Source organism: Idiomarina abyssalis, from assembly GCF_900116625.1.
In the GTDB taxonomy this organism is placed as follows: domain Bacteria; phylum Pseudomonadota; class Gammaproteobacteria; order Enterobacterales; family Alteromonadaceae; genus Idiomarina; species Idiomarina abyssalis.
On the sequence record NZ_FPBE01000001.1, the window covers coordinates 399,588 to 514,930 of the forward strand.

The window sequence follows — 115,343 nt, forward strand, 5'->3', positions numbered from 1 at the left end:
TGACGGCAGGAAGTTAAGAGCACTTCTTGCCGAGCATCAACTGCCTTACTGGGGGAGTCGCAGACCTCAGTTAATGTTGTGGATTGTGAAAGAAAGTGACAACGGGCAACGCACAATAATTGACAGTAACAGTGAATCTGTTTTTACCCAGCAACTTCGATTTTTTGCAAAACAGTACAGTATTCCGGTGCAACTGCCGCTAATGGATTTAACCGATAATTTCACCATTAGCGCAATGGATGTCTGGGGGCGCTTTTTAGACCCGGTTAGGACAACGACAGAGCGGTATGGTACGGATGGGTTACTGGTAGCACGTATTGTTCGCCAGGAGAACGAGGAAGCACCCTGGAGTTTGAATTGGTTCGTAGAAATTGGTGATGACAGGTTTGCCGGAGAAGTGACGGCAACAAGCGTTGACTGGTTGGCAGAACCTTTAGTAGAACAGTTAATGATGAAGCTGTCAGCTAAATACAGCATGACCGCCGGTGATGAGAACGTACGTAATACACTGACGGTAAAAGTTGAGCAGTTAAACAGTCTGAGCAGTGTTTTAAAACTGGAAAGCTTTTTGAAAAGTATTGTATCGGTCCGGGAGGTTCGCTTATTGAAATACTCTCAGAATATGAGCGAATTCGAGATTGTTGTGAACGGACCGGTCGACCAAATACTGCAGGCTATCAACCTGGATGGGCGTCTTGTTTCTCAGGAAGTTGGTCCTTTTGTTGCTGCAAAACAAACGGAAACCCCCGTTTACCGCTGGGATGAGGGTCGCTGATGCCTCCACAGCAATTGCCGCTGGCTGTTCAGTTACCGGACGATGAGCTTTTTTCCACCTTTCTTGAGGGCAATAACGCGACCTTATTAAGTTGGTTAAAAGCCTTACCCGAAGCTAAACCTCCGTTAAAAAGAAATCAGCAGTTAACCTGGTTGTCGGGAGCAAGCGGTGTGGGGAAAAGCCATTTAATGCACAGTGTTATTGCATCGGTTGGGCCTCAGCAGCGTATTGCTTATTTACCATTAAAGGAACTTGTTGAGGTTGATGCAGAAGCGGTGTTGAACGGTATTGATCAAGCTGATCTTATTTGCCTGGATGATATTGACACTGTGACGTTGAAACAGGACTGGTGCTTCGAACTGTTCTCTTTAATTAACCGGGTAACCGATAATGAGTCTACCCGGCTCATTATGACAGCAAAGCAGTCGGCGGCTCAGACCGAGGTCGTATTGCCGGACTTACAGTCGCGCTTTCAATGGGCAACGGGGTTTCAGGTACACCCGTTAAACGATGATGAGAAAAATAACGCTTTAATACTCAGAGCACAATGGCGTGGACTGGAGCTTCCTGCCGATGTGGCGGCTTTTATGACTCAGCGACTGGGCCGTTCTATGCGTGATTTAATGAAAGCCCTGAATGAACTTGATCAAGCTTCTATTACCTATCAGCGACGCTTAACAATTCCTTTTGTTAAGCAGGTTCTGGAAATTTAGTTGTAGTCTTTTAGCTTTTTAAGTCCTAAACCTTCTGCTCGTCCTTGATAACGGGCATAACCGGTTGCCCCGATAAAGGCTCCGGTTGTCAATATGATTTCCAGTATCGACCAAATCCGCTCGTCCGGATGTGTGTAAACAACAGTGAGTCCGTGAAGAAAGTAAAACATTAAAATAAAGTTGGTCCACGCGTGTGTGTAGGCTTTGCCTTTAACCAAACCGTAGAGTGGGAATAACAAAGGCAGTACCCATAAAACAAGAGCAATATAAACGGGCAGCGTTCCTGGCGCATCGGTTGGCATACCGTGCCATAAAGCCACCAAGACAAGTAATGGCCAGTAGAAAACCTGTGTTAACCAGCGGTAAAAGCGCGGAGATGTCGGCATTTAAAATTCCTATGATGAAAGCTTGCTAGCAAAGTTTGTAACCCGTTTGCCTAGTGCAATAGCACATTGACGTTCATGCTCAGTCAGCTTGTTACTGTGCTCGTGGTGACTGGCTCCGTATGGTGAGCCACCCGATTGAGTTTGATGTAGGGCCGGTTCCGAATAGGGAATACCAACTAACATCATACCATGGTGGATTAAAGGCAGTGCCAGTGTTAGCAGCGTTGACTCCTGTCCACCATGAAGTGAGCTGGATGAAGTAAATACGGCACCCGGCTTATCGGTCAATGCGCCTTGCAACCATTCACGAGAGGTTCCTTCCCAAAACTTCTGCAGGCTTGATGCCATATGACCAAAGCGGGTCGGGCTTCCGAGAATCAGTGCGTCACAGTTTTCAATATCGCTGTTTTCAACTTCCAGATCTCTGTCACTGACCGCATTACTGCCGTGCCCAGTGCTACGCAGAACAGCTTCGCCACCTGCGCTGGTTACTCCTTCTGCAATAGCGTCGGCAAGCCTTTGTGTTGCCCCGTTGCGGCTGTAATACAGGATCACGACAGAAGTCATGACAGAATATCCAAAACGGCTTCTGGAGGACGCCCAATAGCGGCTTTGTCCCCGGAAATGACAATAGGGCGCTCAATCAGTTTGGGGTTGTTGATCATAGCGGTAATTAATTCGTCTTCGTCGTTTATGCCGGCTAGCCCCAACTCTTTATAGACAGTCTCTTTTTTTCTCATGAGTTGCTCAGCAGAGAGGTTTAATTTAGCCAGTATGTCTTGTAATTCTGCCGCATTCGGGGGTGTTTTAAGGTACTCGACAATTTCCGGTTCAATATTATTTTTCTGCAGTAGTTCCAAAGTTTGTCTTGATTTTGAACAACGTGGATTATGATAAATTGTTACTTGGCTCATAAGTGTCGTACCTTGTAGTATCTGAATATCCGTTAATAGTAACGTAATTGAGGTAAGGAATGAAACTGAGAACACTAGTCTACGCCGCCACGGTGTTATTGATAACGGCATGCTCACCAAAGCCAGATGTTATTACCGACCAAAACAATGAGTTCAGTTGGTCTCAGCTTGAAGGCAAAACTGTTGTTGTTAACTATTTTGCTGAATGGTGCGCGCCGTGTTTGCGAGAACTTCCGGAACTTAATGAATTTAACAGCCATAAACCCGAAAATGTTGAACTAGTTGGAGTAAGTTTTGACCCGATGTCGAATAGCGAACTCGCTGATCTCAAAAAGCGCCATGGCATTGAATTCCAACTGGCGCTGATGGACCCTGCACCTGCGTTTCCATTTCAACGCCCACAAATGTTACCGGCAACCTATGTGATAAAGCCTGATGGCACGGTAAAAGGCCCCCTTATGGGCGAGCAAGATCTTGAATCATTGGAAAGTGCCATTAATTCACATTAAGTTTTGTACTTGCTGCTCTAAGTTACGAATTTGGTCAATACGTGCGTTAAGTCGTTTGTGAGTAAGGTCACTGTCTGTATGATTATGAGCCGTATGCAACTGATCGATAGCCAGTTTAAAGTTACCTCTTAGCGCGAGTGCCTCAGCGCGAGTTTCATACATAGCCGCACGTTTTCCATTACGTTCATAAACCTGGGTAAGAAGGTCAAGCGCGAGTGGATCATTGGGTTGTTGTAACAGAAAGTCTCGTAGCAGCTTCTCTGCCAGAGAGGTGTCCTGCGCCTTCAGGGCAGCATTGGCAAAATTTAATGTAATAACGGGTTCATTGGGTTGTTGAACATACTTGCCGCGCAACCAATCCAATACCGTTTCATAGTCATCTTTTGCAAGCAAAATATCGGTTTGAACATCGATATAAAAGGGGTTGTTGGGTGCTCGCTCCAGCAAAGGCTGCATCAGCTCAAGGGCAACATCGGTATGACCGTTATCTAAAGCACGTATCGCAAGAGCGTACTGTCCGGCTTGCTGGTTTATCGCGTTACGGCTAGAGCGCATAGATTGAAAGTCGCTTTGGGTGCTGTTGCCAATATATCGAGCCTGAATTCTGGCCTTTGCCAGAGCAAAATCGAGACTTGGCGGGACATCGACACGTTGCATGTTTTCTGCCCGGCTTCGGGTATCGGCAATACGAGACTCCGGAAGGGGATGCGTCATTAGCATTTCAGGCGGTTTGCTGACGTACCGGTACTTCTCCGCTAGACGCCCAAAGAAATCAGGGGCACCTCTTGGGTCAAACCCGGCGGCTAACAAAACTGAAAGGCCAATGCGGTCAGCCTCTTGTTCATACATTCTGGTGTAATTAATTTGAGACTGTCCGGCCATACCTATAGTGGTATACAGTCCCGCCGCTCCGGCTTCTGGATTCGCCATGCCGACTAAAATTGACCCAATAATGCCAGCTATGGTCATTGGCATGCTGCGTTGCTGCTCCTGCATGCGTCGCACAATATGGCGTTGAGTTATGTGCGCAACCTCGTGCCCCAGCACTGCGGCCAGTTCTGACTCGGTTCTGGCTTCGTCAATTAACCCTGTGTGCACACCAACGTATCCGCCCATAAAAGCGAAGGCATTAATTTCTTTATTGTTAATCCAGAAAAAGTTAAATGGGTATCGGACACCACTGGTATTTCTTACCAGGCGCTGACCGATACTATTTAAATAGCTATCTAACACCGGATCGTGAATGATAGGGGCTTGTGAGCGCACTTGTCGCATATAGAAGTCGCCAACCACACGTTCACGCTCAATACTCATGAAGGCTGCACCAGTGGTGCCTATCTCCGGTAAACGCTTATTATCCTGAACGGCATTACTTGCAGCGCTATAGCTTATTGAAAAAGTGAATAAGCAAGCGATAAAAAAGTGTAATATTTTGGTGGACATCAACGACTCATTGGTTCAATGGAACAGGTTCTATCTAACTATCAGAACAGAATTCTTATCTTTAGTTCCTTTTTACTCTATGGGGTTATGGAAAGATTGCAAGGGCTGATATTATCAATAGAACTTAAGAATAAGGGACGATGACTATGTGGGAATATATTCAGCAGTGGTATAGACGGAAATTTTCAGACCCTAATGCGGTGACTTTGTTTCTATTACTGGTAGTTACTGTACTTGTCATTGTGCTTTTTGGCAGTTTAATCGTGCCTTTATTAATCGCTATTTCTTTAGCGTACCTGCTAGATTGGCCTGTGATGCGACTCATGCAGTTAGGATTGTCTCGACTTACAGCGACCATTATTACATTTTCCCTGTTCCTGGCAGTAATGCTCATTGGCTTACTGACGCTGGTGCCAGTTATTTGGCAGCAGAGCACGACCTTAATTCAGGAAATGCCGGATATGGTGACCAACCTACAAATTTGGCTACATAAGTTGCCCGAGATGTTTCCCGGCATCGTTGATGACCACCAAATTAATGAATTCACTCAAGAAATGAAGCGACGGGCGGTCGGTCTGGGTGAGAACCTGCTAACGGTCTCGTTAACTTCTATTGTTAACGTTATGGCTATGTTGGTTTATTTAATTATCGTGCCGTTACTCATTTTCTTTATGCTAAAAGATCGGGATATTTTAATTGCTCACTTTAGTCGGTTGTTGCCTTCAAACAGACAGCTAATTTCGCAGGTGGGGCAGGAAATGAACCTGCAAATTATGAACTACATTCGTGGTAAAGCCATAGAAGTGGTCGTGGTTGCCGTAGTAACCTTTGTTACCTTCAGTCTGTTTGGTTTGCGTTATTCGGCGTTGCTTTCCATTATGGTGGGGCTATCCGTTTTAATTCCTTATATTGGGGCCGCGGTTGCAACGATACCGGTTGTGCTTGTGGCTTTGTTCCAGTTTGGCCCGACAGCCGCATTTGTCTGGGTTACTGTCGCTTATTTAATTATTCAGGCCCTGGATGGCAACCTTTTAGTGCCGCTATTATTCTCTGAAGCTATAAGTCTGAATCCGGTTTATATTATTGCCGCGGTATTAATTTTCGGCGGTATTTGGGGCTTCTGGGGCGTTTTCTTTGCTATTCCGTTGGCGAGTTTGGTTAAAGCCGTCTTAACAGCCTGGGACAGTAATACGGGTGACAATATGGTGGAAGAAACACCGCAATAATGCGGTGTTTCTGGAGTATTAAGCTTGTTTTAGGTGATCCAGTACTACGTCATGGTGCTCTTTTGTTTTAAACTTATTAAATACCTGAGACACGGTTCCGTCTTGTTCAACTAAAAAGCTAATACGGTGGATACCATCGTATTCTTTACCCATAAACTTCTTGAGTCCCCAAACTCCAAAATCTTCAGCAACTTTATGGTCTTCATCGCTTAACAAAGTAAAGTTTAACTCATCACGTTCGGTAAATTTCGCTAAACGCTTAGGCGCATCAGGACTAATGCCAACAGATACAACATTAAACTCTTCAAGCTGCTTACGACTGTCGCGTAAGTTTTGTGCCTGAACGGTACAACCGGGGGTCATGGCTTTAGGGTAGAAATAAACCAGTACACGATGCTCTTTTAATAACTCAGATAAAGTGACGGAGTTTTCATTCGCATCAAGTAAGGTGAAATCCGGTGCTTTATCTCCGGCTTTTAGTGTTTGCATAGCTTTCTCCTGGAACTTCGTTAACAGTACGCTACATGATAACGGACACAAGCAAACTTGGAAAATGCTTAAGTCGCAGAAGTTTATGGAACCTTCTTGGTAACTTATGTTCCTATCACTTGTGTTTCGTTAGGGCTGGCATTACCATTGGAGCCCCAATTTAGGACTTGGAGAATGTATGCTTAAGGGCAGTATTGTCGCTTTAGTTACCCCTTTTACAAAATATGGCAATGTCGATTACAGCGAACTTGAGTTTCTGGTGAATAAACATTGCGAAGCGGGTACGGACGCTATTGTAGCGGTTGGCACGACAGGGGAGTCAACAACCTTAACGCATGAAGAGCATATTGATGTCGTTAATGCGATGGTCGAACTTAGCGCAGGACGTATTGATATTATTGCTGGTAACGGTTCAAACTCGACCAGCGAAGCGGTGCAATTAACTGAAAAAATGACTCAGGCAGGTGTGAGTGGATTTTTAAATGTTACGCCGTACTACAATAAACCTTCTTTAACCGGTCTTATTGCACATTACAAGGCTTGCGCCGACGCCTCTGATAAACCCCAAATCCTATATAATGTTCCGGGCCGTACAAGTCTTGATATGACACCTGACATGGTCGAACAGTTAGCAAAAATTGATAATGTTATTGGTATAAAAGAAGCAACTGGTGAAGTAAGTCGTGTACAAGAGCTGAAAAAGCGCTGTGGCGATGACTTTATATTGTTAAGCGGTGATGATCCGACAGCACGCGAATTTATGTTTGCGGGTGGTCATGGCGTTATTAGTGTTACTGCCAATATTGTCCCTGCCAAAATGAAAGAATTGGTTACGGCTGCAGTTTCAGGTGATACCGAGCGGGCTAATCAAATCGATGCTGAGCTGGAACCTTTGCATAATATGTTATTTGTTGAATCCAACCCAATACCTGTTAAATGGTCTTTAGCGTTAATGGGCTGGGTAAGTGCAAACTATCGACTGCCTCTGACTCCTCCGGAAGAACAGAATCAACAATTGATTGAGTCAGTGTTGCAAAAAGCAAATCTATTGAATATTCAGGAGTCTTAATGAAATTGTCTCGCCTTGCGTATATGGGCTTAGCTGCCGCAGTTATCACAGGTTGTTCTTCGGTAGAAAAAGAACGTGCAAGTGGCGGGTTTGAGTATGTGAATATTCAGCCGACTTCAGCACTGGATATTCCGGGGGACCTGGAACAGCCGGAAAAAGGAAGTAAGTATCGAATTCCTGAAACCGATATTGCACAAGCTCCTATTGGCCACCGGGTTAACATTACTGCCCCTCAGCAAGTTCGTCCTCTGGGTTTAGGAAGTCGCGTTTTAGAAACTGAAACAGAAACTCGGGTGTATTTTGACGTTGTCGATGGCATGGGTGATTCAGTTGCTGAATTTGTTCGTCAGGCAGCGCGAGATGTTCTGAAGCGCCGTAACCTTGAATGGCAAGAAGTTAACGAGAACCGTTGGTTAACTGAGCAAATGACCATTCAGCAAACAATTGATGGAGAAGGCGGCTTTCTAGGTTTTGGTGGTGAAAGCGACAGTGAGTTAGAAAGAACATTTCGTTACGAGTTGCTTCAGGAAACAGAGTCTCACAAGCGTACGACAAGTTTGCGGGTAAATGTTAATGACTTCACCCAAGTCGTTGGTGGTGAAGAGAAAGTGGTTGCTCCACTCATTGTTCGAAACCTGGAAACCGATTTATTAAACGCTATTATTTCTGAAGTGAACCGTAAGCAGCAATTGGCTGTTGCCCGTAATAAAGCAGAAGGAATTGATACTCGTTTATCACAAGCGGCTGAAGGTCACTCTATATTTGTGGTTGAAGATAACTTCGATCAAGCATGGCCACTGGTTAACCTTGCTCTGGAAGAAATTGGGTTCGAAGTTGACGACTTAAACCGTGAATCAGGCACTTACTTTGTTGAGTATAGTGAACCGGGTAGTGGCTTCCTGTTTATCGGCGGCGATGACTATGAAAACCTTGGTATAGCTGAAGGTGAGTACGAATTCTGGTTATTGGATGACGGCGAGAATACATCGGTTACGGTTTATAAAGACGATAAACTTGTCTCGGATGAATGGATGAACAAAGTATTTGAAGCCTTTAAAGCAGCTGTTAAACAGCAAAGCAAACTTTAACTTAAGCGCGAGTGGAAAGATTCATGGAAAAACGCAGTGAACTGTATCGGGGTAAAGCAAAGACGGTCTATCATACCGACGATCCTAACCGTCTTGTTCTGGAGTTTCGTAATGACACTTCAGCGTTCGACGGCGAAAAGGTCGAACAGCTTGATGATAAAGGAATGGTAAATAACAAATTTAACCACTTTATTATGGCTAAATTAGAAGAAGCCGGTATTCCGACACAGTTGGACGAATGCTTAAACGATACCGATTCGTTGGTGAAAAAACTGGATATGATTCCGGTTGAATGTGTTGTTCGTAACGTCGCTGCTGGCTCTCTGGTTCGCCGTTTAGGTGTTGAAGAAGGTAAAGAACTTAATCCACCAACATTTGAATTCTTTTTGAAAAACGATGCGTTACACGACCCTATGGTTAATGAATATCACATTCAGGCCTTCGGTTGGGCAACGGCAGAGCAAATTGAAAAGATGAAAGAACTGACGTTTAGAGTGAACGACGTACTTAAAGCTTTGTTTGCCGATGCAGGTTTGCTGCTGGTTGATTACAAACTTGAATTTGGCGTGTTTGACGGGCAAATCATGCTGGGTGATGAGTTCACTCCAGACGGTTGTCGCTTGTGGGACGCTGAAACCCGTGAAAAGCTCGACAAAGATCGTTTTCGTCAGGGCTTAGGCGGCGTTGTTGAAGCGTACCGGGAAGTTGCTAAACGTCTGGGCGTGAAGCTGGATTAGTCTTTTTTATCGGGTTCCTGGTCGGAGTCGTCTTCGGTTTTAGACGATTTCGTACCAGGCCATTTAAACTTCGCTGTATATTTTAAGACCATAATATTGCTGATAACGACACCCAGTACTAACAGTATCAGTAACCACACCAAATATTCGTCCATCCGTCATCCTCCGTTATTGTATCGACATACTGTTTTTTAATTTGCTCCAGATTTTCCAATATGATGTGCTTGCCTTCAATAGCAAGCGAATTGATGGTTTCGGTCAGTAACTCCAGGTTCAGCTGCTGGTGGCATTCTTTCGCCACTGGGCGGTAACTTAAATGCCATGGTTCCTGGGCAACGCCTCCCTGATAACGGGCGTACGGAAAAAAGAAGCCGCTTTCGTGAGCATGTTGAGTTAGCCATTGCCAAAGTGTATGACAGGGGCCTTCCGCATCCGTATATTCTGCTGGTACTAAACGTAATTTAAGCTCATTGCTTTGAAATGGGCGAGGGTCATAGATATCGAAGTCACTTCCCCAGTGATGTCGGCTACTGCCAGGTAATGCAGACCAGTGCAAAATAGCGTGCATTTTTTCTGTATCGGTTAAGGTGGAAACATCCAGCGGCTCACCTTGTTTGGACAACAGTGGCAACTTGCCTCGCCATTTTCTGTTCCAGATAGAGAGCTGCCTGTCCAGTGAACGGAACCCGCTGGCAATAGCGAGCTCAATTCCATTAGTGGCCGCTGCTTTCTGCATAGCAAGATAAGCTTGTGCGGCATCCGGGTGAAGTTTATGCCCGTCTACCGCAGTTAGATGTGTTTCAGAGGCGCCCGTAAGCTCGTTGCTACTCAACATAGTAGCTTCTCCATACAGCGGTAATACACTTCGCTGAGCTTGTCTAAATCACTGGCTTTAACGCATTCGTTCACTTTATGAATGGTGGCATTGACGGGGCCAAGTTCTATTACCTGAGCTCCGGTCGGCGCAATGAAACGTCCGTCGGAAGTACCACCAGCGGTGGAGAGGGTTGTCGAAAAGCCACACTCATGCTCAATGGCAGACTGAACGGCCTCTACAAGCGCGCCGGAATCGGTTAAAAACGGTGGTCCGTTAAGCTTCCATTGCAGTTTGTATTTTAATGAATGCTTATTGAGAATTGCCTCAACCCGCTGCTTAATTTTGTCCGCGGTCAGTTCAGTTGAGAAGCGAAAGTTGAACTGTGTCTCAATACGTCCTGGTATCACATTTCCTGCACCGGTTCCGGCCTGAATGTTTGACACCTGAAAGGTCGTTGGCGGAAAGCTGTCGTTGCCTGTGTCCCATTCCTCTTGAATCAAGTCACTGAGTGCGGGGGCAAGGTCGTGTACCGGGTTTTGTGCCAGATGAGGGTAAGCAACGTGGCCTTGTATGCCTAATACCGTTAAGTCACCGGTTAAACTGCCCCTGCGACCATTTTTAACAATGTCTCCTAGAGTTTCGGTACTAGAGGGCTCACCAACAATGCACCAGTCAATTTTTTCGTTACGCTGTTCCAGCGTCTCGATAACCCGCTTGGTTCCGTTAATAAAAGGCCCTTCTTCGTCACTGGTGATCAAAAAACCAATATCAGCATCAACCTCAGGGTAATCCTTTACGAAACGTTCGGTCGCGGTGAGCATAGCCGCTAAACTGCCTTTCATATCGGCTGCACCGCGCCCATAAAGATAGCCATTATGAATCGTTGGCTGGAATGGAGGAAACTGCCAGTCGTTGACATCACCAGGAGGAACCACATCGGTGTGCCCGGCGAAACAAAACAGTTTACGGCCCTGACCACGACGCGCCCATAAATTGGTTGTGTCCTCAAAGATCATGGATTCGAGCTCAAATCCCAACGCTGCGAGCCTTTCACCGATAAGCTGCTGGCAGCCTTCATCTTCTGGTGTAATCGAAGGGCGGGAAATGAGCTCATGAGCAAGTTTTAGTGTCTCTGAACTCATAAGTAGCGTTCGCTCCAGAGTTTTTCATTAAAACCACAATGAATAGCCTGGCCGTACTGAACCAGTGGACGTTTAAACAGAGTTGGTTGCTCGGCAATTAATTCAGCTACCTTAGTTGTATCTTCAAGAGCCTTTTGTTCATCAGAAAGATTACGCCAACTGGTACTGCGTTTGTTCAATAGCGACTCTGCAGGCAGTTGCTGTAACCAAGCGTTTACCGTTTCTTTTTGTAATGGCTGCTGCCGAACGTCAATAAATTCGTAATCGACTTTGTTTTTATCTAACCATTTAAGTGATTTTTTAACGGTGTCGCAGTTTTTTATGCCATAAACGCGCAACATAGGTACAGCTCCTGTCGGTGTTAATAAGTAATAAGTGGACTGTCTTTTGCGGTAACGAGTCCGGATTGCAGCCAGTCAAAGGGTTCAGTTATCTGTTCAGGACCGAGCGAACAAATGAGAACCGCAAGCCGTTGTTGCACAGGCTTTAAACTGCGCAGCAACGACTGGTTAATTTTAACCAGAGGATCGCCGCATTTAACCTGGCTTTGTTCACGGCAAAGTACGGTCAAAGCTGGGTGGGTTCCGAAGGCATCGCCTGAACCTGTGATTAACTGTAGAGAGTAGGTGTCATTCAGACGTAAAGACAAGTAATCGCCACTACTGCTTATCTGGGTTAGTTCGCCATCAGCCGGCGCATACAAGGTACTGCCGGTCATTTCTATGACAACGCCTTTACCGAGTAAACCATGCTGGCATACTGGTGGAGAAGGTTGCGCTGTGATAATGCGTCCGGTTATCGGCGCATAGAGAATGGGAAGCTTACTTGTTGTCACTGCTGACACCATGCTACTGACTAATTCAGGTAGTATAGTGGCAAAGCTAAAGGCTGGCTGCAACTGTATCCACATTAACTGTGGATATCTTTGTGCACTACGCGGTTGTAAGGCTGTAACTACATGAAAAATAAAGACAATATCGAAAGTGCGAATATCGTACAATAGACAGATAATCGTTTATAATTACATCAGGTTTGGCAAAGAGGTCATCATGAGTCGTTCATTTTTTGCTGTTTTAAGAGATGGAAAGGTGTATGCCGATAAATGGCCTCATCATTCAGTTGTTGCCGCTATGGCTGAATCGAGAATTATACCGGTAACACGCAAGGCCATTAGCTGGACTCCGGCCATTGCTGTTTTAAATGCAGCATTAACCTGGCAATTTATGCCAGAAGAACAACTGGCTCCGGGATTTATGCTGTCTTTAATTATGCTAAGCCTGCCGTTGCAGGGATTATACTGGCTGGGGTGGCGTTCGAGACAACTACTAAAGCCTTCGTTGCGTCATTGGTATAAAGAATTAAGAGACAAGCTAAGAAAACAAGGCGTTGAGTGCCATCCACAAGGTAAAAAAGGGCCGGAGTATATGGATCTCGCAATTATTTTGCGCAAAGCGCTGGAAACATTACCGCCGGAAGAACATTAATATCAACCGGCGGCAATGTGTTAATCAGACTGTAAAGGTTGACCAGACAGGCGCGTGATCGGAAGGCTTCTCGATACCCCTGAGTTCGTAGTCTATGCCGCTGTCCTCGCACTTTGTTGCCAATGTTTGTGTGGCGAGAATAAGATCAATCCGCAGTCCGCGGTTATCGTCAAAGCCACGAGAGCGATAATCAAACCAGCTAAACTGGTTATCCACATCTGGGTTTAGTTTGCGGTAGGTGTCTGTAAAGCCCCAGTCCATGAGCTTTTGCATCCACTCACGCTCTTCTGGTAGGAAGCTGCACTTGCCGGTTTTCAACCAACGCTTTTTGTTGTTCTCACCAATGCCGATGTCCAGATCGATGCGGGATATATTCACGTCACCCATAACTATAACGGGCTGCTCAGGAGAGAGGTCGTTATCCAGATAGCTCATTAAGTCCTGATAGAATTTCTCTTTTGCCGGAAATTTGGTTGGGTGATCGCGACTTTCTCCCTGAGGAAAATAACCGTTTAAAATGCGCACATAACTACCGTCGTTAAGTTGATAGTCACCCATAATCATTCGGCGCTGGGCGTCTTCGTCGTCAGAAGGAAAGCCAAACTGAGGGTTTTCCAGAGGCTTTTTACTGAGCATTGCTACTCCGTAGTGGCCTTTCTGCCCATGGAAAATGACGTGATAACCCATTGCCTCTACGTCTTTTAACGGAAACTGGTCATCGTGGACTTTAGTTTCCTGAAGGCCGATGACATCAGGTTGATGTTTATCGATTAACGCTTGCAGCTGGTGCAGACGTGCGCGTATACCATTGATATTAAATGAGATGATTTTCATTGAACGTCCTATAAATAAGCCTCTTTATTGTCGTAGGATAACACAGCAAAAGGCAAACTTGGGATGCGAACGCTCGAGAAAATTCGTATACTCGGGCGACGATTTTGAGAGGGGTATTAGCATGCAGAATGTGCTAAATAATCTGGGCTTAATGATTCGCCCGCATTTTTACGAGTTAGCCATGATGATTATTGCCACATTGCTGGTCATCTATGGTGCCGAAGTTAACCGTATGGTGAAAAGGCAAGTGGGCCACTGGCACTTTGTGTTCCGTACAATGGCCTTTATTCTTGTTTGTGCTTTTGGGTATGGTTGGTTAACCGTTTGGTTCACACCGGTTTTAGCCGGATGGTTAAGTCTTATTCCGCTTCATTTGCTGGCGGTTAGCACTATTGGAATATTATTCTTGCTGGGGTTCCTCGCAGAAAGAAAACGACAACTATAAGCCTGGGAAGGTGGTATGACAGATTGGATTGACATAAAGGCTGGAGCCTCGGCTTATCAGCATATACAGGAGCAGGGGCTTACCGCCGACGATGTCGGTTTGTTATTAGGCGCCTCCGGCGGACCTAAGTGGTTTGTGCTCCAGGGGCTGGACCGGTGGATGTTTGGCGAATTTTTTAAAGACAAAAAAGAGCCTCTTAATACCTTAGGGACTTCTGCCGGTGCATGGCGTTTCGCGGCGCTTGGGCAGCAGGACCCAGTAGCAGCCAGTGACTTATTCTGTCGTTTATACAGAACCCAGACTTACAGCGCGAAACCTGACAGGGATGAGATAACCAGCGAAGCTAAAGCTTTATTGGCCAAGTATGTTCCCGAGCAGGCAGTAACTGAAATTTTAGGTCAGTCGGCCGTACGGCATCATTTCATTGTTGCTCGATGCCGGGGGTGGACAGCCGCTGAAACAAAGAAACAAATGCTGGGTTTGTTAAGCTCTGCTTTTGCTAATGGCTTAAATCGTCGGTGGTTAGGGCGGTTTTACGAGCGAGTTATTTTTCATCACCCGCAGTCGGATCTTAGCTTTTCGCGAGGTTGGCGCGACTTGCCGACACACCACGTTGAGCTGACCCATGAAAATTTTCAGTCGGCTCTGTTAGCGACAGGTTCAATTCCTCTGGTGTTGGACGGTGTTACCGACATTCCGGGAGCGCCAACAGGAACATACCGTGACGGCGGGATCACTGACTACCATTTCGATTTAGACTTGTCAGAAGTTAATGGTCTGGTGCTTTATCCTCACTTCCACCGCGAAGCAATTCCGGGTTGGTTCGATAAACGTCTGAGTTGGCGGCGGACTACCGGGAAAAAATGGCCTAACGTAGTATTTGTTACACCATCAGAAGACTTCATTCAGTCTTTACCTTACGGCAAAATTCCAGACAGAACAGATTTTGCGAGTCTGGATGCAGCGACTCGTATCGATTACTGGGAAAAAGCGGTTGATGCGGGCAAACGCATGGCGGATCAGCTTCAGGACTGGGTAGCCAGTGGCAAGCTTCGTGAAAAAACTAAGCTGTGGCATCCTTAAGCTACAGACCATGGACGTCGAAGCTGGCCTCACAAATTTGCTCAAAGCGCTCGGCAGCCAATTGACGGGCGCTGTTTAATTCTCTAGCGGTCAGTTTATGGAGCAAATCATTAATAATTTGCTCCGCCTCAACCTCTCCGGCTCTATCCGCCAGTGTTAGCCAGCAGCAGGCGTGAAAGACACTTTCAGGTAAGTCTTTACCTTGCAAAAACATTTGTCCTAAATATAACATCGCTTTGCTGTGACCAAAAAGTGCTGCTCTACGGAAATGCTTCGCAGCTTCAAAACCGTTTCCGGCCTTCAATAAATCAGCCGCTCTTACGTAGTGATGTTTAGCAAAACGCTGCCAGTATTCGGGGCCGCGGATGGTGGGCTGTTGTCTGGCAGGTAAACGAGTCTTAGCCAACTCTATGAGTTGATCAACCTGCTTTAGTAGCGCTGTTTGCCATTCATTGACGTTTGCCTGGGTCATCCGAGTATCGTTGTTTTTATGTTATTGTTTTTGCCAGTGTACACCAAGTTGCTAGTGCGGCAAACTGGTCGAAGTAAAGCCTCTAAAGAGAGTCTAAGTTGATGACAACACCTGTAACTAATGAAAATTTAGCGGCCCTGCTGAATGTGGGCAGCCGCTTAAGCCTATTTGTATGGGAGGACTCTCCTGGCTGGCCGGTTCTTTTTGTGTCTGACAACATTGAAAGTCTGCTTGGCTATAAGAAGGAAAGATTAGAAAAACGAGAAATAGAATATCGTGATCTGATTCATCAGGATGACCTTCCACGCGTTATGGATGAGGTGGAAGTTCTTTTAGGGAAAGAATCCGGTGGCTCAATAACGCATCAGGATTATCGGGTAAAGCATGTTAACGGGCAAGATGTCTGGGTGTCCGATACCACAGTGGTAATGCAGCATGAAGATGGCACTAACCATCTGTATGGTTATTTAATCGATATTACTGAGCGTAAACAGTTGCAAATAGCCTTGGAAATGGAACGTAACCGGTTACAACTCATTTTAGACGCAACGCGGCTGGGCACCTGGGAATGGAATCCGCAAACGGGAGTCACAATTTTTAATAAGCGCTGGGCCAATATGTTTGGTTGGGAGGTGAACGAACTGGAGGCAAATGTAGAAAGCTGGTCAAGTCGTTTGCATCCGGAAGATTACGACGGCGTTTGGCGAGCCATTAAAGACCACCTGGACGGTATTACCCCCTTTTACGAGAGTACGCATCGGATAAGACATAGAGAAGGGCATTGGGTTTATGTTCTGGATCGGGGAAAGATTATAGAGCGCGATAGTGAAGGCCGGGCGATTCGTTACACGGGTACCGTTACCGACGTGACTGAACAGAAAAAAGCGGAACTCGATGCCCGCAGGGCGGCACATGCGAAAAATGTATTCCTGGCCAATATGTCTCATGAAATTAGAACTCCACTGCATGGCATACTGGGTATAGCTTCAGTGTTAGAATCGACGAACCTCAACTCTCACCAACAGCAGTTGCTTGCCACTATTAAGAACAGCGGTGACTACTTGTTGACCACACTGAACGACGTACTTGATTTAACCCGGGCAGAAGAGGGGCAGCTGAAGGTGACTTTAGGAGTGCACTCTCCAGTCAGGGTATTACACCATGTTATTCGTTTGTTTGAGCAACCGATAAAGGACAAAGAGTTAGACTTTATTGTGGATATTAGCGAAGACATTCCGGAAAGCGTGTTGATGGATCAGGCTCGGGTGGCGCAGGTTGTCAGTAACCTGGTCAGTAACGCATTAAAGTTCACTACAAATGGCTCCATTTCTGTCAGCGCAAGCTGGCAAGGCTACGAAAACAAGAAAAACGAAGGGGAACTGGTTGTAAAAGTCCAGGATACAGGGAAGGGGATCCATGATACCCAGCGGATATGGCAACTGTTTGAGCAAGAGCAGGATGGCTTTAACCGGCCGGAAGGTGGAAGTGGACTTGGACTGGCTATTGTTCGCAATATTGTACAATTATTGAGCGGTACCATTCAGGTTGATAGCAAACCTGATCACGGTTCTTGTTTCACCCTTTGTCTGCCCATGACGGTTCAGATCGCAGGAGCGAATGAACCAAAGACTGAGAAGATGCCACCTTTACCCAAAGTGCAAGTTTTGGTTGTCGATGATAATAAAATAAATCAGCTGATAATAAAGGAGATGCTGTTGTCTCTGAATCAGAATGTTGAGCTGGTGAGCGACGCACAAAATGCGCTGAAGATGATGCAGGCAAGAAACTACGATGTATTGTTTATGGACCTTCATATGCCGCATATGGACGGTATGGAAGCAACTCGGGTGCTGCGCGAAATGGACATCCATCAGCCCTATGTTATTGCTTTAACTGCCGATGCTTACCCTGAGACCCGGACTCAGGCGTTGCGTGCCGGAATGAATGATTATGTCACCAAACCATTTGTTAAGGCAGATATTGCAAAGGTTCTTCAAAGATTTACTGAGCTGCAGAGCAGAAAAGCTCGCTGATTGGCACAACCCTTGATGCCTGTTGTACCATAGGCGCAGTTTTCACTGAATTAAGGGATCCAAGAATGGAGTTTAGTAGCAGTTCTCAGTATGTCGTTTCGCAGGAACTGGCAACAGCCGTCAATGCCGCGGTGACGTTAGAAAAGCCGTTATTATTAAAAGGTGAGCCTGGCACCGGGAAGACGCGCCTGGCTGAAGAGTTAGCGAGAGCATTAGATACCGAGCTGCTGCAATGGTCTATTAAATCAACCACAAAAGCACAGCAAGGCTTGTATGAATACGACGCTGTATCGCGGTTACGTGATAGCCAGCTGGGTAGTGATAAAGTCCACGATATCAGTAATTATATTCGTCCTGGTAAGCTTTGGCAGGCATTTACAGCAGAAAAGCGTCCAGTTCTGCTTATTGATGAAATTGATAAAGCCGATGTTGAGTTTCCTAATGACTTACTGCACGAACTGGATCAAATGGCCTTTCATGTTTACGAAACAGGTGAACAGATAAAAGCGCAGCAACGTCCTATTGTGCTTATAACATCGAATAATGAAAAAGCCCTGCCGGATGCGTTTTTACGTCGGTGCTTTTTTCATTACATTCAGTTTCCTGACAGTGACACGTTAAAAGCCATTGTTGATGTCCACTTTCCGAACTTGCATAAGAACTTACTTGATACTGCTTTGGCACTTTTCTTTGAGTTAAGAGACGTTCCCGGATTGAAAAAGAAGCCTTCAACCTCGGAACTGCTGGATTGGCTGAGACTTTTACTTGTTGAAGATATTGACGCGAATTCGCTACGAAAAAGCCGCGAACAAGGCGGTTTACTGCCTCTGTCAGGCGCTTTACTTAAGCATGAACAGGATGTCGAGCGCTTAGCAGAATACGCTCGCATCCAACGGCGCTAAACCGCATTATGTTTATCGATTTTTTTCAAACTCTGCGTCGGCATGGGCTTAAAACCAGCATTACCGAATGGCTGGATTTGCTCAGCGCAATGAAGGCTAACTTGGCTTTCGCCGATGTCGAGCAGTTTTATTATTTGTCCCGGCTTATTCTGGTCAAGGACGAGTCTCATTATGACAAGTTTGATCGTGCGTTCAGCGAGTATGTGGATAAGGTTGCTAAGGTCGATGTGACCGATAAGATACCTAAGGACTGGCTGGAAAACGCACTGAAACGAAACTTAAGCGAAGAAGAAAAGAAAAAGGTACAGCAACTTGGTAGTCTGGATGAGTTAATGAAAACCTTTCACGAACGCTTAAAGGAACAACAGAAGCGTCACCAGGGAGGCTCGAAATGGATTGGTACCGGAGGAACATCGCCCTTTGGAGCTTATGGTTACCATCCCGGAGGTATTCGAATAGGCCAGGATGGCAATCGTAATCGAAGTGCGGCCAAGGTGTGGGATAAACGCGAGTTTCGTGACCTTGATGATAACGCCAGACTGGAACAACGCGGCTTTCAGATGGCTCTTAGAAAGCTAAGACAATTTGCGCGCACTGGCGCGGCTAGCGAACTTGACTTAAAAAGCACCATTGAAGCTACGTCAAAAAAAGGTGGTTTACTTGATCTGAAGTGGCAGTCTGAGCGACATAATGCGGTTAAAATTATTTTGTTGCTGGATGTTGGTGGGTCAATGGATGATTATGTTTATCAATGTGAGCAATTGTTCACGGCGTTAAAAAATGAGTTTAAGCATTTGGAGTTGTTCTATTTTCATAACTGCGTTTATGAAGGTGTCTGGCGCGAGAACTCCAGACGTCGGCAGGAGCAAATTCCGACGGAGCAGTTAATTCAGACATATGGCGAGGACTACAAGTTGCTGTTTGTCGGAGATGCGACAATGGGTCCGTATGAAATTGCATACCCCGGAGGCAGTGTTGAACATTGGAATGAAGAGCCCGGCGAAGCCTGGATGAACCGTTTAACTCAGCACTTCGAAAAAGTGGCCTGGCTCAACCCGCAGCCTGAAGAGCATTGGCGGTATTACATGTCGGTGCGGATGATAAATGATTTAGTCGGAGGCAGAATGTACCCGCTGACTCTTGACGGTCTGGAACGGGCAATAAGTGGCATAAAATGACTCCTTTACTGGCGGCCTCTGCCGATAATAAGTTTCAGTTTCTAAGCGATGCGCATCGGGCGCTTATTGCCAGAGTCCGTTTAATACGTGAGGCAAAATACCATATTGCTTTGCAATACTATTTGTGGCGCCCGGATAGTAGCGGCCTGACACTGCTAAAGGAGTTGCTAGACGCTGCCGAGAGGGGCGTGCGCATTGATTTGTTGTTGGATGATTTACACAGCAAACCGTTGGAGCCGCTATTACGAGATTTATCTTCCCGAACCAATTTTACGATTAAACTCTTTAACCCGTTTAGACATCGCCGTTGGCGCTGGCTTAACTGGCTTACCGACTTTAAGCGAATGAACCGTCGAATGCACAATAAGGCCTTACTGGTCGATGGAAAAGTTGGCATTGTAGGTGGGCGTAACGTTGGTAATGAGTATTTCGGCACCCATGCCGGTCAACTCTTTTCCGATCTTGATGTTATTGCCAAAGGTGAGGTTGTTAATAAGCTTCTTGAGGACTGGCAACACTACTGGAATTGTCATTTGTCGGTGCCGGTCAGTTCAATAAAGTCGAGCAATCAGAAACGACTATTTGAGGATATTTGGTCCGGATTCCAAAAGCGCCCTGAACTTCAGGATTTAAAGCAGTTTGTTCTGTCGGACGAACATTTGAATAATTTTTCGGACAAAGACTCCGAGCGTTGGTATGAAGCGCCTGCCATTGTGGTCAGTGATGACCCTTTAAAGGCTCAGTTGAATAGCAAGCCGCAACGGCTGGTTACGCAACAACTAGCAAAGACATTGGGCTCAGCGCAGCATTCAATTGTGATGGTTTCTCCCTACTTTGTCCCGACACCCGCTGGTGTTAAAGAACTCGAGAATTTGTCAGAGCAGGGGGTTAAGGTTCGGGTCCTGACTAATTCGTTAGCAGTAACCGATGTGCCGGCAGTACATGCTGGTTACCAGCGTCATCGCCGACGCTTATTACTGTCAGGGGTACAGCTATTTGAGTTGCGCCGAACAGAAGAGAAGCGTCTGCGCAAAGATGTCAGGCCATATTTTAGGCGCTCAGCCTCAAGTCTGCATGCGAAAACAGTAGCCGTTGACGCTAAGAGAGTGTTTGTTGGTTCGTTTAATTTTGATCCGAGATCAGCTCAGATCAATACAGAATCAGGCTTGTTAATCGAGTCGGTAGAGATGGCAGAACGAATTAACGCAATGTTTGAGCATGAATTACCGCTACGCACCTACGAAGCGAGGCTTAATCGTTTTTATAAGCTGTACTGGCTGGATAAAAGTAAAATACCGGCACTGAGGCTTTATAAAGAGCCGGGGGCCGGTATTTGGCGGCGCTTGGCGGTCTGGTTAACCGCCCGTTTGCCGGTTGATCACTTGCTTTAAACTACAGTTGCTGAGCAACCCAACGTTTCACCTTGCGCTCCAGTACGGTAAGTGGAACAGCACCGTCCTCAAGAACCACACGGTGGAAAGCTTTAATATCAAAGTTATTACCCAGCTTTCTCTCAGCATCGCGACGGAGTTCGCTAATTTTTAGCTGACCAATTTTATAGGCCAGTGCCTGACCGGGTAACGCCATAAAGCGCTCGGCCTCTGATACCGCACGAGCCTCTGCAACCGGAGCATTGTCATACATGTAATCTAATACTTGTTGACGACTCCAGCCTTTAGCGTGAATTCCTGTATCAACGACTAAGCGTATAGAGCGCCACAATTCTGCAGCCAGTTGTCCGAAACGCTGGTAAGGGTCATCGTAGAGACCCATATCGTAACCTAAAGCTTCTGAGTATAATCCCCAGCCTTCAGTGTAGGCAGTTTCCCGGCCGAACTTCCGGAACCGGGGTAAGTCTTCCAGTTCCTGCTGAATGGATATCTGGAAATGATGACCCGGCGCTGCCTCGTGCAGGAATAGAGCTGTTTTTGCCCAACTTGGACGCGATGGCAAGTCGTAAGTGTTCAGATAGAAAATTGCAGGTCGCGAGTTATCGGTGGGCGCGGCCTGGTAGGAACCTGAACTTGCCGATTGCTCACGAAACTCCTCGACTTTACGCACTTCGTACTCAGCCTGAGGGAAGATATCGAAGAGCTCGCCAACGACTTCATCAACAGTACCTCGCAAGGACCGGTAGTCTTCGACCATTTCGTCTCTGCTATCGTAAATGAATTGTTCGTCGTTCGTCATGAAGTCAAAGAAGGCCTGTAAGTCGCCTTCAAAGTTTGTTTCCTCCATGATGTCGCGCATTTCACCGTGAATACGGGCAACTTCATCCAAACCAATATTGTGAATACGATCAGCGCTTAACTCAGTTGAAGTGTTAGCCTTAATTCTATACTCATACCACTCAGTACCGCCGGGCAACTGACCCAAGCCAAAACTGTCTGTACGAGTCTCTGGTAAATATTCATTACTGAGATAATCACTGAGTTTTTGATAAGCAGGCATGACGGTATTGGCGATAACATCGCGGTATTCTTTACGAATTGCTTCGGCGTCTGTACTTGCTATGTCCTCAGGTAAGTCTTTAACCGGGCGCCAAAAAATGCTTTGCGTAACGTCTTCGGTAATTTGTGCGTCAATTTGGGGAATGGCTTTCTCGATTAAAACGCGCGGCTGGACAATGTCTTGTTTAACGCCAATTTTCATATTCTCAATAGCTTGCTCGAAAAGTCGCGGAATTTGCTTCATGCGACTGGCCCATGCGCGGTAGTCTTCTGCTGTATTGAATGGTTGAGCCGACGTGCCAGAGCCAAGCATTGCCAGGCGACCGGCGATATTATAAAACTGGTTGATAGGTAACAAATGCTCAGGATATTGAGCGCCCTCAATGGCCAGTTCCCTGTTTCGCTTGAAGATTTCATAACTGATCCGCTCTGAGCGGGGGAGCTGCTCGGCATTGATGCCTTTAATTTTCTCTAAGTAGCTTTTTTCTAAAGCGAGTAATTCTTCAAGATGCTCTTCTGAATAGAAGTTCGGCAATTCATCATTATATTGATTGTCCCCAATATAAGTCGCTAATAACGGGTTTAGTTTCAGTTGTTCGTCAAAGTAGTTCTTATAAATCTCCTGGAGTTGTTCGGTTTGAGAGGTTTGTTTAACTGAGCTTGTTTGACTGTCTGATGCTGTTTCCGTCTGTTGTGGCTGGCCACAACCAGCCAATAGTAGTGATAATGAAATAGCGAGAGTGGTTTTGTTCATCATTTTAAGTACCTGCTTGCAGTTATAAACGGTTCAAAGGGACTTTTAGGTAAACAGTACCATTACTTTCTGCCGGGGGCATTTGACCCGCACGAATATTAACTTGAATGGAAGGAATGATAAGTCGCGGCATATCCAGTGTTGTATCGCGCTCTTCTCTCCATTTTACAAACTGTTCTTCGCTGGCTTGTCCGCCGACATGGATGTTGTTTTGTTTTTGTTCTTGTATCGTGGTTTTACATTGATGCTCGCGCCCCTCGGGAGGGTAGTCGTGGCAAATGTAAACGTCCGTTGTACCGTCCAGTTGGAAAAGCTTTTGAATAGACTGATACAAAGTATTGGCACTGCCTCCGGGGAAGTCACAGCGAGCAGTTCCTACGTCCGGGTTAAATAATGTATCACCCACAAAGACTTTGTTTTCATTCACAACGTAAGCGATATCAGCAGGTGTGTGGCCTGGTGTATGTATTACACGGAAACTCATTGACCCCACCTGAAAGGTCTCTCCGTCACTTAACAGTTTATCGAAGTGCTCTCCATTAGGTAAAAACTCTTTTTCAAGATTATAGACCTGCTTAAATATTTTTTGCACATCCGTAATATGCTCGCCGATGGCAATAGGCGCATTAAGTTGCTTTTTTAAAAAAGGAGCGGCACTTAAGTGGTCAGCGTGCGCATGCGTTTCCAGTATCCAGGCAACATCTAGACTGTTTGTGTGAACAAAGTCTAAAATGCGTTGTGCGCCGTTAGTACAGGTTTTACCCGAGGGGTAATCAAAGTCGAGCACAGGGTCGATAATAACGGCATCTTTTTCATCCGAATCAAAGACAACGTAACTGAAGGTTTCGCTGTCGTTATCAAGAAAAGCTTCAACGTTTATTGAGTTATGCTTGTTCATGGTTTTGACTCCATTCGGTTGCGACCGGCACTTTTTGCCTGATAAAGAGCCTGATCAGCTGCAACGAGTAAACCAGCATGATCAGCATAGTGAAAACTACTGGCAACACCAATACTAACGGTAATCTTCATGTCTTCAACAAGATCGTCGAATGGTGTTGCAGCTATTCGCTCACGCATTCGTTCACTGGCTTCCTTAGCGACTTCAAGCTCAGAGTTCGTAATTAATACGGCAAACTCTTCACCGCCCCAACGAGCGACATAATCAATGTCTCTGATCTCATCACGCAGTACATCCGCGATTCTTACCAACACCTTATCGCCGACAGTATGTAAGTAATGGTCGTTGACATCCTTAAAGTAGTCGACATCAAGGATAGCTAAACTTAAATAGGTTCCGTCGCGTCTGCAGCGACTCAGCTCATGTTGCAGGCGTTCATCAAAGGCGCGCCGGTTTCCAAGATTCGTTAATGGATCCTGCCGTGCCATGGTCTCTAAGTCAGCTGTTTTCTCTTTAACCATTTTTTCCAGTCGCAGCCGTGTCTGGTTATGCTGGTTAAGGCGTGCTTTTACGCCAACCAATGCTAAAAGCGCAACAGCTAAAGAGGCAACAATCCAAAACCATGCCTGCATCCAGATATGAGCCGACTGCCGGAAAGCAAAATAGTCGGGTTGACTCCATTGGCCACCGGGATACCTGGCCCGAACCTGAAAGATATAATCGTTGGCCGGCAAGGTCGTGTACTCTGCAGAGTTAAGAGAGTTTTTATTCACCCAATTTTCGTCAAAGCCAACCAGGCGTACCTGATAGTCAATTTGTTCGGCCATAAGATAACCGGGAGCAACAAATTCGAACACGATTCGGTCCGTTTCAGCACTCAGTTTCTCTCCGAAGATGACTGTTTCACCGTCGGCTTTTACTGACTCAATATTAACCTCAGGAGGAAGGTTGCCAATTTCCGTAATCGTTTTCGGATCAACCTCTGAAACTCCATTGCTGGTTGCTAGCCAAATACTGCCATCGCGGGCCTGGAGCATGGATGGACCACCACTGTTTATTTGAGCGCTCTCAAGACCGTCGACTTCACTGAAGCGCTGAACATTAAGTTTGTCTGCCTGTCCTGCTAAGACTTTAGTAAAAGAATCATGTTCAATCATCACTGGGCCACGGTTTGAACCCAGCCAGAGATTACCATTGCCGTCGAAAGTCACGGACATAAAGTTATCAAAGGGCAAGCCTTGGTCACGGTTGAAAATTTTCCAAGTGTTCTTACTAAGGTTATGAGCAATAAGTCCGCGATCGGTTGCCATCCATAGGTAACCAGAATGCTCGGTAACATGAAAAGCCAGTTCGGCATTGTTCAGTTCGGTTAAGTTAACAGGAGTGATTTGGTAATCGAATGCATCATTTTTAGCGACGATATTAATACTAACCACACCACGCGCTGAACCAGCCCAAAGCCTGCCTGTTTTATCGAGATGTAACGAGGTCGTATAATTATTGGTTAAACCATCTTCTTGAGAAATATGTTGGGATACCCATTGCCCTTCGGAGTTTTGGTACAAATGCGTAATGCCCAAAGGTGTAGCCAGGAATTTCCCCAGTTTAGGGTCAAGCTCAATTTGACGAATTTCGTCCGCTTTTAATAAGTTATTAGTGTCAAAGTGCCGGACAATTCTCTCTCCGTCCCAAATATAAAGGCCGTCAGTGTATGTTCCGATGTGGAGTTGTTGCGTATCATCATACGCCAGTGACAATACCGACTGCTCGTTTAATGGGGTGTCGGGAGCCAGGGCAGAAACTCCCGTTTCGTCTACAACTGAAACACCATTGCTGGAACCAACGATGATTTCACTTTTGTCACTTTCTGCTAAGGCTCTGATATAGTTACCTGTAAGCCCGTCTTTTTTTGTATAAGTCGAAAAAAGTGCATCTCTGAACTGAACCAGTCCACCGTGAGTTGAGACCCAAAAGCTGCCTTCTCTGTCTTGAATAATATCCAATACATGATTATTAGGCAGACCTTCGCTGGTATCGAAAATTTCTATACCGTATTTATCGCTAATGCGAATGAGCCCGTCCCGATAGGTTCCCAGCCAAAGTTGCTTGTCAGGTGACTGAAACAGGGTACTGATTCTTCTGTCAATTTCGGGAAGTGTACGCTCGAACTCGGTATTTACCTTTTGCTGATACAACCCATTTTCCGTGCCTACCAGTAAAGTACCGTTTTGCAGTTCAAGTAGGGCGGTGACTAACCGCTCCGGAATGGCAGTAATAGTTTCAAAGCGAGCCTGACCAACTTTTTTTACCTGAAGCCCTTTATTGGTGGCTGCCCACAAGTTGCCCTGGCTGTCGACCAGCGACTCATAGACAAACATGGAATTCAGACCATGGTTAGTCGTAAATTGTGCGGTGCGTTGATTGTTTTTATAAACGAGCAAGCCAAGCTCTGAAGTTGAGACCCAAAGGTTGCAGTTATCATCAGTAAATAAGTGGTTTACAAAAGGTGGAGTGGATTCAAGTGCTTCCCAGTGTCCATCATAGAAACGAGCAATTCCGCCCCGGCTACCGGCCACATAAATGCTGCCATCGCAATGGCTGTAGGCTGCGGTATACATGCCTATATCAGGTAAACCGGTTTCTCGTAAATTATCGTAGATATCGAAACGACGACCATTAAAGCGGGCAGGCCCTTGCCAGGTTGCTAACCAAAGGTAGCCTTTATTATCCTGAATGAGTTCATTAACCGAGTTGTGGGGTAATCCATCACGCGTTTCCCAGTGTCGAATTAAATAATCGGTTAGTGGGCTTTGCTCATTATTAGTGCCGCCTGAATTAACCGCAGCGGTTATCCCGGGTGAATTAAGGCAAAAGAATGCAGTCAGCAACAAAAACAGTGTGTACTTCATAAGTCATCTATTTTTTAAACAATATTATTGGATGGTATGTTGTCGCCGCACGGGTTGCAATAACTCAAAAGCCGGCAATCTAAAATATAAGTTAACGAGTACAATACTTAGATACAATAATTTAACGGAGTAATAAATGACAAAAGCCTACGCTGCACAATCTGAAACTTCTGAATTGGCGCCTCATGCTATTGAACGACGTGAGCTGCGTGCTGATGATGTTGCAATAGAGATTACCTATTGTGGCGTTTGTCACACGGACATTCATTACGCCGAAAACGATTGGGGTGGCACCATTTACCCAGTTGTGCCCGGTCATGAGATAATCGGTAAAGTCACGGCCGTAGGCGATAATGTTAAGGACTTCAGTGTGGGAGACACTGTTGGTGTTGGCTGTATGGTTGACTCGTGCCGCGAGTGCTCTTCTTGTGAAAAGGGTCTGGAGCAATATTGCCTTAACGGGATGGTACCAACCTATAACGGAGAAGACTTGCACGATAAAAGCATTACTTATGGTGGTTACTCAGAGAAGATAGTCGTCAGTGACCGCTTTGTAGTGCGGGTGTCAGAAAAACTGGATCCGGCAAAAGCCGCGCCACTTCTGTGTGCCGGTATTACAACCTATTCACCATTGCGCCACTTTGGTGTGCAAAAAGGGCACAAGGTAGGTGTCATCGGCATGGGTGGCCTGGGACATATGGGCGTTAAATTTGCTAAAGCCATGGGAGCTGAAGTCACTATTTTTACGCGCTCAGAAAGCAAAGTGTCCGAAGCTAAAAAGCAAGGCGCAGATCATGTGATTATCTCAACTGATGATAAACAAATGGAAGCGGCAGCAGAGACCTTCGATTTTTTACTGGATACCGTGCCGGTACAGCATGATCTCAATCCGTACATTAACTGTTTGAAAGTCGATGGTACGCACATTCTAGTGGGTCTGTTAGAGCCGGTTGACCCTGCATTACAAGCCGGAGCGCTGGTGATGAAACGCCGGGTACTTGCTGGCTCCTTAATTGGTGGCATTCCTGAAACACAGGAAATGCTCGACTTCTGTGCCGAACACTCTATTCATTGCGATGTTGAAATGCTGGATATCCAGAACATCAACGATGCCTTTGTACGGATGAAAAAAGGTGATGTGAAGTATCGATTTGTAATTGATATGGACTCGCTAAAGCAGTCTTAGTGAGTAAATAAATTGACCACGCTTTGTCGGGCGTGGTCTAATTTGCACAAAGAAGAGGTGCGTACACCAGGAACTTTCGAACTTAGGTTGCCAAAGCCGGATTTGAGTCGAAGGGGAGGGGTATTACGCCGAGGTAGCATAGTCATTTGGCGGCAATGTTGCCGGTTGCAGGGTTTGAACACCCACAACTGTCACCTTCAGGGTGGAGAGCTTCTGGTGTTTGCATTTGCCTATTGGCTATTAAGTTAATCTCGCCACTTACTCTGCAAAACCTGAGTTCTCCGAACACTTATGTTGTTATGTTCAGGAGAAAACTGTGTCTTTTACTGTTGCTAAGTTCGGAGGTACGAGCGTTGCCGACTATCCTTCAATGCTACGCTGTGCCCAAATTGTTCAGAATAACCCCTCTATTCGTCTGGTCGTTGTTAGTGCCTGCGCCGGAGTCACGAATCGGCTGGCAGAAATAGCTGATAAACAGGGTAAGCAAACAGAATCTCTGCGAAATGAAATTTATACTATTCATGCCTCTATTCAGCAAAAACTGAAGAGCTCCGGTGCTCTGGAACTATCCTTGTCTCAGTTACATGATGAACTGGAGTCTCACTGTCAAAAAGCAATAGCAAACTGGGCCGCCTGGCGGGATGAGTTATTAAGCTTTGGTGAGCGTTGCTCGAGTCTTTTGTTTTCTTGCGTTCTAAATGAACAAGGCTTGTTATCGGATACGTTGGATGCGCGGCAACTGCTGAAAACAAACAGCGCTTTTGGCCGGGCGCAGCCGGATGAAGTTTCAACTAAGTCACATTGTCTTGAGCAGAAGCAGAAGCTCGAGTCCGGGTGTGTGTGGGTAACTCAGGGGTTTATTGGCTCAGATGATAAAACCCAGACAACGACTTTAGGTCGCGGGGGAAGCGATTATAGCGCCGCATTGCTAGCCGCAGGTTTTAATGCAACGGATTTACAAATTTGGACGGACGTTGCGGGAATTTATACAACAGACCCAAGAATCTGTTCCAGCGCCCGGGCGATAGCCGAAATGAGTTTCTCAGAAGCGGCAGAGTTAGCGACTTTTGGAGCTAAAATCCTGCACCCATCCAGTCTGGCACCTGCTATTAAAAATGCAATTCGGGTATTCATTGGCAGTAGCCAGAATGCAGCAGCCGGTGGTACGTATATATCCGCAACCCCTACAACCCGGCCTGACGTAAGAGCGGTTGCACTTCGCCGGAATCAGACTTTAGTGACCGTTCATAGTTTGAGTATGCTGCATGCGAGTGGTTTTCTGGCACGGCTTTTTGAGATACTGGCGCGCTATAATGTCAGTGTGGATTTGGTCACAACCTCAGAAGTCAGCATTGCGCTGACGCTGGACGAAGGCGGAAGTATTGCAAATGGACAAGCCTTATTACCGGCTGCTGCTTTAGAGGAGCTTGAGCAGTTTTGCCGCGTAGAAATTGAAACGGGGTTATCGCTGGTGGCTATTATTGGAAACGGCATTGGACGAGATGCTCATATTAGCCAACTCACTTTTAACACAGTGAATGACTATGCTGTGCGTTTGATTTGCCAGGGAGCGAGCGAGCATAACCTTTGCTTTCTGGTAGAAGACAGTGAGGGTGAGAATGTGATCCGAACCTTGCATGATAGAATATTGAGTTAATAATATGTAAATAACTGTCTATTTATTGTAAAAATAAACTACAGTTAAAGAGACCCCAACAAACAAATTTAGGTAATTATTATGAAACAACTGACATCAAAAACTCTGGCTATTACTTCGGCCTTATCTGTAGCTTCAGCAATGAGCATGGGCGCTGCTCAGGCAAACCCTTTTGAAGCAACGGAGCTTTCTTCGGGCTATGAGGTTTCTCAACCACAAGAAATGAAATGCGGTGAAGGAAAATGTGGCGAAGAGAAAATGAAAGAAAAATCCAAAGAAGAAATGAAAGAGAGAAAGGAAAAGGCCAAAGAAGGCAAGTGTGGTGAAGGAAAATGCGGTGAAGGTAAGTGCGGCGAAGAAATGAAGAAAGAAAAGGCCGAGAGAAAAGGTGAAAAATCAGAAAAGTCTGAAGAAGGAAAATGTGGTGAAGGTAAGTGCGGCGAAGGTAAATGTGGCGCTTAATCACTTAATCTTACTTTCGTTCTAGCGACGAAACTGACTATAATGCTCGCTTTCTATTTGAGCAGAATGAAGGCGAGCATTTTTAATGGATTTCTTACAATCGATCATCCTTGGCATTATCCAGGGGATAACCGAGTTTCTTCCAATATCCAGTTCTGCTCATTTAATTTTGATGCCAATACTTACTGGCTGGGAAGATCAAGGTGTAGGCTTTGATCTCGCCGTTCATGTCGGTACTTTGCTTGCTGTCATTCTCTATTTTCGCAAAGATGTCACTGAACTCTTTGTCGATGGCCTTCGTTCTATCGCTGCTCGCCAACATGTCGGACAAAGTCGCTTAGGCTGGGCTGTTGTTGTTGGAACTATACCTGCTTGTATTGCGGGTATACTGCTACTGGATTACATAGACACTGCGCTAAGAGCTGTGGGGGTTATCATCACTACCACGGTTGTTTTCGCTGTGCTTTTAGCGGTTGCCGATCGCTTCGCCCGCGGCAGCAGAACCTTGCAGGACATTGGTTTTAAAGATGCGATTATTGTTGGACTTGCCCAAGCTTTAGCACTGATTCCGGGCACTTCGCGTTCAGGCGCTACCATAACCGCGGGTTTGTTTTTAGGGTTAAACCGAGAGTCAGCTTCAAAGTTCTCATTTTTTATGGCCATTCCAATTACTGCTGCTGCTGCGCTGGTTAAGCTATTAACCATAGCCTCAGAGTCCATTGCCGTCGATTGGTTGGGTTTTCTGGTTGGAGGCGTTGTGTCGTTTCTAACTGCCATTACCGCTATTCACTTTTTCCTGAAGTGGCTTAACGCGTTCGGTATGTGGCCCTACGTTATCTACCGTTTAGTCCTGGCGGTTGTCTTGTACTTACTATTCTTCTGAGTCGTTAATTTATGTACGAAAACATTAAAAAGCAGTTGTTTCAGCTTAAAAGTAACAAGATTTTTGAAGCTCTGGTGGTTGCCGTTATCATTATTTCGGCTTTGGAAATTGGCGCTAAAACCTACGAGTTACCCGCTTTTGCTAATAGCCTGACGTATGGTTTAGACCTTTTTATAACGCTGTTTTTTCTAATTGAAATTACCATTCGTTTTATTGCCGAAGACAATAAAAAAGCCTTTTTTAAAGATGGCTGGAATGTGTTTGATACCCTGGTCGTATTGGTCAGTCTTATTCCAATCAATGACTCTGAACTTGCCTTGCTGGCGCGCTTGGTCCGTATTTTCCGAGTACTTAGGATGATATCCATTATTCCTGAGCTTAGAACCTTAATAAACTCCTTGCTAAAAGCGCTTCCCCAGATGGGTTACGTTGTACTGCTGATGTTTATTATCTTCTATATTTATGCGGCAGTTGGTAGCTACTTGTTCGCCGACATCAACCCGTTCTTATGGGATAACATTGCCACTTCAATGCTTACGCTGTTCAGGGTGATGACCTTTGAAGACTGGACGGATATTCAGTATGAAACCATGGAAGTTTATGGTTGGAGCTGGATTTACTATATGACTTTTATTTTCCTGACTGCTTTTGCGTTTTTAAACATGGTTATAGGTATTGTGATTAACGTCATGGATAAAGAGGGTCGTAAGGTTGAGCTTGGCCAGGAAAATGAGGCTCAAGAACTCGGAGATAAAGAACCTTCTATAACTGATTTACAGCAGGAAATTCGGGAATTAAAGCAACTGATAGTGGCTCAGCAAGATGCCGAAAGAAGGTAAAAGTTTATACAGCGCAAAGCTGCTCATTAACGATATTCCCGTTACGGTTAAGAGTAAGCGGATTAAGAATATGTACTTAAGGGTGCGTGCGCCCTCGGGTGATGTTGAAGTTTCGGCTCCTAAGCAGTGCTCGTTGAATGAGATTGAAAGCTGGTTGTTTGAGCGTCATGACTGGTTGATAAAGCAACGGGAAAGAATTGCGATGCAACCGGTACAGCCAGAACTTCAGTTTGTTTCAGGTGAAGAGCATAAGTTCTGGGGAAAAGTGTACACACTGGATATTGCACTTAAAAAGCGTGGTGCCTCGGTTAGCTTGAAGGATAATAAACTGCAACTGGTTTCTCTGCCACATTACGATGCAGTTCAGCGTAAACAGGTTCTGGATCGTTGGTACCGGGACCAAATTACCCGCGAAGTTGAAGCCTTACTGGGTATCTGGCAACCGCGAATGGGAGTTTACAGCAGCGGTTTCGGTATCAGGGCGATGAAAACCCGCTGGGGTACCTGCAATATAGGCAGCAAAAAGATATGGCTGAACCTGGAACTGGTTAAAAAACCGGTCGAGTGCCTTGAGTACGTAGTGGTTCATGAACTAACACACCTGTTTGAGCGTTATCATAACGCGCGCTTTTACGCACTCATGGATGAGTTTCTTCCTGACTGGCGTGAGCGAAAAAAACTGACCAACCAGTTTATCTGAGTTCTTCCCCTAATTGATTCTGCGCTATCAATCTAAATACATAAGCCACTTTGAACAAACCGGCTAAGATTACCTGTGACAAATGCAAGAAAACTAACAGCATCAAAGGTAAGTTTTCTTCCTGGAACCAGGCCAGATAAAAAACGACGATTGAAAGTAATAAAAACACCACCATAGAAGTGTTAGAGGTTTGTAATAGTTTACGTGGTTTCATAAGAGACATTCCTAATGTATCTAATAAATGCATATTAAATGTATCTTTAACTTAAATCAAGGAAAGGTAAGAAAAATAGAAAACAGTGATGAACCATTGCCGGTGCCAGTCCCGTATTTTGGAAGGCCGGAAGAATTTGGACGCTGTTTCGACCTTATTGAACGAGGTGCTGAAGCCCTTATTGAGCAGGAAGGAGATAGAAAGTGCAATATTTACACACCATGGTGCGGGTGCACGACTTAAAACAATCTTTGAATTTCTATTGTGATTTATTGGGATTGCAGGAAGTTAAACGGAAGGAGGTAGAAAAAGGCCGTTTCACTTTAGTCTTTTTAGCTGCACCGGATGACGTTGAGCGCGCTAAAAAAGAACAGGCGCCGATGATGGAGTTGACCTACAACTGGGACCCGGAAACTTATAGCGGTGGCCGTAACTTTGGGCATTTAGCGTTTCGAGTCGAGAATATTTATGAGTTGTGCCAAAAACTGATGGATAACGGCGTCATTATTAACCGGCCTCCGAGAGACGGGCACATGGCCTTTGTACGCTCGCCGGATAATATCTCAATAGAGCTGCTGCAAAAAGGTGATAACTTGCCGCCACAAGAGCCGTGGGCCTCTATGGAAAACACGGGTGAATGGTAATTCAGAGCCAGATCCTCTATAATCTGCGCCACAAAATTACATAAGTAAGCTAATAGATTTTTACTTTGGTCCAATAAATAGGAATGACTATGTCGACTGATAAAGCAAAGATTATTTATACTGAAACGGACGAGGCGCCGCGCCTTGCTACCTATTCGTTTCTGCCTTTTATTGAAGCATTTACTAAGGCAGCTGGTGTTTCAGTTGAAACTCGTGATATTTCTTTAGCTGGTCGTATTATTTCGCAGTTTCCGGAGTACCTGAGCGAAGAACAACGTCAGTCAGATGCTTTAGCTGAACTGGGTGAAATGGCGAAGACAGCGGAAGCAAACATTATTAAGCTGCCAAACATCAGTGCATCTATCCCGCAAATGACAGCTTGCATCAAAGAGCTTCAGGAACAAGGTTATAAGCTGCCTGACTTCCCGTTTGACCCACAAACGGATGAAGAAAAAGACGTTCGTGCTCGTTATGACAAAGTAAAGGGCAGTGCGGTTAACCCGGTATTACGTGAAGGTAACTCTGATCGTCGCGCACCAAGCGCTGTAAAAAATTACGCGAAGAAACACCCGCACCGTATGGGTGAGTGGTCTAAGGATTCTAAATCACACGTTGCGCACATGAACGACGGCGATTTCTACAGCAGCGAGAAATCGGTAACCTCTTCGGCCGATGACACATTTAAAATTGTTTTTGAGAGCAACGGTGAGCAAAAAGTACTGAAGGAATCGGTACCCGTACTGGCAGGCGAAGTAGTTGACGCTGCAACGATGAGTAAAAAGCAACTGCAGGCGTTCTTTGAGAAAGAAACTGCAGCGGCTAAAGAGCAGGGCGTATTATTGTCACTGCACTTAAAAGCCACCATGATGAAAGTCTCTGACCCAATTATGTTTGGTCATGCGGTTCGTGTTTTCTATAAAGATGTATTGGAAAAACACGCTGACGTTATGAAAGATATTGAGTTTGACGCAAGTAACGGTATTGGTGACCTGTACAACAAGCTGGAAAAAATTGGTTCAGACAAGCGTGCTGAAATTGAATCAGACCTGGAAGCGGTTTATTCAAAACAGCCGGAACTGGCAATGGTTAACTCGCATAAGGGCATTACAAACCTACACGTACCAAGTGACATCATTATTGACGCATCAATGCCGGCAATGATTCGTGATTCTGGAAAAATGTGGGATAAGAACGACAGCCGACAAGATGCTAAAGCAATGATCCCGGATCGTAGCTACGCAGGTGTTTACCAGGAAACCATTAATTTCTGTAGAGAAAATGGCGCCTTTGATCCGGCAACTATGGGTACCGTACCTAACGTTGGCCTAATGGCGCAAAAAGCTGAAGAGTATGGCTCTCACGACAAGACCTTTGAAATTCCGGCAAAGGGTGCAGTAAAAGTATTTAACAAAGCCGGCGATGTTGTGTTCGAACACCACGTTGAAGAAGGTGATATCTGGCGCATGTGTCAGGTAAAAGACGCACCGATTCGTGACTGGGTTAAGCTGGCGGTTAACCGTTCACGCTTAAGCGGTATGCCTGCAGTATTTTGGTTAGACAGCAACCGCGCTCACGACGCTCAGTTAATTAAGAAAGTGGAAGAGTACCTGAAAGAACACGACACCGATGGTCTGGACATTCAGATCATGGCGCCGGTTGAAGCGACTCGCCACACGCTACAGCGTGTTAAAGAAGGCAAGGACACCATTTCTGTTACCGGTAACGTACTGCGTGACTACCTGACGGACTTGTTCCCAATTCTGGAACTGGGCACGTCAGCGAAAATGCTGTCAATTGTTCCGTTAATGAACGGTGGTGGTTTGTTTGAAACTGGTGCCGGCGGTTCAGCGCCTAAACACGTGCAGCAGTTTGTTGAAGAGAATCACTTACGTTGGGACTCTTTAGGTGAGTTTTTGGCGTTAGCTGCGTCTCTTGAGCACCTAAGCCGTACCTTTGATAACAACCGCGCGCAAATTCTGGCAGATAGCCTGGATGTCGCAACGGCTAAGTTCCTGGAAGAGAACAAATCACCGTCACGTAAAGTGGGTGAGATAGACAATCGTGGCTCACACTTCTACCTGGCAATGTACTGGGCAGAAGCGCTGGCGAACCAGAACGACGATGCTGAACTTAAAGAGCGTTTCAGCAAGCTGTCTGAAAAGCTGTCTGGTAACGAGCAGGTCATTATCGATGAACTGAACAAGGTTCAGGGCGTTAAAGTAGACATTGGTGGTTACTATCAGCCAAATACCGATAAGGTATCAGCAGCAATGCGCCCTTGTTCCGTATTAAATGAAACGCTTGCCAGCTTATAATTTACACATTATAAATTAGGCGATAAGTGTAAGAAGCAGGCTTCGGCCTGCTTTTTTTATATCGACAAATTGTTACCCATCTATGTGGAGTCATGATTTTGGCCAGTAGCAACTACCTTATTAATTTGTACGAACGTTGCCTAAAATTGCCTTTTGGACGTCAGGTTTTTTCGGCAATGTTTGCCCGAAAAGCGCCTTATTTTAAAACGATTAAGCCGCTTATTACTGAATTAAAGCCTAACCTTTGTCAGCTGACGTTTAAGAAACGAAAAGCAGTCCAGAACCATATTGGTACGGTGCACGCCATTGCGGTATGCAACGGAATGGAAATGGCGATGGGAGCATTAGCTGAAGCTTCTATTCCAAAGCATCTGCGTTGGCTGCCGAAAGGTATGAATGTGCAGTATTTGGCCAAAACCGATAGCGATGTGACCATAGAAGCAACAAGCTCAGAGTCCACCTGGCAACCGGGCGATCAACCCATATCGGTAGAAGCTAAGCGCAGCGACGGCACCGTTGTAGCCGCCGGGCACATTACTATTTATGTGTCAGAAAAGCCTAGTCGATAAGATGAAAGGACTGCTGTCTGCCGTTTAAGTAGCTAACACCGTCACCATCAAAAAATGCATCCTCTTCCAGCATGATGGTGATGGTTTTATCCTCGAATGTGGTTTTGTTATTAAGCTCGATAGAATAGGCCGTATTGGAGAATAATGGGTATTCTCCCCCTCCTGGTATAGCGTGCTGTTTATCCCACATACCAATGGTAGGGCCTGAACCATGGCCGTAATACCCAATTGGGTGGGTATAAATCATAGGCTCCAGGCCTTTGTCCTTAGCTTGCTCTAACGCTGCAAGTAATATTTCGTTGCCAGAACGTGTCTCTTCAAACTGGGCTGTCAAAATATCTTGTAGTTGATTGGCATTAGCTAATGCCTGTTTTAGGGTATCAGGTGCGTCTGACTCGCCTTTTTTTAAAACATAGGCATGTTGTTGAGTATCGGTGTTTAAACGCAGGTAGGTAATGCCAAAGTCTATATGCAATAAGTCGCCGCGTTGTATGGTGACGCCTGTTGAACGCGGGTGCCCTGGTTGAGGGTCATTGATACGTTGTACACTCACGGAAGGATGGAACCAAACCGGCAGGTTCTCTTGTGCCGCACGTTCACGGAACCACCATTGAAGATCTTCTGTGGTCGTTTCACCAACCGAGATCACTTTGCTAGAGAAACCTTCAGCGATAATTTGGTGAGCAAGCTTAACGGCATCACGATAATAGGGCAGTTCTGCTTCTGTTCGCTTTTCAAGCCAGGAAACAGCAAGCGGTTCAGCACTCACAATTTTACTGTCTAGGTTATCGGGTAAAGCAGCCATAAAAAGCTCTTTATCCGTGGCTGTAATGCCGTCGGCCTGAGCGAAATCTTTCGATTGATTAATTGCGATAGAGGCTGGGTTACGCTCTGCAATAATTTGAGCCAGACGCTTCCATTGGTCTGGCTGTTGTTCCGGGTTCCATGCGCTTTTAAACACCTCGCCAACGTCGTAGCGGGCTATTGCTAAGGTCTCCAAACTGTCACCCTTGCCCGGGTCATGGATAACAAGAACCGTTCTTCGTCTGGCTGACAACCAGTCGCTGGGCAGAAAGGTTTTAAGTACCGGGTCCTCGTTGTACTCGCGACTTATCAATACCCACATATCTATGTCAGCTTTTCGCATTAGCTCCGGGAGCAGTTTTTGCACGCGCTGCTGAAGAAGCTCATCAACAACTTCTGCACGCTGCTTAAGGGGGAGTGGGCTTATAGTATCTGCAAATACGTTGGTAGAAAATACCGCGCCAAAGGTGAGACTAACCAGTAAAATAATTTGTTTTAGCATAAGTGCGACCGATAATAAAAAAGGGACCCGAAGGTCCCTTTCTATCAGCTTTTCACAAAGAAGTGAATTAAGGCTTACCAACGGGCTCGTTGGCATCGATAACTGCACCCGGGTGCTCGTCTTCGCCATCGTCCGGCGCCAGCTTTTCCCATTTACGGGTAAACAGAGCTAATACGAATACAACCGCACCAACGCTCACACCGAACACAAAAATGGTCCAGTAAAGCTCAGGCATTGCCTGTGGGTTTTCCGGGTCAAGACCACCTGCCAGAAGACCCGCAATCACATTACCCATGGCATAAGTCAGAACGAAAACGCCCATTAACTGTCCGGCCATGCGCTTAGGCGATAGTTTACTGACCGCACTTAGTGCTACCGGGCTTAAGCAAAGCTCACCAACGGTGTGAATAAAGTACACTGCAACCAACCAGTAAGGTGCTACTTTTAAGCCGCTAGCCGCCGCTTGCGACGCAAAGAACATCACAATGAAGCCGGTCGCCATAATGATAAGGCCAATCGCGCTTTTAAAACCGTACGATGGATTGATCATGCGTTTGCTGAGATTAATCCAAAGCGCAGCGAAAAACGGTGACAGCGCGACTAAGAAGAGCGAGTTTAGCGACTGGAACCAGGTTGTAGGAATTTCAAAGTCACCGACCATGCGATCCGTTAAGTCGCGAGCAAATAGGTTGAACGATGAACCTGCCTGCTCGAAGCCTGCCCAGAACATGGTTGAGGCAATACAGACCAGAAATAGGGCACCCAGTCGCTTCATTTCATCTCTGGTCAACTTCCCAAACAGGAATATGGACAGGTAATATACGAAAAAGATAACAGTGAAAATAACAGCGACATTACCGGCAATCAGTGTTGGATCCAAAGTAACGTAGTTATTTAATGCTAAATATGTATAAACCGCTAAACCAGCTAATAAGAGCCAGATAACTCCCCAGCTGCGTTTTGCTGCTTTAGGACCCAGAGGTTTAGGCGGTTTCGCTCCAACATCGCCAAGTTTAGGTTTAGTCAGCTTGTACTGAATAAGGCCGAACGCCATACCGACAGCTGCGGCCCCAAAGCCCCAATGGTAACCAGCATTTTCCATAAGGTAACCAGTAACGATGTAACCGATGATAGAACCGATGTTGATACCCATATAATAAAGGGTATAACCACCATCACGACGGTCATCGTTGGAACTATATAACTGACCAACCATGGCGGTAATGTTGGGTTTTAATAAACCCGTGCCAAGTACCACCAAAATCATACCAACGAAGAAGCCAGCCTTACTCGGTATGGCTAAGACAATGTGTCCCAGCATAATAATAATGCCGCCGTACCAGGTAGCACGTTGACCACCCAATAAACGGTCAGCAATCCAGCCGCCGGGTAGGCCCATGAAATAGACCGCACCGGTGTATAGGCCGTAGATAGCGGTTGCGGAAGCAACGGTTAGAGCAATGCCGCCTTCTTGCAAACTGGCGGTCATGAATAAAACGAGTAGCGCGCGCATACCGTAGTAGCTCATGCGCTCCCACATTTCGGTAAAGAACAGGGTTTGTAAACCCCCTGGCTGTCCGAAAAAGCTTGAATCTTTATCGACTATTTTTGTTGGATCCATTCTTGTTATCCATTTTGTTATTTAATATTAAATAGTTAGCGTTATTAGTGGCTCATTCGACTTTGGTCTAAGTCGGAAAAAGTGGCCTTACTTTACTAGCGAAGTCTGATAAATAAAACCGAAAACGATGAAATACTCAGTTTTTGAGCTGTTTCTACGCAGGAACTGCCATAGGTTGACGGCTTAAGGGATACTTTTGAGGATAAGGTCAACACACTAATATTGTCGACAATTTAGTTCATGTTAGCTTGCTAATAGCGTTATTTTCATGGAAAATAGAGCAATCAATAATTACTGTCGACAATTAATGCAAATAGTCAGTCCTTTAGAACGTTCAGCCATTACCTCTTCAGACCGAGTTCTGTTTGAAATACAGCGGGCTATTGTGGAAGGGGATATAGCAGCAGGCTCAAAAATTAGTGAACCTGAGCTGGCTAGACGTTTTAATGTTAGCCGAGCGCCATTGCGTGAAGCTTTAGCCAGACTTGAGCGCTGCCATCTTATTGAACGAATTCCGAACGCTGGTGCCAGAGTGGTTACCTTGTCAACGGAAGGCTTAATTTCGTTGTATCAAATACGCGAAGAGCTGGAAGGTCTGGCTTGTCGTTTAGCGGCAGAACAAATGCCGGAGAACGAAATTGATGAGTTACGGCAATTACTCGATAAGCACCTGGAAACTCAGCGGGTTCGTGAAGGTGAAAGTTACTATCAGGAAGCCGGTGATTTAGATTTCCACTATCGCATTATACTCGGCAGTAAAAATCAGTATTTAATTAATATGCTTTGCGACGAACTCTACTATCTTGTCCGTATGTATCGAGTACAAATGGGAATGAATGGTCCAAGAGTTTCGCGCGCCTTCGATGAACACAAAGCCATTATTAACGCTATTGCTAACCGCGATGGTGAATTGGCTGATCTGCTAATGCGCCGCCATATTGGCGCGTCTCGTAAGAATATTGAATTACGGTTACAAACACAAAAGGAAACATCATGACTCATATGACAAGCCCAGGTGCTAAGTTGCGCCAAGCTATTGCCGACGAAAATCCTTTACAGATTGTTGGCACCATTAACGCCTACACAGCAATGATGGCAGAAAAGGTTGGGCATAAAGCGCTTTACCTGTCTGGTGCCGGTGTGGCGAATGCGTCTTTTGGTTTGCCTGACTTAGGCATGACGTCGTTGAATGATGTTTGTGAAGACATTCGTCGTATTACTGCAGCAACCGATCTCCCTCTGTTAGTTGATGCTGACACTGGTTGGGGCGGAGCATTTAACATTGCCCGTACCGTTCAGGAAATGACGCGTGCCGGTGCTGCCGGGATGCATATTGAAGACCAGGTAGCTCAGAAGCGCTGCGGACACCGTCCAAACAAAGAAATTGTCACTCAGGAAGAAATGGTTGACCGCGTTAAAGCGGCGGTTGATGCGCGTATTGATGACCAGTTTTTGATTATGGCGCGTACCGACGCACTACAACAACAAGGACTGGAAGCCGCTATTGAACGTGCTCAGGCCTGTGTGGATGCTGGTGCTGATGCCATTTTTGCAGAAGCTGTCCATACACTTGACCAGTATAAAGCTTTCACCGAAGCGCTGAACGTGCCGGTTCTGGCGAATATCACTGAATTCGGTGCGACCCCATTGTTTAATAAACAGGAATTGGCCGATGTTGGGGTGGAAATTGTTCTTTACCCTCTGAGTGCTTTCCGGGCAATGAACAAAGCCGCATTGAACGTCTACAATAGTATTTTAGAGAACGGTGATCAGAAAGCCGTTGTAGATGACATGCAGACTCGCTCAGAGTTATATAACTTTTTGAACTATCACGATTTTGAAGAAAAATTAGACCAGTTATTTAAGAAATAATACGACGTAGTCTGACGTTCACGTCAGGTGAAATATCGAATACAAAAGACTTTGTAAAATTAAGAAGGGAACAACATTATGGCAGAGAAGAAACTAAGCGGCGCAGGTTTGCGCGGACAGTCAGCCGGAGAAACGGCGCTATGTACTGTTGGTAAAAGCGGCTCAGGTTTAACCTACCGTGGTTATGATATTTCTGAACTGGCGGAAAAAGTCAGTTTTGAAGAAGTGGCTTACCTTTTAGCGAAAGGCGAACTGCCCAATAAACAGCAGTTAGAAGACTATAAAAAGCGTTTGAAGTCACTGCGCACCTTACCTCAGGAAGTTAAAGACGTACTTGAGCGTATTCCAAAATCAGCGCACCCAATGGACGTTATGCGTACCGGCTGTTCTATGCTGGGGAACCTGGAAACCGAAGAAAGCTTTGATGAAGCGGATGATCACATTGAACGCATGCTCGCGACTTTCCCGGGTATTGTACTGTACTGGTACCGCTTTACTCATGACGGTGTTCGTATTGATACTGATTCTGAAGAAGAGTCTATTGGCGCACACTTCCTGCGGTTACTACACGATAAAGCGCCTTCAGAGCTGCATGCGGCAGTAATGAATACATCATTAATTCTGTATGCTGAGCACGAGTTTAATGCATCAACCTTTACGGCTCGTGTTTGTGCGTCAACCTTGTCAGATATTCACTCTTGTGTAACCGGCGCTATTGGCTCATTACGCGGCCCACTTCATGGCGGTGCAAACGAAGCGGCAATGGAGCTGATTGAAGGCATGAAAGATGCTGATGATGCTGAGCAGAAGCTGAAAGGCATGCTTGAACGCAAAGAGAAAATCATGGGCTTTGGCCACGCCATTTACCGTGACTTTGACCCGCGTAACGATGTGATTAAAGCCTGGTCTAAGAAGTTGTCTGAAGAAGTGGGTGATAGCCGCTTATACGACGTTTCAGTGCGTTGTGAAAAAGTCATGTGGGACGAGAAGAAACTGTTCCCGAACGCGGACTTCTTCCATGCCTCGGCTTATCACTACATGGGCATTCCAACCAAACTGTTCACACCAATCTTTGTAATGTCACGTGTGACCGGCTGGACCGCTCATGTGAAAGAGCAGCGCGCTAACAACCGTATTATTCGCCCAAGTGCTGATTATACGGGCCCAGAGCCGCGCAAAGTTCCAGCTTTAGAAGAGCGCTAATCCGATTGGAACTGATATTTGTACAGGAGCAGTTATCGACTGCTCCTTTTTTCGTTTAACGATGACGATAAGTGGTAACTCATGACTTCATACCGTAAAAAACTCGCTGGTACCACGCTCGAGTACTTTGATGCTCAAGCTGCTGTGGATGCGATTGAACCCGGCGCTTATGCGCGCCTGCCATACACTTCTCGTGTACTAGCTGAAAACTTAGTTCGCCGCTGCCCTCAGGATATCCTGACGCAGTCGCTGGAACAGTTGATTTACCGTAAAAAAGAACACGACTTTCCCTGGTTTCCGGCTCGCGTTGTCTGCCATGATATTCTGGGCCAGACGGCACTGGTTGATCTAGCCGGCCTCCGTGACGCTATTGCAGAAAAGGGCGGTGACCCTGCCAAAGTAAACCCTGTGGTTCCTACGCAGCTGATTGTTGACCATTCACTAGCCGTGGAACACGCCGGTTTTGATAAAGATGCTTTCGAGAAGAACCGGGCTATTGAAGACCGTCGTAACGACGATCGTTTTCACTTTATTAACTGGACCAAAACAGCGTTTAAAAACGTTGATGTCATTCCTCCTGGCAACGGCATTATGCACCAGATAAATTTGGAGAAAATGTCTCCGGTGGTGCAGGTTCGCGACAATGTCGCTTTTGTTGATACCTGTGTGGGTACTGACAGCCATACGCCAATGGTTGATGCCTTAGGTGTTATTTCTGTGGGCGTAGGTGGTCTGGAAGCGGAAAGCGTTATGCTTGGGCGAGCATCTTACATGCGCTTGCCTGATATTGTAGGCGTTGAGCTTAGCGGCAAGCTGCAACCGGGCATTACCAGTACCGATTTAGTGTTGGAAATGACCGAGTTTTTGCGTAAAGAGCGTGTTGTTGGTGCGTATCTGGAATTTTATGGTGAAGGTGCAGAAGCCTTAACGGTAGGCGACCGTGCAACCATTTCAAATATGACACCGGAATACGGCGCGACTGCAGCCATGTTCTATATTGATGATCAGACCATTGATTATCTGAAGCTGACCGGGCGTGACGATGACCAGGTTGAATTGGTTGAACACTTTGCCAAAGAAACCGGGTTGTGGGCTGACAGCTTAAAGTCTGCGGAGTATGGTCGGGTACTTAAATTCGATTTGTCAAAAGTTAAGCGTAACCTGGCCGGGCCTTCGAACCCGCATTCGCTATTACCTGCATCGGAGCTATCTGAGCGTGGTGTTGCGAAACACATTGAGAACCCGGAAGAAGGCAAAATGCCTGACGGCGCGGTGATTATCGCAGCCATTACCAGCTGTACCAATACCAGTAACCCACGCAACATGATTGCGGCCGGCTTAATTGCCCGCAACGCCAATAAACTGGGCTTAACCCGTAAGCCATGGGTAAAATCATCGCTGGCTCCAGGGTCTAAGACGGTCAAAATGTATTTGGAAGAAGCTGAACTGTTGCCTGAACTGGAAGATTTAGGTTTTGGCGTAGTAGCCTTTGCCTGTACTACCTGTAACGGTATGAGTGGTTCGTTGGATCCGAAAATACAGCAGGAAATTATTGACCGCGATTTATTCTCTACGGCGGTACTATCCGGTAACCGTAACTTTGACGGTCGTATTCATCCTTATGCTAAGCAGGCGTTCCTGGCGTCTCCACCATTGGTCGTAGCCTACGCCATAGCGGGTACTATTCGCTTTGATATTGAGAAAGACGTATTGGGCATTGACCCGGACGGTAATCCGGTAACGCTGAAAGACATTTGGCCAAGCGATGAAGAGATTGATGCCATTGTGAAACAGAGCGTTAAACCTGAGCAATTCCGTAAGGTTTATGACCCGATGTTTGACCTGTCAGTTGACTACGGTGAGAAGAACAACCCGTTGTACGACTGGCGCCCACAAACTACCTATATTCGCCGTCCGCCATATTGGGAAGGCGCATTAGCTGCAGAGCGCACCATGAAAGGTATGCGTCCGTTAGCGGTGCTGGGCGACAATATCACCACTGACCACTTGTCACCGTCAAACGCTATTATGGCTGACAGTGCCGCCGGTGAATATTTGGCGAAAATGGGTGTGCCGGAAGAGGATTTTAACTCTTACGCAACGCATCGTGGCGACCATTTAACAGCACAGCGCGCGACCTTTGCTAACCCGAAACTGTTTAATGAAATGGTGAAAGGCGAAGACGGTAAAGTCATTCAGGGTTCGCTGGCGCGCATTGAGCCGGAAGGCAAAACCGTGCGCATGTGGGAAGCCATTGAACACTATATGGAGAACAAACAGCCGTTGATTATTGTGGCTGGTGCTGATTATGGTCAGGGCTCGTCACGCGACTGGGCTGCAAAAGGTGTGCGCTTAGCCGGTGTTGAAGTCATTGTCGCCGAAGGCTTTGAGCGCATTCACCGTACCAACTTAATTGGTATGGGTGTATTGCCGCTGCAGTTTGAAGAAGGCACAACCCGTAAAACGCTGAATATTGATGGTACTGAAACCTTTGATGTGAAAGGTACGCCGGAAGCCGGATCGAGACTGACTTTAGTCATTCATCGTGCCAATGGTGACAGTGAAGAAGTGCCGGTACAGTGCCGCTTAGACACCAAAGAAGAAGTATCAATTTATGAAGCCGGTGGTGTATTACAACGTTTTGCTCAGGACTTTTTAGAAGCAGAAGCAAGCTAAGGGGTTCTAAAACGATGCATAAACCACAAATTAAAATTCCCGCCACCTATATGCGTGGCGGGACCTCAAAAGGGGTTTTCTTTCGTCTGCACGACTTACCTGAGCCGGCTCAACAGCCGGGCGCTGTGCGTGACGCTATATTGATGCGTGTAATCGGCAGTCCGGATCCTTATGCTAAGCATACGGACGGCATGGGTGGTGCTACCTCCAGCACCAGCAAAACGGTTATAGTCTCTAAAAGCGAGCAACCAGGCCATGACGTAGACTACCTGTTTGGTCAGGTATCTATTGATAAGCCTTTTGTTGACTGGAGCGGTAACTGCGGCAATTTATCGTCAGCCGTAGGGCCTTTTGCTATTGCTAATGGTTTAGTTGACGCAGAGCGTATACCTGAAAATGGTGTGTGCGAAGTTCGTATCTGGCAGGCCAATATTGGTAAAACCATTGTCAATAAAGTGTCTATGGTCAATGGTGAAGTGCAGGAAACCGGTGACTTTATTCTGGATGGTGTGACCTTTCCGGCGGCTGAAGTGCCGGTGGAGTTTATGGATCCATCAGCGGATGGTGAGTCAATGTTTCCGACCGGTAATCTTATTGATGATCTAGAGGTTCCTGGCATTGGCACATTAAAAGCAACGATGATCAACGCGGGTATTCCGACCATTTTTCTTAATGCAGAAGAAATTGGATACGACGGCACTGAGTTGCAGGAGGTCATTAACGGCAGTCCGGAAGCTCTGGAACGGTTTGAAACCATTCGTGCCTATGGTGCGGTAAAAATGGGGCTAATTAGCGATGTTGCCGAAGCGGCTAACCGTCAGCACACCCCAAAAGTGGCTTTTGTCGCAGCGCCGAAAGACTATACGGCATCCAGTGGTAAGGTCATTAAGGCCGATGACGTTGACTTGCTGGTAAGGGCTATGTCGATGGGAAAATTGCATCACGCCATGATGGGAACCGCTGCTGTTGCTATCGGCACTGCCGCGGCAATTCCTGGTACTACCGTAAACTTAGCTGCAGGTGGCAAAGACCGTACTATGGTGAACTTTGGTCACCCGTCGGGTACCTTGCAAGTCGGTGCTGAATGTAAACAAGTGAATGGTCAATGGACTGCTATTAAAGCCATTATGAGCCGCAGCGCGCGGGTCTTAATGGAAGGAAAGGTTCGCATTCCTGGTGACGTACTGTAAATGAACGACGCCACGCAGGCCAAACTGCTCAAAGCCGCTATGATTACCGGCATCAGCCTAATATTATTAGGTCACGTGGTGTTGGTTGTTACCTTCGGCAATGATGACATTGGCTTTCGTGGGTATATTTTAGGGGCAGCGATGAACGCCATTGGCGTTATTTTATCGCTGCCTACTAAGATTTATCTCACTTTAGTGCTCATGGAAAAAGAAGAGCGCGACAATGAAAATACTCATTGGAGCGATAGAAACTCAGATTAATCAGCATAGCCCCAGGGTGTTGGGGGCGTATCAACGGTTTCTGTTAAGTCAAAATCAACCCGAAACTCTCTGCCTTCGCGAATTAAACGATAGGTAAATGTGTCATCGTGGATATACATTTGCCAAATGTTGGTATTCGACTGCGGTACTCCCAGTTCAATAAATAGTTCTTTTGAGTAAGCATCAGCAGGGAAAGATTGAGCTGTCGGGTGACCCTTATCAACAGTATGACCACCGTACATGGTTAAAGGATCATAGTTGCCATCTTGCTTGCGATGATCATGTTTAAGACTAATACCAGACCCTGTTTGCGTTAAAATCCAGGTACGTGAATGGTTGTCCCCAACGTGAAACGGAATTTCAATTTTAGTATCACCGCACTTGCGCACATGCATAATCAACGGGCCTTCAAAGCCCTCACTTGCAGGGGTATCAACCGTTATTTCGCCAGCGTATGAGTTGCCACAGTGCTCGTTAATTGCCGCAAAAAACTCAGCCTGAGCTTGAGTACTAACGCGTGGAGCAGGCTTTACTACCTGGGCAGAACTGATAAAGGGTGCAAAGCTTGCGACGGCAATTGACGTAAGAAAAAGAATATTTTTCATTTTTAGACCATTAGATAATGTTTAATTTTAATTATATGAGTCATTAAAACCTGCCATGAATTAAAGGCACATGCCAGTACTTTTACGTAAACTTATGACTCAAACATTAGTAACAGAGATTACAGCTTCCTGTTTGGAAGTTAAGGCAACCAAATATCTCCAATAGGCTTTTCAGCTGAAAAGTGGTGAGCAACTTGTGCTTGCAGGAGCTCACCGCAGGCAAGAGCGTCAGTCATAGCGTCGTGCGGTGCATAGAAGGGCAGGTTATAGCGATCTCTGCTATCACTTAAACGAATAGACACCCGCTCTTTACCAGTTAACTTGTCCCATAAACTGCGTTTCTGGCGATGAAAGCGCGCTTCAATTTCCATTGTGTCGATAACCGGGAAATGAATGCTTTCTTTTAGGCGCTCTTTAAAGGCACCTTGTAGAAACGGGCGCTCTATACCGTTGTAATGCACCACCCAAACCTTTCCGGCTACGGCTTCTAATAAGGGCTCGATAATTTCGGAAAAATCGGGAGCTCGTTCAATGGCACTGTGTGTTATACCGTGAATGGTAATTGACTCATTGGTTAGTAGCCTTCGGGGCTTAACAATCCATTGCTTTGCCTGACTCATGTGGATTCGGTCAAGCGTCATGGGTATAACAGCAATGCTAATAATGCCATGTTTATCGGGATTCATCCCGGTGGTCTCAAAGTCGACTGCGACCATAGGGACATGGCTAATAGGAGAGCTGCTACTAGCTATACCCGCCTCATAGTATTTTTTCAGGGCAGGGTATTTGGCTGTTTTGGCCAGTTCCTGAAAACGTTTTGGCCAGTCTATGGTGCTTTTCTGTTGTTTATTCTCAGCATCTGGTGGCAGATACAACATTATCAGCCTCCGGAGTACTTATAACGCAGGTATTTCTGCGCGTTGCTAAGAATTTGAAAAGCGTCCTTTAAGTTTTTACGCTCAAAATCTGATAAGTCTTCCGGTGCGACATTGTTATCGGGGGGATCCCCAGCTTCTAATGCTAAAGCCTGGTGACGAATTCGCACCATAGAAATGAGTTCAAGCGCGTCGCGTAAATCAGGGCCGCGACCTTTCGGCAGAACGTTGGCCTCAATTATTTCCTCTAACCGCGCAAAGGAATTCTGTCGTTGCGCACCAATGGCCAGAGCATGTACCCGAATTAAGTCAGCAACCGGACCGGTGCCACGGCGCTTCGTATTGATACTGTCACGATGCTTGCCGTCTTTTTCCATCACAAAGTCTTTAAAAAAGCCTAAAGGCGGTGTTCGATTCAATGCATTACGAGCCATAGAGCCTAGGAATCGTTTGTTTTTTGGTGCCTTTTTGCGAATAAGTTGATTCAGCTCTTTAGCAAAACGGGTTTCACCACCCACACCGTCCAGGTCAAAAAATATGGAGGACTGCAGTAACTTTTCGGGCGATGGGTTATCTATCCAGTCGGTAAAGTAATGCTTCCATTTAGAGAGAGGCTGCCGCCAGTTTGGGTTTGTTGCCATAATATCGCCAGTGCAGTAGGTATAACCGCAGGCATTCAGGCCATCGGAAACAAACTGCGCGATATTAAGAAAATATTCATCGTGTAGTTTGGGATCAAAACTGTCATCCAGCACCATGGCATTGTCCTGATCTGTTACAACGGTTTGTTCGTCGCGAGCCATGGAGCCCAGCGCCAGAAAGCAGTAAGGAACCGGCGGCGGTCCGTATTTTTCTTCGGCTAACTCTAATAGGCGCTGTTTGAAGCTGCGTCCAATAGTAGCCATGGCCGAGCCAATAATGCGTGAGTTGGCGTCTTCTTCCACCATACGCACAAAGCTTTTATGCACGTCAGGCACCAGCTGCGAGAGCTCTTCAATGCTGGTTTGCTTAAAAATGCTGGAAACAACATATAAGCTACTTTGCGATTCATGTCGTGCGACGTCAGACAAAGCAATAACGCCGACCACTTTCTGCTGACGTAGCACCGGTAAGTGATGCAGGTTGGTACGTAGCATGGTTAAAAACGCTTCAAAAACGCGGTTGTTATGCTGAATAAAAATCAAATTTTCAGACATGATGTCAGAGACCGGACTGGAAGCATCTCTGTCTACGGCGAGTACACGTTTACGCAAGTCTTTGTCGGTGATTATGCCAACAGGTTTGTCTTGTTTTTCGCCGTCGTAAATAAGCAATGACGATACTTTCTCATCGGTCATTAAACCAGCGGCTTCACGTATTGATGCGTTTTTGTCGATGGCCACAGGCTCGCGTGTAATTAACGTTTCGACGCGGGCTGATAATGTGCGGTTGCGGTTCTCGTGTTCTTTTACCGCATGGCTAACACGGCGTTGTTCTTCAACCTCCACCGCGTCGGCAAAAGAGTCGTATTCGTCATAAAAGCGATTAAAGAGCTCGCCCGGAATGTAGTAAAGTAATGTGTCTTCAATGGTTCTGACCGGAAAGCGGACACGGCCTTTACGAAGTAAACCTGCTTCACCGAAAAAACCGCCTTCGTCCAGCCGGTTAAACAGCGAACCGTCTTTGTGGTAGGTCTCAATAGACCCACTTCTGACGACATGCAGAGAGTCGATATGCTGATTAAACTCTAATATCTGAGTCTTTGCTTTGAAGTATGCTACTGACGTGTTCTTAGCGGCTAATTGAAGCTCTTCTTCCGGTAACTCATTAAATGGAGAATATTTGCGTAAGAAATTCAGTATTTCGACGTGCTCAGCTTCCATATAAGCACCTTAGAAAGTGAGCGACACCCAGAGGTGTCGCTCGTGGTAGGTTATTTTGTGGTTTTACCAACTCTCGGTTCAGAGCGCAAGCCCTGAATAACAGCGACACACGCCGCCAGCAGAACAAGAGTGAAAGGTAAGCCCGCTGAAACGGCCATGGCTTGTAGTGCAACTAAACCTCCGCCCAGTATCAGGGCAATTGCAACTAACCCTTCAAAGGTACACCAGAAGATACGCTGAGGTACTGGCGCTTCGACTTTACCGCCGGCACTGATGGTATCGATAACCAGTGAACCGGAATCAGAGGAGGTAATGAAGAAAACCATAACAAGGATAATACCCACGAATGAGGTAATGCCTGTCCATGGTAGGCCTTCTAGCATAACGAACAATTGTAACGAAAGATCTTCGCTGGCAATTTTTTCGGCCCCACCGATAAATTGTTCAATGGCGGCTGTACCGAATACCGTCATCCAGAATACGCAAGCCAACGACGGTATGAGTAACACTGAAATTAAGAACTCACGCACGGTACGCCCGCGCGATACTCGCGCAATGAACATACCGACAAAGGGTGACCAGGCAATCCACCACGCCCAGTAGAAGGATGTCCAGCCTTGTGAATAGTTTAAGTCTTCACGACCAACAGGGTTTGATAATGCCGGGAGGTTCACCACGTAATTGTACAGATTATCAACAAAGCCGGTCAGAATGGCTACTGTAGGGCCAACAATGATCACAAACAGCATCAGAAGTGCTGCAAGCGACATGTTCACTTGTGACAGTCGCTGTACTCCGGCTTCGAGTCCTGCGAGTACTGAAACCAAGGCAATAGCGGTTATGCCGATAACAAGGAGAACTTCAGTGGTGTCGCCTTCAGCCCATCCGAATAAGAAGTTCAGCCCGGCTGCAGCTTGAGATGCTCCTAACCCCAGAGAGGTCGCAAGACCAAACAAGGTTGCCAGTATTGCTATAATGTCGATGACATGACCTGGCCAGCCCCATACGCGCTCACCCAAAATAGGGTAGAAAATTGAGCGAATAGTAAGCGGTAACCCTTTATTGAAAGAGAATAAAGCGAGTCCCAGCGCTAATACCGCATAGATTGCCCATGGGTGCAGTGCCCAGTGGAAAATCGTAGCGGCCATACCTAGCCTCATAGCTGCGGCTTCATCGCCACCAGCACCACCAAGAGGTGCCCAATCTGTGCGTATACCGTCCGCATTTGTTTCAGTACCCCCCAGGGCGGTACTGAAGTGAGTTATTGGCTCGGAAACACCATAAAACATGAGTCCGATACCCATACCGGCAGCGAATAGCATTGAAAACCAACCTAAATAAGAAAAATCGGGGCTGGCCTCGGTTCCCCCCAGACGGACATTACCGAGTGGAGAAAAGATGAGAAACAAACACAGGATTACAAATATATTGGCCGCTCCAATAAAGAACCAGTCAAGGTTGGAGGTTAGCCAGTCTTTGGTGCTGGTAAATACAGGCTCTGCCTGATTCTGGAACATTAAGGTTATAACGACAAAGGCAACAATTGCCAACCCGGAAATAGCAAACACACGGTTATGAAAGTCGAGGCCAAAAGGTCCTACTTTCATAACGACGTTGTCTTGTCCTACTTGATAATCGGTATTGATTGGATTGACTTCACCATCGGGAATCATTGGGTCGTTAGCTTTACGCTCACGCTCGAGATCTTTATCTCCGCGGAGCACTTCTTCTTCTTTTTTGGACATTAGCTCTCCCCTTTATAGAAGTAGGCATTTTACCGCCTTGAATTTAAACATTTATTCTAAATTCATTACTAGAGTATAGAGAGCTACGCAGATTTCTCAAAGTTAGATCGATTTTTCGCTGTAAAAATAATAGATTAGAGAAATAAATTTAATTAGGAAGGATACTGACGTGCGCTGCATCGAGCCGCACGTCAGTGTTTAGGGGAACAATCCTGGTATTAAAAACTGTACCGGACTGTTGCGGCGACAGTATCAATGTCCTGGTCAATTTCATCGAGGTCGTAGAGTTTATAGCCAACCCCAAGAGACAGGTTTTCAGTCAAATGAAAGAACGCTGAAGCATCGTAACGAATGGCATTTTCGTCATCAATGTCCAGGTAATCAGCTTTTACTGACAACTCAAGAAAATCTGTCAACATCGAGCGAACACCTAGTCCGGCACCGTATCCAGATTCATCAAATGACTCAGAGCCGATGTCGTCAACAGAGCCTACAAGTTCAAGCTTTTCGTAGGTAACGGTTGCGAAAATATCGGTGGACTCTGTGATGCCATGATTGAACCCGATACCGGCGTTAAGCGAGTCTAAGTCGACATCCCCGAACTCCGATTCATCGCCAACAGAGTCGAAGTTAGCCAAGATAAAAATGGACTCATTCAGCGATAGTGACCCCGATACGGCATATCCGTCCATTGAGATATCTTCGTCAATAGGCGTTTCGATATCGGTGTCAATGTACGACGCCTGAAGCTTATTCCAGTTAGGAGAGTCCGCTAATGCGCTAGTTGAAGTTCCAATCAATGCAATTGCAATTAATGTTTTCTTCATAATACTTCCTTTGTTGTGAGTCGCTAAGCAGGGATAACCAATTGGCTACCCTGCGTTAAAAAATAGCGACACCAACGACAGGCAGCAATGAACTTTACGAAACCTTTAATCTAGGCGGTTCACCAGGGAAATGAGAGCGGCTTCCGCAACTCTTTTAATGTTATTTCGGTCTTCGCTGTCACTGACTTCATAGGTGACGGCGTGAGCGGCGAACTCATCAGCGATAAATTGTTTAAAAACACCGCTTTCAGGATGGTCACCCGGTTGATATTCGAGTTCCACTGAATCGACCATTTCGGCTATCTCTTCAATCCAGTCATAAACTCGTTGTGGGTTTCTTAAAGGAACACCACTTGGCGACTCATAGTCTTTAGGCATAGTGTAAAAGACATTACGGTGAGTGGAGTGAAAGTCTATCGCAAATTCTATTTGACCACCGTCTTCTACGAGCTTTTCAAGGTAGTTGGTTAAGGCTTGGGTTTCCGGAAGCGTTTGGTTGTTCCAGTCGCGGTTCATATCGATGCCAGCTGCCGTTAACCGCCAGTTGCCATGATAGACGCCGTCCGGGTTCATGTTAGGAACCAGTAATATATTGTACTTTTGACGAAACTTAACCACGTAAGCTTCGTCGCTGAATAAAAGCTCGCCAAAATGGAGCAGGGCAAGTGCACCAGTAACCTCTGGCGGGTGTTGTCGGCCAATAAGTATTATCCACTTGTCGCTGGATTTCACTTTGTGTTCTAAGGCCGCTAAGTTGCGGCCTTCACTAGAAACCCCCAGAGAAATAACTTCCGATTGTTGTGGCTCTTTAATTAAGCTACTAAGCCACTCAATGTAATGGACGTTATCGATGATCTCCTGCCCGGCGATAAGTTCTTTTGTTTGCGCCGATAGTGTCAGTTCAAACTGAAGCCAGCCATCACCTTCCGAAAAGGGAATGGGGTGCCACATATCGTCTCCTGCGCTGCGTTTAGGCTTATAACGAGATACCCCTTCACTGGCGACCAGTGTGATATCAATGGTTTGACTCTCTTCAGTCAGGTTCTCGACGGCAAAGGCATACCAAGGACTAGGATTAATTTTCTCTCTTTCTGGTTCAAGGTACAGACTGTATTGATTGTCACCAGTTTTCTCACAATGGTGCAAACGACCAACAGCGAAGTTGGTTGTAAAGTCGACTTTCTCAAAAGAGCAGTCCTTCGGCTCTCTGTCTACTTCCTCAGGTTGTTGAAGCGATAACTGACTAAATAACGCGACACTGGCCAGTGAAAGCATCTACTCTCCTAAAATGCCCATGATAAGGTTGCGTATGTATAGCGCCCACGGTTCGAGTGAACATCGGAAAAGTAACCAAAGCTTTCATCTGCAATTGGGGGCTTTTTATTTGCAAGGTTACGTGCGCCTAGCCGCAGGCTTAAGCCATCAAGTGACTTCTGACTAAAGTGGTAATCAAGGTAGATATCCATTGTTGTCCAGCTATCAATTGGCATCATTTCACCTGAAGATGTTGTTACGCTTGTTTCATAAAAGTCATCAATATAGTTGACCCGAATGCCTGCGCCCCAGTTCCCTAAATCCCAGTTAAGCTGAGCAAAGGAACGCCATTTGGGGTTACCGTTCATCTGTCTTAAGTCACCGGCGCCAACCACCGGTATGTCAATGGGCACCGCAGGGTTACCGTTTTCTTGTGCCTCTAAAACAATGGCACTTATTGGGTCAGGTGTTTGCATAAATTTACGCAAATGAGCGGCATTTACAGACAGGTTAAACCGTCCTAGTGCTTCCGTATTTACTTCGTAGCTCATACTTATATCTGTCCCTGAAATTTCACGAACCTCTAAGTTATCGTATTGGTTATTGACGTAAACCACTTCTAAGTCGTCGTTGCGTATAACTGCAGGGTTAGATTCGCCTTGTGAGCGTAACAGGGAGTCGTAAAGTAGATGAGTCTGGCTGTTTAAAATTCCAACAACACCTTCTTGCTCAATGGTCCAGCGGTCTATCGTAATAAGGAAGTTATCAAAAGGTGTAACCGCAATACCAAAGTTATAAATCTCATCGTCTTCAGGAGTCAGCTCACTATTACCGCCCCGAACTTCAGTTATCCCATAGCGATCGTCGATTACCGGATCGGTTCTGGTATTGGTGCGGGAGACGCTTTCCTCAACGACCTGAGGCAGGTTAGGCGCGCGGAAACCGCCGGAATAGGACGCACGCAGCTGCAGCCATTCAGCAGGCAACCAGCTAAGCGCGATTTTTGGCTTGGTGACGCTGCCTACATCAGAAAACTTCTCATAACGAAATGCTAACTGCATATCGAAGGTTTGATGCAAGGGGACTAAGAGTTCGGCGTAGGCCGAAAAAACATTGCGACTTCCTTCAGCATCGGGCGTTGAGCTGCTACCCAGTACGTCCGAGTTTGTCATAAGCTCGCCGGTAATTTGATCGTAAAATGGATTAGAACCATCAAGTAGGGGGTGACGATCATCAGCGTAAGATTCGTAACGATACTCAACACCGGTGGCAATGCCTATATCTCCGGCATACCAGTTTGCCAATGCGGGATTGGACAGTTTAAAGTCCCAAAGAGCAAGCTCGGTAGAGCTGTCACGAGTAATGTCTTCGGTCAGTCCGGCTATCACCTCCGGTGAATTATAGACTGAGGTTCCGCTATTTAAATTATTTGGATCTCCACCAATAAAAGGGTTATAAGCTTCGTCGATATTGGTTGAGTTAATCGCTTGTTGCAGTGCACTAACCCGAATTCTGTTGTATCCGGTATCCAGAGTGTCAGCCCGGGAATAAAGCAAGGCTGATTCCCACTCCCATTGATTTGAGTAACCCTTTAATCCTCCCAGCACGCGGTAACTTGAGTCTTCGACTTCAATCCTTCTGGGGCCAACATCCATTGGACGGATGTTACGCAGAGTGACGGTTTCGCCAAAAGGGTTGTATGCAGCGTCTTCACTTATGGTAAAACGCTGTGCGGTTAAGTTAGCGTTTTGTTCTCGCCGACGCTTCGAGATGGCTTCGTAATATAAAGCTTCGCCGAAAAACTCCAGACCCGGTGAAAGTTTGTGGGTAAAATAAGCAAACAAATTCGCTCGATCAATTGCAGAGGTCATGCTCTGATCCTCAAGAGCCGAGTCATAGCGCATGTCTCTTGGGATAGAACCTTCGGCGGCACATACATCGTCGGATAAGCTCTGGAAGCATTCACCCATAGATTCCGGGCGTATATGAAAGCGGCCGATGTTTTCACCGTCAAAAATGGCCCAGGGGCTGGACAATGAGCGGTTATCCAGTTGTGTGTCGCCTATAAACTCGTCCGGTATTCTGTCATTAAAGCGACGGTCTTCGCTGGCTGAGTAGGAACGTTCGTTAGCGCCTATCTCGTCGCGGGTGTAGTAAGCGAAAGAGAGACTTAAATGGCTTTTATCATCGTTAAAGAACAGCCCGGTAGAACCACTGACCAAGTATTGCTGCATTGAGGTACCAGCGGCATTTCCCGCATTGAGTTTTAACTGGCTTTGAGTGGTGTCCTTTTTTAAAACATAATTTACGACACCGGCTACAGCATCAGTCCCGTAAAGAGCGGAAGCACCGTCCCGAAGCACTTCCAGCCGTCTTAAACCAGAAACCGGCAGGGTATTTGAATTGACAGTAGTGACAGGCACGAAATTTTCAGTCTGGGTGCCCGGATGAAGAACCAGTCGACGGCCGTTCAGTAAGGTCAAGGTATTACCGGTCCCTATACCTCGTAAGTTAATTGAGGCGACATCGCCACGGGCGTCGTTAACACCACCAATTGCCCGTTCGTTATTAAAGCTAATGTCGCCAATTTGGGGAATAGAGCGGAGCAGTTCGTCTCCGGTTACCGCGCCGGTATTGGTTATGTCGTCCGCATTCAGGGTAGTAACAGGAAGCCTTCCGGCTGCCTGAGCGCCGCTGATGTTGCTACCAATAACGGTAATTTTTTCCATAGACTCTTCGTCTGTTTCATTTTCTTCCTGCTGAAGGGGAGTTGCAGAGATTTGCGCGGAAAAGGCAAAAGACGTCAAGGCAGTACACAAGCAGAGTGTTAAGTAGTTTTGTTTGTATTTAATCATGATAAAACCCACACCGTATTAACAAATGACTCTGTAATAGGTATATATGCGGTTCTTCGTTTTTACCTTAATCTTTAACCTTTCTTAACATTTTTCAAATCACTCTTGCCGTTAAAGCTGACTATTCGATTAGCTCAATCTATTTTTCGAATCTATCTGAGCCCCCCAAAACACCGCGTTTAGTCTATATTACTAGCGCACTTACTGTGTCTAACAAAAAGGGTAATTAATCATGTTTAATAAAACAGTACCTTTACTTTCTACTGTAGCGATTGCGATATCGCTTTCAGTGGGATCAGGTGTTGCCAATGCCCAGGAAAACTCATCTTACGAGGTGAATTCTCCTGAGCCTAAGTCGAACGAGTTTTGGTGGCCAAATAAGCTAAATTTAGAGCCTCTACGTCAACACAGCCCGGAGTCAGACCCTTATGGCGATGATTTTGATTACGCTGAGGCTTTCAGTCAGCTTGATCTAGAGCAAGTCAAAAAAGACATTGAAGAACTAATGACATCGGATCAGGACTGGTGGCCTGCCGACTACGGACATTATGGTCCTTTCTTTATTCGTATGGCCTGGCACGGAGCCGGAACTTATCGGGTTCAGGACGGCCGTGGTGGTGCCGCAGGCGCTCAGCAACGTTTTGAACCTTTGAACAGCTGGCCGGATAATGTCAGTCTGGATAAAGCGCGCCGCCTATTGTGGCCGGTTAAGCAGAAGTATGGAAAGAATATTTCCTGGGCTGATTTAATGGTGTTAACCGGTAACGTTGCGCTTGAATCGATGGGCTTTGAAACCTTCGGTTTTGCCGGTGGACGCGAAGATGCATGGGAACCCGACATTGTTTACTGGGGGCCTGAAAAAGAATGGTTAGGCGGTGGCGAACGTTACTCAGGTGATCGTGAACTTGAAAACCCTCTGGCAGCTGTTCAGATGGGCTTAATTTACGTTAACCCTGAAGGACCAAACGGTAAACCTGACCCGTTATTGGCAGCAAAAGATATACGCGACACCTTTGGCCGTATGGCAATGAACGACGAAGAAACGGTCGCCTTAATTGCCGGCGGACACACCTTTGGTAAGGCGCACGGCGCACACAAGCCAGAAGACTGCTTAGGTGCAGAACCTGCCGCCGCAGGCGTTGAAGAGCAAGGTCTGGGCTGGAAAAACAAATGTGGCAAGGGCAATGCTGAAGACACCATCACCAGTGGTTTAGAAGGTGCGTGGTCAGTGAATCCAACCGCATGGACAACTCAGTACCTGGATAACTTGTTTGGTTTTGAGTGGGAACAGACAAAGAGTCCTGCCGGCGCTATTCAGTGGATCCCTGTTGACGGTCAGGCGTCAGAGCTGGTGCCGGACGCGCATGTTGAAGGCAAACGTCATGCACCTATTATGTTTACGACGGACCTTTCGCTAAAAGAGGACCCTGAGTATCGTAAAATCGCTAAGCGCTTCCACGAAGACCCTAAAGAGTTTGAATTGGCCTTTGCCAAAGCCTGGTTCAAGCTGACGCACCGTGATATGGGTCCTAAGCAGCGTTATCTTGGCGATATGGCTCCGCAGGAAGATCTTCTATGGCAAGATCCTATCCCTGAAGTGGACTTTGAGCTGATTAACGATGGTGAAATTGAGCAGCTTAAAGCGGTAATTCTGAAGTCTGGTCTTTCTGTCCCTCAGTTAGTGCGCACAGCCTGGGCATCGGCATCAAGCTTCCGCGGTACTGACATGCGTGGTGGTGCTAATGGCGCTCGTATTGCATTAGAGCCTCAGGTGAGTTGGGAAGCGAATAACCCAACTGAACTTAAGAAAGCGCTAAATACATTGAAGGGTGTTCAGGAAGACTTTAATGATGAGTTATCAGGCGACAAGCAAGTGTCGTTAGCTGACGTTATTGTTCTTGGTGGTGCAGCGGCTATTGAAAAAGCAGCGAAAGACGCTGGCTATGATGTGACCGTTCCGTTTGAGCCGGGCCGCACTGACGCGTCTCAGGAAATGACCGACGTTAATTCGTTTTCTTTCCTTGAACCTAAAGCCGATGCCTTCCGCAACTATTATGCTGAAGGTAACCGAGTGCCGCCGGCTCAGCACATGGTCGATAAAGCTGACCAGTTAACCTTAACCGTGCCGGAAATGACCGTATTAGTCGGTGGTTTGCGTACTTTAGATGCTAACTATGATGGCAGTGACCATGGTGTGTTTACTGACAAGCCGGGTACATTAAGTAATGACTTTTTCGTTAACCTGCTAAGCATGGATAACGAATGGAAGCAGTCATCGGACAATGAAGCTATCTACGAAGGTTACGACCGTAAAACCGGAGAGCAGAAATATACAGCAACGCCGGTTGACCTGATTTTTGGTTCGAACTCTGAATTGCGTGCTGTTGCAGAAGTTTATGCAATGAGCGATGCAGACCAGAAGTTTGTCGGTGATTTTGTTCAGGCATGGACTAAAGTCATGCAGCTAGATCGTTTTGATCTGAAATAAAAGCTGAGCTCAGGAAAGTAGAAGTGAAAACGGTGGCGGTAAAATGCCACCGTTTTTTTATTTATTCTCTGAATTATTTAAAGCAGTTTTGCGCGAAACTTCTTACCCTTTATCTTATTGTTACCAATAAGACCTAAAGCGTGTTTTGCCAAACGAGAATGTACGGCAACAAAACCAAACGTACTTTCCAGCTTTATTTTTCCAATATCGTCTGCACTCAGAACATCGTCTCTGGTTAGTGCTCCGACAATGTCACCTGGTCTTAATTTATCTTTCTTTCCGCCGCTTATTTGCAGCGTTGTCATAGTCGCTTTCAGAGGTTTAATGCCAGGTAAGTTTGGTGCAGGTTGTACCTGAATGGGCTCGGCGAAAGTGTCTTCCAGCAGTCGCATTTTATAGTCGTCCTGTGCGGAAACTAAGGTTATAGCCATACCTTCTTTTCCGGCACGGCCGGTACGGCCTATACGGTGGGTATGGGTATCTAAATCGTGAGCCATATGAACATTAACAACCAAGTCGAGTTCAGCAATATCTAACCCGCGAGAAGCGACATCGGTTGCTACAAGTACCCGCACACTGCCGTTACTGAATTGTATAATTGCCTGATCACGGTCTTTTTGTTCAAGCTCTCCGTGCAAAGCTAACACGCTGAATTTATTTGCCTGCAGCGTACTGAGTATGTCCTTAACTTCGTTCTTTGTGTTGCAAAAAACAAGAGCGTTCTCTGGCTGATGTTCAGTTAACAGGCTCATAACCAGCTGTGCGCTGTCTTCGTTGTTCATTGCATAAAAGTGTTGTTTAATCCTGGGTCTTGCTGCTTCCTCAATCGCATTAATATTGGTCGCTTTGGCTGTTACCTGCTCAGCCAAAGCCGCGATATTCTTTGGATAAGTCGCACTAAATAACAGGGTTTGTCGCGCTTTAGGAATGTGCTTAACAATAGCGCTCAGGCTCTCCTGAAACCCCATCTCGAGCATACGGTCAGCCTCGTCGAGAACGAAGGTGTTCAGCGCGGACAAATCAACATTTCGTTGCTCAAGGTGGTCAAGTACACGCCCGGGAGTCCCAACCAGTACATGAGCGCCATGCTCAAGGGAACTGGTCTGGATGCGGCTTGGCTCTCCACCACATAGGGTTAATACCTTTATGTTCGTCATAGATTTAGCTAAGTTACGAACTTCTTCGGCAACTTGATGAGCTAATTCGCGTGTAGGGCAAAGCACTAACGCTTGTGGGGCAAAGCTTTTAGTATTTAACTTGGACAGCAGAGCCAGCGCAAAAGCCGTTGTTTTTCCTGAACCGGTATTGGCCCGTACAACCGCATCCGCATTATCCAGAATAACTGGCAAGCTTAATGACTGAACTGGCGTCATTTGTTCATAACCAATTTCATTCAGTCTGGAGATTAAGGCTGGCGCTAAGTCTAGCTGATTAAATTGAGTAATTTCGGATGTGTTTGCTGGAGTCTGGTCAGGCATTAAGAGGCTACTTTCGGTTTAAGTTTCTTGGTGTATTGTAACAGGCTTTAGGCAAAAGGTAGTGCGATAATCCGTTTAATCAGATGACTCTTTACCGGAATAAACACCCAAAGCAGTGACAGTGACAAGAATAAGCAGCATGCCTAATACTTGTGAGTAAGCCAGTATTTCACCTAAAACAATTACGCCGAAAAGCGAAGCCGTGACGGGTTCTATTGTGGCCACAATAGAGGCTAAGGCCGGTGGTGTTCTTCGTAAACCAATAAGATACAAAATAAAGGATGCACCGCCGCCAAGCACCCCAATAATGGCAAATAGGGGCCAGTCGAGCGAACCCGGCACCTGAGCTGCTTCTGCCGGATCTATCAGAACACCCAGCGCCACAACAAGGGTTAAAAAAGCAATGGTAAGAATGGCCTGCGGGCTGCCGTGCTGAGTGGCGTACTTAAAGCCGAAGATAAAAAGAGCCAGGGACAGTCCTGAGAGTAACCCCGTTGCCACACCCAGCAGGGTAATGCTGTTCCCTTCCATTTGATAAACTCGGGTCAGCAGCACAACACCTACCATAACTAACGCAATTGCTGCCCATTTTACGAGCGTTGGGCTTTCCAGCTTGAGCGCAAAAGAAATCAGGTAAACAAATATTGGCGCGCAATACATAAGGGTTGCCGCAACCGCAACGTTGCTTTCGGAAATACTAAAGAAGTAAAAACCGAAGTTACCGGCTACACCCAGTCCTGCAATGACGGACCATAACCATAACCGGCTATTGGCCAGACCGCTGTAGCGAGGCCTCAGTGCCAGCCAAATAAGCACAAATACTAATCCAATTGCGCCGCGGTAGAAAGAGATTAACAGGGCATCCCAGTCATTGTTGATGAGAACGCCGGCAATTCCGCCCGACAACCCCCAGAAAAGTGCCGCTGACGCTACCAGTATGATGCCCGAATGAGTCATGCATTAGTCAACTTCTAGGTGAAAAGTTTAACGTGCTGAAAGTATTGAATTTAGAAGACTTGAGAGGGATTTTCAAATGGTGCGTCCGAGTAGACTCGAACTACCGACCTCTGCCATGTCAAGGCAGCGCTCTAACCAACTGAGCTACGGACGCACATTTAGAAGTGCCGTTAAGACGGGCGGTATATTAGTGATTTGCGCTAACAGGTGCAAGTGATTTTTTATGAAACCCATTTGTTTGTCGAAATTCTATTCAATACAGAGCCAGAGGTGTTGCGCTTAAGTCCCGTTGAATTTGCTCAAATTTTCTTTTTCGGCTTCAATAAAAGGGGATAGGGGGGAAATCGGCAAAGACTCAGGAGGTTTCATGTTAAATTTTTTACGAGTAATACGGGCGTTTGCCGGGCTTCTTTTTCTTGCCGGAATAGCGGGTATCATCGCGCAGCTTGGGTTTAATATTCTGCATGTGGATATTTTGATGCGTTCATCGGTCATCGTTATTATGGTTGGTACACTGTTTGCGGCTTTCTGGCTCTGGGTATTTCTTGGTTTACGCTACGTTATCAATGAAATTCATGAAAAAGAGCAAGGTAAGCCACACCCCAGTCTGACTAAAATATGGCATCTGTAAGCGTAAAGTCGGCGCCAGTAAATTGAGTCAGCTACGTTTAATCCAGGCCCGGCGTAAAGTCACAGGCACTGTAAAACCTCTGCCACGGGCGAACAAAATGCACTGATGCATCGGTGAGCTTTTTACTGAGCGTACCCAACTCTGCAATGTAGGTCTTTAACTCGGGCTGAGGTGCTATGCCTTCGAGACTTTCAAGAGTCATCAGTAAACGCTGATGCTGTTCGATAATTTCCGCTATGTCGCCTTGCATTTCTTCAATATAAATGGCGTTAAAAGCTTTTTTCAGCTCCAGAGCTTTATCGGGTACTTGGTCATTTTGGCAGTAAACCGATTGCGGAATTTCAGGCAGAAGTTCGGTCATTTTCTCCAATTTATAGGAGTAGTCCAGCATAGTGCGGTAAAGGTCGGGAAGGTAATTACTACGCTCTAAACGGCCAAGCATTTTTATGAGTTCTGCCGGGTCATCCGCTTTTTTTGTGTAGCTCCAGCGTTCCAGTATGCGGGTGAAACGTTCCAGTGCATTTACCGCGTAGTTGTATTCGGTAACGTGTATTTTGGGTAACGAATTATTTCCTACTGACAAAGCTTTTCTGAGCCCGTCGTCGCGGGCAAAGGCGTTCGCCAGGCTGTTCTTAAGCTGTGACTCTTTATGCGCCAGAGCTTCTTTTAATTTGTCTTTAACACCGGTTGAATCAGGGTGTTCAATGCATTCATTGAGTGCCTGAATCATTGTCAGGTCAGCATGGTAGCGGCTGAACCCATTTTTTAGCTTGCCCAGCGAGCTGTTGTTTTCGGCAATCAACTGGCCTAACTGGCAATGATTAAGCTGCAGACTGTCCAGTAACCCCATGCTGGTTCGCTCAATATTATGCGCTAAATCGCGTTTAGCAGGGTACTGCAATTGAGGCTTAGGTGCCTGTATCGTTTGAGCAGGCAGGTTGAGTGTACTGTGAACTTGGTTATTCAGCTTATCGGCGTACTCTGTTAGTCCGGGATCATCTGAGCAGGCAGATAATCCTAAGACCACTAACACATAGCCAAAAGGCCTGAAAATCAGTACACTTCGCTTCATTATTTTATTCCTTGCAACAAGGTTTTATCGATGTTTACCGGTATTGTCCAAACCCAAGCTACGATATTTTCAGTCTCTGACCAAGGATCTTTTCGACACTTGGTCATTAAAACTGAACCTCAATTTCTACAAAACTTGGCCATTGGTGCAAGTATTGCGATAAATGGTTGCTGTTTAACTGTGGTTGAGTTTAACGATACCCAGGTGCACTTTGACGTTATTGATGAAACCTTGCGGTTAACGAACCTGGGGTTGTTAAGCGAGGGGGATACGGTGAACCTGGAGCGGTCGCTTAAAGTGGGTGATGAAATTGGCGGGCACGCGGTTTCCGGTCATATTCATTGTCAGGGCAAAGTGACTAAAATTGATACGTCCGGCAATAATGTCGCTATGTGGGTAGAACTCCCGGAGCAATACACGCCGTATTTGTTTGCCAAAGGGTTTATTGCAGTTAATGGAGCGAGTTTGACGGTAGGTCAGGTAGACGCAAATTACTTTAGTCTGCACTTAATTCCTGAAACGTTGCGCTTAACCAACTTAGAATCAACGCAGGTGGGTGACAGTTTGAACATTGAACTTGATCAGCAAACCATCACTATTGTTGAAACCGTTGAGCGGGTGCTGGCTAAACGTCAGTAAAACTGTTCGTCGTTGCCGTCTACTTTAACGCGCGCCTGTTGGTTAACTTCATCAACCTGTAACTGAACATGAATGAGGTCACCGCAGGCGGAACACTCTTCCTGATAGTCCTGATTTCCCTCCGATGCGTCAATATCCAAAAAAGTATTGTGACCACAGTGCGGGCATTTCACCGACACACTTTGTAAGTTTTCTTCGTTCATTGGTAACTCCTTTGCCGGGATGTCAGTGTTTATCCTCGCATCCTCAACGAAATAAGGTTCTACGTCTTACTATAGAAATAAAATACTGATTCCGCCCAATGAGATTAGGGCTCCGGCTATAGAACGTGGGGTAATTCGTTGTTTTTTCAGTAAAGATATCGGTATTAAAAAGAGTGGTGCGGTGGATAGCAAGGTTTGGGTAAGACCCGGGTTGATATTGGCGATTGAAATTTGCTGTAACCAAATAGCCAGAAATGTACCGAATACAATGGCGCCGAGCAGTGGCAACGGATTGATAGAGCGAACTTGTTTTATGATTGCGTTGTACGCGCCTCGCTTTGAAAGCCCGACAATTATGGCAAGCAACAAAGACCCTGCGGCAAGACGCACAAATGCCGCATCAATAGCGTTAACATTCGACTGCATTAGTACCGCAAAAGCCATGACTAACCCGGTGGCCTGACAGAGCGCCGCGCCGCAACCGAAAAAGATACCAGATAAAGAAAGCGCAGGTTGTTTGTCAGGGGCTTTTTCTGTAACGACCCACAGAACGCCGCTTAAGGTTATGACTGCACCGGTAATTTCAATGGTGGATAGACCGTCATTCAAGAATAACCAGGCCATGAATGCAGCCAGTGGCGGTGCCAGGTACTCCAGTAACATAGCGTGCCAGGGTCCTAAACGGCGCAGAGCGGCAAAATGACAACTGTCGCCAATGGTAATACCTATAATACCGCTTAGGGCAAGTAACCAAAGGCCGGAATTGAGTTCCAGCGAGTTACCTAGTAACAGGCTCACAATCAAAAGCAGGGGAGTTGCAATAACGCCTTTAACCAAATTCATTTGTAAGGGCGAGAAATGACTACCGGCGCGGTGATACAGCAGCGTGGCGACAGCCCAAAAACTGGCGGCTAATAAAGCGGCAAGTTGCCCGGTCAATTCTCCGGCAATGTCTGATGTCAAAACAGGCTCGGCGGTTGCTCAAATGTAAGCGGTCGATTATAGTAGCGTCTCGCGTTCGATGGTACCGAACGCAAAAAATTTCGTAGGTTTTTTCTATAGAACAGTTAAAACCAAAAATAGAGCACGTGGCACTTGGTAGGTGTCACCACTGGTTGGAAAGGAAGTTTCATGCCTGTAATTACTCTCCCTGACGGAAGTCAACGCGAATTCGATAAACCCGTAAGCATTATGGAAGTGGCTGCCGATATTGGCGCTGGCCTTGCTAAAGCAACGGTCGCTGGCCGTATTGACGGTGAGCTGGTTGATGCCTGTGAAGTCATCGAGCACGACGCTCGCATTGAAATTGTGACACCAAAAGATGACGACGGCGTACACATTATTCGTCACTCTTGTGCTCACTTAATGGGGCACGCGGTAAAACAGCTGTGGCCAGATGCGAAAATGGCTATTGGTCCGGTCATCGATAATGGCTTTTACTACGACATCGACGTTGATCACACTTTCACTCAGGAAGACCTGGAAAAGCTTGAAAAGCGGATGAAAGAACTGGCTAAAACGGAATATGCCGTTATTAAGAAAAAGGTCAGTTGGAAAGAAGCCCGTGAAACTTTCGTAGAACGCCATGAACCTTATAAAATAGAGATCCTGGACGAAGACATCCCAACCGATGCCAACCCGGGGCTTTATCATCACGAAGAATACGTCGACATGTGTCGTGGCCCTCATGTGCCAAACATGAAATTTTGCCAACATTTTAAAATTATGAAAATGGCCGGCGCATACTGGCGCGGTGACTCTGACAACAAAATGCTGCAGCGTATATACGGTACGGCCTGGGCAGATAAAAAACAGTTAAAAGCCTATTTACAGCGTTTAGAAGAAGCAGAAAAGCGCGACCACCGTAAAATTGCTAAAGCTCAGGATTTATTCCACTGGCAGGAAGAAGCGCCGGGTATGGTTTTCTGGCACCACAACGGCTGGACAATTTTCCGTGAGCTGGAAACTTACATTCGCGAGAAGATGCGCGAGTATGACTATCAGGAAGTCAAAGGTCCTATGATGATGGACCGGGTATTGTGGGAAAAATCGGGTCACTGGGAGAAATTCTCAGAACTGATGTTCACCACTTCATCGGAAAACCGCGAATACGCCGTTAAGCCAATGAACTGCCCGGGCCATGTTCAAATCTTTAATCAGGGCTTGAAATCTTACCGTGATTTGCCGTTACGTATGGCTGAGTTTGGTAGCTGTCACCGTAATGAACCTTCAGGTGCTTTGCACGGCCTGATGCGTGTTCGTGGTTTTACACAAGATGATGCGCACATTTTCTGTACTGAAGAGCAGGTTCAGGAAGAAGTCGCGGGTTGCATCAGAATGGTTTATGAAACCTACAAAACCTTTGGTTTCGAGAACATTGATGTGAAGCTTTCAACGCGCCCTGAAAAACGCTTAGGCGACGATGCTACCTGGGATCGTTCTGAAACAGCATTGGCTCAGGCTCTGAAGAATAATGACATCGATTTCTCTTATTTACCGGGTGAAGGGGCCTTTTATGGTCCGAAAATAGAATTTACTTTGTTCGATTGTCTGGGCAGAGCCTGGCAATGTGGTACAATACAGCTCGATTTTGCGTTGCCAGGGCGTTTAGGCGCTACTTACGTGGGCGAAGATAACGAGCGACATACGCCAGTTATGATTCACCGCGCTATTTTGGGCTCACTTGAACGCTTTATGGGTATTCTTATTGAAGAGTACGCAGGGCACTTCCCGTTGTGGTTGTCGCCAACGCAAGTTGTATTAATGAATATCACGGATAATCAAAGCGATTATGTGCGAAAAGTTGTCAAAACCCTGAACGAAAAGGGAATTCGTGCATCAGCCGACTTGAGAAATGAGAAGATAGGCTTTAAAATCCGTGAACACACATTAAAACGTGTTCCATATTTACTGGTTGTCGGCGACAAAGAAGTCGAAGCTGGTGAGGTTGCGGTACGTACACGTGGTGGTGAAGACTTGGGCAAATTCCCGTTAGAAGACTTCATTACTCGTGTAGAGGACGAAGTCCGTACTCGCAAAATTGATTAATTGTTTGGAGGAATAAACCATTAAAGGCGGAAAAAGAACTCAGAAAGCTGCAGATAAAAACCGTATCAACGAACAAATTACAGGCGTTGATGAAGTTCGCTTAATCGGAACCGATGGTGAACAAGCTGGTGTCGTCAGTATTAACGAGGCTCTTGATGCAGCAGCAGAAGCTGGTGTTGATTTGGTGGAGATGAGCCCTAACGCAGAACCACCAGTCTGCCGCCTGATGGATTACGGCAAGTTCCTCTTTGAAAAGAGTAAAGAACAGAAAGAGCAGAAGAAAAAACAGAAACAGATTCAGGTTAAGGAAGTTAAGTTCCGACCTGGTACTGATGAGGGCGACTACCAGGTAAAACTGCGCAACCTGCGTCGTTTCCTCGAGGGAGGTGACAAAACCAAAGTCACTATCCGTTTCCGTGGCCGGGAAATGGCACACCAAGAGTTGGGCATTGAATTGCTGAATCGCGTTAAAAACGATTTAGAAGAAATCTCAATTGTTGAGTCGTTCCCAAGACGTGCCGAAGGGCGCCAGATGATTATGGTCTTGGCACCCAACAAGAAGTGATCGTGGTTTACAAGTAGTCTGATTGTCAGGCTCACCCTTTCACACTTTTATCAACAATGCGGAGTTTAATTTCATGCCAAAAATGAAATCGAACAAAGGCGCTTCCAAGCGCTTTAAGAAGACTGCTTCTGGTGGTTTTAAGTGCAAGCAATCTCACTTGCGTCACATTCTGACTAAGAAGAGCCCTAAGCGTAAGCGTCAGCTTCGCGCGAAGAACATGGTCCATGAGGCCGACGTTCAATTAGTCGCTCGCATGTTACCGTACGCATAAGGGGAGATAGCAAATGGCACGAGTAAAACGTGGTGTAATCGCGAGAGCGCGTCACAAAAAAGTCCTGAAGCAGGCGAAAGGTTATTATGGTGCCCGTAGTCGCGTTTATCGCGTAGCGGTCCAGGCAGTAACTAAAGCAGGTCAATACGCATACCGTGACCGTCGCAACAAGAAACGTCAATTCCGTCAATTATGGATTGTTCGTATCAATGCTGCGGCTCGTCAAAACGGTCTGTCTTACAGCCGCTTTATCAATGGTCTGAAAAAAGCATCTATTGAAATCGATCGTAAAATCTTAGCCGATATCGCTGTTCATGATCAAAACGGTTTTGCCGCTTTGGTTGAGAAAGCAAAAGGCGCACTGTAATTATTCAAGACCTTTATTGGTTAGAATAAACAGATTCAGAAGGGAGCCAATTGGCTCCCTTTTTCATTGAAAATTCGCTATTATAGCGCCTTTATTATTTATCTTGTGTTGTTGAGGGATACGATGCAGCTAGAGCAAATTGTTGAGCAGGCTGAATCGGCCATTGCGGCCGCAGATTCACCGACTGCGTTAGACGAAGTCCGCGTCGAGTATATGGGCAAAAAAGGACAGCTTACCGAGCTTTTAAAAGGCTTGGGTAAGCTGGATCCGTCTGAACGTCGGGAAGCCGGACAGAAAATTAACGAAGCCAAACAGCAAGTTCAGACGAGTATCAATGCTCGTAAAGAACTATTGAAAGCGGCTGAGTTAGCACAAAAGCTGGAAGCGGAGCGGATAGACGTTACTCTGCCCGGACGGCATTCAGCAGTAGGTGGTGTGCATCCGGTTACTCAGACTATTCGTCGTATTGAACAGTTTTTCGGTGACTTAGGTTTTAGCGTAAAAGAAGGTCCGGAAGTAGAAGACGGTTTTCATAACTTCGATGCGCTGAATATTCCAGCGAATCATCCGGCTCGAGCTGATCACGATACGTTTTATTTCACTCCCTCAACAATGCTGCGTACACAAACCTCTGGTGTGCAAATTCGTACTATGGAGAATGAAAAACCTCCATTGCGTATCATTTCTCCGGGCCGTGTGTACCGGAACGATTACGATCAGACCCACACGCCAATGTTTCACCAGGTCGAAGGGTTAATGGTTGATACCGATGTCAGCTTTACGCAATTAAAAGGAATTTTAGAAGACTTCCTGAATCACTTTTTCGAAGAGTCGCTGACGGTGCGTTTCAGACCTTCGTACTTCCCGTTTACCGAACCTTCAGCAGAAGTTGATGTAATGGGTAAAGACGGTAAATGGCTAGAAGTTTTAGGTTGCGGCATGGTGCACCCAAACGTATTGAAGGCGGTAGGCATTGATTCGGAAAAGTACACCGGCTTTGCGTTTGGTATGGGCGTTGAGCGTCTTACCATGTTGCGCTACGGCGTGAATGACTTACGTGCGTTCTTCGAGAACGATCTGCGTTTCCTCAAACAATTCAACTAACGGGCAGTAAGCAATGAAATTCAGTGAACAATGGTTAAGGGAATGGGTTAACCCCGACATCAGCAGTCATGAATTGAGTGAGCAGCTCAGCATGGCAGGTCTTGAAGTAGATGCTGTTGAGCCGGTTGCCGATGAATTCCATACTGTCGTCGTTGGTGAAGTGATTGAATGTGGTCCTCACCCGGACGCAGATAAACTACAAATTACCAAAGTTAACGTTGGCGAAAGCGAGCCTGTTGATATTGTTTGTGGTGCGCCGAACTGCCGCCAGGGCATTAAAGTTGCTGTTGCTAAAGTCGGTGCAGTTTTACCCGGAGACTTCAAAATCAAAAAAGCAAAACTGCGTGGTCAGCCATCAAACGGAATGCTGTGTTCGTTTAAAGAGTTAGGTCTGATTGATGAACATGAAGGCATTATCGAGCTACCAACAGATGCTCCGGTAGGCGAAGATTATCGTAAGTACCTGCAGCTTGATGACAACAGTATCGATATTGACTTAACACCTAACCGTGGTGACTGCCTGAGTATTAGAGGTATAGCGCGTGAGGTGGGTGTGTTGAATCGTATGGATGTGTCAGCACCACAAAGCAGTGAAGTGAAAGCGACTATTGATGACGCACTAAGTATTACTTTGTCGGCTGCAGAGCAATGTCCGCGTTATTTAGGCCGGGTTGTTAAGGGTGTGGATTTAACCCGCCCAACGCCGGTCTGGATGACAGAGAAATTAAGACGTAGTGGTATTCGCAGCATTGATCCGGTCGTTGATATCACTAACTACGTGTTGCTAGAGCTGGGTCACCCAATGCATGCGTTCGACTTAGATGCGTTAGAGGGCGACATAACGGTTCGTTTAGCCCAGCCTAAAGAACAGCTTACTTTGCTTGATGATCAAGACGTTGAGTTGGATGAGGATACCCTGGTTATTGCCGATGATAACAAAGCATTAGCAATGGCTGGTGTTTACGGTGGTAAGAACAGCGGTGTTACTGAAAACAGCAAGAACATCTTTCTGGAAAGTGCGTTCTTCGCACCGGATGCTATTTTAGGAAAAGCCCGCCGTTATGGTTTGCATACCGACGCTTCGCATCGTTACGAGCGCGGCGTAGACCCCCAGTTGCAGCGCGCTGCTATGGAGAGAGCCACAGAATTATTGTTGGCAATTTGCGGTGGTGAAGCGGGGCCGGTAACCGAAGCGGTGTCAGAAGAGTTTTTACCACAACGCTCGGATATCACACTAAGAATTAGCCGCTTAGCAAAAGTGTTAGGCGTTAGCATTGCTGACGATAGCGTTACCGAAATTTTAGAGCGTTTAGGCTTTGATGTTTCATTTGACGGCCAGCAATGGCAAGTCGGTATTCCTTCATACCGCTTTGACTTGAGTATAGAAGAAGACTTGATTGAAGAAGTTGCCCGTATCTACGGTTACAACTCAATTCAGGCAGCGCCTCCTGCAGCTCAACTGCGCATGACAGAGCGTAAAGAAGGCGAGCTTAGTACTCACAAACTGATTGATGCTATGGTCTGCCGTGGTTATCAGGAAGCAATAACTTACAGCTTTGTTGATCCTAAACACCAGGCGTTAATGTTTGATGAAACTGCAGCACTGACCTTGCCACACCCAATTTCAGTGGATATGTCTTCTATGCGTGTGAGCTTGTGGCCGGGCTTAGTCGGCGCGGTTGCTCATAACCAGAAGCGTCAACAGGCTGTTTTAGCTTTTGTTGAAACGGGATTACGTTTTATCCCCGATGAGTCGGCAGAAAATGGCGTTCGTCAGGAAGCGGTAATCAGCGGTATACGGTCTGGTAAAGCGCATTCAGAGCATTGGTCTGAAGGTGATCGCAGCGTTGACTTTTATGACGTGAAAGGGGATGTCGAAGCCCTGTTAGCTCAAACGGGTAATTCAGCTGAATTTCGGTTTGTTGCGTCGCAAAACCCGGCTTTGCATCCGGGGCAGTCGGCGGCTATTTACCATGGCTCTGAAAAAGTTGGTGACATCGGTGCTTTACATCCGAAGTTTGATAAGGCTCTCGGTCTTAATCAACGCACCTTTGTTTTCGAGTTGTCGTTATCAGCTGTGACTCAACGACCTTTACCGTTGGCAAAGCCCGTCTCTCGCTATCCATCCATTCGCAGGGACCTTGCTGTCGTCGTTGATAAGCATATTGCGGCGGGTGAGCTGATAGCTGCGATGGAAAATGTTGGCGTAAAACAGTTAGTTGACCTAAACTTGTTTGATGTTTATGTCGGCGACGGTGTACCAGAAGGTAAGCAGAGCTTGGCACTGTCTGTGACATTACAAGACAGCGACAAGACGCTTGAAGAAGCCGAGGTCACTGAGCTTATGACGAAATTTATTGAGACATTAAAGAGTGAGTTTAATGCAACATTGAGGGATTAAACTATGGCGCTGACCAAAGCAGAATTGGCGGAAGTACTGTTCGACAAATACGGTATTAGTAAACAAGATGCCAAAGTGTTGGTTGAAGATTTTTTTGAAGAAATCAGAGTTGCTTTGGAAAAAGGGGAGCAAGTGAAGTTGTCAGGTTTTGGCAACTTTGAACTGCGAACCAAAAATCAGCGCCCTGGCCGTAATCCTAAAACGGGTGAAGAAATTCCAATTTCGGCGCGTCGCGTGGTTACTTTTAAACCCGGGCAAAAATTTAAAAGCCGTGTAGAAAACGCAGAGCCTGAAGGTTAACTTCAGGCTCTTTTCGTATTTAGGTACTAAATTTTATTACTTGAATTAGCGAAAGAACAACTGGCTAAAGGGGTTTAATAAACGACTGATGCCAGAAGTAAAATGCAGTGGTGCATCTAATGTTGCCAAAGTTAAGCAATCTTCATCCTGTGTCTCCGGTGTATGCGTTCTGCTTGGATCCAACAAAACAAAGTCACCATCCCGGTATTCACTTTTTTCATCGTTAAAAACGCCATCAATGACCAATGTCGCTTCCTGACCTTTGTGCGTATGCTCAGGCACTTTTGCACCGGGTGCCATATAGATAAGGTTAGTTTGGTTACCGTTATCCAACGTCAAAGGTGCTCTCCAGAGTTTTCCGACCAGCTTAGACCATTCACCAATACGATGGCTATTGTGAGCTAAAGTGCGGGGCAAAGTGAATCGACGACCTTCCAGAGAAAGTATCTCATTTGGCTGACGAGTTTGCTTGTTACATGCTGAAGACGCAAAGATAGCTTCCAGCATTTGATCGCACTGAGACTTGCTCATGGTAGTGCTGGCGACACTAACAAGAGTATCCAGGTTTTCTTCACACAGCTTTTGTTCAATTTCACACACTGTTTGACGACATGCTTTACACATATCGATGTGTGTCCCAACGACAAGCGTCATCGCTGCACTTAAGTCACCTGCAGCGTACTGGTATAAAAGGCCTTCGCCTGGATGTGATTTAATTATCATCGACTATCAACTCTTTCAATTTTTTTAATGCTAGACGAGTACGGGACTTAATTGTCCCTAAAGGCACTCCCAGTGCATCGGATACTTCTTGTTGGGACTTGCCTTCAATATAAATCTTTTCTATAACAACGCGTTGTGCGTCAGGCAGTTGTGCGTAATAAAACGAAATTTCCTGCATTAACACATCATGATCTAACGCATAACCGTCATCGAGACTGTCGTTTTGTTCAGAGAGGATAGGCCATAGTTCATCGGCACTAATATCGTCTTTACGTTTTTTGTTCTTACGGAGTAAGTCAAAACGAATATTACGCGCTATGGTAAATATCCATGTAGAAGGTGAACCACGGTCAGGCTTGAACAAATGCGCTTTATGCCAGACGTTTGTCATGGTTTCCTGGACTAAGTCCATAGCGGTTTGTTCATTACCAAATTGTCTTGTAGCGTAGGATTGCAGTTTTGGTGCAAATTGCCTGAAAAGTTCACTAAAGGCAGCACGACTTCTATTTTCTGCGATCTTTGCCAGCAGTTCCGCTGCTCTATCTGCAGCGTCTGTCTGGGTGGTAGTCATAGACCCCCGAGTCGATGTTCTTTCTGACATCATTTGCATAATTAGACCTGCTACTTTTGTTCACTAGTTCTAACTATTACGGGGTGCTAAAAAAAAAGATCACCCGGATGGCAGAATATTTATTCAATTAACGAATTAAGTCTAGCAGATATTCCTTTGCTTTAAGACAATTTTCGCATCGAATAAGTTCTTGTTTGGTGTAAACATCCAATGGCAGTATTTCAAGCCAACGTGAACAGATCCAGTCAAGATTTTCGTAGCCCAGGTCAGGCAGCAGTTCAGAAAGTTCCGGGTAGGTTTCAAAAGCTTCTTGAAGCCGGGTCTTTAACTTATTTGAGGTTGCATCAAGCGCAAGTTCCGGCCAGTTCTCAAGGTACTCAATTTTGCCGAACCTGAGCTTGTCATTTTCCGACCAGTGTTCATCGATTCGAACCCGGTTTTTGCCTTCAACGGTAATACCTAATAAGCCGTCATCTCGCGGTTCAAAATCAATGATTTTTACTGTGGTTGCATAAGGCAGCAAATAGTCAGCAGATGTCGCGGCATGTTCATTATTGAACATGGCTACAACAAATTCGCTGTCGTTCTGCAGACACTCTTTAACTAACCGAGTATAGCGAGGCTCGAACACTTTTAGTTTCATGCGCCCGCCCGGCATTATATGCGCTGTGAGCGGGAATAGCGGTAACTGCTGATACTGCTGCATATAACCTCATTTGGTTAGCGACTTTGAACATTTAACAAACATTACGTCGGCGCGGGTCTTGTTGGATCTTTTTTATCTTGTAAATGACAAACTATTTTTAGCGATATACCGTAGGTTATCATCAGGAAACGTGAATAAGGATAACATTGTGAAACTAAAGGTCGGTATCAGTTCCTGTTTGATGGGTGACGAAGTCAGGTTTGATGGGGGACATAAAAAATCTTCTTTCTGTGTCGATGAGCTAAGCCGATACATTCAGCTTGTACGTTTTTGTCCGGAGGTTGGAATAGGAATGCCGGTGCCCAGACCAACCATCAGACTTGAACAGCACGATACTGTTCAAGCGGTGGTGCCTAAGACGGGGCAAAATGTAACAAAAGACTTAGCGACTTTTGCTGACAAGGTTCAGGTTAAAGTTGATGAGCTGAGTGGCTATATTCTTTGTGCTAAGTCGCCCAGTTGCGGTATGGAGCGTGTTAAGTTGTATGATCCCGAAACCGGCCATGCGCAAAAAGCGGGAATGGGTATTTTTGCAGCCCGGCTTAAGGAGAATAATCCGGCGTTACCTTTAGAAGAAGACGGGCGGTTGAATGACCCTCACTTGCGCGAAAACTTCGTTATGCGCGTCTATGTTTTTAATCAGTGGAAAGAAGTTAGGAATAACCTTTCAAAACATTGGCTTTTGCAGTTTCACCAAAGTTGCAAGTTGCTGTTGCTGGCTCACAACCAGCAGGCTTACCGTGAACTGGGCAAACGTCTGGGCGAGCAGGATGTTATTGACGACGTATTTGCTCAACAATACATTGTCGACGTTATGGACGCTTTAGCTAAGCCGGCGTCGCGTAAAAACCATACCAACGTACTTCAACATATTCAGGGCTATTTTAAATCCGATCTTGAACAGCGACGCAGGGAAGAACTGAGCGACATAATTCTTCAGTATCATGACGGTATTTTACCGCTTATGTCCCCACTCACACTAATACGACATTATCTCAGAGAGTTTCCAAAAGAGTACCTGGAAGGTCAGTGGTACCTGAAACCGTACCCTGAAGATTTAAAATTACGTTATGGGCTATAAAGATGCGTGAAGCAATTTGGTTCCGTAGTGACTTGAGAATGTTAGATAACCCGGCGTTATTTCATGCCTGTAAAAGTGATGACGCGCCGGTTGCTGTATTTTTTGCCTGTTATGAAACTTGGGATAACCATAACTGGGCGCCAATAAAAGTCGATTTTCTTTGGCGTAACCTGAAGAGTCTACAACAAGACTTAGCAGATAACGGAATTGAGCTTGAAGTCAGGTTGGTTCCAAAATTCAGCCAGGTTCCGGGGGCGCTTAGGCAGTTTTGCCGTGAACATGAAGTTAAGCGGGTTCATATTAACGCAGAGTATGCGCTGGATGAAAAACGTCGGGACGCAGCGGTAGAAGCCGTACTCAGCAACGATGATATCGAACTTATAACTTACCATGGAAACTTACTGGTTGCCCCCGGACAAGTCAGGACGCAGCAGGGTGATTATTATAAGAAGTTCACTCCTTTTAACCGACGTTGGCGACAAGTTATCAGCGAGCTAGGGCAAAATGACCCCTTAAAAATTACCCCCTACACCATGGTAAAGGCCAAAGGGCTTCCGGAGCTTCCTTTTAAAAGTAAGGATTCGTCTGACTGGAGTGCAGGAGAGCAAGAAGCTTTGGGTAAGTTAGGGCAGTTTGTTGGCCATAGTGTATCGCAGTATAAAAGCGCCAGAGACATACCGGCGGAAAGTGGCACCTCAAAACTTTCTGCTTATTTAGCCTTGGGTGTTGTCGGCCCGCAAACCGCGGCGCGTGCGCTGCATCAGTTTTCCCCGGAGTTTCCTTTTGGGCTGCCGTCAGGAGCAGATACCTGGCTTACTGAGTTAGCCTGGCGCGAATTTTATCAGCATCTTATGTATTTTGTGCCACGCTTATCTAAGGGTGAAAGTTTTCAGGCTGAAACCGATAGTATTCAATGGTTAGACGACAGTGACGCCTTTCAACGTTGGTGTGAGGGTCGTACAGGATACCCAATTGTTGACGCCGGAATGCGTCAATTGACATCAACTGGATGGATGCACAACCGCTTAAGGATGATTACAGCTAATTTTCTGGTAAAAGATCTACTAGTGGACTGGCGAAAAGGCGAAGCTTTCTTTATGCAGCATTTGATTGACGGAAGTTTTCCGGCAAACAATGGCGGCTGGCAATGGAGCGCTTCGGTTGGTACCGATGCAGTTCCGTATTTTAGAGTTTTCAATCCTGTTAAACAAAGTGAGAAGTTTGATCCTGAAGGGGAATACATTCGTAAATGGGTACACGAGCTTAAGGAAGTACCAACAAAGTATATTCACTGGCCTCATAGTTGGCTTCAGCAACAAAGCAGTAATAACTATTGCGAACCCGTAGTTGAGCATAAGTTTGCTCGAGAGCGATTCTTAACAACGTTTAAGCAGGTGAAAAATGGATAACAGTGAATTAGTTGAAAAGTTAAAAGACTTTTACGACGAGCTAAAAACCGAAAACCTCGACGACTTAGATGATCTCTATCACGAGGAAATTTCCTTTACTGATCCTATTCAGCATGTGGTTGGGCTAGAGGATTTTCGTAAGTATTTAAAGCACACAATGGAGAATGTGGAATATTGCCACTTCGCATTTGATGATGAGTGTGTTGGTGAGGGGCAAGCTTTTCTGGCCTGGCAAATGCGTTATGCGCACCCTAAATTAGCTAACGGTATGGAAATTATTCTGCCGGGGGTTTCTTACCTGACTTTTGAAGATGGCAAAATTAGAGAGCAACGAGATTATTATGACCTCGGCGCCATGCTATACGAGCACGTGCCTCTGGTCGGTTATGTTATTGATAAAATTAAACAGAGGCTGACAGACGAATGAAAGTCTTAATTACGGGTGCTTCCTCAGGTATTGGCCGGCAGCTTGCGCTGGACTATGCAGCCGACGGGAACATGGTTGTCGTTTGCGGCCGCAATAACGAGGCTCTTAGTGAGCTGCAAAAGCAATACCCTGAACAAATATCATGTGCCGCTTTCGATATTACCAATAAAGAGTCTGCCAAGGCTTCTCTTAAAGAAGTCGAAAACATTGATGTCGCCATATTATGCGCGGGTGTCTGCGAGTACTTGAATGTTGCAGAGTTTGATGCGGACATGTTTGAGCGCGTATTTAAAGTTAATGTTTTTGGCACCATGAATTGTGTAGAAGCCTTGTTGCCACAGTTTAACGATTCAGCACGTCTGGTTATTGTCGACAGCCTGGCGCGTCTTCTGCCTTTCACCAAAGCTCAGGCATACGGTGGCTCTAAAGCAGCGATGCATTATATTGCCAGAAGCCTGGAAGTGGATTTAAAGCCGAAAGGGATTAAGGTTCAGACAGTGTCCCCAGGCTTTGTTAAAACACCAATGACAGATGCCAATGATTTTGAAATGCCGATGCGCGTTGATGTTGAGTTTGCGTCTCAGGCAATCATTAAAGGAATTAAAAAGGGTAAGCGGGATATCGCATTCCCGTGGCTCTTCAGCAGCCTTTTGAAATTCATGTCAATTTTACCCGAAAGCATTCAAGTTAAATTATCAGAACAAATGGCAAGGAAGCAGCAGTAATGAAGATAGCCGTTATAGGAAGTGGTATTGCGGGTTTAACAAGCGCTTATTATTTGAGTAAAGAGCATCAGGTGAGCGTTTATGAGAAGAATGATTACATTGGTGGCCATACCTGTACTCGTGATATAAAAATTAACGGTAATATGTTTGCTGTTGATACCGGATTTATCGTTTTTAATGATAAAACTTATCCAAGGTTCAAACGCTTACTAAGCGAACTAAAGGTCGTGTGGCGGGATACTGAAATGAGCTTTAGTGTGCGCGACCCGAAATCAGGGTTGGAGTTTAACGGCCATAATTTGAATACCTTGTTCGCGCAGCGAAAAAACTTGTTCAGCTTGTCATTTTATCGACTTCTAAAGGGCATTCTTAAGTTCAACGAGGCTGCTAAAAAGGCATTAGAAGGCGACGTCAATGAGCTTGATAATGTTACCTTATCGGAGTTTCTGACTGAACATGATATTCCGGCGCCTGTTTCTGAATACTATTTGCTGCCGATGGTTTCAGCCATTTGGTCGGCAAGCCTTGCAGATGCTAAGGATTTTCCCCTCGGGTTCTTCCTGCGCTTTTTTAATAATCACGGTTTGCTCAATGTCAGTGACCGGCCTCAATGGCATACCCTGGTGGGCGGCTCTCATGCCTATATACCAAGGCTGACAGAACCCTTTAAGGAAAGCATTCACTTAAACAGTGAGATCGTGACAGTAAAGCGTCAGAAAGAACAGGTTGTTTTAGTATTCAGTAGTGGGGAAGAAGAGTTTTTTGATGAAGTGATATTTGCCTGTCACAGTGATCAGGCTTTGTCTTTGCTGCATGATGCAACAGAAGCAGAGAAAGACGTTCTGGGTGCTATTGAGTACTGTCCAAATGATGTCGTTCTTCATACCGATGAAAAATTACTACCGAAGAACCGGCGTGCCTGGGCGAGCTGGAACTACCTTCTGCGTGAAGAAGAGGCAGCAGCAACGCAACCGAGCTCTGTTACTTACAATATGAATATTTTGCAGGGGTTGCAGTGTGATAAGACGATTTGTGTCACATTAAACAATACTGCGGCTATTGACCCAGAAAAAATAATTGAGGAATTCACCTATGATCACCCTCAATATTCGGTGGCATCTTTAAAAGCAAGAGCTAAGCGTGATCTTATTTGTGGAAAAAATAACACCCATTTTGCCGGCGCTTATTGGTATAACGGATTCCATGAGGATGGTGTCAGAAGTGCTATCGATGTTGTTAACAGGCTAAATGCCGCGGCAATTGAAAACTCATGAACAGCGTAATTTACTGGGGCGATGTTTTTCACGTAAGGCATCGGCCTAAGCACCACGCATTTAACTATAAGTTCCAGCAGTGGTGTATCGATTTATCTGAGCTCGACGACGTCCATCGTTTAAGCCGCTGGATGTCATGTAAAGGTTTTGCCCCTTTGTGGTTTCGTCGAAAAGATTACCTGAAAGATGAAGAGGGCAGCCTGCATCAGGCGGCGTTGAAGAAAATGTCCTCCCTCGCTGGAAAAACGTTAACCGGTGATGTTTTTTTTGTGGGTAATATACGAACTTTTGGCATTTTTTTTAGCCCGGTAAACTTTTACTTTCTTCAGCAGGAAACCGGTGAATTTACTTATATGCTGGCTGAAGTTAGTAATACTCCATGGCTGCAACGCCATTATTATTTAGTTGATTTATCGGAAGACTCGCCTAAAACAACGAAACAGTTTCATGTCTCACCTTTTAACCCAATGGATATGACTTACCATTGGGAGATTACCCCGCCTAATGAGAGCTTAAAAATCATTTTAAGTGCTCACCAGGAAAACAAAGATTTTGTTGCCGGAATGAAATTAAATCGGCAACCGCTAAACCGTAGTGCGATTTACCGCGTATTAAGAACAACACCTTTCATGGCCATAAAAATTATTGGTGGCATTTATTGGCAGGCGTTAAAGCTTTTTATCAAGCGGGTTCCATTTTACGGAAACCCTGGTAGTTAAATAATCAGAAGGCAAGTTTGTATGTCCAGTGGTGAAACGACTATGGTGGCGCCTATCCAATACGGCGTGTGGGATAAATTATTCCGAACTATCGCATTTAAATTATTAGCGCATTTGGAATATGGCCAGCTAACGATAAAAGAAAAAGGCACGTTCATTGATACCTTTGGTCACGCCGATAAAGAGCTTAGCGCTGAAATTGATGTTAAGGACTCTTCTTTTTATCGTCGCCTGGTAACCGGGGGAAGTATTGGTGCAGCCGAACTTTATATCGATAAGCACTGGGATACTCCCGATTTAACCGCTGTGATCCGGGTATTTGCACGCAATTTGCCGGCGCTGGATAAACTGGAAACTCGTCTGGCTTGGTTAACTTTTCCGTTTAATAAATACCAGCATTGGAGTAACCGGAATCATAAAGGCCCGGCTAAAAAGAATATTTCAGCTCACTATGACCTGGGTAACGAGCTCTATACTCGCTTTCTAGACGAAGCGATGCAGTATTCAAGTGCATTGTTCCTGGATGCGGCTGATTCTTTAGAGCAGGCGCAATGTAATAAAATGAAGCGCTTATGCGACTCTTTGGCATTAAAACCTGACGATCATTTATTGGAAATAGGTACCGGCTGGGGTGGCCTGGCAGTTTACGCTGCGAAACATTATGGCTGCCGGGTTACTACAACTACGATATCAGAAGAGCAGTTTCAGTACGCTAAAGAGCAAGTTGAGGCCGCCGGTCTCTCCGATAAAATTGAATTGCTCAAACGAGATTACCGGGACCTGAAAGGGCAGTATGACAAGTTGGTTTCCGTTGAAATGATAGAAGCCGTTGGCAAAGAGTATTTGCCAACCTTCTTCCGTACCTGCAATAAGCTTTTAAAAGAAGACGGGAAAATGTCATTGCAGGCTATAACTATTGCAGATCAGCGTGCGGCATCGTACGCGCGCTCCGTCGATTTTATCCAGAAACACATCTTTCCAGGAGGCTTTTTGCCTTCGTTAAGCCAGATGACTCAGCTATTTACGCGTTATACCGACTTAGTTGTTCGTGATGTACATGACTTTGGTCTAAGTTACGCAAAAACACTAAGGCAATGGGAAGAACGTTTTAACAGCCACCAGAAGGAACTGGAAGAACTTGGCTACGATGAGCGGTTCTCGCGGTTATGGAATTATTATTTTAGCTATTGTGAAGGTGGCTTTCTTGAACAGCGAGTTTCTGTTGTTCAGGTTACGGCCAGCAAAGCGCAGGCTTACTAATGACTTCTATTCAGCACAAAATAGTCAGCTTCATTCTATTTAACGCGTTGTGGTTTAGCGCTGTGGCGGGTCGTGACAGTTATATCATTCTTAGCGGTGTTCTGTTGGCATTGCAGTTTGTTTATAGCGTTGGGGTTGTCAAAGTCAGCTGGACTTTAATTCTGCGCTTATTCGCAGTTGGACTGTTACTGGAGGCCATAAGCATAAGCCTGGGGGTGATTGACTTTGCCGGCGGTTACTTCCCTTTATGGTTAGCTATGCTGTGGCTTGGCTTTTCTTCCATGGCGCCGGTTGCTCTGGACTGGCTGGTTCCTAAGCCTATTTTTGCTGTCCTGGTTGGTGCTGTATCCGGGCCTGTCACTTATGTAGCAGGTGTTAAACTGAACGCCGCCACAATTGATTCAATGCCGCTGGTCATTGCCTGTTATGCGGTCATATGGGGATTAATGATGGCCTACTTTGTTTTCTCCATGTCACCCAAAAAAGAGTCGGGAGAGTGAAGTTATGAGGTTTACATTATTTGGTTTATTGGCGCTTTTCAGCGTCAACCTTTTCGCCGCCGAATGCTCGCAGTCGGTGCCTGGTAACTTCAGTAAGGTTGGAGAAACCCGGTTAAGTGTTTATTTCTGGGATGTTTACGATGCGACCTTGTTCAGCCCGTCAGGGAATTATGAAAAGAATGAGCGTCAAGCGCTGTTATTAGAGTACCTGCGCGATATTAAAGCGAAAGATTTAATAGAGACGACAGAAGAAGAATGGCAGAAGCTGGAGCTTGACCGTGAAAAGCACAAAGACTGGTTAGCGCAATTAGATTCAATTTGGCCGAATATAGAAGAAGGAGACTGCCTCTTACTGGTTGAAGATGAAGAGGGATCGGCCGAGTTTTATCAAGGCGAAAAACTCCTGGGAACCATTAAAGACAAAGAGTTCACAGAACAGTTTTTAGCCATTTGGTTATCTGAAAACAGCCGTTTTCGTTCGGAAAGAAACGAATTGATTGGAGAGAAATAGTATGCAGTTATTTAAAGTGATAGCGGTAACCGTTCTGCTTTTTTTAGTGTCCGCTTGCTCTACCGGAATTGATGCTTACAAGAGTGAAAAGCCAGAATTAAAACTGGAAGAGTTTTTTAATGGTGAGCTTGTAGCTTATGGCATGGTTCAGGACTATAGCGGCGAAGTTATTCAGCGTTTTGAAGTGACTATGACCGGCACCTGGCAGGGTAATGAAGGTGTTCTTGATGAACATTTTACCTATGCCGATGGTCGTGAAGAGCGCCGCGTCTGGCGTATAACAAAAACAGGGCCTAACAGTTACGAAGGGCGCGCAGATGATGTAAAAGGCGTAGCCAGAGGGACGACTGCGGGTAATGTATTAAACTGGGGCTATCAGCTAGAAGTAGAGGTTGATGGTGAACCCATGGTTTTGACACTGGATGACTGGCTTTATCTGATTGATGAAGACAATATGATCAATCGAACGGATATGTCCAAGTGGGGCTTCCCGGTAGGAGAGATCACGCTCTATATTGGTAAGAAATAAATATCAAGAATCTCTGTCAGCGACCGATAATAGGAGTATAATCCAGAGTATTGGTCAAGCCTTAAAAGGTTTAGGGAAGCTGCAGTGGCAATAAATTATCCGACATTTTCTTACAACAACCCCCGCATACAAGGGCAGACGGTTTTTATTAAGCGTGGTCCGCATCAGGGGAAGTTAGGGATAGTCGTAAAAACATTGGATAACGAACGGTTTCTTGTTTCTCAGGCCGAGTTTGGCTCTGAGCAGGTAATCTTTAAACGCAGTGACTTTTTAGTGCATCGTTATCGTAAAATCAAGGTACCTATTGACCGCGTAGCGGGTAAGAACCCCGATGTTTTGTAAGCAAAAAAGATAAACAAAAAAGCGACCTTAGGGTCGCTTTTTGCTTTACGGGTTAGGATTTACGCTGTACCACGAGGCAAGCGGCAATCACTTCCTTTATTTTCCAACTTTTGCTTCCATAACTCTTTTGCGGTTAAGCCGCCAGAACTGGATTTTTTAGCCGGTGACTGCTTCGCTGTCGATTTTTTAGCGGCAGGCTTTTTCTCAGCTTTTTTCTTAGGCTCAGCTTTTTTCTTAGGCTCAGCTTTTTTCTTAGGCTCAGCTTTTTTCGCAGCCGGTTTCTTGGCTTCCGTCTTTTTGGGTTCAGACTTTTTAGCTTCAGATTTTTTAGGCGCTGACTTTTTCTCTTTACCCAGAGCTTTAGCTTCATCTGCTAATTGTGCCAGGCGCACATTTTTGCCACCATCAACGCTGTACCAGCCGTTGCTGCTTTCAATTTTAGGCTTTTTACCGTGAGCCTTTTGATAAGCTTCGGTATATTCAGCGAGTACCTTTTCTTTATCCAGTTTGCTCATTCAATTGTTCCTTTATTCAAGGTTTGTTTTAAAAGGTTTGTATAAAAATACTTCACCCTTCGTTTATACCGTTTTTTCGGATTATTGTCTAATTTCGGGTAAACTTAAGCCTATTTGCACAGTGAATTTGGTTTTTAATTATGTCGATTACAAGAAACGAGTTACAAAACTACCTTAATACTCTATTAAACAGTAACCAAATTAAGGACTACTGCCCGAATGGTTTACAGGTCGAAGGCAAGGCTGAAATAAGCAAAGTTATTACCGGGGTTACGGCATGCCAGGCCTTGGTTGATAGAGCCGTTTCTGAAGGCGCCGACGCAATACTTGTTCATCATGGCTACTTTTGGAAGGGTGAGCCTGCCGAGGTCACAGGTATGAAGAAACGCCGGTTACAACAGTTGTTGAACAATGACATCAACCTGTTTGCTTATCACTTGCCTCTGGATGTTCACCCTGAGCTTGGCAATAACGCCCAACTGGCAAAATTAATGGGTTGGCATTTCGATGGTGCGGTCGACTCTTCTGATCCCGCATGCCCTCTGGTCACAGGCCGTTTAGAACAACCTATGCTCGATGATGAGTTGGCAGCCCATTTGGAGGAGAAGTTAAAACGGCAGCTGGTTTGCCGTGTCACTGGGGGGCATAAAATTGAAAAAGTCGCCTGGTGTACCGGCGGTGGGCAAGGATTTATTGATAGAGCTGCCCAGCTGGGTGTTGATGCCTTTATTACAGGTGAGGTTTCAGAACCGACCATTCATAGTGCCCGTGAACAGAATGTTGCCTTCTTTGCGGCCGGGCACCACGCTACTGAGCGTTACGGTGTTAAAGCGCTGGGGGAGCATTTAGCTGAACACTTCAAACTTGGGGTTAAGTTCATTGATATCGATAGTCCGGCTTAAGAGAAGCGCTAAATGAACAGAAAGAAGCAAGAAAGAGGGGACTTTAGCGGTATCAGCCAAAAATTCTCTAAATCAATCTACGACACCACAAAAGGCCAGTTAAGAGTTGAGGTGCTTAAACGCGATTTAGCCTCTCTACTGGCGAGTGAGCCATGCTCTGTGCTGGATGTTGGTGCCGGTTTAGGTCAGGTAAACCAATGGTTCCAGGAAAAAGGCTTTACCGTTGTGCACTCTGACCTGTCAACGGACATGGTTGAAGACGCTTCCCGAAGACATAAAGCCGCAGGGTTGGGAGGTCAGTGTCAGTATATTACGGCCAGTTTAAACGATTTGGTTAATCAGCAACCTGTCGTTCAATACGATATTGTCCTTTGTCACGCGGTGCTGGAATGGCTGCCGGACACTGAGGTTGCTATTGAGCAACTGGCGTCATTATTGAAGCCCGGTGGCAGGCTTTCGCTCATGTTTTATAATCATCACGCTCAACTATTTGCTAATGCCGTTTATGGAAATTTTGATTACATAGAACGGGGATTAAAAGTTAAGAAGACCGTTCGTTTAAGCCCCCAAAACCCCGTTGTGCCAGAAAAAGTGGATGACTACCTGCAAGACAACAAACTAAAAGTCAGGCAGAAAACGGGGGTTAGATGCTTTCACGATTACTTACGAAACTTAGACGATCAACAACGGTTTGATGAGTTACTGTCACTTGAGATGAAATACAACCAAACATCCCCTTATCGCGAGTTGGGACGTTACCAGCATTGGCTTATCGAAAAGCCAAACTTTCAGGAGGAGTGAGTATGGGAAAGCAGTGCGCATTTATTGGCTTAGGTGTTATGGGCTACCCTATGGCGGGACATTTACAAAATGCCGGGCACAGCGTTAGCGTATTTAACCGCACCACAGCTAAAGCTGAAAAATGGTCAAAGGAATTCTCGGGGAACTACGGAAAAACGCCAGCAGAGGCCGTTAAAAACGCCGATTTTGTCATGGTTTGTGTGGGAAATGACGACGATGTTCGCAGTGTTTTTTATGGTGACGACGGTCTGCTCTCAAAACTAAAACCCGGTGCAGTGGTTATTGACCATACAACGGCTTCTGCAGAATTGGCTCGGGAGTTAGAGCTGGCGGTAAAAGAAAAAGAGGGGAGCTTTCTTGATGCACCGGTTTCCGGCGGGCAAGCTGGTGCTGAAAATGGCGTTTTAACGGCAATGGTCGGCGGCAGTGATAAAACGTTTGCTGCCGCAGATGAGTTATTCCAATGCTATGCAAAAACTCGCCAGTTAATGGGGCCTGTTGGTAGTGGCCAGCTGGCAAAAATGGTTAATCAAATTTGTATTGCCGGTGTACTGCAAGGGTTATCGGAAGGTCTTCAACTAGCACGTAAGGTTGGGCTTGATCCGGATAAGCTTATTGCCGCCATTAGCAAGGGTGCCGCAGGTTCGTGGCAAATGGAAAACCGCTACAAAACTATGTGGGATAACCATTATGAGCATGGTTTCGCAGTGGACTGGATGCGCAAAGACTTGAAAATTGCGCTGGCTGAAGCGGATCGGCAGGGCGTTTCTTTGCCTGCGACAGCACTAATTGACCAGTTCTATGCCGATGTTCAAAAAATGGGTGGTAACCGTTGGGACACATCAAGCCTTTTGGCTCGCCTGGAAAAGTAGTGATATTATTTCAGGAAGAAAAAAAGGAGGCAAATGCCTCCTTTTTATTTGGTTAAGTTTTAAAACTTAACGGAAGCCTTTACGGCGTAATGCGTTTGTACTGAAGTCATCACGGCTTGGAGAAATATCCCATTCCATGTAAGTACTTTCTTCATTACCCAGACCAAGCGAGATATAACGACCAGAGTTTAAGTCGTACAATGCTTCGGCAGCCATCCATGGTACGTCTTGGTTATAGAACTGAGTATTCAGAGCTTCACCAACAAGCCATAGTTCGCCACGACCGTCATAATGGTCGATGATAGACGCTGTCCAGCTATCTTCGTCAATGTACATAGTACGTTTTGAGTAGATGTGGCGTTCGCCATCTTTAAGGGTACCTTCAACAATCCAAACACGGTGTTTTTCGTAACGAATTAAGTCCTGATTCATATGACCGGCTTTGATAATGTCTTCATAATCCAGCTCAGGATTCATAATTTCGTAGTTGTTGTAAGGAATATAAACTTCTTTTTTCCCTTTTAGTTCCCAGTTGTACTTGTCTGGGGCACCGTTATACATATCCAGGTTATCTGAAGTACGCAGACCATCTGCCGCTGTACCCGGACCGTCATAGGCGACGTTAGGTGCACGACGGACACGACGCTGACCGGCGTTGTAAATCCATGCGCGGCGGCCTTCTTTTACCTGGTTAATGGTTTCATGAACCAACAGAACAGTACCGGTTAAGCGAGAAGGCGCTTCAACTTCCTGCATGAAATAAAACAGAATGTTGTCATCGGCTTCCTGACGACCGGTCTCAAGGTACTCAGGGAACGCCAGAGTTTCTTTCAGCTCTACCGTCACATAGTCGCCATTTGAAAGTACCGGGAACTGTGCAATGTTACGAGTCACAGCACCACCACGGTAACGAGTAATGTGGTTCCAAACCACTTCCAGACCGTTTTCCGGAATAGGGAACGGGATAGCGGTATCAAAGTTCTCTAAACCGTTACCACCGGCAGCCATTTCTGCGTTTTCCGCGTTTGACTTAATTTTTGGCCACAGCTCATCCGGGTAGGTTGCTGTACGGTGAGTTGGGTAAACGTGCATTTTGTAGCTCGAGTATTTCTCGAACATAGCCACTTGACCTGGCGTTAAGTTGTCTTTGTATTCGTCCAGGTTGTCGTGAGTAATAGTAAATAACGGTTCTTCATTGGCGAAAGGGTCGTTACCGCGAACAACTTCAACGGAGTGATCAGAGTAACCACCGTCCCACGCAGGGATTGAACCATCGGCATTTGCCGCTTTCTCAGCACCAATTGGTGTTAAGTCTTGACCAAGCCGTGCGGCTTCTTCAGGTGATACTTTAGCCGCAACGCTCGCGGAAATCACCGACATGGCGAATACGCCAGCTTTTAGCATCAGTTTATTCATTATAATTTTCCTTGTTGTTCTACTTTCCAACATCACTTTGCCAGAGGACTGACCTCTCAAGCAATACTTTAACGAAAAAAAGCACGAATTTAACGAAAAAAGGTTTTCAAATATTCTTGAGCTTATACAATCCTATGACATTTTTAGTACCCGGGAGGTTCCATGCGCTTGTCTTTAACCCCATTAGGGGTGTTGTTGGGGGCTATTTTTAGTACCACAGTGCTTGCACAGGAAGGCGACACAACAACAATAACTGATTACGAAGTGATCAGTGCACCAGTATTGTCATCAGACAGAATTAAAAGCGAAGTACTTATTGAGGTGACAGCTGTCGGACCGCGTCTAGTCGCGGTTGGCGCGCATGGCAACATTCTATGGAAAGAAGACGACGACTGGCAACAAGCCGATGTTGATACCAGTGTACTGTTAACCAGTGTAGCCTTTGCCAATGAACAAATCGGTTGGGGAACAGGGCATCACGGTGTCATTATTAAAACTGAAGATGGCGGTAATAGTTGGAAGCGGCAGTTCGATGGTTTCGAGCTTATGAAGCTTGAAAAGAGTTACTATGAAAAGCGTATTGCTAAATTAAACGAGCAAATTGAATCGAGCGATGACGAAGAGGTTGTTGGCGAACTCGAATGGCAAGTTGAAGAGGCGCAATTTCAAATTAGTAACATTGAGGTTGCCGAAGAAGAAGGTCCAAGCAAACCATTTTTAGACCTTTACGCTAAAAACGCACGTGAAGCCTTAGCAATTGGTGCCTATGGAACTTTTCTGAAAACTGAAGATGGCGGTGAGAGTTGGCAAGTGATTTCTCATCGACTGGAAAACCCTAATGGCTATCACTTAAATGCTATTTTCGGTCAAGACGATGACCTTTATATTATGGGCGAGGCCGGTTTAGCATTTGCCAGCAATGATGGTGGAGAGAGTTGGGAAACATTGAACTCACCTTACCGTGGTTCGCTGTTCGGTGGTCATGTTGATAACGAAGGGCGGCTATGGGTTTATGGGCTGCGAGGAAACGCGTTTGTTTCTGAAGATAAAGGCCAGAACTTCACTACCATAGACACAGGTACCAGAGTTAACTTATCCGCAGGTACAACGACTGAGTCAGGAACACAGCTTATTGTTGGACATTCAGGGACTATCCTGGAGGTCGATGAGCAGCTGAATGTAACGAACAGAACTCATCCTAGTGGTTCAGTCATGACTGATATTCTCGAAGTGAGTGACGGCGAGTGGCTCATGACCGGGCGCAGCGGTTTGCTGCACTGGCCCGCCAAAATAACCGAAGAAGAAGCTTTAGCAACGCAACAAGGAGCGCAGTAAATGGATAATCCGAGTGCGAATAAGTCGGCAGGACTGCTGGAGAAACTATTATTCACGGTACGGGCTCCCTGGCTAATTGTCTTTCTGTTACTGACATTGTTTTTGGGCTATCACGCTTCGCAGGTGCGTCCTGACGCCAGCCTGACAAAAATGATTCCAACCAACCATCCTTTTATTCAGAACTACTTTGACTATCAGGATGATCTGGCCAGTTTAGGCAACGTGGTTCGGGTTGCTGTTGAGCATAAAGACGGAGATATTTTTGATCCGGAGTTTCAGCAAAAGCTGCAGGAAATTACCGACGAGATATTTTTCATCCCCGGCGTAAACCGTTCAGGACTAAGAAGCTTATGGACGCCAAATGTTCGCTGGATGGAAGTTACTGAAGAAGGTTTTGTCGGAGGCCCGGTCATTCCCGATGGCTACGATGGCAGCGAAGAGTCACTAGAGCAGTTAAGAACGAATGTTTTGCGCTCGGGTGAAGTTGGCAACCTGGTTGCCAACAACTTTGAATCCACTATTGTTTACGTGCCGCTTGATGAGGTTAATCCAGATACCGGTGAAAAGCTGGACTATCAGCAGTTTTCGGAAAAGCTGGAAACTCTGGTTCGTGACAAATACCAAAGCGACAACATTGAAATTCATATTACCGGCTTTGCCAAGCTAATTGGTGACTTGATTGAAGGTGCGGAGCAGGTTGGCTTGTTCTTCCTGTTGGCAATTGCTATCACGCTCATCATGCTTTATTTCTACAGCCGCTGCTGGCGTAGCACCTTTATGGTGCTGAGTTGCTCCATAATTGCCGTAATATGGCAGTTAGGAATCATCAAACTCATAGGAAGCGGCATTAATCCGTATTCTATGCTGGTTCCGTTCCTGGTTTTTGCCATTGGGGTTTCCCACGGTGTGCAAATTATTAATGCCATTGGCATTAACCGGGTGGCAGGGCTTGATAAAGTTGCTGCTGCGCGTGCAGCGTTCCGCGGTTTGTACATAGCGGGGCTAACGGCTTTAGCCAGTGATGCTATTGGCTTTACCACTTTAATGGTTATTGATATTGAAGTGATTAAGGAATTGGCTATTGCTGCAAGTATTGGTGTAGCTGTTGTTGTGTTAACCAACCTTGGTTTGCTGCCTATCCTGATGTCTTATCTGGGCACATCCGATAATGGCGTGGCTTATCAGAAGAAGATTGAAGGCGAACGTCATCCATTATTTGAGTTCTTTGCTAAGTTTACTCAACCTAAGTGGGCGTATTCAGCACTAGGTGTTGCACTTGTTATGCTTGCTTGGGGTCTGGTTAACAGCCAAAACATGGCTATCGGCGACCTGGACAAAGGGGCGCCAGAGCTTCGTCCTGACAGCCGTTATAATCAGGATAATGCCTTTATCGTTGATAACTACAGTTCCAGTACTGACATCTTTGTTGTTATGGCGGCATCGGCTCCAGAGCAGTGCATTGCCTATGACAACCTCGAGTTAATGGAACGTTTTAGCTGGCATATGGAAAACACCAGCGGCGTTCAGGACGTTAAGTCTGTGGTTTACGTTTCTAAAATGGGTATGTTCGGTATTAACGAAGGTAACCTGAAGTGGTTCAGTTTAAACCGGAACCAGTACGTGATTAATGCGTCGTTAAGTCGCATTCCCGACGGGCTTATTAATAACGACTGCTCAATGGCACCGGTGATTATCTACCTGGATGATCACAAAGCGGAAACGCTCGAAAACGTTGTTGCATCGGTTAATAACTTTAACCAGAACTATCAGGAGGACGGTTTAGAGCTGCTAATGGCGGCTGGTAACTCCGGGATAGAAGCTGCAACAAACTCGGTTATAGAAGCGGCTCAGAATAAAATGCTGCTGTGGGTATACGGCGTTGTGGTTTTGCTGTGCTTTATTACTTTCCGCAGTATTCGTACGGTTGCCTGTATTGTTCTGCCTCTGGCTTTCACTACGGTAATGAGTCAGGGTCTGATGGCGGTATTAGGCATTGGTATTAAAGTTGCGACCTTACCGGTTATTGCCTTAGGGGTTGGTATTGGTGTCGATTACGGCATTTATATCTACAGTAAGGTGAAAGAAGGTCTGGAGCAGGGCATGTCGCTGCAGGATACCTATAAGCACTCGCTGGACAACACTGGCAAAGCGGTAGGCTTTACTGGCCTCACGCTGGCCATTGGTGTTGCAACCTGGATATTCTCACCCATTAAGTTCCAGGCGGACATGGGCATACTGTTAACCTTTATGTTCCTGTGGAATATGCTGGGTGCGCTTATTCTTATTCCTGCACTGGCTCGTTTATTCCGAGTGGGGAATAAAAACAGCTGAGCTAGTCACTGACAAACTCACGAGCGGTTTTATCAGGCGTCGGCTTTTATTAAGTCGGCGCCTTTTTCTGCTATAGCGATGGTGGGGGCGTTCGTATTACCACTTATAACGCGGGGCATAATGGAGGCATCCACGACCCGAAGCCGTTCAACGCCTTTTACTTTTAACTCTGGGCTAACCACAGCGTCGTTGTCATTTTCAGGCCCCATTTTACAGGTTCCTGTCGGGTGGTAGATAAGTCCGCATTTTGACTTAATTTGCTTTAAAAGTTGGTCGTCACTAAGTTCTGGGCTGGGGAATATAAACCCACCATGATGCTTTGATAAAGCGGGTTGCTTTAGTATTTCAAAAGCTTTTTTTATACCGTTAATTAAGGCTTTCTTGTCGCTTTCTTCTTTTAGAAAACCATAAGTAATGAGTGGTTTGCCAAAAGCGTTTTCCGGGTTCAGCCTAACTTCCCCGCGGGACTCCGGCCTTAATAAACACACATGACAGGTAAAACCTTGTTTTAAGGTTGGTGTCCAGTCATAGCCGCTGTCGTTAAACATTACCGGCAGCAAGTGAACTTGAATGTCCGGCTCCTGCACTTTGCCGGACGAGCAATAAAACGCACCGACTTCAGCCAGAGAATGGGCTAACTGACCTTTCTTTGTGAATAGGTAGCTCACAAAAGGAACTGATAGCTTCACTAAACCGCAGGGCGTAAGAGTCAGTCCGTCTTTGGCGTTGTTCTTACAATGAATACTGATATCAACGTGCTCCTGGAGGTTTTTGCCGACAGCAGAGTTTTCATGAACTAACTCAATTCCGGACTTAGTTAATTGCTCGGCGGAGCCAATACCTGAACGTAATAGAATTTGAGGAGAATTAAATGCCCCCGCACAAAGGATGACCTCTTTCTCTGCATTCGCTATATATCGGTTTCTGCCTTGCTGGTAGCAAACGCCTGTGGCCTGTTTACCTGAAAACAGCACGCGCTCGGTTAAACAACCAGATAACACCGTTAAGTTTGTGCGAGTTAGAACCGGTTTTAGGTAAGCGTGGTATGCACTGCATCGTTTCCCGTCTTTAATCGTAAACTGGTATGCACCGTGCCCCTCAAGTTGAGAGCCATTAAAGTCCGGGTTAGCTGTTAAACCGTATTGATCACAGGCCTCTAAGAATTGTCTTGATACACTATAGTACGGCGCTACATCAGATACCGACAATGGTCCGTTATCACCATGATACTTTGACCGCCCGCGGCTGTTATTTTCACTCTTTATAAAATAGGGAAGCAGGTCTCTATAACTCCAGCCGTGATTCCCCAGTTCAGCCCAGGCGGTATAGTCACTTGCCAGGCCGCGGGTGTATATCATGGCATTGATACCGCTACTTCCACCCAGCATCTTTCCTCTTGGGGTATAGCAGCCTTTTTCGTTATCGAGTTGAGGCTCTTTTTGACTGCGGTACAGCCAGTTGAATTTTCGGCTGTGCATAAAGCGCGCAAAGCCGGAGGGCATATCTGAGAACAGACCGCCATGAGAGGTTCCCGCTTCTAATAGCAAAACGCTGTACCTGCCACATTCAGTTAATCTGTTCGCTAAAGTACAGCCGGCAGAGCCGGCACCGACTATAATGTAGTCAAAGGACTCGGTGTTATTAAAGGGAAGCGGCGTAGTCATATAGGGACTTTAATAAACGCAGTTTATGCGTGTCTTCCTGATGCTGGCTCGCTAAGTCCTCAAGCCTGAGCGCAAACTCCTCAGCAGACAACATACCTTCAGGTGGTTCTACTAAGCGTTGCTGGCAAAATTGACGCCACTGGTTCAGTTCTTTGTCCGTGAGCGTTGAAGGGTAGTTTCTTGCCCGGTAGCGCAATAACAGTTGCGGCATGCGCTTGTCCTGAAAGTCCAGTTCCAGCCCCGCCAGTTGCTGAGGCTCAGATGAGCGAATAATCTCCATGTGTTTTTTATCCTGGGGGGAGAAGAAGCCATCGTATATCTGGTGATCAACGTCTGTTCTGGGCGCGAACTCTTTTGTTTGTTCGAACACCTGCATAAGTTTGTCGCGGAAGTCGCTGTTTTCCTGCAGCCATTTGGCGTTTGCTTCAATAGCTGCTGTATCTAACGTTGCGTTACTTGCTGCCTCAGAAGAAATGGTTTTAATGGGCGCTAAGAAAGGACAGCGACCCAAATGAATATTTTGTAATCCACTTTTCTTAAGTCCTTGTTCATCGAGTTCTTTGCGGCTGGTGTAAGTTAAAGCGGTTAATTCCTCGACTGATTTCTCAGCAAAATCCATAGGGGGAACGCGCAAGTCCCAGGCTATGACGTTATTGTTCTGTTTAGGGTGAAAGCCCAGCGGCAGTATGGCCGACAAATAGCGGTTTGCTGTACCGTAAAAGCCACTAACATGGGCTAAAGGTTCGGGTGCCTGCCAGTTAAACAGGTTCAGTAATTTTTGTTTACGGCGAATACTGTAGGCCCACTGCCAGAGTTTAGGTTGCTTTTCACTAATAAGCTTCGCCAGGCCGATGGTTGCATAAACGTCCGACATAGCATCGTGCGCCTGACCATGTTCAATGTTATTAGCAACACTTAAGTGCTCGAGTTTTAAACTGGGCTGTCCGTCGGCATTTTCCGGCCAGTTAATACCGTCCGGACGCAGCGCAAAACAGGCGCGCACCACATCTATTAAGTCCCAGCGTGAATTGCCATTTTGCCAGCTGTACTCGTAGGGGTCATAAAAATTACGATAGAACAATAAACGGGTGACTTCGTCGTCAAAGCGAATGTTGTTGTAACCAATAATGGTGGTATTGGGCTGCTGAAACTCTTTTGCTATGGCTTTGCTGAACTCGGCTTCACCGACACCTTGTTTCAGTGCAAGCTGTGGCGTAATACCGGTAATTAAGGTGGCTTCCGGGTTAGGCAGAAAGTCTGGCGTAGGCTGAGCGTAAAGCGTTAACGGCCGACCGATAACGTTAAAATTGGCATCTGTGCGCAAGCCGGCAAACTGTGCGGGGCGGTCGACTAATGGGTTAGCCCCCCATGTCTCGTAGTCGTGCCAGTAGAAGGTTTCTTGTTCATTCTTTTTGTCTAGGTTTGGCTGCATGTCTTATACCGGGCGGCTTTTTGTCGTTGTGTATCTGTTTATTCTTACAGACATGAAAGGAAAGCGCTAGATCAAAGGAGCTTTTAGAGCAAACTGAAGAGACCTCATGTGGGATATCATATACGCAGAAACTAAAGGTAGCTAAAGTAATGAGCTTATGTTAAAAAAATGTATTGGCCTGGAGCGTAATTACAAGGACTTAAAAAGGAAAAACTATGAAAATTCATTCACTGGTAATAGGGCTATTTTCGACCACTATAATGAGTTTTTCACCTTTTGTGTACGCATATGATTCTGACGTTTTAGCCTTTATTTGTGATAGTTGCAGCTATGATGAAGCAAAGGAGATGGTTAAATCCAAAGCGTCTCCGGGTTCGCAATGTAAAACTGGTGATAGCGGTATGACGCCTGTTGAGGAAACGTTGTGTTATAGGGAAGCTGTTTACAGTGCTGTTTTGAATCAATCCAGCGGTGCACTTTGGGGGTTCCGCTTAAGCCACTCAAAGCAGGGAGATGCTACTGGCGCAATGAAACTTCAAGTTGAGGAGCACCAACATGATCAAACCATCGAAGAGGTGATTAGAAATGGAGTGCAATATACCCAGGATTTATCTGCAGCGCTTCAAAACGTTGCCAGCAAAGTGAGTAGCTCATTCTCTTCGTCGACTGAGTATGAACACTGGCTGAGCAACCGGACTGAAACAAAGCATTCCGCTATAACACAAGCTAACACTTCACCCTCTGAGTTTTCTTGCAATGAAAGCTCTGAGTACCTGGCTGTGAAAGCTATTACTTCTGGTGAGTTTAGAAATCGCTTGCGAGCAAAAATCAATAGTGCGTATTCCGATGAAGATATAGAGTTAAACGGCAATTTTGATGATGCCGAGTTTACTGAATTTGGTTTGCGCTTAGAAAAAAAGGGGACCAGGGTCTCAATCAACTGGGATAATCAGCGAGTCGATAAAACCCCTTTTTTTACTTTTTCAAATCCTGACCTTTTAGCTACAAAAAACAATCAGAAAATTTCACAAGTGGCTTTTAGATTATCGCCATCTGATAACGGCACTTCAATTAGCTTAGATGGAACGAAAACGCATCTAAGCAGAAAGTATTGGGTCGATATGAAGAACCCCAGGTTAACACCGCTAGAACTTTCTCCATGTGCTGTAGAAGCGCTGAGCGAATTGTATGGAACAGCTTCAGTTTCAGCAACGATGGATAACGGCAGCGATAACTACAACCCAATGCCGGGTAAGGAGAGTGTATTTCCCGGCGAAGCTCCTGAAGAAGAGAGCAGAGGCAAGAAGCCGCTTTGTGAAGCTCATTACTCTGACAGGCTAGGGGATTATGTTATTAGCATAAAAACATTTTGCTGATTTCCAGTTTAACTTAGCTGAGGTAAAGTGAGCCACTCACTCCTTTTCAATCTTGTTCACCGTCTAACGAACCACTATCCACTTCCAGCGTAATTTGCTGTTTATCGCCTAAGTGTGTGTATTCAACGTGATAAGTCGGCATCTAAAAATCTCCTCGTTGTCAGTTCGGTGCTTTCCTGCGACTATGTTATGACTAACAATCTAGCCTATAACAATAAAATCGAGGTCGAGATGAAAAAACTTTACTTATCTGCATTACTTACCGCTGCTACCTTTGCATCGTTAATGCCAAGCGCTGAAGCGAGCGATACCGATGTGGAATACGCTATGGCGATCCACGGCGGTGCCGGCACCATTACCCGGGCTAATTTAACCGCTGAACAAGAGCAAGCCTACAAAGATAAACTGACTGAAGCTTTAGAGGCAGGTCGTAAGGTACTAAAAGAAGGTGGTGACAGCACCACTGCGGTTATTGCCGCAATTCAGGTAATGGAGGCGTCTCCGCTGTTTAACTCTGGTAAAGGGGCGGTTTATACCTGGGATGGAGAGCATGAGCTGGATGCGTCATTAATGGAAGGCCTGAATGGCAATGCCGGAGCCGTTGCCGGTGTGAAGACAGTAAAAAGCCCAATAGAACTGGCTCGTGAAGTAATGGAAGAGTCGGTACACGTCATGCTCAGTGGTGAAGGCGCAGAACAGTTCTCCCGTCAGCAAGGGCTGGAGCAGGTCAAGAATAGTTATTTCAATACCGAGCACCGTTATCAACAATTGCAAAAGGCCAAAGAAACCATCAATAAAAGTGAACAGCCAGAGCAGCAAGCCTGGGAATATCTCGATTTAGATTATAAATACGGCACGGTTGGCGCAGTTGCGGTTGATAAAAACGGACTATTAAGCGCCGGTACGTCAACAGGCGGCATGACAGCGAAACGTTATGGTAGAATAGGGGATTCACCTATTATTGGTGCCGGTACCTGGGCGGATAACGACAGCTGTGCGGTGTCTGCAACCGGACACGGTGAATACTTTATTCGCTTTCACGTGGCGGCTGATATCTGCTCGCGGGTTAAGTATAAAGGGCTTTCGGTAAGTGACGCGGGTGATGAAGTCATTCACGGCGTGCTGGAACAAGCAGGTGGTACCGGTGGCGTTATTATTATTGATGCAAAGGGCAATATTGCTATGCCGTTTAATACCGAAGGTATGTATCGTGGCTATATTAAAGGCGAGGGTGATGCCCATATTGCTATTTATAACGAGGATGAATAAGTTCGGAGTCTATGAGTCGTCAAAAATCGCACGATAAACTACAAAGTAAGCCCTTTGTTGATAAGTTTCAGACACAATTAGAGCAATGTACAACACAACAGGCCGCGCTTTTGCGCGGTCGTTTGCGTGGCCTGAGCAAAATAAAAAATGAGCAACGACAGCAGCAGGTGCTGGAGCGGATAGCGGGCGATATTGAGACTGCTGAGTTGGCGTATCTGGAGCGTCAGCAGCAAAAGTTTCATATCAGTTACCCCGAAGAATTGCCGGTTGCCCAGCAGCGTGGCGACATTAAGAAAGCCATTGAGCAGAATCCGGTGGTGGTCATTGCCGGCGAGACCGGTTCGGGTAAAACCACGCAGCTACCGAAAATGTTGCTGGAACTGGGGTATGGTCGCAAAGGTACGATTGGTCATACTCAACCGCGACGCTTGGCGGCTCGCAGTGTTGCCGCCCGTATTGGAGATGAGCTACAGGATCACGCTAAAAAGCAGGTGGGTTATAAAATCCGCTTTCAGGATGAGACCGCACCGACGACGGCAATAAAACTGATGACCGACGGTATGCTGTTATCCGAACTGCAGCAAGACCCTCTGCTACTGCAATACGACGCCATTATTATTGATGAAGCGCATGAGCGCAGCCTGAACATCGACTTCTTGCTGGGTGTGCTGCATACGCTGCTGCCCAAACGCCGTGATCTCAAAGTTGTTATTACCTCCGCGACCATTGAGACAGAACGTTTCTCCAAACACTTTCACGATGCCCCAGTACTGACGGTAACCGGTCGAACCTATCCGGTGGAAGTTCGGTATCGTCCCCCGAAAGAAGACGGCAAAGCTGCTGATGCAGACGTATTGCAGGGTGTTTGTGAGGCGGTAGAAGAGCTGCAACGTGAAAGCGAAGGTGACATCCTTATTTTTGCCAGTGGTGAGCGCGAAATTCGTGATTACGCGGACGCTATTGGTGACTTGCAACTGCGTAATACGGAAGTTTTGCCCCTGTATGCGCGTTTGTCGTCACACGAGCAGAACCGTGTATTTCAGTCGCACAGTCAACGGCGTGTGGTTATTGCCACCAACGTAGCAGAAACGTCATTAACCGTGCCGGGCATACGCTTCGTGATTGACCCGGGAACGGTGCGTATGAGCCGTTACAGTTACCGCACTAAAGTGCAGCGTTTACCCATTGAGCCTATTTCACAGGCCAGTGCCAACCAGCGCAAGGGGCGTTGCGGCCGTATTGGTCCGGGCATCTGTATTCGCTTATACAGTGAAGAGGACTTTTTGCAGCGTCCGGAATATACCGATCCGGAAATTCTCCGTACCAATTTGGCGGCGGTCATATTGCAAATGTCGTCGTTGCGCCTGGGTGACATTCGCCAGTTTCCTTTCGTACAGAAGCCCGACGAACGCTTTGTTAAAGACGGTTTGAACTTATTGGAAGAGCTGCATGCCATTAAACCCGGACGTAAAAATGAACAACCGAAATTAACAGATACGGGACGGCAGCTGTCACGGCTGCCTCTGGATCCGCGACTGGCCAGAATGGTCATAGCCGGGCAGCAATACGGATGTGTTCGTGAAATGCTGATAATTACCGCGGCTTTGAGTATTCAGGACCCACGTGAACGGCCACACGATGCACAGCAAAAGGCTGACGAGTGGCATCAACGTTTCCGCGACAAAAGCTCTGACTTTATGGCGTTTCTCAATTTATGGAACTACGTCAAAGAGCAGCAGAAATCGCTGTCAGGAAACCAGTTCCGTAAGCAGATGGGGCGTGAGTTTATTCATTTTATGCGTTTGCGTGAATGGCAGGACATTTACACGCAAAGCCGGCAAACGGTTCGGGAAATGGGACTATCCATTAATGAGGAAGCTGCCACCTTTGAGCAAGTGCACCGGGCTTTAATTACCGGCTTATTGTCTCAAGTGGGCTTTAAAGAGGACCGGCACGAATATCAGGGAACACGGCAAACGCGTTTTCATATTTTCCCGGGCTCAGGTTTGTTCGGTAAACCGCCTAAGTGGGTTGTCACCGCTGAACTTGCCGAAACCTCAAAATTATATGCGCGAATTAATGCTGACATCGACCCTTTGTGGATAGAAGAAGCAGCTCCGCATTTAGTTAAAAAACAATACCTTGAACCTCACTTTGAAAAGAAACAAGGCAGTGTTATTGCCGATGAACAGGTGACTTTACTGGGGCTTATTCTGGTACCGAGAAGGCGCGTTCAATTCGGCCCGGTGTCGCCGGTTAAGGCCAGGGAAATATTCATACGCGAGGGGCTGGTTAATTCGCAGCTAACGCGCAAGTTGCCGTTTATTCAACACAACCTGAAATTAATTCAGGACGTTCAGGCGTTGGAGGCAAAGTCCCGCCGGCGAGATATTCTGGTGGATGAAGAGGTACTGTTCGAGGCTTATGACCGCGCTATACCTGAAGGTATCTATAACGAGAAGTTGCTGGCAGGCTGGTGGCATAAGGCGGCCAAAAAAGAACCTAAGCTGCTGTTTTTTGAGCGCGATGATCTTATTGCTGGTGAAACCGAGCATATTACAGAAAGCGACTATCCGGAGTTCTGGCGACAAGGTAACCTCCGATTGCCGTTAAGCTACCATTTTGAGCCTAACGCAGAAGATGACGGTGTCAGTGTGAATATTCAGCTGGGTATTCTGAACCAGGTTAAGCAGGAAGGTTTCGACTGGCATATTCCGGCGTTGCGTGAAGAGCGTATTGCCCACTTAATTAAGTCGCTGCCGAAAACCTTACGTCGGAATTTTGTACCTGCACCTAACTTCGCTGGTGCGATTATAGCCGATGTTGAGCCGCTGCAAGGGCGCTTAACTGACGCTATGGCGACTAAATTGCGCCGTATGACCGGCGTGACAGTTCCGGAGGAAAACTGGGATGAGTCGTCGTTACCGGCTCATTTACGCATGAATTTTAAGATTTTTGACGGTAAGAAACTGGTGAATCAGGGGCGCGACTTGCAAAGCCTTCAGCAGCAGTTGTCCGGTAGAGTGCAGCAGCGGCTGGAGAAAACAGCCGGTGACGATATTAGCCGTGAGCGCGTCGATAGCTGGGACTTTGATGACTTACCGGAAGTTACTACCGAGCGCCAGCAAGGTTTTGAGCTGAAGGCGTATCCGGGCTTAATCAATAAAGGCAAAGGACAGGTTGCTCTGCAATTGTTCGATAACCCGGAGCAGGCGAAGAAGCATCATAAAGCCGGTGTACGCGAATTGTTACTACAGCAAATACCGTCACCAATTAAGCATTTACAGAAATCACTGTCGAATAAAGCCAAGTTGGCTATGTACTTTAACCCCTGGGGAAAAGTGGATGCGTTAATAGCCGACTGTATCGCAGCGGCGGTAGACGGGCTCGTTCAAGAGCAAATTGAACAGGGCAATGAGCTCCGTGAACAAAAGGGCTTTGAGCAATTAAAAGACATTGTCCGTGCTAATTTGAATGAACGTGTTGAGCAAATAGCAGGGGAAGTCGAGCAGTGTTTACTTTTGTCGCAACAGGTCAGAAAGTCTCTTAAAGGTAAAATTCCACTGGACCAGATTCAGTCGCGGGGGGATATTCAGGATCAATTGGATAACCTGGTGTTCGCTGGTTTTGTATCCGCTTTTGGCGGGGATCGTTTGAGTGACATTGTGCGTTATTTGAAGGCTATTCAACGTCGGCTGGAAAAACTGCCGGTCGATCCGAATAAAGACCGGTTAATGACTCTGACTCTGGCCAACCTTGAAGAGCAGTACAAAGCAGCGGTAAAAGCTTATGAAAATAAAGGCTCGGTGATTCCGGATGAGGTTGCTGAAATTCGCTGGATGATTGAAGAGCTGAGAGTGTCGTTTTTTGCGCAGACGCTGGGAACCAAGTATCCGGTGTCAGAAAAGCGGGTTAAACAAGCAATAGAGGCGGCTAAATAGCCGCCTCTAGACATGAATTCGTAAGCGCAAATTAGGCGGTGTAAAGCCCTAAGTTTTCTTTTGCGTAAGCTTCAAACTCAGTGAAGCCGCCAACGTGTTGTTCGTCGACAAAAATTTGAGGAACAGTCTGGACAGGTTTACCGACTGTTTTTTCAAGGTCAGCCTTGCTGATACCTTCAGCGTGAATATCGACATAGCGATAATCAAAGTCATCCATATCGGCTTTTAATTTGTCCGCAACTTCTACGGCACGAACACAAAAAGGACAACCCGGACGTCCAAAAATTACTGTAAACATGAAATACCTCTCTCGCAAAAATAGATTGCGGCCATTATCCAGATTTTAGTGCTGGTTAACAATTCTTCTGTACGATGGGCACAATCGATTTAATGAATAAGGCTAGTGCTCAATATCTAAATCTGATTCAGGAACGCAACAACAGGGCAGAATATCGCCTTTTCTGACATAGGCGAGCGGCTCGGTTGTATAGCGAACTGTGCCGGACTTTAACGTGCTTCTGCAGGCACCACAGAAACCACTACGACAATGGTAATGCATTTCTAACTGATGCTTCTCTAAGGCTTCGAGTAAAGTGCCTTCAGTCGCATCAACGGCAAGCTCGGGCCCGCCGTTGACTTTGACTTTAAAGGTGTTGGCCATAGCTTAGAGATCAAAGTCCCCAAGGTCAGAGGCATTAACCTCACTGTCTATTTGACCAACAAGGTAAGAGGTAATTTCAGACTCTTGTGGTGCTACCTGAACGTTGTCTGACACCAGATACTTGTTCATCCAGGGCAGTGGGTTAGAACGCTGATTTTCAAATGGAGCATCAAAGCCTATGGCCTGCATACGCAAGTTGGCAATGTACTCGACATATTGGCACAGCATGCTTTCGTTCAGACCTATCATTGAACCGTCTTTAAACAAGTAGTGCGCCCACTGTTTTTCCTGTTTAACAGCTGTCATGAAAATCTCGTAGGCATCACCGCGAAGCTCTTCGGCAATTTCTTTCATTTCCGGGTCGTCTTCGCCGTACTGCCACAAATTAAGAATGTGCTGTGTTGATGTAAGGTGAACGTTTTCATCGCGAGCAATCAGTTTGATGATTTTTGCGTTACCTTCCATTAATTCACGTTCTGCAAAAGCAAAGGTGCAGGCAAAGCTAACGTAAAAACGAATAGCTTCTAGAGCGTTAACCGAGTTAATGCACAAAAACAGCTTTTTCTTTATTTCGCGCTGAGTGACCGTATAGGTCTTACCGTCAACGACAATATCGCCTTCGCCGTGGGTTTGTAGCAGCTGAGTGTAAAAAATAAGATCGTCGTAGTACTTTGAAATGTCATTAGCGCGAATTTTAATTTGCTCGTTAATGACAATATCTTCAAAGACTTCGCTGGGGTCACTAAACAAGTTACGCAGTATGTGCGTGTATGACCGCGAGTGAATGGTCTCAAAGAATGACCAGGTTTCGATCCAGGTTTCTAACTCAGGAAGGGATACGATAGGTAGTAGCGCGATATTCGGCGAACGACCCTGAATCGAATCCAGAAGTGTCTGATACTTCAAGTTAGAAATAAACACATGCTTTTCGCTGGCAGTCAGTTTATTAAAGTCGATACGGTCACGGCTGACATCGATTTCTTCAGGGCGCCAGAAAAAGCTGATTTGTTTTTCGATAAGCTTTTCGAAAATACTGTGTTTTTGTTGATCATAGCGAGCAACGTTAACGGAGTTGCCTAAAAACATAGGCTCCGTTAACGGGTTATTCTGCTCTTGGTTAAACGTTGAGTACGACATTCGCTAAAATCCTTATTATTAAATTTTACAAGCACCACCGGCACAATCGTCATCTTCTTCGATGATAACTTCTGCGCTCTGGGCCTGAGGCTTGTCGGCACGTTGACGTGCAGCAATGTCGGACTGGTTGTCAGCAGCACCATCACGAGTGTTGTGATAATAGAGCGTTTTAACTCCCAGTTTATAAGCGGTTAACAAGTCTTGCAGAAGCTGTTTCATCGGTACTTTACCCGCATCAAACTTGTTCGGGTCGTAATTGGTATTGGCAGAAATTGTCTGGTCCACAAATTTTTGCATGATACCAACCAGCTCAAGATACCCTTTGTTATTCGGTATTTGCCATAACAACTCGTATTTGTCTTTCAAGTTTTCGTAGTCAGGGACAACCTGTTTAGTTACCCCGTCTTTTGACGACTTAATGCTGACAAAACCCCGCGGAGGCTCGATACCGTTAGTTGCATTAGAAATCTGCGACGATGTTTCTGACGGCATTAGAGCGGATAATGTTGAATTACGCATACCGTGTTGTTTAATGTCAGCACGGAGCTTATCCCAGTCTAAATGCAGTGGTTCGTCGCACACTTTGTCCAGATCTTTCTTATAGGTATCGGTTGGCATAATGCCCTGAGAGTAAGTGGTCTCATTAAATTTAGGGCAGGCGCCTTTTTCTTTAGCCAGATTCATTGAAGCTTGCATCAGGTAATACTGTATAGCTTCAAAGGTTTGGTGAACCAGGCCGTTTGCAGAGCCGTCTGAATATTTAACACCGTGCTTGGCTAAGTAATAAGCAAAGTTAATAACACCAATACCCAGAGTACGGCGGTTCATGGTGGCGTTGTAAGCTGCCGGAACAGGGTACTCCTGATAATCCAGCAGGCTATCCAGTGCGCGAACGGCCAAGTCTGCTAAGTTTTCAAATTCACTCAGGCTTTCAATTTTACCTAAGTTAAAGGCTGACAGAGTACAAAGCGCTATTTCACCTTCTTCGTCATTTACGTGACTTAACGGCTTAGTTGGCAATGCAATTTCAAGACACAAGTTACTTTGACGGATAGGCGCAACTTTAGAGTCAAATGGGCTGTGCGTGTTGCAATGGTCTACGTTTTGCACATAGATACGGCCGGTGCTGGCACGCTCCTGCATAAACAGACCAAACAGCTCAATGGCTTTAATACGTTTTTTACGGATGCTCTCATCCTGTTCGTACTGCTGGTATAAACGCTCAAATTCGTCCTGATCTTCAAAGAAGGCGTCGTAAAGCCCCGGAACGTCCGACGGACTGAACAGGGTAATGTAATCGTCTTTAATCAGGCGCTGATACATGGTGCGGTTAAATTGAACACCATAGTCCAGGTGGCGAACTCGGTTTTCTTCAACACCCCGGTTATTTTTCAGTACTAATAGACTTTCAACTTCCAGGTGCCAAAGTGGGTAGAACAAGGTAGCCGCGCCACCACGAACACCACCTTGCGAGCAGCTTTTAACGGCTGTCTGGAAGTACTTATAGAATGGGATACAGCCGGTGTGGAAAGCTTCACCATTACGGATAGGGCTGCCTAATGCGCGAATACGCCCCGCGTTAATACCAATACCGGCGCGCTGAGAGACGTATTTTACGATAGCACTGGCGGTGGCATTAATAGAATCGAGACTATCGCCAGCTTCAATTAAAACACAGGAGCTGAATTGACGTGTCGGCGTACGTACACCTGACATAATCGGTGTCGGTAGAGAAATTTTAAATTCAGAAGCTGCATCGTAGAAACGTTTAACGTAATCCATACGAGTGCTTTTCGGGTAATCCGAAAACAGACAAGCGGCGACTAATATGTATAAGAACTGCGCGCTTTCATAGATGTCACCCGTTACCCGGTTCTGAACCAGATACTTGTTTTCCAGCTGTTTAACCGCAGCATAAGAGAAGTTCATGTCACGCCAGTGATCAAGGAACTCGTCCATTTGATCGAACTCTTCTTCGCTGTAGTCATCCATCAGGTGTTCATCGTAGCGATGCTCGGCCACCATTTTTTTCACATGGTCGTATAGACGCGGTGGTTCAAACTTACCGTAAGCACGTTTACGCAAGTGGAAGATAGCCAGTCGCGCTGCCATATACTGATAGTCGGGCGCATCTTCCGAAATGAGATCGGCAGCTGCTTTAATGATAGTTTCATGAATGTCTTCAGTTTTAATGCCATCGTAAAACTGAATGTGAGATTTAATTTCAACCTGAGAGGCTGAGACATTATTCAGTCCTTCAGCAGCCCACATGATCACTCGGTGAATTTTATCGAGGTTTAGCGGTTCGCGTTCGCCGCTGCGTTTCGTAACATAAAGTTGCTCGTTCATTTTGCGCCGACTCTTAGCTTTTTGTTATAGGTTTGTAGCCACAAGATATAGTGCTTATTAGTTGTACAGAGCGATATTTACACAATATCTAGTGTGTCTGGGATGAACTGTATGCTAGGTCTAACTGGCAATACGATCAAGTGAATTTAACGGTAAAAACGGAATAATTTTGAATTCAGAATCTTGATTTTTTGCCAGCCTTTAACTGGCCTGAGTTTGCGCTGAAAAGTTTTCTATATAATTTTTTTGTCTTTTAAAGGAAGTTATTAGATCAAGAGTTATTGATAGCCAGTAACTCCAGCAATGCCAGCGGAGATTCAATGTGATAATCGGCCTGCCAGCGCTGGGGTTGGTCTTCGTTACTGATATAACCGTACTCGGCAAGCACCGTGACCATTCCGGCGTTACGGCCGGCTTCAATATCGCGTTCGGCATCACCCACGTAAAGGCAGTCTGTTGGTTCAACACCCAGTTTCTCAGCCGCATAGAATAAAGGTTCAGGCGATGGTTTTGCGACACTGAGAGTATCGCCGCTCACCACAACTTCAATAGCTTCAAATTCGGGGAAGTGCGGTAATAACAGGTGTGTCAGGCGTTCAGGCTTATTGGTCACTATAGCGACCTTAATGGATTCACGTTGTAATACCGCCAGTAGCTCCAGGACACCCGGGTAAGGTTGGGTATGAGTAGCAATATTATTCTTATAGGCACTCAGGAAGGCGTGTCTCAGCTCTGTTTCCATGTGCGTATAATTGTCATCAAAGGCCAATTTTAGTAAGCCTCTGGAACCATGGGACGCAACTGGTGTAAACACTTCAGCAGTGACAGCAGGGCGCTCGTATTGCTCGCAAACAGCATTTAATGCGGCGCCTAAATCGGGTGCGGTATCAAGTAAGGTGCCATCTAAATCAAACAGGACAGCTTTTACCGGAGAACTTTTATCTGAGGAACTCATTAATTACTCCGGCTTTTTCAAAGCGACAATGTAATTTACATCAACATCTTTGTCTGAAAGTACAAAGCCTTTTAAAGGATGAAAAACTAAGCCATTAATAGCGATATCTTCTAAAGCAGCTTTGTCAGTCATACTTAAAAGTTCTGACGGACGAATAAAACGTTGATGTTGATGAGTTCCTTTCGGTACCCAGCCTAAAATATGCTCGGCAGCGACAATACCCAATAACCAGGATTTTACATTACGATTCAAAGTGGAGAAAAAGACTAATCCCCCGGGCTTAACCGCTTTGGCGCAGGCTTGTACTATGGCGGCCGGGTCAGGAACGTGTTCAAGCATTTCCAGACAGGTCACTACGTCGTAGCTGTCGGTGTTTTGTTCGGCCAGCGTTTCAACGGCAATGCATTGATAGTCAATTTGGCGGCCACTTTCTAATGCGTGCAAACGCGCCACCTTTAATGACTGCTCGGCCAAATCAATACCGGTAACCTCAGCGCCTCGTTCCGCCATGGCTTCACTGAGTAATCCACCTCCACAACCGACATCCAGTACTTTCTTGCCGAAAAGCCCTTCGGTATGGTTTTCGATAAAGCCCAGCCGGACCGGGTTGATTTTATGCAAAGGTTTAAATTCGCCATCCGGGTCCCACCAGCGCGAGGCGAGTGCTGAAAATTTTGCGATCTCTTCCGGATCGACGTTTTTTTGTTCAGTTTTAGAGCGACTGGTGGTCATAGATTATGCGTCTTTAAGAGATGGATAACGCGGCTAGTCTACCTCAGGCAAAGAATAAGAAAAAGAGGGTGCGAGACGCGTTTGGGATGGGTACAATGATTGGATCAAAATAACAATGAATATGCGGATCTATATTTAGGGAATAAACTATGAGCGATCTAGCCAGAGAAGTGTCACCGGTAAATATTGAAGACGAACTAAAAAGTTCGTACCTCGATTATGCCATGAGCGTCATTGTTGGGCGTGCTTTACCTGATGTCCGTGACGGCCTGAAGCCAGTACACAGACGTGTCTTGTTCGCAATGAACGAATTGCGCAACGACTTTAATAAACCTTATAAAAAGTCAGCGCGTGTTGTCGGTGATGTGATTGGTAAATATCACCCTCACGGAGACAGCGCAGTTTATGACACGATTGTTCGTATGGCGCAGGACTTTTCATTGCGTTATATGTTGGTTGATGGTCAGGGGAACTTTGGTTCTGTTGACGGAGACTCAGCCGCTGCGATGCGTTATACCGAAATTCGCATGGCAAAAATTGCTCATCAGCTTTTAGCCGACCTGGACAAAGAGACCGTTAACTTTGTCGATAACTACGACGGTACAGAGCGTATTCCTGATGTATTGCCAACCCGCGTACCCAACCTGTTAGTTAACGGTTCCTCGGGTATTGCTGTTGGTATGGCAACCAATATTCCGCCTCATAACCTGACGGAAGTTATTGACGGCTCACTGGCGATGATTGATAACCCGGATATTGATGTTGAAGGGTTAATGGAATACATCCCGGGTCCGGACTTCCCAACAGCAGCGACAATTTCAGGTCGCAGCGGTATCGTTGAAGCTTATAAAACCGGTCGTGGTCGTATTCATTTGCGCGCTCAGGCGGAAGTGGAAGTCGACGAGAAAACGGGTAAAGAAACCATCATTGTTACGGAAATTCCGTATCAGGTGAATAAAGCCCGCTTAATTGAAAAAATAGCTGAGCTGGTTAAAGAAAAGCGCGTTGAAGGTATTAGTGCTTTACGTGACGAGTCTGACAAAGACGGTATGCGTATCGTCATTGAAATTCGTCGTGGCGATGTTGGCGAAGTTGTTCTTAACCATTTGTATGCTAATACCCAGTTACAGGTTGTGTTTGGCATTAATATGGTTGCCCTGGATAAAGGTCAGCCGCGTCTGTTTAACCTGCGCGATATGCTGGATTGCTTCATTCGTCACCGTCGTGAAGTGGTTACCCGCCGCTCGGTCTACGAATTACGTAAAGCTCGTGAACGTGCTCATATCCTGGAAGGCCTGGCGATATCGCTGGCCAATATTGACGAAATTATTGAGCTTATCCGTCGCTCACCCACGCCTGCTGAAGCTAAAGCTGGGCTAATTGCCCGCGCATGGCAGCTGGGCGATGTTGCTTCAATGCTGGAAACCGCCGGTGTTGATGCTGCGCGTCCTGATCATCTGCCTGAAGAATACGGCATTCGGGGTGACAACTATCACCTGACTGAAGAACAGGCTCAGGCCATTTTGGATTTACGTCTGCATAAACTGACTGGTTTAGAGCACGAAAAAATTCTGGATGAATACAAAGGCCTGTTAGAACAAATTGCTGAACTGCTGCATATTCTGAACAGTTCAGAGCGCCTGATGGAAGTGATTCGTGAAGAGCTGGTTGAAATACGCAGTAACTTTGGTGATGAGCGTAAAACCGATATTACCGCCGCTGCACATGACATCAGCATGGAAGACTTAATCAACGAAGAAGATGTTGTTCTGACGCTTTCTCACGAAGGTTATGTGAAGTATCAGCCGTTGACTGAGTACGAAGCTCAGCGTCGTGGTGGTAAAGGCAAAGCCGCCACTAAGATGAAAGACGAAGACTTTATTGAAAGACTGTGGGTAGCGAACACGCATGACACCATTTTATGCTTCTCAACCCGTGGTCGTATTTACTGGATGAAAGTTTACCAGTTGCCGTTGGCAAGTCGTGCTTCTCGAGGCAAGCCTATCGTCAACTTGTTACCGCTTGAAGCCGACGAACGTATTACCGCTATTCTGCCAACACGGGATTACCCGGAAGATAAGTTCGTTGTTATGGCTACCCGTAAAGGGACCATTAAGAAAACGCCATTACCAGAGTACTCTCGTCCTCGTAACGGCGGAATCATTGCACTGAACCTGGTTGATGACGATGAACTGATTGGTGTTGATATCACTGACGGTAGCGGCGAAATTATGCTGTTCTCTGACGCTGGCAAAGTGGTGCGCTTCGCGGAAGAGCAAGTGCGTTCAATGGGCCGCACAGCAACCGGTGTTCGTGGTATTCGTCTAGAGGAAGGACAGCGTGTTGTATCACTGATTGTTCCTCGTGAATACGAAGATGAAGAAGCGAATGTATTAACCGTGACTGAAAACGGTTACGGCAAACGTACACCGTTAAGTGAATACCCGGCTAAGAGCCGCGCTACTAAAGGTGTTGTCTCTATTAAGGTCAGCGAGCGTAATGGTTCCGTTGTCGGCGCCATGGAAGTTATTGATGGCAATGAGATCATGCTTATCAGTAATAAAGGTACTCTGGTCAGAACGCGTGTTAATGAGGTCTCAACCGTTGGTCGTAACACTCAGGGCGTACGCTTAATTCGTACAGCTGATGACGAAAAAGTGGTTGGCCTGCAGCGCATTGATGAAATTGATGAAGACGAAGTGTTAATTGACGGCGAGGTTGTTACTGAAGAAGGTGAAACCGCAGCTGAAGATAACACTGAAAATCACGAGGGTTCCGACGAGTCATGAGCCAGTTGTTTAACTTTTCTGCCGGACCGGCAATGTTGCCGGTCGAGGTGTTGAAGCAAGCTCAGGAAGAGTTATTGAACTGGAATGGGCAGGGTGTATCGGTGATGGAAATTTCCCACCGTGACCCTGCTTATGTCCATATGGCACGTGAAGCTGAGCAAGACCTGCGCGACTTGCTAAATGTGCCGGACGACTACGAAGTACTCTTTTTACAAGGCGGAGGGCGTGGTCAATTCTCTGCGGTTCCACAGAATATCGCGTCACCGGATGCCACCGTAGATTACCTGGATACAGGAATATGGTCTGGTTTTGCTATCCGTGAAGCCGAAAAGTTCGTTTCCAGAGTGAATATTGCAGGGCAAGTTCAGGAAGGCGCTAAAGGCAAGGAAATTCAGTCGCCAAAAGACTGGAAACTGTCTGAAAATGCTGCCTATTTTCATTACTGTCCTAATGAAACCGTCGATGGTATTGCACTGCATGAGATCCCTGACGTTAAAGCACCCATTGTGGCTGATATGTCGTCAAATATCCTTTCTGAACCTCTGAATGTCTCAAAGTTTGGTGTTATATACGCCGGCGCTCAGAAGAATATAGGCCCTTCAGGTTTTGCTATCGCTATCGTCAATAAAAAGCTTTTGGGTCAACCGCAGAAACAAGTGTCATCTATTATGGATTACCAACTCCAGGCGAAAGACGGGTCTATGTACAACACGCCCAATACCTTTGCCTGGTATCTGGCAGGGTTGGTTTTCAAGTGGTTAAAAGCTCAGGGCGGATTAGCGGCTATGGGCGAACGCAACCATCGTAAAGCTCAGCTTATCTATGACTTTGTTGATGCTTCAGATTTTTACAGAAACAACATTAATCCTGCTTACCGTTCAATCATGAATGTGCCTTTCCAGTTAGCCGATGACAAACTCGATGCCGACTTTTTAGCGGGTGCTAAAAAGGAAGGTTTATTAGGGTTAAAAGGGCATCGCTTTGTTGGTGGCATGAGAGCCAGTATTTATAACGCAATGCCGGTGGAAGGCGTAGAAGCATTGCTAAGTTATATGGCTGATTTTGAACGTAAGCTTGGCTAAATAAATAGAATAAAAAAGGTAGTGAATCGCTATGGCAGAATTCAACGCATTAGAACTGGTTAATCCTGGAGTTAAACAGTTACGTCCGTATCAGGCGGGCAAGCCAACATCCGAATTGCAGCGTGAGTTAGGTTTACAACACGTGGTTAAGCTGGCTTCAAATGAAAACCCATTGGGCTTGAGTGAAAAGGTCAAAACGGCTCTGGAAGCTGAGTTAACCGATTTAGTGCGTTACCCCGATGCTAACGGTTATTACCTTAAAAGTCGTCTGGCAGAACTCAACGAGGTTGGTACGCAACAAATTACTCTGGGTAACGGTTCTAACGATGTTTTAGAGATTTTAGCTCGTACCTTTGTGTCAGATAAAGACGAAGTTATTTTCTCTCAGCATGCGTTTGTGGTGTATCCGCTAGTTACTCAGGCTATTGGCGCAAAACCTGTTGCCGTTCCTGCGGTAGATTATGGCCATGACCTTGATGGTATGGCTAAAGCCGTTACCGATAAAACCAAGATGATTTTTATTGCTAACCCCAATAATCCAACGGGTACATTTTTATCGACTTCTGCACTGAAAAGTTTTCTGGATAAAATACCGCAAAATATTATCGTGGTTCTTGATGAAGCTTATTACGAGTATGTGCCAGAAGAAGAGCGGGCGCCATCGGTTGAGTGGATAAAAAATCACCCTAACCTGGTGGTTAGCCGAACCTTTTCTAAAGCCTATGGGTTAGCCGGTTTACGCGCAGGTTATGCCGTAAGTCATGAGAGCGTAGCCGATGTGCTTAACCGTATTCGCCAGCCATTCAACATGAATTCGCTGTCACTTAAAGCGGCGGAAGTGGTACTGGATGATCATGCCTATTTGCAAAAAGCGGTTGAGTTAAACGCACAGGGCATGAAGCAGCTAACTGAGTTTTGTGAAGAACTAGGCCTTAACTACATTCCTTCTTATGGTAACTTTTTGACCATAGAAGTCGGGCCCGATGCCGAGAAGCTCTATGACGAACTTCTGCATGAAGGCGTTATTGTACGTCCTGTTGGCGGCTATGAGTTGCCTAATCATTTACGTGTCAGCATTGGCCTGCCTGAAGAAAACCAGGCTTTTATTAAGGCAATGAAAAAGCTGCGTGGTTAATTCTATTCATTTAGAGCCGCGACAGCATTGTCGCGGTACTGTCACTTTACCCGGCTCAAAAAGCATTGCTAACCGGGCACTGCTTATGGCCGCTTTATGCCAGACTCCCGTCACCTTACACAATTTACTGGTCAGTGATGACACCAGTCGTATGCGTGAAGCTTTGCTCGCTCTGGGGGGGAGCTTTAAAGACGATGAACTTACAACTCAGGTTGAAGGTTTAGGTGGTCATTGGCGTCAGGCTTCCTCTGAACTTTATTTAGGTAATGCTGGAACAGCGATGCGACCGCTTATTGCCGTGTTATCAGCGACGGCAAAAGAAGAGCAGGCACCTATGGTTCTGAAGGGCGATGCCCGAATGCATGAACGACCGGTTCAACACTTAGTTGATGCTTTGCAAATGCAGGGAGCGTCAATTGATTACTTGGGCGAGTCGGGCTTTCCACCACTCGCTATTTCACAAGGTTTAGCCCCGGGCAAGTTTGAAATTGATGGCTCAGTATCCAGTCAGTTTATTTCGGCGTTACTTATGGCGCTTCCTCTGTTGCCCGGTGATTCAACCTTAACGCTAAAAGGCGAGGTGGTTTCCCGGCCTTATATTAACCTAACTCTGCAAATGCTGGCGGACTTTGGTATTTCGGTAAAAGAGGACTCTCCTCAATGCTATGTCATTGCCGGAAAACAAGTTTATCAGTCGCCCGGAGAATACTGGGTAGAAGGTGATGCCAGTGCGGCCTCCTACTGGATGGCTGCAGCATTATTAGGGCGAGGTCCGGTTGAGATAATAGGCATCGGTAAAAACTCGATACAGGGCGATAAACGTTTTGCTGAGGTAATAGAGCAAATGGGAGCCTCTGTGGCTTACCAGGACAACAGCATAACAGTTACCGGAACGGGAATAGTCAAAGGCATCGATCAGGACTTTAACGATATTCCAGATGCGGCAATGACGGTTGCACCATTAGCACTTTTTGCTGATAAACCTACAACCATTCGTAATGTGGCTAATTGGCGCGTTAAAGAAACCGATCGCCTGTACGCTATGGCAACAGAATTGCGCAAACTGGGTGCCCTAGTAGAAGAAGGGCGAGATTACCTCTATATAGAACCGATTAAGAACTGGCAACACGCGTGTATTGATACTTATGATGATCACCGCATGGCAATGTGCTTTTCACTTGCGGCGTTTTCACCTGCCGGCGTTACGATCAATGATCCGGATTGCTGCGCTAAGACCTATCCCAACTATTTCTCTGAGTTTTCACGGCTCTGTCACAGTTAACTCATAGACTTGCTGACTTTGATTAATGCAATTTTTTTACAAATGCGTATAATTGCGCGGCTAAATGCTGCGTAATGCAGAGCAATTAGAGGATTTTATGGCAACTCATATTCCAGTCATTACGATTGACGGGCCGAGTGGGGCAGGAAAAGGAACGATAAGCCGACTACTGGCAGAGAAGCTAGGTTGGCATTTGTTGGACAGCGGCGCGATTTATCGCGTGCTGGCATTAGCGGCTTTGCATCACGATTTTACGCCGGAAGATGAAGAAAGTCTGGTGGCTTTAGCTGCGCACCTGGACGTGAAGTTTGAAGCAGAAGAAGAACGCTCATTAACGCATATCATTCTTGAAGGTGAGGACGTCACCATGACGATCCGAACTGAACAGGTGGGTAATATGGCCTCTAAAATTGCCGCTCTTCCAAGAGTGCGAGAAGCGCTTCTTCGCCGTCAGCGTGGCTTTAAAGAGCTTCCGGGGTTAGTAGCCGATGGGCGCGATATGGGAACCGTTGTGTTTACCGATGCCGATGCCAAAATCTTTTTGACGGCTTCAGCCGAAGAGCGCGCAAGGCGACGCTTTGAGCAATTGAAGGAAAAAGGTTTTGATGCTAATATTGATCAATTAGTGAACGAAATAAAAGAACGAGATGATCGAGATACGAATCGCTCGGTGGCCCCACTAAAGCCAGCCGAGGATGCGTTATATCTGGATTCCACCGATACGCCGGTAGACGACGTGTTGGAACAAGTATTGATGTTTGCTCATAGCAAACTCTCAAAGGCTAGCTAGGGTCATGTGACCTTAATTAGGCGTCTGTTGTAAGGAAGCAAACAGACTTTTTTAATAACCCCGCTGTATACGGAAGTTCAGTGGACGTCTTATTTATAAGCGAAGTTAATCACTATGTCAGAAAATTTTGCAGAATTATTTGAAGAAAGCCTAAAGGAAGTTGAAACACGCCCGGGCTCCATTGTTAAAGGTACTATCGTTGCCATCGAAAAAGATTTGGTCTTAGTAGACGCGGGTCTTAAATCAGAAAGCGCGATTCCAGCAGAACAGTTCCGTAATGCAGAAGGTGAATTAGAAGTCAGCGTCGGTGACGAAGTTGATGTAGCCCTTGATGCAGTAGAAGACGGCTTTGGTGAAACCATTCTGTCTCGCGAAAAAGCGAAACGTTACGAAGCATGGCTGCAGCTTGAAAAAGCACACGAAGACAATGCAACCGTTATCGGTATTATTTCTGGTAAGGTTAAGGGTGGCTTCACAGTAGACTTAGGCGGCGTTCGCGCATTCTTGCCTGGTTCACTGGTTGATGTACGTCCAGTACGTGAAACAACGCACCTGGAAAACAAAGATTTAGAATTCAAAGTTATCAAGCTTGATCAAAAACGTAACAACGTTGTTGTGTCTCGCCGTGCTGTTATCGAGAAAGAGAACAGTGCAGAGCGTGAAGAGCTGCTTGAAAACTTGCAAGAAGGTCAGGAAGTTCAGGGTATCGTTAAGAACCTGACTGACTACGGCGCATTCGTTGATTTAGGCGGCGTCGATGGCTTATTGCACATTACCGATATGGCTTGGAAACGCGTTAAGCACCCAAGTGAAATCGTAAACGTTGGCGATGAAATCACTGTTAAAGTATTGAAGTTTGATCGTGAGCGCACTCGTGTATCTCTTGGCCTTAAGCAATTAGGCGAAGATCCATGGGCAGATATCGCAAACCGTTACCCAGAAGGTCACCGTTTAACTGGTCGTGTTACGAACTTGACTGATTACGGCTGCTTCGTTGAAATCGAAGAGGGTGTTGAAGGTCTGGTACACGTCTCAGAAATGGACTGGACTAACAAAAACGTTCATCCTTCTAAAGTGGTTAACCTGGACGACACTGTTGAAGTTATGGTTCTGGAAATTGACGAAGAACGTCGTCGTATTTCACTAGGCCTTAAGCAGTGCAAACCTAACCCTTGGGAAGAGTTTGCGAAGAACCACAATAAAGGCGAGCAAGTTACTGGTAAGATCAAGTCAATCACTGACTTCGGTATCTTCATCGGTCTTGACGGCGGTATTGATGGTTTGGTTCACTTGTCAGACATTAGCTGGAACGCTACTGGCGAAGAAGCCGTTCGTGACTACAAAAAAGGTGAAGAAGTTACCGCTGTAGTTATGCAGGTTGATGCTGAACGTGAGCGTATTTCACTAGGTATCAAGCAGCTTGAAGAAGACCCATTCAATAACTACCTGGCAGCCAATAAAAAAGGTGCTATTGTTACAGGTACAGTTACTGAAGTAGACGCTAAAGGCGCTAAAGTTGAATTAGCTGAAAGCGTTGAAGGCTATGTTCGTGCAGCAGACATTTCACGTGAGCGTGTTGAAGATGCAAGTACTGAACTAAGCGTTGGTGATTCTATTGAAGCTCGCTTCATGGGCGTTGATCGCAAAAACCGTACTCTGAGCTTGTCTATCAAGGCGAAAGACGAAGCAGAAGAGAAAGAAGCGGTTGAAAGCGTCAACAAGCAGCAAGAAAGCGGCGGTCTTAACAGCGCAATGGCTGAAGCCTTTAAAGCTGCAAAAACTGACGACGAATAATTTCCTGCACTTACGCAGTTGATTAGAGGAGGTAATGATGACTAAATCAGAGCTGATTGAAAGGTTAACTTTGAAACACGAGTTACCTCCTAAGCAGGTTGAAGCTTCGGT

108 protein-coding genes, 1 tRNA gene and 1 riboswitch (2 of these 110 cut by a window edge) are annotated in these 115,343 nt (G+C 46.1%); of the genes, 65 read left to right on the forward strand and 44 right to left on the reverse strand.

The features are described 5' to 3' along the window. Positions 1 to 775: the 3' portion of a DUF2066 domain-containing protein gene (locus tag BM359_RS01945; protein ID WP_224797518.1), read on the forward strand. The gene continues 311 nt to the left of window position 1, outside the view; the window shows 775 of its 1,086 coding nt (coding positions 312-1,086); its start codon lies off the left edge, out of view; its stop codon occupies positions 773 to 775. After that, positions 775 to 1,488: a DnaA regulatory inactivator Hda gene (gene hda / locus BM359_RS01950; protein WP_054487445.1), complete on the forward strand. Its 714-nt coding sequence runs from the start codon at positions 775 to 777 to the stop codon at positions 1,486 to 1,488. The genes BM359_RS01945 and hda overlap by 1 nt, the downstream gene beginning before the upstream one ends. Here hda and BM359_RS01955 read toward each other — a convergent pair. From BM359_RS01955 to arsC, 3 genes are read right to left on the reverse strand one after another with little or no spacing between them, the layout of a single operon-like run. After that, positions 1,485 to 1,874 carry a DUF2069 domain-containing protein gene (locus tag BM359_RS01955; protein WP_054487446.1) on the reverse strand — a complete coding sequence of 130 codons (390 nt, stop codon included), beginning with the start codon at positions 1,872 to 1,874 and terminating at the stop codon, positions 1,485 to 1,487. The two genes, hda and BM359_RS01955, sit on opposite strands and share 4 nt — an antisense overlap. Positions 1,875 to 1,883: 9 nt before the next feature. Further along, complete coding sequence (wrbA, locus tag BM359_RS01960; protein ID WP_054487447.1) at positions 1,884 to 2,441, reverse strand: NAD(P)H:quinone oxidoreductase; 558 nt, start codon at positions 2,439 to 2,441, stop codon at positions 1,884 to 1,886. Next, complete coding sequence (arsC, locus tag BM359_RS01965) at positions 2,438 to 2,788, reverse strand: arsenate reductase (glutaredoxin) (protein ID WP_054487449.1); 351 nt, start codon at positions 2,786 to 2,788, stop codon at positions 2,438 to 2,440. The genes wrbA and arsC overlap by 4 nt, the downstream gene beginning before the upstream one ends. Before the next feature lie 59 nt (positions 2,789 to 2,847). Between arsC and BM359_RS01970 the strand changes: the two genes are divergently transcribed. Continuing rightward, positions 2,848 to 3,297 (forward strand): TlpA disulfide reductase family protein, encoded by a 450-nt coding sequence (locus BM359_RS01970; RefSeq protein ID WP_054487451.1) that lies wholly within the window; start codon positions 2,848 to 2,850, stop codon positions 3,295 to 3,297. On the opposite strand, the gene bepA is transcribed toward BM359_RS01970, so the two are convergent. Then, positions 3,289 to 4,740: a beta-barrel assembly-enhancing protease gene (bepA, locus tag BM359_RS01975; protein ID WP_054487453.1), complete on the reverse strand. Its 1,452-nt coding sequence runs from the start codon at positions 4,738 to 4,740 to the stop codon at positions 3,289 to 3,291. The two genes, BM359_RS01970 and bepA, sit on opposite strands and share 9 nt — an antisense overlap. A gap of 146 nt (positions 4,741 to 4,886) precedes the next feature. Between bepA and BM359_RS01980 the strand changes: the two genes are divergently transcribed. Continuing rightward, a complete protein-coding gene (locus tag BM359_RS01980; RefSeq protein WP_054487455.1) occupies positions 4,887 to 5,966 on the forward strand; it encodes an AI-2E family transporter in 1,080 nt (359 codons plus the stop codon). Between the two features lie 18 nt (positions 5,967 to 5,984). Here BM359_RS01980 and bcp read toward each other — a convergent pair whose 3' ends face one another. Then, a complete protein-coding gene (gene bcp / locus BM359_RS01985; protein ID WP_054487457.1) occupies positions 5,985 to 6,455 on the reverse strand; it encodes a thioredoxin-dependent thiol peroxidase in 471 nt (156 codons plus the stop codon). Positions 6,456 to 6,633: 178 nt separating this feature from the next. Between bcp and dapA the strand changes: the two genes are divergently transcribed. Genes dapA through purC form a run of 3 tightly spaced genes read left to right on the forward strand, consistent with a single transcriptional unit; the run spans position 6,634 to position 9,349 of the window. Beyond that, entirely contained in the window at positions 6,634 to 7,524 is an 891-nt protein-coding gene (dapA, locus tag BM359_RS01990) for a 4-hydroxy-tetrahydrodipicolinate synthase (RefSeq protein WP_054487459.1), read from the forward strand. Further along, entirely contained in the window at positions 7,524 to 8,612 is a 1,089-nt protein-coding gene (bamC, locus tag BM359_RS01995) for an outer membrane protein assembly factor BamC (RefSeq protein WP_054487461.1), read from the forward strand. The genes dapA and bamC overlap by 1 nt, the downstream gene beginning before the upstream one ends. A gap of 23 nt (positions 8,613 to 8,635) precedes the next feature. Next, positions 8,636 to 9,349, forward strand: a complete 714-nt coding sequence (gene purC, locus BM359_RS02000) for a phosphoribosylaminoimidazolesuccinocarboxamide synthase (protein ID WP_054487463.1) — start codon at positions 8,636 to 8,638, stop codon at positions 9,347 to 9,349. On the opposite strand, the gene BM359_RS02005 is transcribed toward purC, so the two are convergent. Genes BM359_RS02005 through BM359_RS02025 form a run of 5 tightly spaced genes read right to left on the reverse strand, consistent with a single transcriptional unit; the run spans position 9,346 to position 12,143 of the window. Beyond that, complete coding sequence (locus BM359_RS02005; protein WP_054487465.1) at positions 9,346 to 9,504, reverse strand: DUF2897 family protein; 159 nt, start codon at positions 9,502 to 9,504, stop codon at positions 9,346 to 9,348. The two genes, purC and BM359_RS02005, sit on opposite strands and share 4 nt — an antisense overlap. Beyond that, positions 9,477 to 10,184: a M15 family metallopeptidase gene (locus BM359_RS02010; RefSeq protein ID WP_054487467.1), complete on the reverse strand. Its 708-nt coding sequence runs from the start codon at positions 10,182 to 10,184 to the stop codon at positions 9,477 to 9,479. The genes BM359_RS02005 and BM359_RS02010 overlap by 28 nt, the downstream gene beginning before the upstream one ends. Continuing rightward, positions 10,178 to 11,308 carry a succinyl-diaminopimelate desuccinylase gene (dapE, locus tag BM359_RS02015; protein WP_054487469.1) on the reverse strand — a complete coding sequence of 377 codons (1,131 nt, stop codon included), beginning with the start codon at positions 11,306 to 11,308 and terminating at the stop codon, positions 10,178 to 10,180. The genes BM359_RS02010 and dapE overlap by 7 nt, the downstream gene beginning before the upstream one ends. After that, positions 11,305 to 11,649: an arsenate reductase gene (locus BM359_RS02020; RefSeq protein ID WP_054487471.1), complete on the reverse strand. Its 345-nt coding sequence runs from the start codon at positions 11,647 to 11,649 to the stop codon at positions 11,305 to 11,307. The genes dapE and BM359_RS02020 overlap by 4 nt, the downstream gene beginning before the upstream one ends. A gap of 20 nt (positions 11,650 to 11,669) precedes the next feature. Beyond that, positions 11,670 to 12,143 carry a PTS glucose transporter subunit IIA gene (locus BM359_RS02025; RefSeq protein ID WP_234972451.1) on the reverse strand — a complete coding sequence of 158 codons (474 nt, stop codon included), beginning with the start codon at positions 12,141 to 12,143 and terminating at the stop codon, positions 11,670 to 11,672. A 214-nt stretch (positions 12,144 to 12,357) separates the two neighbouring features. Here BM359_RS02025 and yfbV point away from each other — a divergent pair, with 214 nt between their 5' ends. Next, complete coding sequence (yfbV, locus tag BM359_RS02030; protein WP_054487473.1) at positions 12,358 to 12,792, forward strand: terminus macrodomain insulation protein YfbV; 435 nt, start codon at positions 12,358 to 12,360, stop codon at positions 12,790 to 12,792. Positions 12,793 to 12,816: 24 nt separating this feature from the next. Here the strand turns inward: yfbV and xthA are convergent, their stop codons facing one another. Next, entirely contained in the window at positions 12,817 to 13,626 is an 810-nt protein-coding gene (gene xthA, locus BM359_RS02035) for an exodeoxyribonuclease III (protein WP_054487475.1), read from the reverse strand. A 121-nt stretch (positions 13,627 to 13,747) separates the two neighbouring features. Between xthA and BM359_RS02040 the strand changes: the two genes are divergently transcribed. After that, positions 13,748 to 14,071, forward strand: coding sequence for a DUF3392 domain-containing protein (locus tag BM359_RS02040; protein WP_054487476.1), 324 nt, complete (start codon positions 13,748 to 13,750; stop codon positions 14,069 to 14,071). Between the two features lie 15 nt (positions 14,072 to 14,086). Then, positions 14,087 to 15,154, forward strand: coding sequence for a hypothetical protein (locus BM359_RS02045; protein ID WP_054487478.1), 1,068 nt, complete (start codon positions 14,087 to 14,089; stop codon positions 15,152 to 15,154). Position 15,155: 1 nt separating this feature from the next. Here the strand turns inward: BM359_RS02045 and BM359_RS02050 are convergent, their stop codons facing one another. Beyond that, complete coding sequence (locus BM359_RS02050) at positions 15,156 to 15,626, reverse strand: SEL1-like repeat protein (RefSeq protein WP_054487480.1); 471 nt, start codon at positions 15,624 to 15,626, stop codon at positions 15,156 to 15,158. Positions 15,627 to 15,727: 101 nt separating this feature from the next. Between BM359_RS02050 and BM359_RS02055 the strand changes: the two genes are divergently transcribed. The 4 genes from BM359_RS02055 (at position 15,728) to BM359_RS02070 (ending at position 21,130) form a co-directional block, all read left to right on the forward strand. Next, positions 15,728 to 17,659: a PAS domain-containing hybrid sensor histidine kinase/response regulator gene (locus BM359_RS02055; protein ID WP_054487482.1), complete on the forward strand. Its 1,932-nt coding sequence runs from the start codon at positions 15,728 to 15,730 to the stop codon at positions 17,657 to 17,659. A 65-nt stretch (positions 17,660 to 17,724) separates the two neighbouring features. Next, positions 17,725 to 18,561, forward strand: a complete 837-nt coding sequence (locus BM359_RS02060; RefSeq protein WP_054487484.1) for an AAA family ATPase — start codon at positions 17,725 to 17,727, stop codon at positions 18,559 to 18,561. Between the two features lie 8 nt (positions 18,562 to 18,569). Then, entirely contained in the window at positions 18,570 to 19,739 is a 1,170-nt protein-coding gene (locus BM359_RS02065) for a vWA domain-containing protein (RefSeq protein ID WP_054487485.1), read from the forward strand. After that, complete coding sequence (locus tag BM359_RS02070) at positions 19,736 to 21,130, forward strand: phospholipase D family protein (protein ID WP_054487487.1); 1,395 nt, start codon at positions 19,736 to 19,738, stop codon at positions 21,128 to 21,130. Before BM359_RS02065 ends, BM359_RS02070 begins: the two co-directional genes overlap by 4 nt. Position 21,131: 1 nt before the next feature. Here the strand turns inward: BM359_RS02070 and BM359_RS02075 are convergent, their stop codons facing one another. Genes BM359_RS02075 through BM359_RS02085 form a run of 3 tightly spaced genes read right to left on the reverse strand, consistent with a single transcriptional unit; the run spans position 21,132 to position 26,750 of the window. Then, a complete protein-coding gene (locus BM359_RS02075; protein WP_054487489.1) occupies positions 21,132 to 22,946 on the reverse strand; it encodes a DUF885 domain-containing protein in 1,815 nt (604 codons plus the stop codon). A 19-nt stretch (positions 22,947 to 22,965) separates the two neighbouring features. Beyond that, positions 22,966 to 23,841, reverse strand: a complete 876-nt coding sequence (locus BM359_RS02080; RefSeq protein ID WP_054487491.1) for an MBL fold metallo-hydrolase — start codon at positions 23,839 to 23,841, stop codon at positions 22,966 to 22,968. Beyond that, positions 23,838 to 26,750 (reverse strand): ligand-binding sensor domain-containing diguanylate cyclase, encoded by a 2,913-nt coding sequence (locus BM359_RS02085; protein ID WP_054487493.1) that lies wholly within the window; start codon positions 26,748 to 26,750, stop codon positions 23,838 to 23,840. Before BM359_RS02085 ends, BM359_RS02080 begins: the two co-directional genes overlap by 4 nt. Before the next feature lie 136 nt (positions 26,751 to 26,886). Here BM359_RS02085 and BM359_RS02090 point away from each other — a divergent pair, with 136 nt between their 5' ends. The 6 genes from BM359_RS02090 to BM359_RS02115 all read left to right on the forward strand — a co-directional run bounded on the left by BM359_RS02090 (position 26,887) and on the right by BM359_RS02115 (position 32,477). Further along, positions 26,887 to 27,936: an NAD(P)-dependent alcohol dehydrogenase gene (locus BM359_RS02090; RefSeq protein WP_054487495.1), complete on the forward strand. Its 1,050-nt coding sequence runs from the start codon at positions 26,887 to 26,889 to the stop codon at positions 27,934 to 27,936. Between the two features lie 44 nt (positions 27,937 to 27,980). Continuing rightward, positions 27,981 to 28,157, forward strand: a riboswitch (Lysine riboswitch). 95 nt (positions 28,158 to 28,252) lie between these two features. Further along, positions 28,253 to 29,593 carry a lysine-sensitive aspartokinase 3 gene (lysC, locus tag BM359_RS02095; protein ID WP_054487497.1) on the forward strand — a complete coding sequence of 447 codons (1,341 nt, stop codon included), beginning with the start codon at positions 28,253 to 28,255 and terminating at the stop codon, positions 29,591 to 29,593. A gap of 81 nt (positions 29,594 to 29,674) precedes the next feature. Next, positions 29,675 to 30,055: an HvfA family oxazolone/thioamide-modified RiPP metallophore gene (locus BM359_RS02100; protein WP_054487499.1), complete on the forward strand. Its 381-nt coding sequence runs from the start codon at positions 29,675 to 29,677 to the stop codon at positions 30,053 to 30,055. An 85-nt stretch (positions 30,056 to 30,140) separates the two neighbouring features. Then, positions 30,141 to 30,938, forward strand: a complete 798-nt coding sequence (locus BM359_RS02105) for an undecaprenyl-diphosphate phosphatase (RefSeq protein ID WP_054487501.1) — start codon at positions 30,141 to 30,143, stop codon at positions 30,936 to 30,938. A gap of 11 nt (positions 30,939 to 30,949) precedes the next feature. Continuing rightward, on the forward strand, positions 30,950 to 31,777 hold the full coding sequence (locus BM359_RS02110; protein ID WP_054487503.1) for an ion transporter: 828 nt from the start codon (positions 30,950 to 30,952) through the stop codon (positions 31,775 to 31,777). Beyond that, positions 31,761 to 32,477, forward strand: coding sequence for a M48 family metallopeptidase (locus BM359_RS02115; RefSeq protein WP_054487505.1), 717 nt, complete (start codon positions 31,761 to 31,763; stop codon positions 32,475 to 32,477). Before BM359_RS02110 ends, BM359_RS02115 begins: the two co-directional genes overlap by 17 nt. Here BM359_RS02115 and BM359_RS02120 read toward each other — a convergent pair. Continuing rightward, positions 32,470 to 32,691 (reverse strand): hypothetical protein, encoded by a 222-nt coding sequence (locus BM359_RS02120; RefSeq protein ID WP_054487507.1) that lies wholly within the window; start codon positions 32,689 to 32,691, stop codon positions 32,470 to 32,472. The genes BM359_RS02115 and BM359_RS02120 overlap by 8 nt on opposite strands. Positions 32,692 to 32,894: 203 nt before the next feature. Between BM359_RS02120 and BM359_RS02125 the strand changes: the two genes are divergently transcribed. The 3 genes from BM359_RS02125 (at position 32,895) to BM359_RS02135 (ending at position 36,219) form a co-directional block, all read left to right on the forward strand. Next, on the forward strand, positions 32,895 to 33,335 hold the full coding sequence (locus tag BM359_RS02125; protein WP_054487509.1) for a VOC family protein: 441 nt from the start codon (positions 32,895 to 32,897) through the stop codon (positions 33,333 to 33,335). 89 nt (positions 33,336 to 33,424) lie between these two features. Then, positions 33,425 to 35,650: an NADP-dependent isocitrate dehydrogenase gene (locus BM359_RS02130; RefSeq protein WP_054487511.1), complete on the forward strand. Its 2,226-nt coding sequence runs from the start codon at positions 33,425 to 33,427 to the stop codon at positions 35,648 to 35,650. A 92-nt stretch (positions 35,651 to 35,742) separates the two neighbouring features. Next, positions 35,743 to 36,219: a hotdog fold domain-containing protein gene (locus tag BM359_RS02135; protein ID WP_174507656.1), complete on the forward strand. Its 477-nt coding sequence runs from the start codon at positions 35,743 to 35,745 to the stop codon at positions 36,217 to 36,219. Here the strand turns inward: BM359_RS02135 and BM359_RS02140 are convergent. Further along, positions 36,209 to 37,525: a M24 family metallopeptidase gene (locus BM359_RS02140; RefSeq protein WP_054487513.1), complete on the reverse strand. Its 1,317-nt coding sequence runs from the start codon at positions 37,523 to 37,525 to the stop codon at positions 36,209 to 36,211. The two genes, BM359_RS02135 and BM359_RS02140, sit on opposite strands and share 11 nt — an antisense overlap. Positions 37,526 to 37,592: 67 nt before the next feature. Beyond that, positions 37,593 to 39,146, reverse strand: coding sequence for a peptide MFS transporter (locus BM359_RS02145; RefSeq protein WP_054487515.1), 1,554 nt, complete (start codon positions 39,144 to 39,146; stop codon positions 37,593 to 37,595). Between the two features lie 307 nt (positions 39,147 to 39,453). On the opposite strand from BM359_RS02145, the gene BM359_RS02150 reads away from it, so the two are divergent. The 6 genes from BM359_RS02150 (at position 39,454) to BM359_RS02175 (ending at position 46,348) form a co-directional block, all read left to right on the forward strand. Then, positions 39,454 to 40,143, forward strand: a complete 690-nt coding sequence (locus BM359_RS02150) for a GntR family transcriptional regulator (RefSeq protein WP_054487516.1) — start codon at positions 39,454 to 39,456, stop codon at positions 40,141 to 40,143. Then, entirely contained in the window at positions 40,140 to 41,018 is an 879-nt protein-coding gene (prpB, locus tag BM359_RS02155) for a methylisocitrate lyase (protein WP_054487518.1), read from the forward strand. Before BM359_RS02150 ends, prpB begins: the two co-directional genes overlap by 4 nt. 78 nt (positions 41,019 to 41,096) lie before the next feature. Then, positions 41,097 to 42,221, forward strand: a complete 1,125-nt coding sequence (prpC, locus tag BM359_RS02160; RefSeq protein ID WP_054487520.1) for a bifunctional 2-methylcitrate synthase/citrate synthase — start codon at positions 41,097 to 41,099, stop codon at positions 42,219 to 42,221. 81 nt (positions 42,222 to 42,302) lie between these two features. Beyond that, positions 42,303 to 44,897, forward strand: coding sequence for a Fe/S-dependent 2-methylisocitrate dehydratase AcnD (gene acnD / locus BM359_RS02165; RefSeq protein ID WP_054487522.1), 2,595 nt, complete (start codon positions 42,303 to 42,305; stop codon positions 44,895 to 44,897). Between the two features lie 14 nt (positions 44,898 to 44,911). Beyond that, positions 44,912 to 46,087 carry a 2-methylaconitate cis-trans isomerase PrpF gene (gene prpF, locus BM359_RS02170; RefSeq protein ID WP_054487524.1) on the forward strand — a complete coding sequence of 392 codons (1,176 nt, stop codon included), beginning with the start codon at positions 44,912 to 44,914 and terminating at the stop codon, positions 46,085 to 46,087. Continuing rightward, positions 46,088 to 46,348, forward strand: coding sequence for a hypothetical protein (locus tag BM359_RS02175; protein ID WP_054487526.1), 261 nt, complete (start codon positions 46,088 to 46,090; stop codon positions 46,346 to 46,348). It begins immediately after the preceding gene. Here the strand turns inward: BM359_RS02175 and BM359_RS02180 are convergent. The 7 genes from BM359_RS02180 to BM359_RS02210 form a co-directional block, all read right to left on the reverse strand. After that, positions 46,345 to 46,953, reverse strand: coding sequence for a hypothetical protein (locus BM359_RS02180; RefSeq protein WP_054487528.1), 609 nt, complete (start codon positions 46,951 to 46,953; stop codon positions 46,345 to 46,347). The two genes, BM359_RS02175 and BM359_RS02180, sit on opposite strands and share 4 nt — an antisense overlap. A 140-nt stretch (positions 46,954 to 47,093) precedes the next feature. Next, entirely contained in the window at positions 47,094 to 47,831 is a 738-nt protein-coding gene (locus tag BM359_RS02185) for a 3'-5' exonuclease (RefSeq protein ID WP_054487530.1), read from the reverse strand. A gap of 2 nt (positions 47,832 to 47,833) precedes the next feature. Then, entirely contained in the window at positions 47,834 to 49,690 is a 1,857-nt protein-coding gene (locus BM359_RS02190; RefSeq protein ID WP_054487533.1) for a DUF294 nucleotidyltransferase-like domain-containing protein, read from the reverse strand. Between the two features lie 50 nt (positions 49,691 to 49,740). After that, positions 49,741 to 51,435, reverse strand: a complete 1,695-nt coding sequence (locus BM359_RS02195; protein WP_054487535.1) for a BCCT family transporter — start codon at positions 51,433 to 51,435, stop codon at positions 49,741 to 49,743. Between the two features lie 218 nt (positions 51,436 to 51,653). Beyond that, entirely contained in the window at positions 51,654 to 52,262 is a 609-nt protein-coding gene (locus BM359_RS02200) for an outer membrane protein (protein ID WP_054487537.1), read from the reverse strand. Positions 52,263 to 52,367: 105 nt separating this feature from the next. Beyond that, the gene (locus BM359_RS02205) at positions 52,368 to 53,537 is read right to left on the reverse strand and encodes a M14 family metallopeptidase (protein ID WP_054487539.1); all 1,170 of its coding nucleotides are present in this window, start codon (positions 53,535 to 53,537) and stop codon (positions 52,368 to 52,370) included. An 8-nt stretch (positions 53,538 to 53,545) separates the two neighbouring features. Then, the gene (locus BM359_RS02210; RefSeq protein ID WP_054487541.1) at positions 53,546 to 56,371 is read right to left on the reverse strand and encodes a TonB-dependent receptor domain-containing protein; all 2,826 of its coding nucleotides are present in this window, start codon (positions 56,369 to 56,371) and stop codon (positions 53,546 to 53,548) included. A 232-nt stretch (positions 56,372 to 56,603) separates the two neighbouring features. On the opposite strand from BM359_RS02210, the gene katG reads away from it, so the two are divergent. After that, on the forward strand, positions 56,604 to 58,859 hold the full coding sequence (gene katG / locus BM359_RS02215; protein WP_054487543.1) for a catalase/peroxidase HPI: 2,256 nt from the start codon (positions 56,604 to 56,606) through the stop codon (positions 58,857 to 58,859). Between the two features lie 77 nt (positions 58,860 to 58,936). Here the strand turns inward: katG and dbpA are convergent, their stop codons facing one another. From dbpA to BM359_RS02230, 3 genes are all read right to left on the reverse strand, one after another. Next, positions 58,937 to 60,337 (reverse strand): ATP-dependent RNA helicase DbpA, encoded by a 1,401-nt coding sequence (gene dbpA, locus BM359_RS02220; RefSeq protein WP_054487544.1) that lies wholly within the window; start codon positions 60,335 to 60,337, stop codon positions 58,937 to 58,939. Between the two features lie 75 nt (positions 60,338 to 60,412). After that, the gene (locus BM359_RS02225; protein WP_054487546.1) at positions 60,413 to 61,294 is read right to left on the reverse strand and encodes a DMT family transporter; all 882 of its coding nucleotides are present in this window, start codon (positions 61,292 to 61,294) and stop codon (positions 60,413 to 60,415) included. 77 nt (positions 61,295 to 61,371) lie between these two features. Next, a tRNA-Val gene (locus tag BM359_RS02230) sits at positions 61,372 to 61,448 on the reverse strand. 213 nt (positions 61,449 to 61,661) lie between these two features. Here BM359_RS02230 and BM359_RS02235 point away from each other — a divergent pair. Next, positions 61,662 to 61,925 (forward strand): hypothetical protein, encoded by a 264-nt coding sequence (locus BM359_RS02235; protein WP_054487548.1) that lies wholly within the window; start codon positions 61,662 to 61,664, stop codon positions 61,923 to 61,925. 37 nt (positions 61,926 to 61,962) lie between these two features. Here BM359_RS02235 and BM359_RS02240 read toward each other — a convergent pair whose 3' ends face one another. Further along, entirely contained in the window at positions 61,963 to 62,997 is a 1,035-nt protein-coding gene (locus BM359_RS02240; protein WP_054487550.1) for a DUF3080 domain-containing protein, read from the reverse strand. Between the two features lie 30 nt (positions 62,998 to 63,027). Between BM359_RS02240 and BM359_RS02245 the strand changes: the two genes are divergently transcribed. Next, on the forward strand, positions 63,028 to 63,636 hold the full coding sequence (locus tag BM359_RS02245) for a riboflavin synthase (RefSeq protein WP_054487552.1): 609 nt from the start codon (positions 63,028 to 63,030) through the stop codon (positions 63,634 to 63,636). Here BM359_RS02245 and BM359_RS02250 read toward each other — a convergent pair. Next, positions 63,630 to 63,839 (reverse strand): CPXCG motif-containing cysteine-rich protein, encoded by a 210-nt coding sequence (locus tag BM359_RS02250; RefSeq protein WP_054487553.1) that lies wholly within the window; start codon positions 63,837 to 63,839, stop codon positions 63,630 to 63,632. The two genes, BM359_RS02245 and BM359_RS02250, sit on opposite strands and share 7 nt — an antisense overlap. A gap of 69 nt (positions 63,840 to 63,908) precedes the next feature. Next, positions 63,909 to 64,802, reverse strand: coding sequence for a DMT family transporter (locus tag BM359_RS02255; RefSeq protein ID WP_054487556.1), 894 nt, complete (start codon positions 64,800 to 64,802; stop codon positions 63,909 to 63,911). Between the two features lie 168 nt (positions 64,803 to 64,970). On the opposite strand from BM359_RS02255, the gene thrS reads away from it, so the two are divergent. The 7 genes from thrS (at position 64,971) to BM359_RS02290 (ending at position 71,895) form a co-directional block, all read left to right on the forward strand. Next, positions 64,971 to 66,887: a threonine--tRNA ligase gene (gene thrS, locus BM359_RS02260; protein WP_054487558.1), complete on the forward strand. Its 1,917-nt coding sequence runs from the start codon at positions 64,971 to 64,973 to the stop codon at positions 66,885 to 66,887. Positions 66,888 to 66,906: 19 nt separating this feature from the next. Beyond that, the gene (gene infC / locus BM359_RS02265) at positions 66,907 to 67,452 is read left to right on the forward strand and encodes a translation initiation factor IF-3 (RefSeq protein ID WP_011234644.1); all 546 of its coding nucleotides are present in this window, start codon (positions 66,907 to 66,909) and stop codon (positions 67,450 to 67,452) included. 73 nt (positions 67,453 to 67,525) lie between these two features. Continuing rightward, positions 67,526 to 67,723: a 50S ribosomal protein L35 gene (gene rpmI, locus BM359_RS02270; RefSeq protein WP_054487561.1), complete on the forward strand. Its 198-nt coding sequence runs from the start codon at positions 67,526 to 67,528 to the stop codon at positions 67,721 to 67,723. Between the two features lie 13 nt (positions 67,724 to 67,736). Beyond that, a complete protein-coding gene (gene rplT, locus BM359_RS02275; RefSeq protein WP_011234642.1) occupies positions 67,737 to 68,090 on the forward strand; it encodes a 50S ribosomal protein L20 in 354 nt (117 codons plus the stop codon). Positions 68,091 to 68,213: 123 nt separating this feature from the next. Continuing rightward, on the forward strand, positions 68,214 to 69,194 hold the full coding sequence (pheS, locus tag BM359_RS02280; RefSeq protein ID WP_011234641.1) for a phenylalanine--tRNA ligase subunit alpha: 981 nt from the start codon (positions 68,214 to 68,216) through the stop codon (positions 69,192 to 69,194). 13 nt (positions 69,195 to 69,207) lie between these two features. Beyond that, complete coding sequence (gene pheT, locus BM359_RS02285) at positions 69,208 to 71,595, forward strand: phenylalanine--tRNA ligase subunit beta (RefSeq protein ID WP_054487563.1); 2,388 nt, start codon at positions 69,208 to 69,210, stop codon at positions 71,593 to 71,595. A 3-nt stretch (positions 71,596 to 71,598) separates the two neighbouring features. Continuing rightward, positions 71,599 to 71,895, forward strand: a complete 297-nt coding sequence (locus tag BM359_RS02290) for an integration host factor subunit alpha (protein ID WP_054487565.1) — start codon at positions 71,599 to 71,601, stop codon at positions 71,893 to 71,895. A gap of 45 nt (positions 71,896 to 71,940) precedes the next feature. On the opposite strand, the gene BM359_RS02295 is transcribed toward BM359_RS02290, so the two are convergent. The 3 genes from BM359_RS02295 to BM359_RS02305 all read right to left on the reverse strand — a co-directional run bounded on the left by BM359_RS02295 (position 71,941) and on the right by BM359_RS02305 (position 73,895). Continuing rightward, positions 71,941 to 72,618: a ChrR family anti-sigma-E factor gene (locus BM359_RS02295; RefSeq protein ID WP_054487567.1), complete on the reverse strand. Its 678-nt coding sequence runs from the start codon at positions 72,616 to 72,618 to the stop codon at positions 71,941 to 71,943. Continuing rightward, a complete protein-coding gene (locus BM359_RS02300) occupies positions 72,608 to 73,228 on the reverse strand; it encodes a sigma-70 family RNA polymerase sigma factor (RefSeq protein WP_054487569.1) in 621 nt (206 codons plus the stop codon). The genes BM359_RS02295 and BM359_RS02300 overlap by 11 nt, the downstream gene beginning before the upstream one ends. 88 nt (positions 73,229 to 73,316) lie before the next feature. Then, a complete protein-coding gene (locus BM359_RS02305) occupies positions 73,317 to 73,895 on the reverse strand; it encodes an LON peptidase substrate-binding domain-containing protein (RefSeq protein ID WP_054487571.1) in 579 nt (192 codons plus the stop codon). 145 nt (positions 73,896 to 74,040) lie between these two features. Between BM359_RS02305 and BM359_RS02310 the strand changes: the two genes are divergently transcribed. From BM359_RS02310 to BM359_RS02360, 11 genes are all read left to right on the forward strand, one after another. Further along, positions 74,041 to 74,976 (forward strand): YbgA family protein, encoded by a 936-nt coding sequence (locus BM359_RS02310; protein WP_054488507.1) that lies wholly within the window; start codon positions 74,041 to 74,043, stop codon positions 74,974 to 74,976. A 2-nt stretch (positions 74,977 to 74,978) separates the two neighbouring features. After that, positions 74,979 to 76,385: a deoxyribodipyrimidine photo-lyase gene (phrB, locus tag BM359_RS02315; protein ID WP_054487573.1), complete on the forward strand. Its 1,407-nt coding sequence runs from the start codon at positions 74,979 to 74,981 to the stop codon at positions 76,383 to 76,385. Continuing rightward, a complete protein-coding gene (locus BM359_RS02320) occupies positions 76,378 to 76,812 on the forward strand; it encodes a nuclear transport factor 2 family protein (protein WP_054487575.1) in 435 nt (144 codons plus the stop codon). Before phrB ends, BM359_RS02320 begins: the two co-directional genes overlap by 8 nt. Then, complete coding sequence (locus BM359_RS02325; protein ID WP_054487577.1) at positions 76,809 to 77,537, forward strand: SDR family NAD(P)-dependent oxidoreductase; 729 nt, start codon at positions 76,809 to 76,811, stop codon at positions 77,535 to 77,537. The genes BM359_RS02320 and BM359_RS02325 overlap by 4 nt, the downstream gene beginning before the upstream one ends. Continuing rightward, entirely contained in the window at positions 77,537 to 78,811 is a 1,275-nt protein-coding gene (locus BM359_RS02330; protein ID WP_054487578.1) for an NAD(P)/FAD-dependent oxidoreductase, read from the forward strand. The genes BM359_RS02325 and BM359_RS02330 overlap by 1 nt, the downstream gene beginning before the upstream one ends. Continuing rightward, the gene (locus BM359_RS02335) at positions 78,808 to 79,530 is read left to right on the forward strand and encodes a DUF1365 domain-containing protein (protein ID WP_054487580.1); all 723 of its coding nucleotides are present in this window, start codon (positions 78,808 to 78,810) and stop codon (positions 79,528 to 79,530) included. Before BM359_RS02330 ends, BM359_RS02335 begins: the two co-directional genes overlap by 4 nt. Positions 79,531 to 79,551: 21 nt before the next feature. After that, positions 79,552 to 80,790 carry an SAM-dependent methyltransferase gene (locus BM359_RS02340; RefSeq protein WP_054487582.1) on the forward strand — a complete coding sequence of 413 codons (1,239 nt, stop codon included), beginning with the start codon at positions 79,552 to 79,554 and terminating at the stop codon, positions 80,788 to 80,790. Continuing rightward, on the forward strand, positions 80,790 to 81,290 hold the full coding sequence (locus BM359_RS02345; RefSeq protein WP_054487584.1) for a DUF2878 domain-containing protein: 501 nt from the start codon (positions 80,790 to 80,792) through the stop codon (positions 81,288 to 81,290). Before BM359_RS02340 ends, BM359_RS02345 begins: the two co-directional genes overlap by 1 nt. Before the next feature lie 4 nt (positions 81,291 to 81,294). After that, complete coding sequence (locus BM359_RS02350) at positions 81,295 to 81,801, forward strand: chalcone isomerase family protein (protein ID WP_054487586.1); 507 nt, start codon at positions 81,295 to 81,297, stop codon at positions 81,799 to 81,801. 1 nt (position 81,802) lies between these two features. Further along, positions 81,803 to 82,330 (forward strand): DUF3833 domain-containing protein, encoded by a 528-nt coding sequence (locus tag BM359_RS02355; protein WP_054487588.1) that lies wholly within the window; start codon positions 81,803 to 81,805, stop codon positions 82,328 to 82,330. 84 nt (positions 82,331 to 82,414) lie between these two features. Continuing rightward, complete coding sequence (locus BM359_RS02360; protein WP_054487590.1) at positions 82,415 to 82,672, forward strand: DUF3912 family protein; 258 nt, start codon at positions 82,415 to 82,417, stop codon at positions 82,670 to 82,672. 59 nt (positions 82,673 to 82,731) lie between these two features. On the opposite strand, the gene BM359_RS02365 is transcribed toward BM359_RS02360, so the two are convergent. Continuing rightward, complete coding sequence (locus tag BM359_RS02365) at positions 82,732 to 83,187, reverse strand: hypothetical protein (RefSeq protein ID WP_054487592.1); 456 nt, start codon at positions 83,185 to 83,187, stop codon at positions 82,732 to 82,734. Between the two features lie 140 nt (positions 83,188 to 83,327). On the opposite strand from BM359_RS02365, the gene BM359_RS02370 reads away from it, so the two are divergent. From BM359_RS02370 to BM359_RS02380, 3 genes are read left to right on the forward strand one after another with little or no spacing between them, the layout of a single operon-like run. Continuing rightward, a complete protein-coding gene (locus BM359_RS02370; protein ID WP_327077519.1) occupies positions 83,328 to 84,089 on the forward strand; it encodes a Nif3-like dinuclear metal center hexameric protein in 762 nt (253 codons plus the stop codon). 12 nt (positions 84,090 to 84,101) lie between these two features. Next, positions 84,102 to 84,890 carry a methyltransferase domain-containing protein gene (locus BM359_RS02375; RefSeq protein ID WP_054487595.1) on the forward strand — a complete coding sequence of 263 codons (789 nt, stop codon included), beginning with the start codon at positions 84,102 to 84,104 and terminating at the stop codon, positions 84,888 to 84,890. Between the two features lie 2 nt (positions 84,891 to 84,892). Next, positions 84,893 to 85,762: an NAD(P)-dependent oxidoreductase gene (locus tag BM359_RS02380; RefSeq protein ID WP_054487597.1), complete on the forward strand. Its 870-nt coding sequence runs from the start codon at positions 84,893 to 84,895 to the stop codon at positions 85,760 to 85,762. 66 nt (positions 85,763 to 85,828) lie between these two features. Here the strand turns inward: BM359_RS02380 and BM359_RS02385 are convergent, their stop codons facing one another. Beyond that, positions 85,829 to 87,178 (reverse strand): DUF1329 domain-containing protein, encoded by a 1,350-nt coding sequence (locus tag BM359_RS02385; protein WP_054487599.1) that lies wholly within the window; start codon positions 87,176 to 87,178, stop codon positions 85,829 to 85,831. 162 nt (positions 87,179 to 87,340) lie between these two features. Between BM359_RS02385 and BM359_RS02390 the strand changes: the two genes are divergently transcribed. Further along, positions 87,341 to 88,513, forward strand: coding sequence for a WD40/YVTN/BNR-like repeat-containing protein (locus BM359_RS02390; protein ID WP_054487601.1), 1,173 nt, complete (start codon positions 87,341 to 87,343; stop codon positions 88,511 to 88,513). After that, entirely contained in the window at positions 88,514 to 90,844 is a 2,331-nt protein-coding gene (locus BM359_RS02395) for an efflux RND transporter permease subunit (RefSeq protein WP_054487602.1), read from the forward strand. It begins immediately after the preceding gene. Positions 90,845 to 90,876: 32 nt separating this feature from the next. Here BM359_RS02395 and BM359_RS02400 read toward each other — a convergent pair whose 3' ends face one another. Together BM359_RS02400 and sbcB are read right to left on the reverse strand one after the other, a co-directional pair. Beyond that, on the reverse strand, positions 90,877 to 92,508 hold the full coding sequence (locus BM359_RS02400; RefSeq protein ID WP_074930754.1) for a GMC family oxidoreductase: 1,632 nt from the start codon (positions 92,506 to 92,508) through the stop codon (positions 90,877 to 90,879). Then, positions 92,486 to 93,940 (reverse strand): exodeoxyribonuclease I, encoded by a 1,455-nt coding sequence (gene sbcB / locus BM359_RS02405; RefSeq protein ID WP_054487605.1) that lies wholly within the window; start codon positions 93,938 to 93,940, stop codon positions 92,486 to 92,488. Before sbcB ends, BM359_RS02400 begins: the two co-directional genes overlap by 23 nt. A 215-nt stretch (positions 93,941 to 94,155) precedes the next feature. On the opposite strand from sbcB, the gene BM359_RS02410 reads away from it, so the two are divergent. The 3 genes from BM359_RS02410 (at position 94,156) to hrpA (ending at position 100,526) form a co-directional block, all read left to right on the forward strand. Continuing rightward, positions 94,156 to 95,316 (forward strand): hypothetical protein, encoded by a 1,161-nt coding sequence (locus tag BM359_RS02410; RefSeq protein ID WP_054487606.1) that lies wholly within the window; start codon positions 94,156 to 94,158, stop codon positions 95,314 to 95,316. A 231-nt stretch (positions 95,317 to 95,547) separates the two neighbouring features. Continuing rightward, on the forward strand, positions 95,548 to 96,585 hold the full coding sequence (locus BM359_RS02415; RefSeq protein WP_054488514.1) for an isoaspartyl peptidase/L-asparaginase family protein: 1,038 nt from the start codon (positions 95,548 to 95,550) through the stop codon (positions 96,583 to 96,585). A gap of 11 nt (positions 96,586 to 96,596) precedes the next feature. Then, a complete protein-coding gene (gene hrpA / locus BM359_RS02420) occupies positions 96,597 to 100,526 on the forward strand; it encodes an ATP-dependent RNA helicase HrpA (protein WP_054487608.1) in 3,930 nt (1,309 codons plus the stop codon). Positions 100,527 to 100,557: 31 nt separating this feature from the next. On the opposite strand, the gene BM359_RS02425 is transcribed toward hrpA, so the two are convergent. The 6 genes from BM359_RS02425 to ubiG all read right to left on the reverse strand — a co-directional run bounded on the left by BM359_RS02425 (position 100,558) and on the right by ubiG (position 106,360). Next, positions 100,558 to 100,824 carry a GrxA family glutaredoxin gene (locus BM359_RS02425; protein ID WP_054487610.1) on the reverse strand — a complete coding sequence of 89 codons (267 nt, stop codon included), beginning with the start codon at positions 100,822 to 100,824 and terminating at the stop codon, positions 100,558 to 100,560. Positions 100,825 to 100,926: 102 nt separating this feature from the next. Then, positions 100,927 to 101,187: a class I ribonucleotide reductase maintenance protein YfaE gene (gene yfaE / locus BM359_RS02430; RefSeq protein ID WP_054487612.1), complete on the reverse strand. Its 261-nt coding sequence runs from the start codon at positions 101,185 to 101,187 to the stop codon at positions 100,927 to 100,929. Between the two features lie 3 nt (positions 101,188 to 101,190). After that, positions 101,191 to 102,324 (reverse strand): class Ia ribonucleoside-diphosphate reductase subunit beta, encoded by a 1,134-nt coding sequence (gene nrdB / locus BM359_RS02435; RefSeq protein WP_054487614.1) that lies wholly within the window; start codon positions 102,322 to 102,324, stop codon positions 101,191 to 101,193. An 18-nt stretch (positions 102,325 to 102,342) separates the two neighbouring features. After that, the gene (gene nrdA, locus BM359_RS02440) at positions 102,343 to 104,673 is read right to left on the reverse strand and encodes a class 1a ribonucleoside-diphosphate reductase subunit alpha (protein WP_054487616.1); all 2,331 of its coding nucleotides are present in this window, start codon (positions 104,671 to 104,673) and stop codon (positions 102,343 to 102,345) included. Between the two features lie 271 nt (positions 104,674 to 104,944). Then, positions 104,945 to 105,628, reverse strand: a complete 684-nt coding sequence (gph, locus tag BM359_RS02445) for a phosphoglycolate phosphatase (RefSeq protein WP_054487618.1) — start codon at positions 105,626 to 105,628, stop codon at positions 104,945 to 104,947. Positions 105,629 to 105,631: 3 nt separating this feature from the next. After that, a complete protein-coding gene (gene ubiG, locus BM359_RS02450) occupies positions 105,632 to 106,360 on the reverse strand; it encodes a bifunctional 2-polyprenyl-6-hydroxyphenol methylase/3-demethylubiquinol 3-O-methyltransferase UbiG (RefSeq protein WP_054487621.1) in 729 nt (242 codons plus the stop codon). A gap of 149 nt (positions 106,361 to 106,509) precedes the next feature. Between ubiG and gyrA the strand changes: the two genes are divergently transcribed. From gyrA to BM359_RS02485, 7 genes are all read left to right on the forward strand, one after another. Further along, a complete protein-coding gene (gene gyrA, locus BM359_RS02455; RefSeq protein WP_054487623.1) occupies positions 106,510 to 109,149 on the forward strand; it encodes a DNA gyrase subunit A in 2,640 nt (879 codons plus the stop codon). Further along, entirely contained in the window at positions 109,146 to 110,231 is a 1,086-nt protein-coding gene (gene serC, locus BM359_RS02460; RefSeq protein ID WP_054487625.1) for a 3-phosphoserine/phosphohydroxythreonine transaminase, read from the forward strand. Before gyrA ends, serC begins: the two co-directional genes overlap by 4 nt. Before the next feature lie 31 nt (positions 110,232 to 110,262). Continuing rightward, a complete protein-coding gene (gene hisC / locus BM359_RS02465) occupies positions 110,263 to 111,366 on the forward strand; it encodes a histidinol-phosphate transaminase (protein ID WP_054487627.1) in 1,104 nt (367 codons plus the stop codon). Next, positions 111,359 to 112,648, forward strand: coding sequence for a 3-phosphoshikimate 1-carboxyvinyltransferase (aroA, locus tag BM359_RS02470; RefSeq protein WP_054487630.1), 1,290 nt, complete (start codon positions 111,359 to 111,361; stop codon positions 112,646 to 112,648). The genes hisC and aroA overlap by 8 nt, the downstream gene beginning before the upstream one ends. Before the next feature lie 97 nt (positions 112,649 to 112,745). Further along, the gene (cmk, locus tag BM359_RS02475; protein ID WP_054488516.1) at positions 112,746 to 113,438 is read left to right on the forward strand and encodes a (d)CMP kinase; all 693 of its coding nucleotides are present in this window, start codon (positions 112,746 to 112,748) and stop codon (positions 113,436 to 113,438) included. Between the two features lie 114 nt (positions 113,439 to 113,552). After that, a complete protein-coding gene (rpsA, locus tag BM359_RS02480; RefSeq protein ID WP_054487632.1) occupies positions 113,553 to 115,232 on the forward strand; it encodes a 30S ribosomal protein S1 in 1,680 nt (559 codons plus the stop codon). A gap of 37 nt (positions 115,233 to 115,269) precedes the next feature. Further along, on the forward strand, positions 115,270 to 115,343 hold the start of the coding sequence (locus BM359_RS02485; protein ID WP_054487634.1) for an integration host factor subunit beta. The gene runs 208 nt beyond the window's last position; 74 of the gene's 282 nt are visible here — the first part of the coding sequence; the start codon lies at positions 115,270 to 115,272; its stop codon lies off the right edge, out of view.

Bases quoted from the DNA above. Each gene is read 5' to 3' on its own strand.
- BM359_RS02290 (WP_054487565.1), top strand. From the start codon at position 71,599: ATGGCGCTGACCAAAGCAGAATTGGCGGAAGTACTGTTCGACAAATAC.
- wrbA (WP_054487447.1), bottom strand. From the start codon at position 2,441: ATGACTTCTGTCGTGATCCTGTATTACAGCCGCAACGGGGCAACACAA.
- acnD (WP_054487522.1), top strand. From the start codon at position 42,303: ATGACTTCATACCGTAAAAAACTCGCTGGTACCACGCTCGAGTACTTT.
- yfaE (WP_054487612.1), bottom strand. From the start codon at position 101,187: ATGGCCAACACCTTTAAAGTCAAAGTCAACGGCGGGCCCGAGCTTGCC.
- BM359_RS02355 (WP_054487588.1), top strand. From the start codon at position 81,803: ATGCAGTTATTTAAAGTGATAGCGGTAACCGTTCTGCTTTTTTTAGTG.
- BM359_RS01955 (WP_054487446.1), bottom strand. From the start codon at position 1,874: ATGCCGACATCTCCGCGCTTTTACCGCTGGTTAACACAGGTTTTCTAC.
- BM359_RS02300 (WP_054487569.1), bottom strand. From the start codon at position 73,228: ATGCAAATGATGTCAGAAAGAACATCGACTCGGGGGTCTATGACTACC.
- BM359_RS01970 (WP_054487451.1), top strand. From the start codon at position 2,848: ATGAAACTGAGAACACTAGTCTACGCCGCCACGGTGTTATTGATAACG.
- ubiG (WP_054487621.1), bottom strand. From the start codon at position 106,360: ATGACCACCAGTCGCTCTAAAACTGAACAAAAAAACGTCGATCCGGAA.
- BM359_RS02325 (WP_054487577.1), top strand. From the start codon at position 76,809: ATGAAAGTCTTAATTACGGGTGCTTCCTCAGGTATTGGCCGGCAGCTT.
- BM359_RS02065 (WP_054487485.1), top strand. From the start codon at position 18,570: ATGTTTATCGATTTTTTTCAAACTCTGCGTCGGCATGGGCTTAAAACC.
- BM359_RS02345 (WP_054487584.1), top strand. From the start codon at position 80,790: ATGACTTCTATTCAGCACAAAATAGTCAGCTTCATTCTATTTAACGCG.
- bcp (WP_054487457.1), bottom strand. From the start codon at position 6,455: ATGCAAACACTAAAAGCCGGAGATAAAGCACCGGATTTCACCTTACTT.
- BM359_RS02150 (WP_054487516.1), top strand. From the start codon at position 39,454: ATGCAAATAGTCAGTCCTTTAGAACGTTCAGCCATTACCTCTTCAGAC.
- hrpA (WP_054487608.1), top strand. From the start codon at position 96,597: ATGAGTCGTCAAAAATCGCACGATAAACTACAAAGTAAGCCCTTTGTT.
- BM359_RS02195 (WP_054487535.1), bottom strand. From the start codon at position 51,435: ATGTCCAAAAAAGAAGAAGAAGTGCTCCGCGGAGATAAAGATCTCGAG.
- BM359_RS02180 (WP_054487528.1), bottom strand. From the start codon at position 46,953: ATGAAAAATATTCTTTTTCTTACGTCAATTGCCGTCGCAAGCTTTGCA.
- prpF (WP_054487524.1), top strand. From the start codon at position 44,912: ATGCATAAACCACAAATTAAAATTCCCGCCACCTATATGCGTGGCGGG.
- BM359_RS02295 (WP_054487567.1), bottom strand. From the start codon at position 72,618: ATGATAATTAAATCACATCCAGGCGAAGGCCTTTTATACCAGTACGCT.
- cmk (WP_054488516.1), top strand. From the start codon at position 112,746: ATGGCAACTCATATTCCAGTCATTACGATTGACGGGCCGAGTGGGGCA.
- serC (WP_054487625.1), top strand. From the start codon at position 109,146: ATGAGCCAGTTGTTTAACTTTTCTGCCGGACCGGCAATGTTGCCGGTC.
- BM359_RS02085 (WP_054487493.1), bottom strand. From the start codon at position 26,750: ATGAAGTACACACTGTTTTTGTTGCTGACTGCATTCTTTTGCCTTAAT.
- dbpA (WP_054487544.1), bottom strand. From the start codon at position 60,337: ATGCCTGACCAGACTCCAGCAAACACATCCGAAATTACTCAATTTAAT.
- phrB (WP_054487573.1), top strand. From the start codon at position 74,979: ATGCGTGAAGCAATTTGGTTCCGTAGTGACTTGAGAATGTTAGATAAC.
- BM359_RS02175 (WP_054487526.1), top strand. From the start codon at position 46,088: ATGAACGACGCCACGCAGGCCAAACTGCTCAAAGCCGCTATGATTACC.
- BM359_RS02335 (WP_054487580.1), top strand. From the start codon at position 78,808: ATGAACAGCGTAATTTACTGGGGCGATGTTTTTCACGTAAGGCATCGG.
- gyrA (WP_054487623.1), top strand. From the start codon at position 106,510: ATGAGCGATCTAGCCAGAGAAGTGTCACCGGTAAATATTGAAGACGAA.
- BM359_RS02365 (WP_054487592.1), bottom strand. From the start codon at position 83,187: ATGAGCAAACTGGATAAAGAAAAGGTACTCGCTGAATATACCGAAGCT.
- BM359_RS02110 (WP_054487503.1), top strand. From the start codon at position 30,950: ATGTACGAAAACATTAAAAAGCAGTTGTTTCAGCTTAAAAGTAACAAG.
- BM359_RS02040 (WP_054487476.1), top strand. From the start codon at position 13,748: ATGCAGAATGTGCTAAATAATCTGGGCTTAATGATTCGCCCGCATTTT.
- BM359_RS02105 (WP_054487501.1), top strand. From the start codon at position 30,141: ATGGATTTCTTACAATCGATCATCCTTGGCATTATCCAGGGGATAACC.
- yfbV (WP_054487473.1), top strand. From the start codon at position 12,358: ATGAGTCGTTCATTTTTTGCTGTTTTAAGAGATGGAAAGGTGTATGCC.
- BM359_RS02050 (WP_054487480.1), bottom strand. From the start codon at position 15,626: ATGACCCAGGCAAACGTCAATGAATGGCAAACAGCGCTACTAAAGCAG.
- BM359_RS02205 (WP_054487539.1), bottom strand. From the start codon at position 53,537: ATGCTTTCACTGGCCAGTGTCGCGTTATTTAGTCAGTTATCGCTTCAA.
- katG (WP_054487543.1), top strand. From the start codon at position 56,604: ATGTTTAATAAAACAGTACCTTTACTTTCTACTGTAGCGATTGCGATA.
- BM359_RS02100 (WP_054487499.1), top strand. From the start codon at position 29,675: ATGAAACAACTGACATCAAAAACTCTGGCTATTACTTCGGCCTTATCT.
- bamC (WP_054487461.1), top strand. From the start codon at position 7,524: ATGAAATTGTCTCGCCTTGCGTATATGGGCTTAGCTGCCGCAGTTATC.
- purC (WP_054487463.1), top strand. From the start codon at position 8,636: ATGGAAAAACGCAGTGAACTGTATCGGGGTAAAGCAAAGACGGTCTAT.
- BM359_RS02375 (WP_054487595.1), top strand. From the start codon at position 84,102: ATGAACAGAAAGAAGCAAGAAAGAGGGGACTTTAGCGGTATCAGCCAA.
- hisC (WP_054487627.1), top strand. From the start codon at position 110,263: ATGGCAGAATTCAACGCATTAGAACTGGTTAATCCTGGAGTTAAACAG.
- BM359_RS02200 (WP_054487537.1), bottom strand. From the start codon at position 52,262: ATGAAGAAAACATTAATTGCAATTGCATTGATTGGAACTTCAACTAGC.
- bepA (WP_054487453.1), bottom strand. From the start codon at position 4,740: ATGTCCACCAAAATATTACACTTTTTTATCGCTTGCTTATTCACTTTT.
- BM359_RS02115 (WP_054487505.1), top strand. From the start codon at position 31,761: ATGCCGAAAGAAGGTAAAAGTTTATACAGCGCAAAGCTGCTCATTAAC.
- BM359_RS02060 (WP_054487484.1), top strand. From the start codon at position 17,725: ATGGAGTTTAGTAGCAGTTCTCAGTATGTCGTTTCGCAGGAACTGGCA.
- BM359_RS02370 (WP_327077519.1), top strand. From the start codon at position 83,328: ATGTCGATTACAAGAAACGAGTTACAAAACTACCTTAATACTCTATTA.
- BM359_RS02135 (WP_174507656.1), top strand. From the start codon at position 35,743: ATGATTTTGGCCAGTAGCAACTACCTTATTAATTTGTACGAACGTTGC.
- BM359_RS02070 (WP_054487487.1), top strand. From the start codon at position 19,736: ATGACTCCTTTACTGGCGGCCTCTGCCGATAATAAGTTTCAGTTTCTA.
- BM359_RS02340 (WP_054487582.1), top strand. From the start codon at position 79,552: ATGTCCAGTGGTGAAACGACTATGGTGGCGCCTATCCAATACGGCGTG.
- BM359_RS02005 (WP_054487465.1), bottom strand. From the start codon at position 9,504: ATGGACGAATATTTGGTGTGGTTACTGATACTGTTAGTACTGGGTGTC.
- arsC (WP_054487449.1), bottom strand. From the start codon at position 2,788: ATGAGCCAAGTAACAATTTATCATAATCCACGTTGTTCAAAATCAAGA.
- BM359_RS02010 (WP_054487467.1), bottom strand. From the start codon at position 10,184: ATGTTGAGTAGCAACGAGCTTACGGGCGCCTCTGAAACACATCTAACT.
- BM359_RS02045 (WP_054487478.1), top strand. From the start codon at position 14,087: ATGACAGATTGGATTGACATAAAGGCTGGAGCCTCGGCTTATCAGCAT.
- BM359_RS02350 (WP_054487586.1), top strand. From the start codon at position 81,295: ATGAGGTTTACATTATTTGGTTTATTGGCGCTTTTCAGCGTCAACCTT.
- xthA (WP_054487475.1), bottom strand. From the start codon at position 13,626: ATGAAAATCATCTCATTTAATATCAATGGTATACGCGCACGTCTGCAC.
- gph (WP_054487618.1), bottom strand. From the start codon at position 105,628: ATGAGTTCCTCAGATAAAAGTTCTCCGGTAAAAGCTGTCCTGTTTGAT.
- sbcB (WP_054487605.1), bottom strand. From the start codon at position 93,940: ATGCAGCCAAACCTAGACAAAAAGAATGAACAAGAAACCTTCTACTGG.
- BM359_RS02390 (WP_054487601.1), top strand. From the start codon at position 87,341: ATGCGCTTGTCTTTAACCCCATTAGGGGTGTTGTTGGGGGCTATTTTT.
- BM359_RS02410 (WP_054487606.1), top strand. From the start codon at position 94,156: ATGAAAATTCATTCACTGGTAATAGGGCTATTTTCGACCACTATAATG.
- BM359_RS02320 (WP_054487575.1), top strand. From the start codon at position 76,378: ATGGATAACAGTGAATTAGTTGAAAAGTTAAAAGACTTTTACGACGAG.
- BM359_RS01980 (WP_054487455.1), top strand. From the start codon at position 4,887: ATGTGGGAATATATTCAGCAGTGGTATAGACGGAAATTTTCAGACCCT.
- BM359_RS02245 (WP_054487552.1), top strand. From the start codon at position 63,028: ATGTTTACCGGTATTGTCCAAACCCAAGCTACGATATTTTCAGTCTCT.
- BM359_RS02140 (WP_054487513.1), bottom strand. From the start codon at position 37,525: ATGCTAAAACAAATTATTTTACTGGTTAGTCTCACCTTTGGCGCGGTA.
- BM359_RS02380 (WP_054487597.1), top strand. From the start codon at position 84,893: ATGGGAAAGCAGTGCGCATTTATTGGCTTAGGTGTTATGGGCTACCCT.
- BM359_RS02400 (WP_074930754.1), bottom strand. From the start codon at position 92,508: ATGACTACGCCGCTTCCCTTTAATAACACCGAGTCCTTTGACTACATT.
- BM359_RS02385 (WP_054487599.1), bottom strand. From the start codon at position 87,178: ATGAATAAACTGATGCTAAAAGCTGGCGTATTCGCCATGTCGGTGATT.
- BM359_RS02090 (WP_054487495.1), top strand. From the start codon at position 26,887: ATGACAAAAGCCTACGCTGCACAATCTGAAACTTCTGAATTGGCGCCT.
- pheS (WP_011234641.1), top strand. From the start codon at position 68,214: ATGCAGCTAGAGCAAATTGTTGAGCAGGCTGAATCGGCCATTGCGGCC.
- prpC (WP_054487520.1), top strand. From the start codon at position 41,097: ATGGCAGAGAAGAAACTAAGCGGCGCAGGTTTGCGCGGACAGTCAGCC.
- hda (WP_054487445.1), top strand. From the start codon at position 775: ATGCCTCCACAGCAATTGCCGCTGGCTGTTCAGTTACCGGACGATGAG.
- BM359_RS02190 (WP_054487533.1), bottom strand. From the start codon at position 49,690: ATGGAAGCTGAGCACGTCGAAATACTGAATTTCTTACGCAAATATTCT.
- BM359_RS02080 (WP_054487491.1), bottom strand. From the start codon at position 23,841: ATGAACAAGCATAACTCAATAAACGTTGAAGCTTTTCTTGATAACGAC.
- BM359_RS02330 (WP_054487578.1), top strand. From the start codon at position 77,537: ATGAAGATAGCCGTTATAGGAAGTGGTATTGCGGGTTTAACAAGCGCT.
- dapE (WP_054487469.1), bottom strand. From the start codon at position 11,308: ATGAGTTCAGAGACACTAAAACTTGCTCATGAGCTCATTTCCCGCCCT.
- BM359_RS02120 (WP_054487507.1), bottom strand. From the start codon at position 32,691: ATGAAACCACGTAAACTATTACAAACCTCTAACACTTCTATGGTGGTG.
- BM359_RS02415 (WP_054488514.1), top strand. From the start codon at position 95,548: ATGAAAAAACTTTACTTATCTGCATTACTTACCGCTGCTACCTTTGCA.
- BM359_RS02225 (WP_054487546.1), bottom strand. From the start codon at position 61,294: ATGACTCATTCGGGCATCATACTGGTAGCGTCAGCGGCACTTTTCTGG.
- BM359_RS02425 (WP_054487610.1), bottom strand. From the start codon at position 100,824: ATGTTTACAGTAATTTTTGGACGTCCGGGTTGTCCTTTTTGTGTTCGT.
- BM359_RS02210 (WP_054487541.1), bottom strand. From the start codon at position 56,371: ATGATTAAATACAAACAAAACTACTTAACACTCTGCTTGTGTACTGCC.
- rpmI (WP_054487561.1), top strand. From the start codon at position 67,526: ATGCCAAAAATGAAATCGAACAAAGGCGCTTCCAAGCGCTTTAAGAAG.
- BM359_RS02020 (WP_054487471.1), bottom strand. From the start codon at position 11,649: ATGTTGCGCGTTTATGGCATAAAAAACTGCGACACCGTTAAAAAATCA.
- BM359_RS02305 (WP_054487571.1), bottom strand. From the start codon at position 73,895: ATGCAGCAGTATCAGCAGTTACCGCTATTCCCGCTCACAGCGCATATA.
- BM359_RS02185 (WP_054487530.1), bottom strand. From the start codon at position 47,831: ATGTTGTATCTGCCACCAGATGCTGAGAATAAACAACAGAAAAGCACC.
- BM359_RS02235 (WP_054487548.1), top strand. From the start codon at position 61,662: ATGTTAAATTTTTTACGAGTAATACGGGCGTTTGCCGGGCTTCTTTTT.
- rplT (WP_011234642.1), top strand. From the start codon at position 67,737: ATGGCACGAGTAAAACGTGGTGTAATCGCGAGAGCGCGTCACAAAAAA.
- thrS (WP_054487558.1), top strand. From the start codon at position 64,971: ATGCCTGTAATTACTCTCCCTGACGGAAGTCAACGCGAATTCGATAAA.
- BM359_RS02055 (WP_054487482.1), top strand. From the start codon at position 15,728: ATGACAACACCTGTAACTAATGAAAATTTAGCGGCCCTGCTGAATGTG.
- dapA (WP_054487459.1), top strand. From the start codon at position 6,634: ATGCTTAAGGGCAGTATTGTCGCTTTAGTTACCCCTTTTACAAAATAT.
- BM359_RS02145 (WP_054487515.1), bottom strand. From the start codon at position 39,146: ATGGATCCAACAAAAATAGTCGATAAAGATTCAAGCTTTTTCGGACAG.
- nrdA (WP_054487616.1), bottom strand. From the start codon at position 104,673: ATGAACGAGCAACTTTATGTTACGAAACGCAGCGGCGAACGCGAACCG.
- BM359_RS02075 (WP_054487489.1), bottom strand. From the start codon at position 22,946: ATGATGAACAAAACCACTCTCGCTATTTCATTATCACTACTATTGGCT.
- BM359_RS02130 (WP_054487511.1), top strand. From the start codon at position 33,425: ATGTCGACTGATAAAGCAAAGATTATTTATACTGAAACGGACGAGGCG.
- BM359_RS02240 (WP_054487550.1), bottom strand. From the start codon at position 62,997: ATGAAGCGAAGTGTACTGATTTTCAGGCCTTTTGGCTATGTGTTAGTG.
- BM359_RS02250 (WP_054487553.1), bottom strand. From the start codon at position 63,839: ATGAACGAAGAAAACTTACAAAGTGTGTCGGTGAAATGCCCGCACTGT.
- nrdB (WP_054487614.1), bottom strand. From the start codon at position 102,324: ATGTCGTACTCAACGTTTAACCAAGAGCAGAATAACCCGTTAACGGAG.
- rpsA (WP_054487632.1), top strand. From the start codon at position 113,553: ATGTCAGAAAATTTTGCAGAATTATTTGAAGAAAGCCTAAAGGAAGTT.
- prpB (WP_054487518.1), top strand. From the start codon at position 40,140: ATGACTCATATGACAAGCCCAGGTGCTAAGTTGCGCCAAGCTATTGCC.
- pheT (WP_054487563.1), top strand. From the start codon at position 69,208: ATGAAATTCAGTGAACAATGGTTAAGGGAATGGGTTAACCCCGACATC.
- BM359_RS02395 (WP_054487602.1), top strand. From the start codon at position 88,514: ATGGATAATCCGAGTGCGAATAAGTCGGCAGGACTGCTGGAGAAACTA.